Origin of the sequence: Candidatus Methanoliparum sp. LAM-1 (assembly GCF_020885915.1) — an archaeon.
Classification (GTDB): Archaea; Halobacteriota; Methanoliparia; order Methanoliparales; family Methanoliparaceae; genus Methanoliparum; species Methanoliparum thermophilum.
Window position 1 is genome coordinate 919,769 of the sequence record NZ_AP025251.1, and the last position, 115,343, is coordinate 1,035,111.

At 35.1% G+C, this 115,343-nt stretch carries 121 protein-coding genes, 9 tRNA genes and 3 pseudogenes (2 of these 133 running past the window's edge); 50 read left to right on the top strand and 83 right to left on the bottom strand.

Going from position 1 to position 115,343, the window contains the following annotated elements:
* The 3 genes in view from nadX to LPC15_RS05055 are tightly spaced (at most 28 nt apart) and all read right to left on the bottom strand, a layout consistent with a single transcriptional unit that may run on beyond the window.
* Nucleotides 1-454, bottom strand: partial view of an aspartate dehydrogenase gene (gene nadX, locus LPC15_RS05045; RefSeq protein ID WP_229234288.1) — the 5' portion only. The gene continues 302 nt to the left of window position 1, outside the view; 454 of the gene's 756 nt are visible here — the first part of the coding sequence; its start codon is at nt 452-454; the stop codon falls past the left edge of the window.
* A 28-nt stretch (nt 455-482) separates the two neighbouring features.
* Nucleotides 483-1,682 (bottom strand): NAD(P)/FAD-dependent oxidoreductase, encoded by a 1,200-nt coding sequence (locus LPC15_RS05050; RefSeq protein WP_229234289.1) that lies wholly within the window; start codon nt 1,680-1,682, stop codon nt 483-485.
* On the bottom strand, nt 1,672-1,845 hold the full coding sequence (locus LPC15_RS05055) for a 4Fe-4S binding protein (RefSeq protein ID WP_229234290.1): 174 nt from the start codon (nt 1,843-1,845) through the stop codon (nt 1,672-1,674). The genes LPC15_RS05050 and LPC15_RS05055 overlap by 11 nt, the downstream gene beginning before the upstream one ends.
* Nucleotides 1,846-1,987: 142 nt before the next feature.
* On the opposite strand from LPC15_RS05055, the gene LPC15_RS05060 reads away from it, so the two are divergent.
* Nucleotides 1,988-2,073: transfer RNA gene (locus tag LPC15_RS05060), tRNA-Ser, on the top strand.
* A gap of 56 nt (nt 2,074-2,129) precedes the next feature.
* Here LPC15_RS05060 and LPC15_RS05065 read toward each other — a convergent pair.
* From LPC15_RS05065 to LPC15_RS05075, 3 genes are read right to left on the bottom strand one after another with little or no spacing between them, the layout of a single operon-like run.
* Complete coding sequence (locus tag LPC15_RS05065; RefSeq protein ID WP_229234291.1) at nt 2,130-2,303, bottom strand: hypothetical protein; 174 nt, start codon at nt 2,301-2,303, stop codon at nt 2,130-2,132.
* 24 nt (nt 2,304-2,327) lie between these two features.
* The gene (locus tag LPC15_RS05070) at nt 2,328-3,809 is read right to left on the bottom strand and encodes a B12-binding domain-containing radical SAM protein (RefSeq protein ID WP_229234292.1); all 1,482 of its coding nucleotides are present in this window, start codon (nt 3,807-3,809) and stop codon (nt 2,328-2,330) included.
* 23 nt (nt 3,810-3,832) lie between these two features.
* Nucleotides 3,833-4,750 (bottom strand): ribbon-helix-helix protein, CopG family, encoded by a 918-nt coding sequence (locus tag LPC15_RS05075; RefSeq protein WP_229234293.1) that lies wholly within the window; start codon nt 4,748-4,750, stop codon nt 3,833-3,835.
* A 181-nt stretch (nt 4,751-4,931) separates the two neighbouring features.
* Here LPC15_RS05075 and cbpB point away from each other — a divergent pair, with 181 nt between their 5' ends.
* Genes cbpB through LPC15_RS05095 form a run of 4 tightly spaced genes read left to right on the top strand, consistent with a single transcriptional unit; the run spans nt 4,932 to nt 8,662 of the window.
* Nucleotides 4,932-6,200 carry a peptide-modifying radical SAM enzyme CbpB gene (cbpB, locus tag LPC15_RS05080; protein WP_229234294.1) on the top strand — a complete coding sequence of 423 codons (1,269 nt, stop codon included), beginning with the start codon at nt 4,932-4,934 and terminating at the stop codon, nt 6,198-6,200.
* Between the two features lie 58 nt (nt 6,201-6,258).
* Complete coding sequence (cobT, locus tag LPC15_RS05085) at nt 6,259-7,317, top strand: nicotinate-nucleotide--dimethylbenzimidazole phosphoribosyltransferase (RefSeq protein WP_229234295.1); 1,059 nt, start codon at nt 6,259-6,261, stop codon at nt 7,315-7,317.
* An 11-nt stretch (nt 7,318-7,328) separates the two neighbouring features.
* On the top strand, nt 7,329-8,063 hold the full coding sequence (locus LPC15_RS05090; RefSeq protein ID WP_229234296.1) for an aspartate/glutamate racemase family protein: 735 nt from the start codon (nt 7,329-7,331) through the stop codon (nt 8,061-8,063).
* A gap of 29 nt (nt 8,064-8,092) precedes the next feature.
* A complete protein-coding gene (locus LPC15_RS05095; RefSeq protein WP_229234297.1) occupies nt 8,093-8,662 on the top strand; it encodes a TIGR00730 family Rossman fold protein in 570 nt (189 codons plus the stop codon).
* Nucleotides 8,663-8,764: 102 nt separating this feature from the next.
* On the opposite strand, the gene LPC15_RS05100 is transcribed toward LPC15_RS05095, so the two are convergent.
* Nucleotides 8,765-10,288, bottom strand: a complete 1,524-nt coding sequence (locus LPC15_RS05100) for an acetate--CoA ligase family protein (protein WP_229234298.1) — start codon at nt 10,286-10,288, stop codon at nt 8,765-8,767.
* Between the two features lie 249 nt (nt 10,289-10,537).
* Here LPC15_RS05100 and LPC15_RS05105 point away from each other — a divergent pair, with 249 nt between their 5' ends.
* The 4 genes from LPC15_RS05105 (at nt 10,538) to LPC15_RS05120 (ending at nt 12,419) form a co-directional block, all read left to right on the top strand.
* Entirely contained in the window at nt 10,538-11,380 is an 843-nt protein-coding gene (locus tag LPC15_RS05105; RefSeq protein ID WP_229234299.1) for a hypothetical protein, read from the top strand.
* A gap of 29 nt (nt 11,381-11,409) precedes the next feature.
* A complete protein-coding gene (locus LPC15_RS05110; RefSeq protein WP_229234300.1) occupies nt 11,410-11,706 on the top strand; it encodes a hypothetical protein in 297 nt (98 codons plus the stop codon).
* Between the two features lie 172 nt (nt 11,707-11,878).
* Nucleotides 11,879-12,037, top strand: coding sequence for a hypothetical protein (locus tag LPC15_RS05115; protein ID WP_229234301.1), 159 nt, complete (start codon nt 11,879-11,881; stop codon nt 12,035-12,037).
* Nucleotides 12,038-12,119: 82 nt separating this feature from the next.
* On the top strand, nt 12,120-12,419 hold the full coding sequence (locus tag LPC15_RS05120) for a hypothetical protein (RefSeq protein ID WP_229234302.1): 300 nt from the start codon (nt 12,120-12,122) through the stop codon (nt 12,417-12,419).
* Between the two features lie 83 nt (nt 12,420-12,502).
* Here LPC15_RS05120 and LPC15_RS07060 read toward each other — a convergent pair whose 3' ends face one another.
* The 9 genes and pseudogenes from LPC15_RS07060 to LPC15_RS05160 form a co-directional block, all read right to left on the bottom strand.
* Entirely contained in the window at nt 12,503-12,694 is a 192-nt protein-coding gene (locus LPC15_RS07060) for a cation:proton antiporter (RefSeq protein ID WP_420709469.1), read from the bottom strand.
* 75 nt (nt 12,695-12,769) lie between these two features.
* Nucleotides 12,770-13,249 (bottom strand): annotated as a pseudogene (locus LPC15_RS05125) (sodium/proton-translocating pyrophosphatase); the annotation flags it as partial.
* A 27-nt stretch (nt 13,250-13,276) separates the two neighbouring features.
* The gene (locus LPC15_RS05130) at nt 13,277-14,176 is read right to left on the bottom strand and encodes a manganese-dependent inorganic pyrophosphatase (protein WP_229234303.1); all 900 of its coding nucleotides are present in this window, start codon (nt 14,174-14,176) and stop codon (nt 13,277-13,279) included.
* 166 nt (nt 14,177-14,342) lie between these two features.
* On the bottom strand, nt 14,343-15,302 hold the full coding sequence (locus tag LPC15_RS05135; protein WP_229234304.1) for an alpha/beta fold hydrolase: 960 nt from the start codon (nt 15,300-15,302) through the stop codon (nt 14,343-14,345).
* A 1-nt stretch (nt 15,303) separates the two neighbouring features.
* A complete protein-coding gene (phaC, locus tag LPC15_RS05140; protein WP_229234305.1) occupies nt 15,304-16,323 on the bottom strand; it encodes a class III poly(R)-hydroxyalkanoic acid synthase subunit PhaC in 1,020 nt (339 codons plus the stop codon).
* A 16-nt stretch (nt 16,324-16,339) separates the two neighbouring features.
* Nucleotides 16,340-17,422 (bottom strand): hypothetical protein, encoded by a 1,083-nt coding sequence (locus LPC15_RS05145; RefSeq protein ID WP_229234306.1) that lies wholly within the window; start codon nt 17,420-17,422, stop codon nt 16,340-16,342.
* A gap of 127 nt (nt 17,423-17,549) precedes the next feature.
* Complete coding sequence (locus tag LPC15_RS05150) at nt 17,550-18,668, bottom strand: hypothetical protein (RefSeq protein ID WP_229234307.1); 1,119 nt, start codon at nt 18,666-18,668, stop codon at nt 17,550-17,552.
* A gap of 115 nt (nt 18,669-18,783) precedes the next feature.
* Nucleotides 18,784-18,858 (bottom strand) — tRNA-Arg (locus tag LPC15_RS05155).
* Between the two features lie 11 nt (nt 18,859-18,869).
* A tRNA-Val gene (locus LPC15_RS05160) sits at nt 18,870-18,943 on the bottom strand.
* Nucleotides 18,944-19,385: 442 nt separating this feature from the next.
* Here LPC15_RS05160 and LPC15_RS05165 point away from each other — a divergent pair.
* The 4 genes from LPC15_RS05165 (at nt 19,386) to LPC15_RS05180 (ending at nt 22,305) form a co-directional block, all read left to right on the top strand.
* Nucleotides 19,386-19,889 (top strand): hypothetical protein, encoded by a 504-nt coding sequence (locus LPC15_RS05165; RefSeq protein ID WP_229234308.1) that lies wholly within the window; start codon nt 19,386-19,388, stop codon nt 19,887-19,889.
* Between the two features lie 173 nt (nt 19,890-20,062).
* Nucleotides 20,063-21,505 carry a DHH family phosphoesterase gene (locus tag LPC15_RS05170; RefSeq protein ID WP_229234309.1) on the top strand — a complete coding sequence of 481 codons (1,443 nt, stop codon included), beginning with the start codon at nt 20,063-20,065 and terminating at the stop codon, nt 21,503-21,505.
* Nucleotides 21,506-21,522: 17 nt separating this feature from the next.
* Entirely contained in the window at nt 21,523-22,263 is a 741-nt protein-coding gene (locus LPC15_RS05175) for a sugar phosphate isomerase/epimerase family protein (protein WP_229234310.1), read from the top strand.
* A tRNA-Thr gene (locus LPC15_RS05180) sits at nt 22,233-22,305 on the top strand. The genes LPC15_RS05175 and LPC15_RS05180 overlap by 31 nt, the downstream gene beginning before the upstream one ends.
* Here the strand turns inward: LPC15_RS05180 and LPC15_RS05185 are convergent.
* From LPC15_RS05185 to LPC15_RS05215, 7 genes are read right to left on the bottom strand one after another with little or no spacing between them, the layout of a single operon-like run.
* Nucleotides 22,271-23,545 carry a methanogenesis marker 16 metalloprotein gene (locus LPC15_RS05185; RefSeq protein ID WP_229234311.1) on the bottom strand — a complete coding sequence of 425 codons (1,275 nt, stop codon included), beginning with the start codon at nt 23,543-23,545 and terminating at the stop codon, nt 22,271-22,273. The genes LPC15_RS05180 and LPC15_RS05185 overlap by 35 nt on opposite strands.
* Nucleotides 23,546-23,568: 23 nt before the next feature.
* On the bottom strand, nt 23,569-24,414 hold the full coding sequence (locus LPC15_RS05190) for a methanogenesis marker 8 protein (protein ID WP_229234312.1): 846 nt from the start codon (nt 24,412-24,414) through the stop codon (nt 23,569-23,571).
* 30 nt (nt 24,415-24,444) lie between these two features.
* Nucleotides 24,445-25,485: a DNA primase large subunit PriL gene (locus LPC15_RS05195; protein ID WP_229234313.1), complete on the bottom strand. Its 1,041-nt coding sequence runs from the start codon at nt 25,483-25,485 to the stop codon at nt 24,445-24,447.
* Nucleotides 25,446-26,081 carry a 6-hydroxymethylpterin diphosphokinase MptE-like protein gene (locus tag LPC15_RS05200; RefSeq protein ID WP_229234314.1) on the bottom strand — a complete coding sequence of 212 codons (636 nt, stop codon included), beginning with the start codon at nt 26,079-26,081 and terminating at the stop codon, nt 25,446-25,448. Before LPC15_RS05200 ends, LPC15_RS05195 begins: the two co-directional genes overlap by 40 nt.
* Before the next feature lie 6 nt (nt 26,082-26,087).
* Entirely contained in the window at nt 26,088-29,060 is a 2,973-nt protein-coding gene (gene ileS, locus LPC15_RS05205) for an isoleucine--tRNA ligase (protein WP_229234315.1), read from the bottom strand.
* A gap of 17 nt (nt 29,061-29,077) precedes the next feature.
* Nucleotides 29,078-29,449, bottom strand: coding sequence for a translation initiation factor eIF-1A (eif1A, locus tag LPC15_RS05210; protein ID WP_324255075.1), 372 nt, complete (start codon nt 29,447-29,449; stop codon nt 29,078-29,080).
* Nucleotides 29,450-30,391: a tyrosine--tRNA ligase gene (locus LPC15_RS05215; RefSeq protein WP_420709505.1), complete on the bottom strand. Its 942-nt coding sequence runs from the start codon at nt 30,389-30,391 to the stop codon at nt 29,450-29,452.
* Between the two features lie 78 nt (nt 30,392-30,469).
* On the opposite strand from LPC15_RS05215, the gene purB reads away from it, so the two are divergent.
* From purB to LPC15_RS05230, 3 genes are read left to right on the top strand one after another with little or no spacing between them, the layout of a single operon-like run.
* Nucleotides 30,470-31,810, top strand: a complete 1,341-nt coding sequence (purB, locus tag LPC15_RS05220) for an adenylosuccinate lyase (protein ID WP_229234317.1) — start codon at nt 30,470-30,472, stop codon at nt 31,808-31,810.
* Nucleotides 31,811-31,823: 13 nt separating this feature from the next.
* Nucleotides 31,824-33,059: an MFS transporter gene (locus LPC15_RS05225; RefSeq protein ID WP_229234318.1), complete on the top strand. Its 1,236-nt coding sequence runs from the start codon at nt 31,824-31,826 to the stop codon at nt 33,057-33,059.
* A gap of 51 nt (nt 33,060-33,110) precedes the next feature.
* Complete coding sequence (locus LPC15_RS05230) at nt 33,111-34,838, top strand: phospholipase D-like domain-containing protein (RefSeq protein WP_229234319.1); 1,728 nt, start codon at nt 33,111-33,113, stop codon at nt 34,836-34,838.
* A 96-nt stretch (nt 34,839-34,934) separates the two neighbouring features.
* Here LPC15_RS05230 and LPC15_RS05235 read toward each other — a convergent pair whose 3' ends face one another.
* The gene (locus tag LPC15_RS05235; protein ID WP_420709506.1) at nt 34,935-35,435 is read right to left on the bottom strand and encodes a CDP-2,3-bis-(O-geranylgeranyl)-sn-glycerol synthase; all 501 of its coding nucleotides are present in this window, start codon (nt 35,433-35,435) and stop codon (nt 34,935-34,937) included.
* Nucleotides 35,436-35,625: 190 nt separating this feature from the next.
* Between LPC15_RS05235 and tes the strand changes: the two genes are divergently transcribed.
* The 4 genes from tes to glmM all read left to right on the top strand — a co-directional run bounded on the left by tes (nt 35,626) and on the right by glmM (nt 40,266).
* Nucleotides 35,626-37,149, top strand: a complete 1,524-nt coding sequence (tes, locus tag LPC15_RS05240; RefSeq protein ID WP_229234321.1) for a tetraether lipid synthase Tes — start codon at nt 35,626-35,628, stop codon at nt 37,147-37,149.
* On the top strand, nt 37,146-38,429 hold the full coding sequence (locus LPC15_RS05245) for a formylmethanofuran dehydrogenase subunit B (protein WP_229234322.1): 1,284 nt from the start codon (nt 37,146-37,148) through the stop codon (nt 38,427-38,429). Before tes ends, LPC15_RS05245 begins: the two co-directional genes overlap by 4 nt.
* The gene (locus tag LPC15_RS05250) at nt 38,426-38,815 is read left to right on the top strand and encodes a molybdopterin dinucleotide binding domain-containing protein (protein WP_229234323.1); all 390 of its coding nucleotides are present in this window, start codon (nt 38,426-38,428) and stop codon (nt 38,813-38,815) included. The genes LPC15_RS05245 and LPC15_RS05250 overlap by 4 nt, the downstream gene beginning before the upstream one ends.
* 95 nt (nt 38,816-38,910) lie before the next feature.
* Entirely contained in the window at nt 38,911-40,266 is a 1,356-nt protein-coding gene (glmM, locus tag LPC15_RS05255) for a phosphoglucosamine mutase (RefSeq protein WP_229234324.1), read from the top strand.
* Nucleotides 40,267-40,813: 547 nt separating this feature from the next.
* Here glmM and LPC15_RS05260 read toward each other — a convergent pair.
* The 5 genes from LPC15_RS05260 to LPC15_RS07065 form a co-directional block, all read right to left on the bottom strand.
* A tRNA-Glu gene (locus LPC15_RS05260) sits at nt 40,814-40,888 on the bottom strand.
* Between the two features lie 127 nt (nt 40,889-41,015).
* Complete coding sequence (locus LPC15_RS05265; RefSeq protein WP_229234325.1) at nt 41,016-42,401, bottom strand: CHAD domain-containing protein; 1,386 nt, start codon at nt 42,399-42,401, stop codon at nt 41,016-41,018.
* Nucleotides 42,402-42,419: 18 nt separating this feature from the next.
* Entirely contained in the window at nt 42,420-43,184 is a 765-nt protein-coding gene (locus tag LPC15_RS05270) for a dTMP kinase (protein WP_229234326.1), read from the bottom strand.
* Nucleotides 43,181-43,891, bottom strand: coding sequence for a dTMP kinase (gene tmk, locus LPC15_RS05275; RefSeq protein WP_229234327.1), 711 nt, complete (start codon nt 43,889-43,891; stop codon nt 43,181-43,183). Before tmk ends, LPC15_RS05270 begins: the two co-directional genes overlap by 4 nt.
* 2 nt (nt 43,892-43,893) lie before the next feature.
* Nucleotides 43,894-44,094: an MTH938/NDUFAF3 family protein gene (locus tag LPC15_RS07065; protein WP_420709507.1), complete on the bottom strand. Its 201-nt coding sequence runs from the start codon at nt 44,092-44,094 to the stop codon at nt 43,894-43,896.
* A gap of 283 nt (nt 44,095-44,377) precedes the next feature.
* On the opposite strand from LPC15_RS07065, the gene LPC15_RS05280 reads away from it, so the two are divergent.
* Entirely contained in the window at nt 44,378-45,022 is a 645-nt protein-coding gene (locus LPC15_RS05280) for an alpha/beta hydrolase (RefSeq protein ID WP_229234328.1), read from the top strand.
* Nucleotides 45,023-45,071: 49 nt separating this feature from the next.
* On the opposite strand, the gene LPC15_RS05285 is transcribed toward LPC15_RS05280, so the two are convergent.
* Nucleotides 45,072-45,989 carry a radical SAM protein gene (locus tag LPC15_RS05285; RefSeq protein WP_229234329.1) on the bottom strand — a complete coding sequence of 306 codons (918 nt, stop codon included), beginning with the start codon at nt 45,987-45,989 and terminating at the stop codon, nt 45,072-45,074.
* A 58-nt stretch (nt 45,990-46,047) separates the two neighbouring features.
* Nucleotides 46,048-46,581, bottom strand: coding sequence for an NUDIX hydrolase (locus tag LPC15_RS05290; RefSeq protein WP_229234330.1), 534 nt, complete (start codon nt 46,579-46,581; stop codon nt 46,048-46,050).
* Between the two features lie 85 nt (nt 46,582-46,666).
* Here LPC15_RS05290 and LPC15_RS05295 point away from each other — a divergent pair.
* Nucleotides 46,667-46,738, top strand: a tRNA-Arg gene (locus LPC15_RS05295).
* A gap of 16 nt (nt 46,739-46,754) precedes the next feature.
* Here LPC15_RS05295 and LPC15_RS05300 read toward each other — a convergent pair.
* From LPC15_RS05300 to LPC15_RS05345, 10 genes are all read right to left on the bottom strand, one after another.
* Complete coding sequence (locus LPC15_RS05300; RefSeq protein WP_229234331.1) at nt 46,755-47,327, bottom strand: DUF99 family protein; 573 nt, start codon at nt 47,325-47,327, stop codon at nt 46,755-46,757.
* A gap of 295 nt (nt 47,328-47,622) precedes the next feature.
* A complete protein-coding gene (locus tag LPC15_RS05305; protein WP_229234332.1) occupies nt 47,623-47,910 on the bottom strand; it encodes an RpoL/Rpb11 RNA polymerase subunit family protein in 288 nt (95 codons plus the stop codon).
* Nucleotides 47,910-48,482, bottom strand: a complete 573-nt coding sequence (locus LPC15_RS05310) for an exosome complex RNA-binding protein Csl4 (RefSeq protein WP_229234333.1) — start codon at nt 48,480-48,482, stop codon at nt 47,910-47,912. Before LPC15_RS05310 ends, LPC15_RS05305 begins: the two co-directional genes overlap by 1 nt.
* A gap of 51 nt (nt 48,483-48,533) precedes the next feature.
* On the bottom strand, nt 48,534-49,124 hold the full coding sequence (locus LPC15_RS05315; RefSeq protein ID WP_229234334.1) for an METTL5 family protein: 591 nt from the start codon (nt 49,122-49,124) through the stop codon (nt 48,534-48,536).
* 9 nt (nt 49,125-49,133) lie between these two features.
* The gene (gene dph2, locus LPC15_RS05320) at nt 49,134-50,132 is read right to left on the bottom strand and encodes a diphthamide biosynthesis enzyme Dph2 (protein WP_229234335.1); all 999 of its coding nucleotides are present in this window, start codon (nt 50,130-50,132) and stop codon (nt 49,134-49,136) included.
* Between the two features lie 57 nt (nt 50,133-50,189).
* Nucleotides 50,190-51,326, bottom strand: coding sequence for a tyrosine decarboxylase MfnA (mfnA, locus tag LPC15_RS05325; RefSeq protein WP_229234336.1), 1,137 nt, complete (start codon nt 51,324-51,326; stop codon nt 50,190-50,192).
* Nucleotides 51,319-53,586, bottom strand: a complete 2,268-nt coding sequence (gene ppsA / locus LPC15_RS05330; protein ID WP_229234337.1) for a phosphoenolpyruvate synthase — start codon at nt 53,584-53,586, stop codon at nt 51,319-51,321. Before ppsA ends, mfnA begins: the two co-directional genes overlap by 8 nt.
* 86 nt (nt 53,587-53,672) lie before the next feature.
* A complete protein-coding gene (locus tag LPC15_RS05335; protein ID WP_229234338.1) occupies nt 53,673-54,011 on the bottom strand; it encodes a nascent polypeptide-associated complex protein in 339 nt (112 codons plus the stop codon).
* Between the two features lies 1 nt (nt 54,012).
* Nucleotides 54,013-55,023, bottom strand: a complete 1,011-nt coding sequence (locus LPC15_RS05340; RefSeq protein WP_420709508.1) for an isocitrate/isopropylmalate dehydrogenase family protein — start codon at nt 55,021-55,023, stop codon at nt 54,013-54,015.
* Between the two features lie 57 nt (nt 55,024-55,080).
* Nucleotides 55,081-55,581: a hypothetical protein gene (locus tag LPC15_RS05345; RefSeq protein WP_229234340.1), complete on the bottom strand. Its 501-nt coding sequence runs from the start codon at nt 55,579-55,581 to the stop codon at nt 55,081-55,083.
* 163 nt (nt 55,582-55,744) lie between these two features.
* Between LPC15_RS05345 and LPC15_RS05350 the strand changes: the two genes are divergently transcribed.
* From LPC15_RS05350 to LPC15_RS05390, 9 genes are all read left to right on the top strand, one after another.
* Nucleotides 55,745-56,461: an indole-3-glycerol-phosphate synthase gene (locus LPC15_RS05350; RefSeq protein WP_420709509.1), complete on the top strand. Its 717-nt coding sequence runs from the start codon at nt 55,745-55,747 to the stop codon at nt 56,459-56,461.
* Nucleotides 56,462-56,483: 22 nt separating this feature from the next.
* Nucleotides 56,484-57,494 carry an anthranilate phosphoribosyltransferase gene (trpD, locus tag LPC15_RS05355; RefSeq protein WP_229234342.1) on the top strand — a complete coding sequence of 337 codons (1,011 nt, stop codon included), beginning with the start codon at nt 56,484-56,486 and terminating at the stop codon, nt 57,492-57,494.
* Nucleotides 57,495-57,502: 8 nt separating this feature from the next.
* Nucleotides 57,503-58,090 carry a phosphoribosylanthranilate isomerase gene (locus tag LPC15_RS05360; protein WP_229234343.1) on the top strand — a complete coding sequence of 196 codons (588 nt, stop codon included), beginning with the start codon at nt 57,503-57,505 and terminating at the stop codon, nt 58,088-58,090.
* Nucleotides 58,087-59,451: a chorismate-binding protein gene (locus LPC15_RS05365; RefSeq protein ID WP_229234344.1), complete on the top strand. Its 1,365-nt coding sequence runs from the start codon at nt 58,087-58,089 to the stop codon at nt 59,449-59,451. The genes LPC15_RS05360 and LPC15_RS05365 overlap by 4 nt, the downstream gene beginning before the upstream one ends.
* A 4-nt stretch (nt 59,452-59,455) precedes the next feature.
* Nucleotides 59,456-60,019, top strand: coding sequence for an anthranilate synthase component II (locus LPC15_RS05370; RefSeq protein WP_229234345.1), 564 nt, complete (start codon nt 59,456-59,458; stop codon nt 60,017-60,019).
* A gap of 75 nt (nt 60,020-60,094) precedes the next feature.
* On the top strand, nt 60,095-61,273 hold the full coding sequence (gene trpB / locus LPC15_RS05375) for a tryptophan synthase subunit beta (protein ID WP_229234346.1): 1,179 nt from the start codon (nt 60,095-60,097) through the stop codon (nt 61,271-61,273).
* Nucleotides 61,270-62,064, top strand: coding sequence for a tryptophan synthase subunit alpha (trpA, locus tag LPC15_RS05380; protein ID WP_229234347.1), 795 nt, complete (start codon nt 61,270-61,272; stop codon nt 62,062-62,064). Before trpB ends, trpA begins: the two co-directional genes overlap by 4 nt.
* 99 nt (nt 62,065-62,163) lie before the next feature.
* Nucleotides 62,164-62,631 (top strand): YbhB/YbcL family Raf kinase inhibitor-like protein, encoded by a 468-nt coding sequence (locus LPC15_RS05385; RefSeq protein WP_229234348.1) that lies wholly within the window; start codon nt 62,164-62,166, stop codon nt 62,629-62,631.
* Nucleotides 62,632-62,759: 128 nt separating this feature from the next.
* The gene (locus LPC15_RS05390; protein ID WP_229234349.1) at nt 62,760-63,155 is read left to right on the top strand and encodes a hypothetical protein; all 396 of its coding nucleotides are present in this window, start codon (nt 62,760-62,762) and stop codon (nt 63,153-63,155) included.
* A gap of 105 nt (nt 63,156-63,260) precedes the next feature.
* Here the strand turns inward: LPC15_RS05390 and purF are convergent, their stop codons facing one another.
* The 3 genes from purF to LPC15_RS05400 are packed head-to-tail and all read right to left on the bottom strand — an operon-like array spanning nt 63,261 to nt 65,111.
* Nucleotides 63,261-64,622 carry an amidophosphoribosyltransferase gene (gene purF / locus LPC15_RS05395; RefSeq protein WP_229234350.1) on the bottom strand — a complete coding sequence of 454 codons (1,362 nt, stop codon included), beginning with the start codon at nt 64,620-64,622 and terminating at the stop codon, nt 63,261-63,263.
* Nucleotides 64,623-64,667: 45 nt separating this feature from the next.
* Nucleotides 64,668-64,841, bottom strand: a complete 174-nt coding sequence (locus LPC15_RS07070; protein ID WP_420709471.1) for a 50S ribosomal protein L37e — start codon at nt 64,839-64,841, stop codon at nt 64,668-64,670.
* Nucleotides 64,842-64,892: 51 nt separating this feature from the next.
* Complete coding sequence (locus LPC15_RS05400) at nt 64,893-65,111, bottom strand: LSm family protein (protein WP_229234351.1); 219 nt, start codon at nt 65,109-65,111, stop codon at nt 64,893-64,895.
* Nucleotides 65,112-65,245: 134 nt separating this feature from the next.
* Here LPC15_RS05400 and LPC15_RS05405 point away from each other — a divergent pair, with 134 nt between their 5' ends.
* The 6 genes from LPC15_RS05405 (at nt 65,246) to LPC15_RS05430 (ending at nt 70,762) form a co-directional block, all read left to right on the top strand.
* A complete protein-coding gene (locus tag LPC15_RS05405; RefSeq protein ID WP_229234352.1) occupies nt 65,246-65,608 on the top strand; it encodes a cell division protein SepF in 363 nt (120 codons plus the stop codon).
* A gap of 16 nt (nt 65,609-65,624) precedes the next feature.
* The gene (locus LPC15_RS05410; protein ID WP_229234353.1) at nt 65,625-66,818 is read left to right on the top strand and encodes a methionine adenosyltransferase; all 1,194 of its coding nucleotides are present in this window, start codon (nt 65,625-65,627) and stop codon (nt 66,816-66,818) included.
* 15 nt (nt 66,819-66,833) lie between these two features.
* Nucleotides 66,834-67,817: a 4Fe-4S dicluster domain-containing protein gene (locus tag LPC15_RS05415; RefSeq protein WP_229234354.1), complete on the top strand. Its 984-nt coding sequence runs from the start codon at nt 66,834-66,836 to the stop codon at nt 67,815-67,817.
* A gap of 6 nt (nt 67,818-67,823) precedes the next feature.
* A complete protein-coding gene (locus LPC15_RS05420) occupies nt 67,824-68,645 on the top strand; it encodes an FAD/NAD(P)-binding protein (protein ID WP_229234355.1) in 822 nt (273 codons plus the stop codon).
* Nucleotides 68,646-68,711: 66 nt separating this feature from the next.
* The gene (locus tag LPC15_RS05425) at nt 68,712-69,899 is read left to right on the top strand and encodes a hypothetical protein (RefSeq protein ID WP_229234356.1); all 1,188 of its coding nucleotides are present in this window, start codon (nt 68,712-68,714) and stop codon (nt 69,897-69,899) included.
* A 5-nt stretch (nt 69,900-69,904) separates the two neighbouring features.
* Entirely contained in the window at nt 69,905-70,762 is an 858-nt protein-coding gene (locus LPC15_RS05430; protein ID WP_229234357.1) for a ribose-phosphate diphosphokinase, read from the top strand.
* Here LPC15_RS05430 and LPC15_RS05435 read toward each other — a convergent pair.
* Nucleotides 70,759-71,364: a CDP-alcohol phosphatidyltransferase family protein gene (locus LPC15_RS05435; RefSeq protein ID WP_229234358.1), complete on the bottom strand. Its 606-nt coding sequence runs from the start codon at nt 71,362-71,364 to the stop codon at nt 70,759-70,761. The genes LPC15_RS05430 and LPC15_RS05435 overlap by 4 nt on opposite strands.
* A gap of 66 nt (nt 71,365-71,430) precedes the next feature.
* Between LPC15_RS05435 and mobA the strand changes: the two genes are divergently transcribed.
* On the top strand, nt 71,431-72,090 hold the full coding sequence (gene mobA, locus LPC15_RS05440) for a molybdenum cofactor guanylyltransferase (protein WP_229234359.1): 660 nt from the start codon (nt 71,431-71,433) through the stop codon (nt 72,088-72,090).
* A 4-nt stretch (nt 72,091-72,094) separates the two neighbouring features.
* Here mobA and LPC15_RS05445 read toward each other — a convergent pair whose 3' ends face one another.
* Nucleotides 72,095-72,517, bottom strand: coding sequence for a Tfx family DNA-binding protein (locus tag LPC15_RS05445; RefSeq protein WP_229234360.1), 423 nt, complete (start codon nt 72,515-72,517; stop codon nt 72,095-72,097).
* Nucleotides 72,507-73,304, bottom strand: a complete 798-nt coding sequence (locus LPC15_RS05450; protein ID WP_229234361.1) for an HAD family hydrolase — start codon at nt 73,302-73,304, stop codon at nt 72,507-72,509. Before LPC15_RS05450 ends, LPC15_RS05445 begins: the two co-directional genes overlap by 11 nt.
* A 122-nt stretch (nt 73,305-73,426) precedes the next feature.
* On the opposite strand from LPC15_RS05450, the gene LPC15_RS05455 reads away from it, so the two are divergent.
* Both LPC15_RS05455 and LPC15_RS05460 read left to right on the top strand, forming a co-directional pair.
* On the top strand, nt 73,427-73,849 hold the full coding sequence (locus tag LPC15_RS05455) for a Mov34/MPN/PAD-1 family protein (RefSeq protein WP_229234362.1): 423 nt from the start codon (nt 73,427-73,429) through the stop codon (nt 73,847-73,849).
* Entirely contained in the window at nt 73,843-74,271 is a 429-nt protein-coding gene (locus tag LPC15_RS05460) for an FAD synthase (RefSeq protein WP_229234363.1), read from the top strand. Before LPC15_RS05455 ends, LPC15_RS05460 begins: the two co-directional genes overlap by 7 nt.
* On the opposite strand, the gene LPC15_RS05465 is transcribed toward LPC15_RS05460, so the two are convergent.
* The 3 genes from LPC15_RS05465 to LPC15_RS05475 all read right to left on the bottom strand — a co-directional run bounded on the left by LPC15_RS05465 (nt 74,266) and on the right by LPC15_RS05475 (nt 75,772).
* Nucleotides 74,266-74,754 carry a DUF2124 family protein gene (locus tag LPC15_RS05465; protein ID WP_229234364.1) on the bottom strand — a complete coding sequence of 163 codons (489 nt, stop codon included), beginning with the start codon at nt 74,752-74,754 and terminating at the stop codon, nt 74,266-74,268. The genes LPC15_RS05460 and LPC15_RS05465 overlap by 6 nt on opposite strands.
* A gap of 22 nt (nt 74,755-74,776) precedes the next feature.
* A complete protein-coding gene (locus LPC15_RS05470; protein WP_229234365.1) occupies nt 74,777-75,655 on the bottom strand; it encodes a nitroreductase family protein in 879 nt (292 codons plus the stop codon).
* 35 nt (nt 75,656-75,690) lie between these two features.
* Nucleotides 75,691-75,772, bottom strand: a tRNA-Leu gene (locus tag LPC15_RS05475).
* A gap of 174 nt (nt 75,773-75,946) precedes the next feature.
* Here LPC15_RS05475 and rqcH point away from each other — a divergent pair.
* Nucleotides 75,947-78,040 carry a ribosome rescue protein RqcH gene (rqcH, locus tag LPC15_RS05480; protein WP_229234366.1) on the top strand — a complete coding sequence of 698 codons (2,094 nt, stop codon included), beginning with the start codon at nt 75,947-75,949 and terminating at the stop codon, nt 78,038-78,040.
* Nucleotides 78,041-78,093: 53 nt separating this feature from the next.
* Nucleotides 78,094-79,359 carry a phosphopyruvate hydratase gene (eno, locus tag LPC15_RS05485; protein WP_229234367.1) on the top strand — a complete coding sequence of 422 codons (1,266 nt, stop codon included), beginning with the start codon at nt 78,094-78,096 and terminating at the stop codon, nt 79,357-79,359.
* 19 nt (nt 79,360-79,378) lie between these two features.
* Here the strand turns inward: eno and LPC15_RS05490 are convergent, their stop codons facing one another.
* The 13 genes and pseudogenes from LPC15_RS05490 to LPC15_RS05545 all read right to left on the bottom strand — a co-directional run bounded on the left by LPC15_RS05490 (nt 79,379) and on the right by LPC15_RS05545 (nt 87,763).
* Nucleotides 79,379-80,911, bottom strand: a complete 1,533-nt coding sequence (locus LPC15_RS05490) for a beta-ribofuranosylaminobenzene 5'-phosphate synthase (protein ID WP_229234368.1) — start codon at nt 80,909-80,911, stop codon at nt 79,379-79,381.
* 132 nt (nt 80,912-81,043) lie between these two features.
* A complete protein-coding gene (purM, locus tag LPC15_RS05495; RefSeq protein ID WP_229234369.1) occupies nt 81,044-82,096 on the bottom strand; it encodes a phosphoribosylformylglycinamidine cyclo-ligase in 1,053 nt (350 codons plus the stop codon).
* A 188-nt stretch (nt 82,097-82,284) separates the two neighbouring features.
* The gene (locus LPC15_RS05500; RefSeq protein WP_229234370.1) at nt 82,285-83,400 is read right to left on the bottom strand and encodes a CaiB/BaiF CoA transferase family protein; all 1,116 of its coding nucleotides are present in this window, start codon (nt 83,398-83,400) and stop codon (nt 82,285-82,287) included.
* Between the two features lie 334 nt (nt 83,401-83,734).
* Nucleotides 83,735-84,136, bottom strand: a complete 402-nt coding sequence (locus LPC15_RS05505) for a CoA-binding protein (RefSeq protein WP_229234371.1) — start codon at nt 84,134-84,136, stop codon at nt 83,735-83,737.
* Nucleotides 84,137-84,138: 2 nt separating this feature from the next.
* Complete coding sequence (gene cutA / locus LPC15_RS05510) at nt 84,139-84,459, bottom strand: divalent-cation tolerance protein CutA (protein WP_229234372.1); 321 nt, start codon at nt 84,457-84,459, stop codon at nt 84,139-84,141.
* Between the two features lie 81 nt (nt 84,460-84,540).
* Nucleotides 84,541-84,657 (bottom strand): annotated as a pseudogene (locus tag LPC15_RS05515) (IS5/IS1182 family transposase); the annotation flags it as partial.
* A gap of 360 nt (nt 84,658-85,017) precedes the next feature.
* The gene (locus LPC15_RS05520; RefSeq protein WP_229234373.1) at nt 85,018-85,182 is read right to left on the bottom strand and encodes a hypothetical protein; all 165 of its coding nucleotides are present in this window, start codon (nt 85,180-85,182) and stop codon (nt 85,018-85,020) included.
* Nucleotides 85,182-85,355: pseudogene (locus tag LPC15_RS07075) on the bottom strand (restriction endonuclease subunit S); the annotation flags it as partial. The gene LPC15_RS05520 and the pseudogene LPC15_RS07075, both read right to left, overlap by 1 nt.
* A gap of 21 nt (nt 85,356-85,376) precedes the next feature.
* Nucleotides 85,377-85,559 carry a hypothetical protein gene (locus tag LPC15_RS05525; RefSeq protein ID WP_229234374.1) on the bottom strand — a complete coding sequence of 61 codons (183 nt, stop codon included), beginning with the start codon at nt 85,557-85,559 and terminating at the stop codon, nt 85,377-85,379.
* Between the two features lie 36 nt (nt 85,560-85,595).
* On the bottom strand, nt 85,596-85,766 hold the full coding sequence (locus LPC15_RS05530; protein ID WP_229234375.1) for a hypothetical protein: 171 nt from the start codon (nt 85,764-85,766) through the stop codon (nt 85,596-85,598).
* A gap of 302 nt (nt 85,767-86,068) precedes the next feature.
* Nucleotides 86,069-86,461 carry an N-6 DNA methylase gene (locus tag LPC15_RS05535; RefSeq protein WP_267496931.1) on the bottom strand — a complete coding sequence of 131 codons (393 nt, stop codon included), beginning with the start codon at nt 86,459-86,461 and terminating at the stop codon, nt 86,069-86,071.
* Nucleotides 86,462-86,473: 12 nt separating this feature from the next.
* Nucleotides 86,474-86,626 carry a hypothetical protein gene (locus tag LPC15_RS05540; protein ID WP_229234377.1) on the bottom strand — a complete coding sequence of 51 codons (153 nt, stop codon included), beginning with the start codon at nt 86,624-86,626 and terminating at the stop codon, nt 86,474-86,476.
* Nucleotides 86,627-87,154: 528 nt separating this feature from the next.
* The gene (locus LPC15_RS05545) at nt 87,155-87,763 is read right to left on the bottom strand and encodes a DNA methyltransferase (RefSeq protein WP_229234378.1); all 609 of its coding nucleotides are present in this window, start codon (nt 87,761-87,763) and stop codon (nt 87,155-87,157) included.
* A 437-nt stretch (nt 87,764-88,200) separates the two neighbouring features.
* Between LPC15_RS05545 and LPC15_RS05550 the strand changes: the two genes are divergently transcribed.
* On the top strand, nt 88,201-88,695 hold the full coding sequence (locus LPC15_RS05550; protein WP_229234379.1) for a thermonuclease family protein: 495 nt from the start codon (nt 88,201-88,203) through the stop codon (nt 88,693-88,695).
* 190 nt (nt 88,696-88,885) lie between these two features.
* On the opposite strand, the gene LPC15_RS05555 is transcribed toward LPC15_RS05550, so the two are convergent.
* From LPC15_RS05555 to LPC15_RS05605, 11 genes are all read right to left on the bottom strand, one after another.
* Nucleotides 88,886-89,287: a pyridoxamine 5'-phosphate oxidase family protein gene (locus LPC15_RS05555; RefSeq protein WP_229234380.1), complete on the bottom strand. Its 402-nt coding sequence runs from the start codon at nt 89,285-89,287 to the stop codon at nt 88,886-88,888.
* Between the two features lie 183 nt (nt 89,288-89,470).
* Nucleotides 89,471-89,692 carry a zinc ribbon domain-containing protein gene (locus tag LPC15_RS05560; protein WP_267496932.1) on the bottom strand — a complete coding sequence of 74 codons (222 nt, stop codon included), beginning with the start codon at nt 89,690-89,692 and terminating at the stop codon, nt 89,471-89,473.
* Nucleotides 89,693-90,651: 959 nt separating this feature from the next.
* Nucleotides 90,652-91,308 (bottom strand): V-type ATP synthase subunit D, encoded by a 657-nt coding sequence (locus LPC15_RS05565; protein ID WP_229234382.1) that lies wholly within the window; start codon nt 91,306-91,308, stop codon nt 90,652-90,654.
* A 37-nt stretch (nt 91,309-91,345) separates the two neighbouring features.
* A complete protein-coding gene (locus tag LPC15_RS05570; protein WP_229234383.1) occupies nt 91,346-92,752 on the bottom strand; it encodes an ATP synthase subunit B in 1,407 nt (468 codons plus the stop codon).
* Between the two features lies 1 nt (nt 92,753).
* Nucleotides 92,754-94,502 carry an ATP synthase subunit A gene (locus LPC15_RS05575; protein ID WP_229234384.1) on the bottom strand — a complete coding sequence of 583 codons (1,749 nt, stop codon included), beginning with the start codon at nt 94,500-94,502 and terminating at the stop codon, nt 92,754-92,756.
* Nucleotides 94,503-94,505: 3 nt separating this feature from the next.
* Nucleotides 94,506-94,829 (bottom strand): V-type ATP synthase subunit F, encoded by a 324-nt coding sequence (locus tag LPC15_RS05580; protein WP_229234385.1) that lies wholly within the window; start codon nt 94,827-94,829, stop codon nt 94,506-94,508.
* Nucleotides 94,830-94,843: 14 nt separating this feature from the next.
* A complete protein-coding gene (locus LPC15_RS05585; protein ID WP_229234386.1) occupies nt 94,844-95,989 on the bottom strand; it encodes a V-type ATPase subunit in 1,146 nt (381 codons plus the stop codon).
* A 14-nt stretch (nt 95,990-96,003) separates the two neighbouring features.
* Nucleotides 96,004-96,600 (bottom strand): V-type ATP synthase subunit E family protein, encoded by a 597-nt coding sequence (locus LPC15_RS05590; protein WP_229234387.1) that lies wholly within the window; start codon nt 96,598-96,600, stop codon nt 96,004-96,006.
* 56 nt (nt 96,601-96,656) lie between these two features.
* Nucleotides 96,657-97,142, bottom strand: coding sequence for a hypothetical protein (locus tag LPC15_RS05595; protein WP_229234388.1), 486 nt, complete (start codon nt 97,140-97,142; stop codon nt 96,657-96,659).
* Nucleotides 97,143-97,145: 3 nt separating this feature from the next.
* The gene (locus tag LPC15_RS05600) at nt 97,146-99,152 is read right to left on the bottom strand and encodes a V-type ATP synthase subunit I (protein ID WP_229234389.1); all 2,007 of its coding nucleotides are present in this window, start codon (nt 99,150-99,152) and stop codon (nt 97,146-97,148) included.
* A 4-nt stretch (nt 99,153-99,156) separates the two neighbouring features.
* Nucleotides 99,157-99,486 (bottom strand): hypothetical protein, encoded by a 330-nt coding sequence (locus LPC15_RS05605; RefSeq protein ID WP_229234390.1) that lies wholly within the window; start codon nt 99,484-99,486, stop codon nt 99,157-99,159.
* A 156-nt stretch (nt 99,487-99,642) separates the two neighbouring features.
* Here LPC15_RS05605 and LPC15_RS05610 point away from each other — a divergent pair, with 156 nt between their 5' ends.
* The gene (locus LPC15_RS05610; RefSeq protein ID WP_229234391.1) at nt 99,643-100,065 is read left to right on the top strand and encodes a hypothetical protein; all 423 of its coding nucleotides are present in this window, start codon (nt 99,643-99,645) and stop codon (nt 100,063-100,065) included.
* Between the two features lie 15 nt (nt 100,066-100,080).
* Here LPC15_RS05610 and LPC15_RS05615 read toward each other — a convergent pair whose 3' ends face one another.
* The 3 genes from LPC15_RS05615 to LPC15_RS05625 form a co-directional block, all read right to left on the bottom strand.
* Nucleotides 100,081-100,743 (bottom strand): MBL fold metallo-hydrolase, encoded by a 663-nt coding sequence (locus LPC15_RS05615; protein WP_229234392.1) that lies wholly within the window; start codon nt 100,741-100,743, stop codon nt 100,081-100,083.
* Between the two features lie 159 nt (nt 100,744-100,902).
* The gene (locus LPC15_RS05620) at nt 100,903-101,562 is read right to left on the bottom strand and encodes a molybdopterin-guanine dinucleotide biosynthesis protein MobB (protein ID WP_229234393.1); all 660 of its coding nucleotides are present in this window, start codon (nt 101,560-101,562) and stop codon (nt 100,903-100,905) included.
* On the bottom strand, nt 101,553-102,749 hold the full coding sequence (locus LPC15_RS05625) for a molybdopterin molybdotransferase MoeA (protein ID WP_229234394.1): 1,197 nt from the start codon (nt 102,747-102,749) through the stop codon (nt 101,553-101,555). The genes LPC15_RS05620 and LPC15_RS05625 overlap by 10 nt, the downstream gene beginning before the upstream one ends.
* 249 nt (nt 102,750-102,998) lie before the next feature.
* On the opposite strand from LPC15_RS05625, the gene LPC15_RS05630 reads away from it, so the two are divergent.
* Nucleotides 102,999-103,110: transfer RNA gene (locus tag LPC15_RS05630), tRNA-Met, on the top strand.
* Nucleotides 103,111-103,133: 23 nt separating this feature from the next.
* On the opposite strand, the gene LPC15_RS05635 is transcribed toward LPC15_RS05630, so the two are convergent.
* Nucleotides 103,134-104,426 (bottom strand): magnesium transporter, encoded by a 1,293-nt coding sequence (locus LPC15_RS05635; RefSeq protein ID WP_229234395.1) that lies wholly within the window; start codon nt 104,424-104,426, stop codon nt 103,134-103,136.
* A gap of 264 nt (nt 104,427-104,690) precedes the next feature.
* Nucleotides 104,691-104,764, bottom strand: a tRNA-Lys gene (locus tag LPC15_RS05640).
* Between the two features lie 330 nt (nt 104,765-105,094).
* On the opposite strand from LPC15_RS05640, the gene LPC15_RS05645 reads away from it, so the two are divergent.
* Nucleotides 105,095-106,246, top strand: coding sequence for an acyl-CoA dehydrogenase family protein (locus LPC15_RS05645; protein ID WP_229234396.1), 1,152 nt, complete (start codon nt 105,095-105,097; stop codon nt 106,244-106,246).
* Between the two features lie 7 nt (nt 106,247-106,253).
* Here LPC15_RS05645 and LPC15_RS05650 read toward each other — a convergent pair whose 3' ends face one another.
* The 3 genes from LPC15_RS05650 to LPC15_RS05660 form a co-directional block, all read right to left on the bottom strand.
* On the bottom strand, nt 106,254-107,144 hold the full coding sequence (locus tag LPC15_RS05650) for a radical SAM protein (RefSeq protein WP_229234397.1): 891 nt from the start codon (nt 107,142-107,144) through the stop codon (nt 106,254-106,256).
* A 208-nt stretch (nt 107,145-107,352) separates the two neighbouring features.
* Nucleotides 107,353-108,417 (bottom strand): ACR3 family arsenite efflux transporter, encoded by a 1,065-nt coding sequence (gene arsB / locus LPC15_RS05655; protein WP_229234398.1) that lies wholly within the window; start codon nt 108,415-108,417, stop codon nt 107,353-107,355.
* Between the two features lie 48 nt (nt 108,418-108,465).
* Nucleotides 108,466-109,647 (bottom strand): CBS domain-containing protein, encoded by a 1,182-nt coding sequence (locus LPC15_RS05660; RefSeq protein WP_229234399.1) that lies wholly within the window; start codon nt 109,645-109,647, stop codon nt 108,466-108,468.
* Nucleotides 109,648-110,552: 905 nt separating this feature from the next.
* Between LPC15_RS05660 and LPC15_RS05665 the strand changes: the two genes are divergently transcribed.
* From LPC15_RS05665 to pyrF, 4 genes are read left to right on the top strand one after another with little or no spacing between them, the layout of a single operon-like run.
* The gene (locus LPC15_RS05665) at nt 110,553-110,975 is read left to right on the top strand and encodes a DUF126 domain-containing protein (protein ID WP_229234400.1); all 423 of its coding nucleotides are present in this window, start codon (nt 110,553-110,555) and stop codon (nt 110,973-110,975) included.
* Between the two features lie 48 nt (nt 110,976-111,023).
* Nucleotides 111,024-112,370 carry a site-2 protease family protein gene (locus LPC15_RS05670; protein ID WP_229234401.1) on the top strand — a complete coding sequence of 449 codons (1,347 nt, stop codon included), beginning with the start codon at nt 111,024-111,026 and terminating at the stop codon, nt 112,368-112,370.
* 45 nt (nt 112,371-112,415) lie between these two features.
* A complete protein-coding gene (locus tag LPC15_RS05675) occupies nt 112,416-113,354 on the top strand; it encodes a deoxyhypusine synthase (RefSeq protein ID WP_229234402.1) in 939 nt (312 codons plus the stop codon).
* Nucleotides 113,351-113,995 carry an orotidine-5'-phosphate decarboxylase gene (pyrF, locus tag LPC15_RS05680; protein ID WP_267496933.1) on the top strand — a complete coding sequence of 215 codons (645 nt, stop codon included), beginning with the start codon at nt 113,351-113,353 and terminating at the stop codon, nt 113,993-113,995. The genes LPC15_RS05675 and pyrF overlap by 4 nt, the downstream gene beginning before the upstream one ends.
* Before the next feature lie 170 nt (nt 113,996-114,165).
* Here the strand turns inward: pyrF and LPC15_RS05685 are convergent, their stop codons facing one another.
* On the bottom strand, nt 114,166-115,343 hold the 3' portion of the coding sequence (locus tag LPC15_RS05685; RefSeq protein WP_229234404.1) for an AMP-binding protein. The gene runs 742 nt beyond the window's last position; the window shows 1,178 of its 1,920 coding nt (coding positions 743-1,920); its start codon lies off the right edge, out of view; its stop codon occupies nt 114,166-114,168.

Consider the following 115,343-nt stretch of genomic DNA (forward strand, 5'->3'; position numbering starts at 1 on the left):
AATCTTTTAATCCTAGACTTTTAGGATTTTTTATCGTTGTTAATTCGATATTCCCTTCGACAAACTGGAATATCTTAAGGTTGTCAAGTCCTAATATCGCTCCCGATGGTATATATATACAAGAGTTGTTCTCCTGTGCCGATTTTATTAACTTATCTCTCAAATCTTCATCCATCAATGCACCAACACTCATAATCACAAGATTTTTGTGCATTTTTAATATTTTGACTCCATACTCTCTTATCGCATCTTGTGAGGCAGCTTCCACTATCAGATCGGTGTCTTGATCTAAAAACTCATCAAAAGTCTTACAAATTTTAAAATTCGATATTTTAAAATTCGATAATTTAGAATAGTCTTTGTCGTAAACTGCAACGACATCGATATCTAACATACCTGAGTTATCTATTATAGTCTTACCTATCGACCCGTATCCAATGATCCCTATTTTCATATCTGATTTTTTTTAAAATTGTATCGTATTACCATAAATACTTTGACAAAATCTCAGATAAATTTTCGAGCGTTTTTGGGTTTTTTTCGATCAGCATGGCAACTAAACCTGTAACGGACATCTCTTTAATCTTTATCTCGTTGATTGATCGAGCAAGATCGTTAAGCTTCTCATCGCTCAAATTTATGAAAAACTCTTTAATCAAATAGTTTCTCTCATTCTTCATACCTATCGTGGGTCTCCATTTATCCTCATACTTTTTTAACTCATTTTCAGAGAAATCTTCTGCTTCTATTGCACCAATAGCAGTCTCTCCTGCCATAATACCAGACTCCATTGCTTTTAATATTCCTCCTCCAGTTATAGGATCGGTAAACCTTGCTGCATCTCCAACCAGCATTATTCCATTACTTATAGTCTTAATCGGCCTCGATACTGGAATACCACCAAACACAACAGAGACAATTTTACCATCTTTATAATGTTCTTTTACAAACTTGTTTAAATAATCTATCGGTCTTTTTACATTTTTTTTAATCAAATATTTGCCAAGGACAGCTAAACCTATATTTGCCATACTATCACCTTTAGGAAACATCCAAGCATAACCGCCCGGCGCAATATCGTTGCCCAGATAAAAATTGCAGAGATCGTTTACCTCTACATCGGTCATTAGATATTCTACTCCACTCTCTATATCTATCGGTTTAAGAGTAGTATCGATACCCCCCATTCTGCCGATCTTTGATTCCGTCCCATCTGCACCGATGACAAGATTGCATTCTACCTCGAAAGATCTGCCCAGATGTTTACCTTTGACACCTTTTACAACCCCATCTTTTAAGACAAGATCCGTAACATTGGTCTTGGCATAAACGTCCGCACCCGCATCTCCCGAGAGTGTTGCTAAATCTCTATCAAAGATCTTTCTATCTAATACATAACCAACCTCTGAACCAGCCATCTCTTCAGCCATCTCTACCATTGTACCATCTGGAGAATATATCCTTGCTCCTTCCACTTCACAAGATATCCATTCTTTTTTTATCTGGGGTAAGAATTTTTTTAATCCTTTTTTGCTTACACCCTCCGCACACCGAATTGGACTACCTATCTCTTGCCTTTTCTCCACAAGTAAGACGTCTAATCCGCCCATTGCTGCAACTTTGGCAGCCATAGATCCTCCCGGTCCTGCACCAACAACTACGATATCGTATCTATTCTTCATCTACCAACGCTCCTATCGGACAAATTTTAACACAGATATTGCATGCTTTACACATATTATCATTTATATCGATAAACGTCTCCAAAAGATCGATTGCTGCCTCTGGACAGACTGCCACGCATGTTCCACAGTAACCACATTTGTATCTATCTACATAAATCATACAAAATCATCCCTTTTGTATTCTTTTAAAATATCTTTTATTAATATAGCTTAACCTGTATATCTATAAACAGAACAAAATCTTATAAGAGAAAACAAAAGTGTAATATAGAGAAAAAGATCTCATAATGTATATAACGAATGCCGGGGTGGCTGAGCGGACTAAGGCGCCGGCCTTGAGAGCCGGTATCCCATGCGGGATGCAAGGGTTCAAATCCCTTCCCCGGCGCATTTTTCATAACTGCATAATTATAGTTTTAAAATCAAAGAGTTGCTGCTCTCAATTCATTCAGGCTTTTTTGATATGCTATTTTTATAATTCTCTACTATATCTTTTGCAATCTCACCATCTTCTATTACAAAAACACCCGGATAACCGCATTCTCTACATTCATATATCTCTCCAAGCCATGGCTTGTAATTCAGGTTTTTAGATCCACAATTGGGACAAAATTTCATTCCATATCTTCCTTACGTTTTTATTTAGATAAGCCCCTCTTTTGATGCTTTACGTTCGATAGCATTTATAAAAAATTTTATAAATACGGACATAATCTTATTAGATAAATTTTTCTGGTCAAAATAGTTATCTAAAAACTCTCTAGACCATTTTATCCCATGCTTTAGACATATTATAAGGAGTTCTTTCTGAATATCTGTTATCATCTCTGATTCAAACCAGCTCTCTTTAGTAAGCTGGCCTAAAGGTACGAAAAATAAAGGTACAATAATACAGTTGTAATCTCTTAAATCTTCAACCATCTCTATCGTCTTTATGACATCATCATCCGTCTCCTCTGGCAACCCGACGATTAAAGTACAGGCGGGTATGAGCTTGTTATCGTTTGCTATACCCATGCCATCTTTTACGATCTCAGGCCAATCGTCTATATTAAAAGGATGTGCCTTCCCTGCCATTGTTTTTTTCATTATTCTAGGACTACCACTCTCCAATCCTATCTCGGCACCCCACCATTTTTGATTATCGTCTATTATGATATCAGAACATTCTTCCATTAGTTTAGGATCTGCAGCTATAGCAGCGATCGATGCATGGCTCCATGTTACCGAGTCCGTATATCTTTTTGCCAATCTCATCAAATCGGTTACTTTCTCTCGATTAGGTATAGTATTCTTCGATCCGTATAGTAAAACATCTTCTGCATGCAGTATGATACTCTCTGCTCTATCATTTTTTGTTGTGTTGGCCTTTATCTCTCTCTCGATCTTATCTAACGGATACCACCGCAAAGGTCTTTTTGTTACTTCACAAAATTTACATCGCCTGACACAACCGCGTCCTACCTCTATCAGCCCGTTAATAGAGGGATTTTTTATTTCAGGTATCTCATCTACGGATGGTACTTCTTCCGGTTGGACATCGTAGAATTGTGGGATTTTACCACCATTAATAGCCATTTTTATTATTTTAGAAACAACTATATCTCCTTCACCCACCACTACACAATCGATGCCGTGATCACTCAAAAACTCTGGTTTATGTTTCAACTGCCATGCCCCTGGCCCTCCTACAATTATCTTTAACCCTCTCTTTTTTGCCTTTCTTACCTCTTTACTCTCCAAAAGCTTTTGAAAATAGAGTGCAACGAATGGTTTTCCTGTCTTTAATACTTTCGAAAACGTGCTGGAGGAGGGACCCCATCCGAAAGGATCCATTTCACTAATACATAGCACATCTGCATCGTGGATGTAATTTTTTAAACGAAAAGGTGCCACAGTCAATACATTAAAACCATCGTCCAAGAGTTTTGCCTCAATCTTTCTCAAACCGTATGATGCCTGTATAGGTATCCCTTTTTTCGTTGGAATTCTATTAAAAAATATTAATTTGAAGATCGGATCTGGAATCACATTATGCGGGACAGACGTTCCAAAACCAAGAAACTCTTTTCCGTGATGATTGCTCATCAAAGTCTCATCCGACGTCAGTAAGATCAAAGACATATTTATCATAATTATTTTTATGGTTATATAATCTTACCGATATATCTTATCTTTATCCCATGTTTATTAGATAGGCTGGTAAATTCGGTCTCATATCTTTTATCTATAGTTATTAAAAGGGTCGTAGACGGACCGGCAGATTTATCTATATCAATATCCAAATTATCCGTTATTTCAATTTTATGACCTAAAAAACCGGTAAATTCCGATATATGTTCTTTGATACCTTCGTTTCCCACAGGTATCATATCATGCACATAAAAAAGTTCTCTCATTAGTTTTATTTTTTTTATATCCACTAGATCTGACTGGATTACTTCATATCCGACCTTCGGTTCACCTATCATGAAAACAAAATCTCCATGCTTACTCAATTTAAACTTTAATTCCTTTTTTTTAGCTATTCCTATTCCTATTATCGAGAAAGATGTCTGATCCGTCTTAAAATTCTCCTCTGTATGTCCTTTTATTATCTCTGTTACACCAACTTTTTCTCCTTCCTGCAATATTCCGTCAAATATCTTAATACCGGTTGGATTATACTCTACCGAAAAATTTGAGATCAAAACAACAGGTTTTACACCTAACGATATTATTTTTGTTAGGATGCATCGCGTCATTATCTTTCCAAGCATAGTCTCGTCTACCTTTACGATATCTCGTTCTTTCTGGCCTATTGCACCTGATGAGGTGGATGTAATCAGAATATAAAAATCTTTAAGATTCAATATCGATGTATCTCTTATTCTGTCTATTTTTATCTCTTTTTCAAAAAATTTAAGGTTTCTCAGGTTTACAAAATCATCCAAACTCTCCAAAAAATTCAAATAAAAAACTAAAGATGATCGTATGATCTCAGATCTAGATAAACCATTTTTAGAGGATATCTCATCTATTCGATCCAACATCTTTTTAGGTACTCTAACGTTTAACTGTTGCATCACAGATGTAATACAATTAGAAATATTTAAGTATTGTCATTATTACTTTAATTTTGGTGAAAAAATAATGGAAGGAACGATTAGTTATAGGTTTAAATGCGACAATAAGGGGGCAGGATTGACTCATTTTGTTATACAGAGTGAGGATTCTCCCTTTTAATTTTTTTTAGGTGTACTTAATATGTTAGAGTCTTTTAAAGTGGATGATATCGAGTTTAATCTCGATCCAGATACATGCTTTTGGGGTATAGGTGAATATCCTGCGTTAGAAGAGCTATATAACAAAGTTAGAGAAGATATTACTCGAGAGATGCAGAACCTTCGGTTTAACACTGATATTATTCTGTTATATCTGAATCCTACCGATAGGTGTAATGCAAGTTGTCCATATTGTTACCATTTTAACGATATAAAGGCGAGAGGAATAGATATGAGTTATAATCATATCGAATCGATCATAAACAAGTTTATTGAATATTATGATGATAAAAACATCGAAGGTTCGGTCATATTCCATGGTGTAGAGCCTTTACTCTTGAAAGATGATATATTCAAGATCATCGAGAATTATAAGAACGATGTATTTTTTGGCATTCAGACCAACGGCTTTTTACTGAACGAAGAAGATACAACATTTATAAAAGAGAATGATGTCAAGATTGGTATCTCACTAGACTCGCCTTATGAAAAGACGGACGATTTTCTAAGAGGGAAAGGACATTTTAAAAAGATAAATAATGTTTTGGATTGGTTTAACGGATACAAACAGTTGAATATAAACACGACGGTTACCAAGCACAATGTACATCAGCTCTCCAGTATGGTTAATTTTCTCATAGAAAAAGAGATTCACCTCTGCTTGATGAATCCGGTGAGAGGAACACAAAAATCTGCGCTATCTTTCCGTCCTGATCCGATTATTCTGGCAAAGGAGTATATAGATGCTGTAAACCTTACTCTAAAATCGACAAAAGGAGGGTATAGGTTTGTAATAGGAGATTTTGCAAATATCTTGCTTGGAATCGTTGCTCCATCTTCTAGAGTTATGTTGTGTGATATATCTCCCTGTGGTGCTGCTAGAAGGTTTTTTGCTATTGCAGCGGACGGAAGTGCGTACCCTTGTAGCGAATTTATAGGTAAAGAGGATTTTGTTGGCGGTAATATCTATCAAAACTCTATAAACGATATATGTAGATCGCAGAATTTTGAAAAAGTACGAGAAAGAGTTGTGGAGAAGATTGATGATTGTGCTACATGCCTGATCAGAAATATATGCGGTGCATCTTGTCCTTCTGAGATACATTCTACAGATGGTAGTATGTACAAGAAAAGTTTTTACTGCGATTTTTATAAAGAGTTAATAAAACATGCGTTTAGGGTAATTTATCAGGATGAGGTACGGTACGTATTAAAACAGGATGTTTTAAAGGAGATGTACTATCTTAGATAGGTTTAAAATAATTTAAGATTTGATTTTTAATTAAAGATATAAAATAAAAAAGATTAAAATGAAAAAACTAGAATCTATATTAAAAAAGATAGAGAGTATCGAATTAGATAAAAAATCGATGAAACTTGCAAAAAAAAGACAAAACGAGCTTACAAAACCGAAAAAAAGTCTTGGTATACTGGAAGATATCTCTATACAAGTTGCCGGCATAACTGGAGATCCTCAACCATACATAAGGGATAAATCCATCATAGTGATGGCGGGGGATCACGGTGTAGTTGAAGAAGGAGTAACTGCATATCCTCAGGAGGTTACTGCCCAGATGGTAAATAGTTTTCTGAACGGATATGCTGCAATAAATGTCTTTTCACGCCATACATCTACGGATGTAGTAGTTGTAGATATGGGAATCGCATCAAATATGGATTATTCTGTCTTAATAGATAAGAAGATAGGATACGGAACGAAGAATATATCAAAAGGACCTGCTATGACCAGAAAAGATGCTATTAAGGCAATAGAATCAGGGATAGAAGTGTTTGAAGAGGTGTATGCAGGAAAAAAGATAGATATAGTAGGAACAGGCGATATGGGGATAGGAAACACTACTCCAAGCAGTGCGATCATCTCGGCTATATCAAATTGTGATCCAAGATTAACGACTGGTAGAGGCTCGGGTATAGACGATCTTTCACTAAAAAAGAAGATTGATGTTATAGATAAAGCAATAAATATAAACAAACCTTTTAAAGATCCGATAGATATATTGGCTAAATTAGGCGGGTTTGAGATTGGAGGTATTGTAGGTGTGATATTGGCATCTGTATCTCATCGGGTGCCGGTAGTCATCGATGGTTTTATATCAGGAGCTGCTGCGGCGATCGCGATTGAATTAGATCGAAAGATCAAAGATTTTATGATTGCATCTCATAAATCGTTAGAAATTGGTCATGGAGTAATGTTAGACTATTACGGATTAAAACCAATTCTAAATCTTGATATGAGGTTAGGAGAAGGTACAGGAGCTGTTCTTGCAATGAGTTTAATAGAGTTATCATGCAGAGTACTTAACGAGATGAAGACGTTCGATGAGGCAGGAGTCTCGGATAGAATTTAACATTTTGCAGTATGTTGTATAAAGCCAAAAAAGGACAAGCAAGTTATGGTGAGGCTATAGGAATACTCTTACTGGATATATCTTTTGTACCCTTTATTCCTGGTGATGTTGCCAATGCCACTACTTATCATTTTCCCGTAAGATTTAAAAAAGTAGATGGACTTACTGTCGAGAAGATATTTAATAAGGATATGAGCCTTTTAAACCGAGTAATTAAAGCTGGTAAAGAATTAGTAGAAGAAGGGGTAAGAGCTATTACCGGTGATTGTGGATTTATGATTTTATTTCAAGAAGAGATGGCAAGATTATTAAACGTCCCTGTATTCTTATCCAGTCTTCTTCAACTACCTTTTCTGATTAAAATAATCGGTGGAGGAAGTAAAGTTGGAATAATTACAGCTAATTCAAAGATACTTGATAACAATCTATTAAGAGAGGTTGGTATTTATAATACCGATTCTATCTATATCAAAGGATTAGAAGATAAAGAAAATTTTAGGAATGGAATTCTTAGAGAATGTGGATGGTTAGATTCAAAAAAGATTGAAGACGAAGTAGTTGGAATAGCCAAAGAGATGGTTGAGGATGAACCTAAGATAAAAATAATTCTATTGGAGTGCAGTAGCCTACCTCCCTATGGACAATCCGTTCAAGAAGCAGTAAATCTTCCTGTCTTTGATTTTATTACTATGATAAACTATGTCTATTCAAGCCTTGTTAAGAAGAGATACGAAGGTATTATGTAGATCTTGATCTAGTTAACAAGCGATGATATATGAATATATGTATTTTTGCATCGTCGAGTGATGCTGTAAGTTCTGATTTTTTAAAAGCGGCTGGAGAACTTGGTGAACTGATAGGAAAAAAAGGTTATACTCTGGTTTATGGTGGTACAAACGTTGGTTTGATGGGGGAGATTGCCGTATCTGTCCAGAAAAATGGGGGAAAGGTTATAGGAGTCATACCATGGTTTATAAGAGACGAAGGTATATCAAACAGTAGTGCGGATCAACTGATAGTAACAGAGGATATGTATGAGAGAAAGAGAATAATGGAAGATATGTCAGACGCTTTTTTTGCTCTTCCAGGAGGTTTCGGCACACTCGAAGAGATATTTGAGGTTCTAACTCTGAAACAGCTTAAACGCCACAACAAACCTATCATCTTCTTCAATACGAAAGGGTTCTATAACAGGTTGTTTGATTTTTTTGAACAGATCTATAAGGAAAAATTTGCTAAATCAGCGTACAAAAATACGTATTATATTACTTCCGACCCACAAGATGCATTATCTTATTTAGAGAACTATTCTCCCACAGAAATACCTGATAAATGGTTTAAATGATTAGAAAAAAGGTAAGAGAGATTTAATCGTTCCTATATCGTATAGCTTCTTTTAACTTTTTCCTTTTTTATTATTGGATTATATCAATAGATCGATACATGGTTATTTAGTTATTCTTTCCTTTATATCGACGACCTGTCTTTTTTTATTGATAAACTCATTATAATATAACAATTTGGATAATACACGAGCTGCATCAGATGTTGTTAAATATACTGGGACTCCGCTATCCTCTAATATTTTATCATCTTTGGAATATCTGCCTGAAATGTTCACACAGATCATCGGCTTATTATACCTCTCTTTAAGTTCTATAATCTCTTTTGTCCCTGATTTTCCATTGAGAAGCCCTGCATCTAATGCCATCCTTATAACGTTCCTTATATCCTCGTTTGGTATCTCTCTAAACATCATATTCGTGTAATCATTGGGATTAAATTCCATGAATATTACAGAATCTACCTCTTCAGCAGCTAATAAAATCTCTATCGATTCTATATTAATTCTAGAATCGAAATTCATACCACCCGATGCAGTAATATCGACAGGATTTCCATGGCTCCAAAAAGGAGGTAATATCTTATTAAGCTTTTTTATCGTCTCATTTGATAATTTAGCCACATTTAACCCATTTTTTTCACAAGTATCGGATGCTAAAACTCCAAACCCACCACCAGCTGTATATATCGCTACATTTTTTCCACGAGGCAAGATCGATCTCGAAAAACCTTTTGTTAAATTTACCATATCTTGCTCATCATCTGCTCGTATTACTCCTTTCTGTCTAAAAAATGCATCGTAAATTTTATCAGAGCCTGCCATACTGCCTGTATGGGAATGAGCTGCTCTGCTTCCCGCGGTTGTGGTACCTCCTTTTAACACGATAAATGGTTTCTTATCCGTTGCTTTCTCTGCAACATCTATAAACCTTTTACCACTTCGTGTTCCTTCTATAAATGCGACTATTACTCGTGTATCTTCATCCTCTATAAGATACTCTATATAATCTTCCATCTTGAGATCTGCCTCATTACCACTACTTACGAATTTATTAAGCCCAACACCGTGCGAAGATGCATTCATCATGCTTATAGTGCCCAAAGTTCCGCTCTGTGAGACCATCGAGACATCTCCTTTTCGAGGAATACTAAGATTCATTAAGGCGTATAGATTTATAGAAGTATTTACGATACCCATACAATTGGGACCGACAAAATGTATTCCACCTTTTCTAGCTATTCTGATGACCTCTTCTTCTAAACGTCTTCCCTCTTCTCCGACCTCTGAAAAGTTAGAAGAGTATATAATGGCTGAACTAACCCCATTATCCACGCAGTCTTCCATGACAGAAGGCACATTCTTTGCAGGCACGGAGATTATTGCCAGGTCTACCTGTTTTGGTAGATCTTTCAATCTAGGGTATGCTTTTATTCCCAAAATACTCTCATCTCTCGGATGTATAGGATATATTTTACCCTTGTAATCTCCTGCAAGAATAGTTAATAATGAGATGGTACCTATCTTTATCTTGTTAGATGCACCAAAAAGTGCTATGCTTTTAGGATAAAATAATTTATCGAGTTCATCAAAAATCTTAGAAGACACGGTCATCATACTCTTTTTCAACGTTTTTATTCTATTTATAAATTTCTCTTTTTAGTAAGATGTAAAGTTAGCGACACCCATTTTGGGTGCAAAAACTAAATCGGGCACCGACACATTTAAGAATCCATAATTACAGAATTGAAACTATCTTTATGAAAATCGAAGACAGGGTTCTTGACTTTAGAGGATTAAATGCCCTTTGGTCTGCTCCAATCCTATTGAATGTAATAGTAATTCAACATAATATGAAATCGTAGGTGAGATAATAACATGGCAAAATTAAAAATAAAAAACGAAACGGCTCTTATTAAAATCTTCAAAACAATTTCTTGGCTAGATTATAAAAGATGGAATGTAGTAGATAATTATAACTATGTAAATTTCTCCAAAAGCGATCTGACGAATTGCGAAAAAATCCTTACCCATTGGATTTGCTATATCACAGATAGACAAATGCCATTTGAAATTGTCTGGGATAAAGGAGGATATGTCTTCTCCGAATTAATATATGAATATCAAAGAAATGGATTGCCACCCAATCAAATACTTGATAATCATTATGAAGAATACGATGATAAGGGAAAAAAACGATTCAGATTTAAATCCAATAACGGTATTACCTTCGCATCTCGATATGTAACCGATGATTATCAAAACATCTTACAAACATTAGAGGTTCTAAATCATCGAAAATATAAAAGAAACATTATAGTTTACATTGTTGACATTATGCGAAGATTCCAAAGTAAAGATGACCTTCTGATAAGAGTTGCATGTGGATTACATTTGTTAACCTATCAACTTGATGGAAAAAAAGCAAATCCTGAAGAAATTATAAAAATTATAAATGATAGCAAAGAATTTGAGAAAAAACTCAAGAAATTCAAAGGGACTTCCACAAAAGGAAAGAAAAGATTATGGTGTTGTATTAGAGATTACAAAAAAGGGGTTTATCATCAAATATTTTGTAATGCAATAAAGGAAGTTGATTCAAAAAATGCTACGGATTTGATTAAAAAATGGGATGATCTACCTATGGATCAAATAGAGTTGCCTGGAGACGTTTGGAATAATAGTCCATTATTTAGAAATAATATTTTTCAAATGTCATAGATCTAGATAGTATCCCAAAAACATGGAAAATGCCAGACATTGTGAGAAACCTTTATGAACAATTAAAAGTGAATAAAGACGTTAATAGCTTTTATCCAGAACAATTTGATGTTACCTTTGATTTTGTACCAAGAATGTGTAACAAAAAATTATGTAATGTCTGTCCTTTTGGTAAGGATGGTATTGAGTATACCTGCATTCCGGCAAAAGACAAATATTGCCCGATAGCATTATTTAGCTGTGGTTATATTGCCAAATGTAATGAGGAAAACTGTATATTGAAAGAAGGTATTAGTAAAGGGATATGTAAAGGTGGATTGAAATAAGCATAACACATCTCGCCCACGACCCTACGGAAACTTTCGGCTTCCTTGCTTTCACTTTGTTCGGGTCATATAACAAACGGGTATGCGGTTTGCACTGCGGTGCTCACCCAAATTCAGCCTTAGCGAGAGGAGATGAAAAATTAGATTCAGAGCCATTAGAAGATAAAGAAAAATGGGATTCAGCAAGATTGTCAGTTATGGCAACGGATGTGACTTGAACGAGTTGGATTTTCTGGAATATCTTGCTGAAGATCCTAAATTTGAAAAGCAGGTAGACGAAGAGAATAAACTTTTTAGATGCTTTTATCTCTGTTTTCCCTTCGATAGATAGGGCAGCCAAAGCCATTATGAATGTAGTAACCTACTGACATCATGTAACCATAAAGGTAATTTGAATTTAAAGAACTATAGTTATGAGTAATTTAACAGTAGCCGTCATTGGGGATATTGGTTATAGCAAAAACCTAGGTAAGATCGGAACAACTTCTGATATAACGTTCTATAATTTAAAACAGGGCGATAGTATCGTAACAATGATAGAACCGACAAGGTATCCTGAGAAGTTTCCATCGCTTTTTTATTCGGTATCCTTATGTGATTTTGTTATTTTTATAGTTAAAGATATAGATCACCTATTCGGCGAGATGGTAGTGACATTGGATACGCTCAAGAAAAATATGAAAATACTACTAATACGAAAGGGACTGTTTTGATAGACCATTTTTTTAATGTTAAAGGAATCGGAACCGTGGTACTAGGTTTTATCGTTTCTGGCATGGTGAGAAGACACGATAAGCTACGTCCAAATTTGCAAGAATAATTTGATAAAGCTCCCAAGGAAGATAAACGCTTCTCCTAAAGTATCGCATTTTCCCGTAGCATGTAACCTCGTATAAAAATCAGGAAATCTGATAAATCCTATTGCTCCCATCAACATGAAAAAGATACCCAATGCTATCGATATAGTTATAATCAAGTTTAAGAGCATAGTTCCCGTCCTTCAAGGTATTTTGCCATTATTAAGATCCCAATAAAATTTATTATCGCATATAGATATCATGTTTTAAATCGGTGGCAAAATCCCCCATGCTAAGAACAAGGTTGAAAACAATATTGCAATCATGTTCATAGTCTTTATCAGCGGATTAATAGCCGGTCCTGCTGTATCTTTAAAAAGATTTCCTACCGTATTCCCTACAACGGCTGCTTTATGCGCATCGTTCCCTTTTCCTCCAAGATATCCGTTTTCTATCATCTTTTTGGCATTATCCCAAGCTGCACCACCGTTTGCCATCATCAAGGCAAGCATCACTCCCGATATGATCACTCCGATCAAGAGACCACCGAGTGCAACAGAACCTAATACTAAACCTACAACTAGCGATACTACCACTGCGATAAGTCCGGGTATTATCATCTCTTTCAATGAAGCAGAGGTAACTTATTTACACATGCCATACTCCGGTTTACCCGTACCTTCCATAATTCCTGGAATCTCTCTAAACTGCCGTCTAACTTCTTCCACTATTTTAAACGCACCTTTGTCCCATAAAATCGGTTCTCATCCATTTTACTTAAAAACACGCTCTATAAACGGAACTACATCCTTTTTTCTTGACATTGTTCCATCAAGATAGATAGAATGATTTTTCACCGGTTTCTTGAATGCTTCCTCTGCCTTTGATTTATCTCCGACCACAAATAATTTAGATGCCCTTTCTACGATGTTTGTCACCATAAGAAGCAGGAGAGAATAGTTATTCTTATCCTTGAGTCTCTCCAACTCCTGTATCAATTCTTCCCTTCTATCTTCACTCTCTTTGAAGTCTACTACCTCTATCTGCCCGATTCCTACCTTACCCTTACCGAAATTAAAATCCTTGAAATCGGATAATATGATCTGTGAAGCGGTTAAATCCTTTAAACTGGATTTTTTTCTTTTCATATCCATACCAAATGTATTAATGTCTTCTATTCCTGATAAAGAAGCCAATTTCTTCACTATTTCTTTATCTTTCTCCGTGGTAGTTGAAGAGGTAAGGATAACCGTATCTGATAAGATAGATGAGAGAAGTATCCCTGCAATCTTTTTCTCCATCCTATTGATATATCTATCTGCGATTATTGTTGCAGTAGATCCGACAGGTTCGGTGTGAAAGAAGATAGGAGAAAAAAAAGAGAAATTTATCTTATGATGATCTATCACCTCTAAGATCTCTGCCTTATCAATATTATCTACCGATTGCAAGAACTCGTTATGATCGACCAAGATAAATTTCTTTCCTTTACCGTCGGATATAAAGATAGGAGGATCGACATCAAAATATTCCAGGACATAGCGGGTTTCAGCATTTATCTCTCCGCATCTGGCTGCTATAAAGTTTTCATCTTTAAAATATGCGTAAGCGATTGCAGAACATATAGCATCCGTATCGGGTTTTTTATGTCCTATAATATAAATATTTTCCATAATTGTTTACAAAAAATCATCCTTTATTAATTTTTCTTTTTCTGTAGAATGAAGATATTTCGTAATAACTTCTATTCAAGAAATAATTAAACATCGAATGTGTATAGCCATTAAAAATTACGTAGAAAAGTGGAATTTGGATATAGATCTGACTCTTAAAAAATCTTTATTCTTTCTTTTGATCAGCCAACCAATCACAGACTCTTGGCCAAAGTTTGTTATGGGCTTTTTTGCTTACAGATAGTCCAATATGAGATGAAGGAAATACTATCTCCTTATATTTACCAGAATAAACTTTTTCTAAGAAATTACTTGATTGGTATGGTATAAGATGGTCGTATCGTGCGATAATATTCAACAACGGGATATTTATCTTGCTTAGATCGATATACTCCCCATTAATCTCCACCAATCCTTTTATAAAGTTATTTTTTTGATAAAAATCGATTATCACCGTTCTATAGACGGATTTTGGTATTGATTGGGCGTCTGTAATCCATGTAATTCTTCTAAAGATATCTCGTTGGTATTCATACTCTAAGAATTCCTCTATAAAATCGCCATGCATCATAAAGAGCGGAAGGTATAAAGAAAGAAGATATACACCATAAGCATTCGGCAGACTGCCTGGGATCGATCCAGAGTAGAGGTTGATATAATCTGAGTCTATAATCGTGCAGAAAAATATCCTTGGATCAAACCAGATAGAAAAGTCAATAGGGGTTGCCAACAAAATTAGTTTATTCACTTTTTCCGGGTGTAAAAACGCGTAAATGAGGGATAGTATCCCACCAAGACAGTATCCCATGATCGATACCTTTCTGTTAGGTATCTTATCCATAGACGTATCTATGTAGTTTATATAATCGGATAGAGATACGTCTTCATTATGGAAATATTCCCATTCTATCTTATAAACTCCAAATCGACGTCTGCAAAACTGTTGTATAACACTAACATCCTTGTTTAGATCGAGTATATATGACCTGTTTATGATAGATGGAAGAACGAGGATATCATCTTTACCAGCGTTGTATCTAACCAGACGAAACCCTGTCCTTTCTTCAATATCCAGACAATTAGATGGAGAGAAAAAATATAGTAATTTGGAAATAGCGTATCCCATATTATGCTTTTCTAGATCGCTCTTCCAACCATTTTATTACTTTTGGCCAGTACTCTTTATGGCTTGATCTGCTCGTCGTTATACCAATATGCCCTTTATTGTACTCATAAACATCTTTATCTTTGCTCGATATTACATTTAAGATTGCTTTCTGCGATTCCAAAGGTGCAATGTGATCATAAGTGGCTGCTATTACCAACAAAGGAACCTCTATCTTAGAAAGGTCTATCTTCGTACCGTTACACACAAACTCGTTCTTAATCAACAGATTTTGCTGATACCACTCTTTTATATATTGCCGGTATGTCTCGCCTGGTATGGCTGGTGCATCGAATATCCATTTTTCCATCCTTAAAAAGTTCTTTAAAAACCGTTCTTCTTCCAACATCTCTAGCATACCATGGTACTTACCTACAAGCAGGTTTATTGGATCGACAAGAAGGAATCCTACGTTTAAAAAATCACCTGGTGCAAGACGAAACGTATCTACAATTTTATCAACATCCAAGTTTCTTGCCCATATAGCCAACGTATTATCAGTATCGAAATCGATCGGTGATGCCTGTAACATTAAATTTCTTATTTTATTTTGATGTAACACAGTATAAATCACAGATAAGTCTCCACCAAGACAGTATCCATGTAAACTTACTCTGTTAACATTATCAACCCATCTTATATAATCTACGCATTTATCGATATAGTTTACATAGTCATCTATCCTAAGATACTGATCTACCCGGGTAGGATAACCCCAATCTATCATATAGAGATCAAAGCCGGCATCCAGGTATTTTTTAACTACGGATATATCCGGACTCAAATCTAAGACATAAGGCCTGTTTATAAAGGCGTATAATATCAATAAAGGTGTTCTATATCTTCGCTTTGTTGTCGGGTGATAATGCAACAGTCTGAATATGCCGTTCTTATCTACTACATCGAAAGGAGATTGCCATACATCTATTTTTATATCAGAAAAGCGGCTCAACACATCAAAATAAGTAAAATCATCGATCATCTTTTATCCTCCTAATTTATGTCTTTTCTTTCAACATCTTTTTTTCTAACTCATTAATTCTCTTTTTAAGCATATCTATCTCGTCAATTGTAGAAAAAAAACCAATCTGTTCTTCTATCTCTGCAATTCTTCTTTCTACCGAATCAAGAACTTTTTTATTATCATAGACTCTTTTTTCTATCTCATCAACCTCTCTTCTTGGAGCAAACGGAAGTACCGGAAACATCTCTAATAATGCATATATCGCCTCTTCTGAGTATCTTATTGTATCGATTAAGGTATCTCTTAATCGATTTTGAACCTCTATAAACTCTTTAGACCTTAATAAATCATCATACTCTTCTGAATAAATGCTTCTGAATGTATTGAAGAATTTTTCAAAATCAACATCCTTATTCTCGACGATCCCTTCCGAGAATTTTTTAAGAGCTCTATTCCACACATGATCAAACATCAGTTCGTATCTTCTCCATAATCCGAATATCTTCGAATAAGTAGAAAAAACGTTGTTGATGTTCGTAATAAAAGTCTTAGGGATCAAAAACTGGGATTCACCAAGATAACCAAAAAAGTTGCTCAACACATCGAAAAAGTTCTCAAATCCCTCGTCTATCATATTTCTGAGTATATTAAACGGTAGAAACTCTTTTATTCGTGTAGAAAAAGCTTCATCTTCAGTCTCGTATTTTAAGACTACATTACTGTATCCTTTCAGGATATCTGAAAAACCTTTCATTATATCAATCTGCGATCTTCCAACAGCATTGAACATACCAGAGTAAGAGTTCAACAATGTTTCAGGAGTTAGAGTACCAAGCTGTTCTTTAACAAAAAAGGTTAATGGATAGGTCGCTACCTCAAATGGTCTAAAGAACATCGCAAAGATGTTTTTATATATATCTCTAAAATTTTTATCGAGCATGTCGTATATCTCTTCTGTAGCAATATCTGGATTTTCGACTATGCTTTCATAAACTTCTCTTAGTGTGTTATGAATAGAGACGTTTCTTATAATCATCTCATACGTCTCAGCTTGAAGATGAAGATAAGCATCGAATAACATTTTATACCTATCTTGTATCTCTTCATCATCTACCATTAAAACTCCTCCTTTTTAAATTTTATACCTATCTTGTATCTCTTCATCATCTACCATTAAAACTCCTCCTTTTTAAAAAAATTAAAAGATATTATTACAATATTTTAAATGAAATACGGTTATTCTTCTACTTTTTTGTTTCCGTCTTTTTAGTAGGCTTAGTCTCTTCTTCTGCCTTTGTTACATCTTTTTTAGTTACGTACGGTGGCATATACTTAGTAAAAAACTTGTTAGTCGTTTTAATATAATCAATCATACTATCTATGAATTTTGGGATAGTGTTAGAGACATTTGCCTTCTGTACAAAATTTTTAGCAAAGTCCTGATAAAATTTTGCCCATTTTTCCTGTAGTTTTTCAGGAGATGTTATCTCTTCCTTATCTACCTCTGTAATATATTTTATTAGCTCTTTATAATTCTTGTTTATACTGTCGAACATCTTCAACGGTATCTCCAACCATGCAGAGATCATGTTAAAGTATTTTTGATTCCAATCGATAATATCTTTTGCTAAATTCTCATCAAGATCCAACAATGGTTTTAAAGATTCTAAAAAATTGACGTACGTCTCGTTGTACATTCCAATCAGCTTCTGATAGATCTCTGTAGAAAATTCTCCTTTTTCTATACTCTCAACCATAGATTTGGTAAATATTCTTACAGTCTCATTCCAATCTTTGATCGTCTTCTGGATATATGTGAGATATTTCTCCTGGAATTCCCTCATTCTTTCTTGTTCCTCTGAAAAAGCACCTGTAAACTTATCAAACGAGTCTTTTATGATGTTCACATCGATAAATGGAACAGCTTCTATCATTTTAATGAACGATTCGTATACTTCTTTGTAATAGTCTTCCATGTCCGATATAATCTTTTTTACGTCCGTCTCTTTACCTGTAGCAATACCGCTCATAACTCTGTATCCTTCAACGAATATTTTATCCATACCCTTTATCCATGTATCGTAGACTTTTATATACGAATCAACCCCTTTTACCAACGTATCCGTATACGTATCGATTCCCATATGGAACGGGTAAACATTCTTTATCGTCTCTATAAATCTCTCATACATCTTGTTCCAACTGTTAAAATAGTCCATAACAGGCGTTAGAAAACTCTCACTGCCAATCTTTGAAATATCCATCAGATTAGTGTAATCTGCCCAGTATTTTGCCATATCAGTCCAGAACTTAAAGATATTCAAATATTCGTCCATAAAACTCTTTTTCTTTTCTTCTGTCATACTACAAACCTCCTCCTTATATTAGATATATTTGTATTTATATATAAACCTATTTGATATATAATATCTATAATATTCATAATAAACGGATAATATCTATAATATTCATAATAAACGGACCCGGGGGGATTCGAACCCCCGATTTCCGGCTTAGAAGGCCGGCGCCCTATCCAGACTAAGCCACGGGCCCATATAATAAGATGGGCTCGACCGGATTCGAACCGGTGGCCTTCGCCGTGTAAAGGCGATGTCATAACCAGCTAGACCACGAGCCCTTATAAACTCTATACTCGATATACTCTTATATTAAACTTATCGTTTTATTGCAGTGCAGGATGATAGGTCAAATTTAAAATCTATAGACGGAAAATCTATCTTTGCTTTTGTCTTCTGTTTTGTGTTTTCATTTAACGTTTTTTCTGCTAATTTATCAACAGATTTTGAACCTTGTAAGACAAAAAAACAAAAATTATATATACCATCTTATATTAAGTTATTAATGATAGGGGGATGGGAGTTTACGAAACATTCGTTCGGTGATCTTCTGATGACTTCCCGTTTTGGATGGAGGTGATCTTTCAAGTAACAGATAAACAAAATTTAAATACTATAAAGTAGAACGATTGATAGTAAGTAATTTTTGTAAGTTTAGAGAATTATGCCTTTAAGAAAGATTTATAAAGGTATAGATAATAACAAAAATCTGGAGGTTAAAAAATGTTTGGAATTAAAAAGATGTTGAAAGATGATGACGCTACTGGAATCGTCGGTGCTATAAGTGCATGTCTGCCATTTTCGGTGCTTGGTGGTGGGGCTGCATTGATTACTACTGTGATTGGTGGAATAATAAGTTTAATCGTAGCAGCGGCAACTGCTTGTTTTGGTTGTGTTAGTTGCGCTAGCATGTTCTGGTGTCTGCCAGCTGACTTATGTTATGCAGCGATATGTTCTATATGTCCTATGTTCACTCTGTTGATAGATGCTATTATCGGTATTGGGGTGGGTACGGTTACCACTTGTGCTGCGGCTATTGGGACGATGTTCGATCACATTATAGCATGTTCACCACTAATTGCGACTTGTTGCACTCCTTTAATTGGCGTATGTGCTGCTGCCGCGTCTGCAGTTGTCGGAGCGTTTGGATGCTCTCTCGGAACTGGTATTACCGGGACTTTAGGCATAGTCGGCTCTCTTGGTGAGATCATCAGTGATATGTTCTAAGCAGGCACAAGGTTATTAAAAATTACAAAAGTTTAATTTTATTTTTTTATCAATTTTATCTTTTTTCTTTAAACTCTTCTGAAGGATCTTTATAACGATAGTCATATTTTTATATAGAGATATAAGACAAGATAATAGAAAGGTATATATCCAGATCAAAAAAATTTTAAAAGGTGTTAAAGATCACAGATGAAGAAGACGTTGGCATGAATGAGATGGAATATCTAGTTATAGGTTACGGTAGCTTTGGCAATGCAATCTGCAAAGAGCTAAAAAATAACGATGCAAAGTTCTTTGTGATAGATAAGAACGAGTCCAAGATAGAGACGCTGAAAGACGAAAATTTCGATGCGATAGCCGGAGATATCCTAAACGATGAGTTTTTAAAGAGTATAAGAGTTCCTGACGTTGTTATCGTTGTAACTTCCGATATATCTGCCAACATTGCAATAACTGAGAAACTAAGAAAATTTTATCCCAATATCGTTATATTCGCCCGAGCATCAAACGATGCGACAAAAGAGGAGTTGGAGAAGAAAGGGGCGAATAATGTTATAATTCCACAGAAAATATCTGCTAAGTTCGTTTATGACGAATTAAAACGATTAGAAAAGGCATCACATGCTAAAAAACTACTTGAGACGATAAAAAGGACCAAAAATAGGATGGCAATAATCGTGCATGACAATCCGGACCCTGACGCACTTTCAAGCGCGATCACGCTCAAATTCATAGCAAAGAGTGTATCCGTCGATAGCGATATCTTTTATAAGGGTAACATAGGACATCAGGAGAACAGGTCTTTTGTAAATCTCTTGGATATAGACCTCAAGAAGATGGACGAATCAATCATCGATATCTACGATACAGTCGCATTCGTCGATACTGTGCCTGGCAGTAACAGTCCTACCATAAAATCCAATATAATAATAGACCATCATCAAAAAGAGGATATTTTAAAGACTGATTTTGTATTAATAGAACAATACGGATCGACAGCATCAATAATGACTCATTTAGTACAAGATTTAGACTTAAAATTACCTACAGAGATAGCTACAGCCCTATTATATGGTATTCGATCGGACACGTTAGATTTTACAAGGAATACAACTCCTGAAGATCTTACTGCAGCCGCATATCTTTATCCTCTCGCAAATTCAGACCTTTTAAAACAGATATCGAGTTCTGTCCTATCTACAACTACGCTCAATATCATAGGTGAGGCTATAAGAAACAGAGTGCAAAAGGGCAGTTATCTGGTATCGAACGTCGGTTTTATACGAGATCGGGACTCATTAGCCCAGGCAGCCGATTTTCTATTGAAGTTGGAAGGTGTCACGACTACTCTGATATATGGCATAATTGATGGAGAGTCTATCTATATATCTGCACGGACGAAAGACGTCAGAATAAACATTGGAGACGTATTAAAAGATGCTTTTAAGGATTTTGGTTCAGCCGGTGGGCGTAACGGTATGGCTGCTGCACAAATTCCATTAGGCGTATTCAGCAACGTAAATGATAAAGATTCGTTGATCAAGCTATCTGAAGAGGCAATAACAAAGAATTTCTTCAAGATTGTTGGTGTGGAAGATTTGGATGTGGAAAGATAAAATAAGGTAATTTAAAAATGTTAGGGGTATCTTCACTCTGTTTAATTGGTCATAAGTTGAAAGATGCATTGGAATATCTTTCTAAAGAGACGGATTACGTAGAGATTGTATCGGAAGGGTTTCACGACGTTAAAAAATATGGTAACGTATTGGACTCGTTCGATTTTAAATACAGTATCCACCTCCCTTTTATCGGCTTGGATATAGCAAATATTCGGGATGAGATCAGGATGGCATCTTTAAAGATTATGGAAGATAGTATAGACGCATCGATCGGACAAGACCCTTTGATATACGTAGCTCATCCAGGTATGATCGCAGCAGAACATTTAAAAGGGGAGAATATAGAAGCATTTAAAAAATCTGTCCAATATCTAAGCAGGTTATCTTCAGAATACTCGGTAAACATAGCATTAGAGAATATGCCTCTAAAGTTTCTTTTATTAACACAACCTGATGAACTACGTCTGATCGATGGATTAAAATTCTGTTTAGATGTAGGGCATGCTAACATTACAAAAAACTTGGATGAATTTTTATGCGAAGATATAGACCATCTCCATATTCATGATAACAAAGGAGTATACGACGACCATCTCAGGCTGGGATCTGGTAATATAGATTTCAAACTTGTATTAGAAAGATTAAAATCAAAGATTCGTATGCCTAATATCGTCCTTGAACTGAATAAAAAAGAAGATGTTGATCCGAGCATCAAACTATTAAAGCCTCGGTGGCTCAGTTGGCAGAGCGGCTGACTTGTAATCAGCAGGTCGGGGGTTCAAATCCCCCTCGAGGCTTATTGAACTGTGTTAAATAAAATTCACCATCCTCAATCTTTTTCTTTAGAAGTATGGATGAATTTCTTGCACCAAACCTATCCGATGCCCTATATGTTATAGGAATATCACGAATTTCCGATTTTATCGAGGTTTTTAGACTACCAAGATTACACTCGAAAGATTCGCATAAGATCGAGCAGAATCCACAATTGATACAATCTCTCTCGTCCAAGAATCTATTTTTAAAAGATCTGGTAGGACAATACTCTTCAACGAGACAATTACTACACTCATTACATAATTTTTTGTTATAATTTACCTTTAAATCTGTCCATACGTCTTTATAGGTAGATACTCCAATCTCCTGTCTATTATTTATATCTACTATAGGTAGTCTTATATTCTCATCTAAAACCTTTGCATTTTCCAGGATATCGTTGTTCAGTATCGGGATAGGCACCGCGATTGTATTGATTACTTCAGGTCCCCCGGACGTCAATATTCCGCCTATCTTATCAGGATTCATAGAGTACATATCTGCTATGATCATCAAAGAAGGCCTTTCTATCGTGGATTTTGTTCCTAAACCGATAATAAAACCTTCAGAATCGTTTACCAATATCTTTGACCCAATTCCCATCGCATTAAGATAAGGATCGTTTTCTATGGGGTTTAATTCACCACAACCTGCAACCGAGCACTCCTTGTAAGGTCCTTCCAATCCTTTTGGATGAAATATGGTCTTAAAAACTCCTTTCGATCCATTGGTGAACGCTTGATAATTTTTATAACTATTTCTAACTCCGATAATCTTTGCAGTATTTGTGTCTCTTATCGTTATATTATTCTTTAATACGCGTCTATCCTGGGTCTCAACTTCTACGTTTATCTCTTTACCCTCTATCAAATCTCTAAATAAGTGTCCTCCGCCATAAAAAGGATCGTATATGCTTTGTTGGGTACCATAAATGATAGTGTCTATAAATCCAGCATTTTCATTAGGTGCAGGTCCTGGAAGGGCAGGTATTCCATTAAACCTTACAATCCTACCTTTTTTGAACAATCCAGGATCAGAAAAACGAAAACTTAAAATTGCTGCCGTTCCAGACATACAACCTCTTGTTGCAGTAGTTACAACATCCACATCATCAACGGTTACTTTTTCACCATTACGAACCATATCGGATAGATCATCTGCGCTTATTACCGATACATCACCTCTTCTAATCTTATAGTTTATATCTGCTATACTTCTCATTGGATGCCTCTTAATCCTTATCCTTAGATGAGCGGATATGGAGGATTGTCTGGTATTTCTAAAAGTTTATCTTTGACTTTGGATATCTTATCTTTCTGTATATCCATTATCCGTTTTCCAAACGGAGATAAAGCATAGACGGGTATCTTTCTGCCATATATCTTGGTATCATCCTTTCTTCCGATAGTTTCACGGATCGTTCTTGATGCACAAGCGGTGACGATGTCTGCCATCTGTATGTAAGGGATTAAATCTCTGGAGACACCTGTCGAATGGACGATTATCTTGAGAGTCTCTCTACCGTAACCTTCCTCTGTTCTTCTTATATCAATGATAGACCTGGCAGAATCTCCCGATATCGTAACTCCTACTTTATCATAACCCAACTCAAAAGCCTTTTTTACTCCTGCCACCTGATCTATAACGGCATCTTTTGATACTATAACTCCCTTATCTTCCAATCTTTTTATCACTGCTGGAATAGGAGACGTCTTTATCAGTCCACTCATCATCATTCCTACCCCTTGCACGATCTCTGGTCTGTCTGTTACTATAGTACCTGCACCATCACATACTATGACACTACAATCTATAAGTCTTTCATCTAACACGGTTGCTAAAGTCTCGGATGCACCATATCCCAGAGCTATGCCCTCACTCTCGATGATACGATTGGGAGTGCACAAACCGTATGCCTTTATTTTTAACTCCATTGCCTGCTTTATGCTCTCTCTACTCATTTCTTTTCCAATAATGGCGTAATGTATAGGACACGATTTAATTAACGGATCGGATACGGATACAACCTCCCCGTTACTTACTACCATTCGTGCCTTTCCTACCTCCCATATATGTTCATCGCTCTTCATAATTTATATTAAATTAATTATTATATTATACTATACCTTTATATCTTTATATTTTCTATCGAGATTTATTTTATATCCTTTTATCGGATTAGACACATTGTTGCAATCTTTGTTCCTCTCCGTTGTACATATCCCATAGGTCTTCATCGTCGAACATGATGGGCATCTATAAGTTATGCCGCTACCCTCTCCGATTATATTATCCACCTGATATCTTGTCATTTCAAAATCGAAATCCGGCATATTTCTAAATAGTTGTATTATCTCGTCCTTTTTTACACCGATCTTATGAAGAAATGTAGTTAAACTAAACCTCTCATGATGTGATAAGTTGATCCCTTTCTCTGTTTTAGAAATAATCCCTTTGATACACGGTGGAAAACAATCTGAATCTATCTTGCTTATCTTTTCTCTGTTATCTTTTTCTTTTAAGCATTTTATTATATCTCCAACACGGTTTATAATCTTTGAACAATCTTCTTTATCTATTCTCAAAGGTAACGTATCCTCTATAATTTCTCTATATTTTTCGGCAATAAGACGAACAAAATCCTCTTTTTCTAAAGGAATCCAGCCATTAGAGATTTTTCTATTAACAAGCTTCCATTTTTGATCGTTGATCCTTCTGCTATTGTTTAAATAATCTGTAAAATATGTTTCATATTTTTCTCCATCTTTTTTCAGTCTTAAACCGAATTGTGCCGCAATTTTTATAATAAAATTATCTTCTTCTTTCTTAAGCTCTTCGTAAACTCTTTTGGACTCAAAATAGGCATACCTTTTAATTAGACCGATATCATTTATACAGGATAGAATAATGTTAGTTACAGGATAAGAGAGTATCTCAAGATATGGATTGTCATACTCGTGAATCTTTCCATTTAATGCGTCCTCTACTCTTTTCCTTCCACAATCAACTATCGTCGAGATAGAGCCTTCCAGTAGATCGTTGAAAGAGATGCCACTATCTCGTATATACTCTCTCGCATCGTTTAAAAACGGATATTTGTAGATCGTATAAATATCTGTATCTATACTACTCCTAAGATGATCAATAGTCTCTTTGCCCATTCTAACTTTTTTCTCTTTCTATCTGTAACTGTTTGATCTTCGAAATCAAAACCTGCCAATATTATTTCTCTCGCTCCAAAATGTTTTGCTAGAAATACGCAACGATCTCCATCTGTAAATCCTCCAAAATTGTAAATATTGTCGAAAGGGCTCGATTGGGTAGTTCCTATCACATTTTTGAATTTTGGAACATACTTTTTTATCTTATCGATGTTATCTCCATGAGCATGTATCACTATCAAAGATCCTCTCTCTTCTGCCATCAATATGTCATCTATATTGCCATCCAGGTCTGTAACGATGATATCTGGTAAAAGATCGATATTCAATAACAAAGATGTTGCACCATCTGCCGCTATAATCGTTTTATCTTTTAAAACGATATTTTTTAGATCTTTAACTAAAATAGCAGCTTTTCCACATACAATAACACTTTTTGCCGCTATTTTTTGCTCTATTTGTCTATAAATCATACCACTTTCTTTTTTATCTAACATTGTAGATAGAATGCGGGCGCTCTCTTCATCTGTATCTCTTGAAAAGCCAAAATCTTTGATGATCTCTGTATATATCGGCTCCCATTCTGTAAAATTCATATTTCCTCACTTATCGATACGTTTTATACCAATATCAACCTTATTATCTTGTATCCTCCAATTTTTGACAAAATCTGCCCCTTCCGTTGTTTCATATAATATTTTATCTGCTCTAACTTCTTCTGCTATTTTATCTGCACTCTCTTTTATTAACTCTGCTATTTTTCCAGCATTTATAAAAACAGTTATAAAATCATCTACATTTAAATTAAGATCTTTTCTCATCTGTTGTATTCGTCTTATAATCTCTCTTGCATATCCTTCCGATACAATCTCATCTGTCATCTCAAGATCGAGATACAATCTTCCTCTGCTAAAATCAACAGATACAATCTCATTTCCGGCTATTGCCTCCTCATTTTTAAGTATCTCTACATCCATAGAATTGGTCTGGCGGAGGAGGATATCCTTCAATCGATCTACTGCATTAAAAAGTTCTTCGTTATTTGATGATATTATCAATCTCTTTACAGGCCATCTCAGATTTCTTTTTGATTTATTCCGAGCAGTTGCTGCAGATTCTACTATATCTCGTATGATATCCATATCTCTTTCTAACGTATCGTCTATAAATTCTGTCTTAACTTCAGGATACGAAGAGAGATGAACAGATTCCTCCTTTGAACAGAGATTTTGATACATAAATTCGGCTAAATATGGAATTATAGGTGCTAATACTTTAGTCAGATCTACCAAAACGTTGAATATAGTATAATACGCTGCTAACTTATCCATATTCTCTTCTTCTATCCAAGTTCTTGGCCGAATTATCTGTATATACCATCTAGAAAGATCATCTACAACGAATCTTCTTATCTGCCTGACTGTGGTATGTATATTGTAAGATTCTAACGACTCTTTGATAGATTTTATCAAATTGTATAATCTTGAAAGAATCCACCGATCTTCCTCTTTTAGATGATCTTTTACAGTATCGTAACTCGTATCTGGTTCAAAATTATCCAGGATCATATATGGCAGTGGGAACTTATATACGTTCCATATTATGTTTAAAGTTCGATATGCAGAATCTACACCATCCCAACTAAACTTAAGATCCTCCCATGGTGTGTTTGACAAAAAATAAAATCTCAAGGCATCTGTACCATACTTTGCTATAATCTCTTCTGGATATACCACGTTTCTAAGGCTCTTTGACATCTTATTTCCTTCCACATCAAGGACGAAACCATGCATCAAGACATTCTTATATGGCGATCTACCAAATACAATACTGCTTGCACCCAATTGAGAATAAAACCAACCTCTGGTCTGATCATGCCCTTCTGTTATGAACTCGGCCGGCCAAATTTTTTCAAATAGGTCTTTCTCAGCAGGAAAGTTTAACGTTGCCCAAGAAGCAATAGCAGAGTCGAACCATACATCAAAGACATCTTTTACCCGGCTCATCTCCTCTCCACATACCTTACACCTCATCTTTAACCTGTCTATATTTGGTCTATGTAAAAATCTGATCAGATCATCGTAATTATTATAATAATTTGTTACACCCGTCTTATCGTTAATCAAACCTTTTAACTCGTTTATACCACCTATTACCTCAATATGCCCACATTTACATCTCCATATTGGGATGGGAATACCCCAGTATCTCTGCCTTGATATACACCATTCTTTAGCGTTTAACACCCAGTTATAAAATCTTTCAGATCCTGCCCAATCAGGATACCATTTAACTTTTTTAATCTCTTCGAGCATTATCTCTTTTACAGCAGGTATATCAAGATACCACTGGCTGGTTGCTAAATATATAACCGGTGTTTTACATCTCCAACAATGACCATATCTATGGTTTATCATCTCTTTTGCAAAAAGGAGTCCTTTAGATCTTAAATCTTCTATTATTTCATTGTTCGCTTTTTTAACATAAATCCCTTTATATTTTCCCGCATCTTCTGTATAAATCCCTTCTTCATTCACAGGACAAAAAATAGGTAAATCATACTTTTTTCCAACAGAATAATCCTCCTCTCCATGACCGGGCGCTATATGAACACATCCGGTGTTTTCATCCGTTACAAAATCTGCTAAAATTACTTTATGATCAAAATCGTTTTGTTTTTGAACCAAATCTGTTAGCGGATGAATATACCTTATTCCTTCCAGACATCTGCCAGAAAATGACCGTAGTATATCATAGTTACCTGATCCAAGGAGAGAAATACAATTTTCTGCAAGAATTATCCTTCTCCCTTTATCTTTATCAAATACCTCCACGTATCTTAAATCAGGATTCACTGCAATAGCAATATTTGCAGGTATCGTCCATGGTGTGGTAGTCCAGATAAGTATAAAAGTATTATCGCCTGATGTATAATCTTCTTTTTTTATAGGAAATAGAACGTAAATACTTGGATCCGATACATCCTTGTATTCTACCTCTGATTCGGCGATTGCCGTCTCGCATCTAGGACACCAATTTATTACACCCACATCCTCTTTAAGGATTCCTCTGTGATACGATTCCTTAAGGGTCCACCAGGCGGTCTCAATATAATGCGGGTCTATCGAGATATAAGGATTCTCCCAATCCATCCAGACGCCCAATCTTTTGAATTGATCAGTCATGAGATCTTTCTGCTTTATTGCAAAATTTATACAGCACTCGACAAATCTGTCTATTCCATACTCTTCTATATTTTTTTTAGATTTAAAGTTCAAGATCTCCTCTACTTTAACCTCTATTGGGAGACCATGCATATCCCAGCCAGGTCTATCCATTACTGAGTAGCCGCACATAGTCTTGTAGCGTAGTATATAATCTTTGATTATCTTGTTCCACGCGGTACCCATATGAATCTTTCCCGTGGTGTACGGGGGTCCATCCACAAAGAAGAATAATCGAGTAGTCTTTTTTTTCCTTACTTTATTGTAAATATTATTCTCTTGCCAAAATTGTTCGATATCCGATTCTATATTATGCGGATTATAGCCTCCTTTAATCTCTTTAAGCATCATTCCACCAGATCTTATTTTTAGATTATATTTTTAAGATACCCGTTTCTTATTAGCCAATCTCGTTGTGGTTTTGTATAGATCCAGGTTATATCTCCTTTCGAATCCTGGACTTCCCATGGAGTAACGACCACCAAAGAATCTTCTTTCAGCCATCGTCCTCCTTTCAATCTTCCAGGAATCCTGCATATTCGTGTTACCCCATCAGAACACCTTATTCTCAAATGATTTGACCCTAGACGCTGTTCTACCAATCCGAACAATTCTCTTTTCTCTTTTTTGGGTATATATACCCTTATTACTTCTTCTGTATTATTACTCTTTTTTTTATGTTTTACAAATTTTTTATTATTCAGTATAACAACCTCCCTACTGGTAAGTTTTGATCTTATTTATATCTTTTCTCTTATTGGAGATAGTATTTTATTCAAATAATTAATGGCGTTTTTTTTCAGATCTACTGGATGTAAATTGCCTTCTAAATAATCGTTCTTAAAGTTTGTAAAATTTGAATATACCACATCCCCACCGTATCTTATATCCCTCTCTATAATGACTTTATCGTATCTTTGGAATATAAAATATTTAAATATAGCAATAATAGGGTTATTCTCGATAGAACCAGGAGGGCAGAACGAAGAATTTATCTTTTTTTCGATATCTTCCTCTGAATCGTCCACCGCTATAAAATTTGTCTTAGAACTAGACATTTTTTCACCATCCAACCCCTCAATTATCGGAAGATGGGCACAGATCGGTTTTCTAAACCCCATTTCGGGAATTTCCTCTCGAGCAAGCATATGGATCTTTCTTTGATCTATCCCACCCAAAGCAACGTCTACATCTAATCTTGCGATATCCATAACTTGCATTAAAGGATAGATAATTTGAGAGACTTTTGCTGTCTTCATGTTTCTTCCGACCTCATCCATGCTTCGTCTTGCCCTGTTTAAAGTAACCTTTCTTGATAATATTAAAACGTTCTTCATATATTCCGGATCGAGTTGAAAACTGCTTCCGATCACATAATCTGCATCAAGACCTGTAGCCTCAAAAACCTTTTTATTCATTTTAGCGACCTCTTCTATCTCTTCTAAAGATCCTTTATTATTAAGGTAGGCATGTAAGTCTGATAACAGAACTATTACTTTAAAACCAATCCGTTTAAAATCTAATAACTTAAATATAGTCAATAGATGTCCTAAATGTATTTTACCGCTCGGTTCATAACCTGCATAAATTTTGGGCTGGATTCCTTTAGATATCAATTCTTCCAGCTCTTCTTCTTGTATAATCTCTACAAGGTTTCGTTTTACGATATCGATCTTATCCATCATTTGTTAAACCTCTTGTTAAAAAATACTAATATTTATTAACCCACTTAATATTAACTTTTTAGAGGTTTTAATCGAATGCCTATACATCCGATAGAATATAGATACGGAACTAAAGAGATGAAAGAAATATGGACGGAAGAAAATTATTTGAGAAAACTTTTAGACGTAGAGGTGGCATTATCAGTTGTAGAAGCAGAATTGGGCATCATTCCTAAAAATGCTGCAGAAACTATCACAGCAAAGGCTAAAACAGTCTCGCTCGATATGGTAAAAAATATTGAAGATGAGATAGGACACGATATAATGGCAGTTGTGCTTGCCATATCGAAAAAATGCGGTGATTTTGGAGAATGGGTTCATTTTGGAGCTACATCTAACGATATAATAGATACGGCACGTGCTTTGCAATTTAAAGAATCTATAATCGTATTAGAAAAGCACCTTAAAGAATTATTAAGAGTATTGATCGATCTTTCGTATGATAACAGAAAAAAAGTCTGTTCTGGGAGGACGCATGGACAGATAGCAATCCCTACTACGTATGGAATGAGATTTGGGATATGGGCATCAGAGATAGATAGACACTTGGATAGAATGAAAGAGCTGAGTAAGAGATTATTAGTCGGAAAACTCTCTGGCGCCGTTGGTACTATGGCAAGTCTCGGGGCTGATGGGATAGAAGTACAAAAAAGACTTATGGATAGATTACATCTTGAACCTGCGGAGATAACAAATCAGGTGATCCAGCGAGATACATATGCCGAGTATCTTTTCTGGCTTGCAAACATTGCGACTACGTTAGATAAGATCTGTATCGAACTGAGAACATTACAGCGTACAGAGATTGGAGAATTAAGAGAGAGGTTTGGAAATAAACAAGTTGGATCTTCTACAATGCCCCATAAGAGAAATCCGATAAAATCAGAACAAGTGTGTGGGATAGCTAGAGTTGTACGTTCTTATGTCGAGCCTGCTCTTCTGAACAATACACTATGGGATGAGAGGGATCTAACCAACTCATCTTGTGAGCGAATAATATTACCAGAAGCGTCTATTTTGGCCGATCATATAATAAGATTAACATCAAAGATTTTAAGTAACCTAGAATTCGATGAGAGAAATATAAAAAATAATCTGGAGATATTGGGTGGATTAAACCTTTCTGAGAGAATAATGATAGAATTGGCAAAAAGAGGGGTAGGAAGACAAGAGGCACACAAAATAATGAGAAACATCGCTATGGAAGTATATAGTAGTGGCAAAGAACCGATAAATGTCATAAAAAATAACGAGACAATTAAGAGGTATTTTAAAGATGAGGAGATAGACAGGATAATGACGCAGGAAGACTATATCGGTATGTCCGTTACGATCGTCGAAAACTTGGTAAAAAGATTGGAAGAAAAATGGTTTTAATGTAAGATGATCGATGAATAATGATATAAAAATAGATAACAAGCAGAGGCAATATAAAGAAGATAAGATAAATAAGGAGAGAAAGCTATATAAGGATAGAAACCTTCTTATCGTTTTTTGTATCACTTTAACGGCTGTATTAAGCGTTACAAGTATATCTCCTGCTTTTCCAATGATTGCTGATGTATTTAATATATCGGATACACAAATCGGTCTATTAATAACAGTATTTACGCTTCCAGGTATTATACTAGCACCGATAATTGGGATATTGGCGGATAGGTTGGGTAGAAAAAAAGTACTCGTCCCATCCCTGATACTTTTCGGTATAGCAGGTACTTCTTGTATATTTGCTCGTAGTTTTAAGATGCTTTTATCACTTAGGCTCATTCAAGGTATCGGCGGAGCTGCTATAAATTCTCTCAATAATACAATAATAGGGGATCTTTATAGAGATAAAGAATGTACTATAGCAATGGGGTATAATGCAACCGTCTTGAATATTGGAACTACAGCATTTCCATTGATAGGCGGAGCATTGTGTGCATTAGGATGGTATTATCCATTCTTTTTACCATTAGTAGCAATTCCGATCGCTATACTTGTGGTATTTGCGTTAGATAGTTATGATCCTGATAATAACCAAGATTTTAAAAAATATCTGAAGAATAGCATGCAAGTTTTAAAGAATAAGAATATTATAATTCTTATTATAATCAGTTGTCTACTGTTTACGATATTTTATGGTGTTTATATGGCATATTTTCCTATATATATCGATAAATCTTTTAATCCAACCCCTTTACAGATTGGAATAATATTAGCGGGTATGTCCTTTACAACAGCGGCAGTGGCATCACAGTTAGGCCGTCTTTCTTCTAAATTCTCAGTTAAAACATTGTTAATAATGGGGTTTGCATTTTTTGGGATAGCATTATTGATTATTCCAATAATTCCAACCATCTGGCTATTATTCCTCCCTATAATAATATACGGTATCGGGCAAGGTATCAGTAACCCGATGATACAATCTTCTCTAGCCAGGTTATCCGATCAAGAGTATAGAGGGATAATAATGTCCCTAAGTGGTATGTCTATCAGACTAGGACAGACTCTTGGTCCGGTGCTGTTTGGATTGATAGTAGCAATTTCTGGAATAGACTATGTCTTTTATGCGGGTGTGATGTCATCTCTTATCGTTGTTTTGGTCATATTTAAGATATATTCAAATAACTACACAACCGATTAAAAATTATCGCAAAATTTAATATAAGATTTGAGATAAAAAAGTGATCTATCTATGAACAGATCGTTTTTCGTATTTATTATCTTATTCATCATTCTTGCTCTTGCTGGATTGTCTTGTATATCGATAGCAAGCCAGTCTAAACCTGACCTATTGATCTACGAAGTATATCCAAATACTTATTCTAAAAACGAGTTGGACGAGTTTGTGTCTATAATAAATAATTCTAATCACAACATAAACTTAAAAGATTATTCTATTACAGATCTTGAAGGGGTTATTACTCTTCCAGATTTTCTACTTCATCCGGGCGATAAATATTATTGGGCATACTCGAGTGATAAGTTTAAAGAGACTATGGGGTTTTATCCCGATTTTTCTCATGAGGATGACGGGCAGATAAGACTAGCAAATAATGGAGACGAGGTAATACTCAAAAAAGGGAATATAATCGTAGATGTACTGGTCTATGGTAACTCGACTTACTTAGAAGGATGGTCTGGAGAGCCTGTAAGTAAGCCAAAAGAGGGTGAAATTCTCCGTAGAAATTCTTTAATTGACCATGATTCGAGAGAAGATTGGGAAAAAAGCAACGATAAAAAGGTCTTGTTAGGTTTAACCAATTTTAAACCTGAGAAGTTTGAGTTCGATGGAGAGGTAACCGCTTTTGTATCTCCAGACTCGAGTTTTGTTACACTTACCGATATTATGAGTAAAGCAGAGGATAGAATCTATATATACGTATATACGGTTGACAACCTCTCTTTACTTCCTTTTTTAAAAAATGCGTCTGAAAATGGTGTGGATATTAAATTAATGGTGGAAAAAAGTCCTGCTGGTGGGATGAGTGATAACGAGTTGGAATTTTTATATCATATAGAAAATATGGGCGGAGAGGTAAGGCTCGCTGAAAAACCTTACGTCTTTAATCACCAAAAGTTAATAATAATAGACGATTGCGTGATAATCTCTTCTGAAAATTTAGGATATTCTGGTATTCCTGTAGATAATACATACGGAAACAGAGGTTTCTGGATCGCGATACATAACAAAGAAGTTACAGATTATTATATGAACCTCTTTAATAAAGATTGGAATATTACGAATCAAGGGTTTGTAAACCAAAAAACCTCAATATCATCTCTAAATTATACGCCATCTGGTGATTATAGACCAAAATACGATCCTAAAACAATAAATGGGCATTTTGTTGTCTATCCTGTGATAGGTCCTGATTTTTCCTTTGAACATAATCCTGTATTGGATTCGATAAAAAATGCAGAGGATAAGATTTTAGTCGAGATTTTCTATATAGATCTTTTATGGAAGGATAACGTAATACTGGAAGAGCTTATCAATGCAAGCAGAAGAGGGATAGAAGTATATATCCTCCTAGATTCTTCCGATTACAATACAGAGTATAATAAGATAGATAACGATGATTTTGTAAATTTTATAAAAGATTTGGAAAAAGAAGGATATCCTATTCATGCCAAATTGATCGATAAGAATAGAATCTTTAAACTTCATAATAAATCGATGATAATAGACGATGCGGTATTTATATCAAGTTTTAATTGGAATAAAAACAGTTTTTTAAACAATAGAGAGGTCGGTGTATTGATCGAGAACAAAGATTTATCTAAATACTACGAGGAGATATTCTGGGATGATTGGGGTAGAATAAATTATGGAAGCTTTGTTCTGATTATATCTGTTTTTATTGTCCTAGTGTTATATATCGGATACAAATTAATATACAAAAAGAATAAACAACATTAAATGGATGGATTATAGATAGATATTATAAATCGAAGATTAATAAGTTAGAAACGGCTAATCGATCAGTATAAAAATATTTGCATCTTACAGTCATGCTTACCATGGCTCTTTCTTCACTCCTAATTTATAACCAATATAATTTACGGATAAGTGTAGCAATGGTGTAACGATCAAGATCACTATTATTACATTACCATACTCGTATAAGAAACTATTTAAAAACCATTCTCGTACGAAGATAAAAGAGAGTAGCCAAGAACCAAATACAAAGTCTAACTGATCTAAAAGAGGGAGAGGAGCACCACGTTCTAAACCTAATCTACGTTTAAAAAAACTCTTGGTTAAATCTCCAAATAGGGAACCAAAAGATAAACAGAACAGGGCTAATATCGGGAAACGTGGAAGTCCTATATAAGGCGATAATATATTCTGGATCAAACCGATTAAAATGCCACATAGCGTCCCGATTATAAGACCTCTATATGTTTTTCCGTCTCCAAAGACTCTATAACCATCTTTTAGTCTTTTTCCGAAATCTATCGGTATTCCTCCACCGAACAATGCTGCAGAAGGGTTTGAGATATATGCTGGTAACATAAGCCATATACTCAAGAGTATTAGATATGATATATTCATCGGCATGATATCTTTATATAATTGTTGGCTTTATATAATTGTTGGATATAAATAAGTTGAGATAGAAAACATTATAAATAGAAAAATTTAAAAATACAAAAAATGTGTAAAAAGATATATATACAAATAAAATAGCTAAGAAGGATTTTAGATGGAGATTTACCAAAGTTCTCTCAAAAAAGGGCTTCCTAAAGAGACAAAATCAATATGCCCAATATGCCATCAGGTGATAGATGCAAGGATATACGAAGATAATGGAAGAGTGATGATATCAAAAAATTGTCCCGAACATGGCAGTTTTAAAGACGTATACTGGTCTGATGTTGAAATGTATCTAAAGGCAGAAGAGTATTCTTATGATGGACGAGTGGAAAAAATAAATTATGAAACAAAAAAAGGGTGCCCGTACGATTGTGGTCTATGTAAAGAGCATCTTAGCACCACTATTCTGGCTAATATAGACCTAACAAACCGATGCAATCTAAGTTGTAGTTTTTGTTTTGCAAACGCCAACGTAAAAGGATACGTCTATGAGCCCTCTCTTGATGATGTGGTCGAGATGTTAAAGGCTCTTAGATCCGAAAACCCTCCGTGTCCTGCTGTACAATTTGCGGGAGGAGAGCCTACACTTAGAAAAGATTTGTTTGATATAATAAAGATTGCAAAAGAGATGAAGTTTGCTCAGATCCAGTTAGCAACGAATGGAATAAAACTCAGAGATATTAACTATGTTAAAAAGCTTAAAGAGGCAAGGTTAAGTACTATCTATCTACATTTTGATGGTTTTACAACGGATATAGAGCCTTATTTAGATATTAAAAAAGAGGTTATAGAGAACTGTAGGAGATGTGATCTCGGAATAGTACTAGTCCCAACAGTTTTCAAGGGTTTTAACGACCATCAAATAGGCGATTTTATAAATTTTGCCGTCGATAATATAGATGTAATAAGAGGCATCAACTATCAACCGCTCTCGTTCAGTGGAAGGGCAACAGAGGACGAAAGAGATAAAAAGAGGTTTACGATACCTGATCTTTTAGATGAGATAGAGAAACAGACTCATGGACGTATATTGAAAAAAGATTTTTATCCTGTGCCTTGTGTGATACCTATTAGCAAATTGGTGGAGGTTTATAAAGGTAAATTACAGGTAGAGTTCAGTGCACACCCTCACTGTGGTATGGCAACCTATCTGTTCGTGGATAAACAAAATATGGATAAATTGATACCTATAAATAGGTTTGTAGATGTTGATAAATTTTTTTATGGTATTGAACAGATAGTTAATAATCTGTCTAGCAAAGGAATAATAAACAAGGTAAGGGCTATTAGGAACGGTTTAAAAATAATTTTTAACTATATAGATAATTCTAAAAAGCCTGATTCTTTGGATTTTACAAGTATGATCGAATCGATCTTGATAAATCAGAATTATAAGAGTTTAGGAGATTTTCATAAAAATGCACTATTTGTCGGATCTATGCATTTTCAAGATCTGTATAATATGGATATAGAGAGGTTAAAACGTTGCGTTATACATTATGCAACACCATCTCCTGAACGAAGGATAATACCATTCTGTGCATACAATACATTATACAGAGAAGAGATAGAGAAAAAATATTCGATTCCTTTATCTGAATGGAGAAAAAAATATGGAGATGAAAGAGAATGATATTTAAAAACATAGTTTGTTCGATCTGTGGAATGGCATGCGAGGATCTCATTGTTGATATAGACAATGGTAATATAACAGTAGAAAATGGTTGTTTGATGGGAAATGCTAAATTACAAGAGTTAATAAGCGAAAATAGAATAAAAGAGCCTTATATCTATGGCAGACCTGCCAGATGGGATGATGCGATAAAAAAATCTGCTGAAATTTTGAAGAATGCAACCCGTCCTCTCATCTTTATAGGCAGTGAGACCTCTACAGAGGCAATGCATGTTGCAATAGAGATAGCGATACATCTTGGTGGAATAATCGATGATTGCGCCACAATATGCCATGGTCCTACCGTTATGGGATCACAGGATGCAGGTAAACCATCATGTACGCTTGGAGAGATCAAAAACAGGGCAGATTTGGTGATATGCTGGGGATCAAATCCGACAGAGTCTCATCCGCGAAATCTATCTACGTTTACACTCTTTCCTAAAGGGTACTTCACAAAAAAAGGAAAAAATGATAGAAAGTTGGTAGTTGTAGATCCAAGAAAGACAAAAACTGCTGATATAGCAGATCTGTATATTAAGATCAAGCCAGGGTATGATTATGTTGTATTTAATGCCTTGAAGGCTGTTTTATTAGGAGAAGACATAGATAAAAGCATAGAAGAGATGACAAACGTATCGAAAGATGAGATATTAACCCTCGCAGAGATGATGAAATCGGCTAATTTTGGCGTCATACTTGCAGGATTGGGAGTTGCAAGTTCTCCAAAGAAGAATAACAATGTAAGAGCGGTAGAACAACTTGTAAAAGAGCTTAATAGATTTACAAAGTTTTCTATTCTTGCAAACAGAGGTCATGCCAACGTGGCAGGGTTCAATCAGATCTGTACATGGATGACAGGTTTTCCTTATGGTGTTGATTTTTCTAGAGGCTATTCCTATTATAATCCAGGAGAGACCACCACAGTAGATCTTCTCAGGAGAGAAGAGGTGGATGCAATTATGGTTATAGGTTCCGCATTAGCATCACATCTGCCAAGAAAGGCTGTAGAATATATGGCAAGACAACCGATAATAACTATAGATATATCAAACTGTCCAATGACGATGATCAGTGATGTAGTCATCCCAGGCGTGATGGATGGAGCTGAGTGTGAAGGAACTTTTTATAGAATGGATGATATACCTTTGAGAGCAAGAAAGTTTATAGATCCCCCATTTAACTATACAGTATCGAACGAGGATACATTAAAACAAATATTAGAGGAGATTAAAAAATGAAAAGACTCGAGGTTGTTCTTCTTACAGGCTCAACGATACGGCAAGGTATGGTCATTAAAGGTGGAAGAAAATTGACTGAAGAGTATAAGATTGAGGCTGCATACTGCTTATTGAATCCTAAGGATTATGAAAAGCTTGGAAGACCAGAAAAAGTAAAAGTCAAGACGGATTATGGTGAGGTTACCGTTTTTGCCAGGGCTGATGAATGTATGTTTGAGAAAGAAGTATTCATACCACGAGGACCTTGGGCAAATGTAGTTATAAGTCCAGAGACTATGGGAACAGGGTCTCCAATGTATAAAGGAATGAAAGCCACTGTGGAATCGAGTGAGGATGATGTTTTGGAGAGTCGACAACTATTCGAGGGGTTTGTGAAGAGATATTAAAAACCTACAAATCCTTTTGCAGAACCAAGGTTTCTGCATCACAAATCAAAGATTTGTGAGCTACGAAGCAAGGCTTCGTAACACTTGTTTTCAAAATGAGACAATTATTTGGAACTAATGGAATAAGAGGCATCGTAAACAATACGATTGATTCTTCGTTCTTTTTATATATAGGAATGGCATACGGATCGTTTAAAAAAGGAAAGATAGCTGTTGGAAGAGATTCACGAATATCCAGTCGGATGTTGGAAGATTCTTTTATTGCAGGACTACTCTCTACCGGTTGTGAGGTTATAGACACAGGTATCGTGCCAATCCCTGCCATTCAATACTATATTAAGAATAATTCTTCCGTTAAAGGAGGAGCAATGATCACAGCAAGCCATAATCCACCAGAATACAACGGTGTTAAAATTATTGCTGAAGATGGGACAGAAGCACCAGAAGATGATGAAAAAAAGATTGAAGATATATACTTTGAAAAAAAGTTTAATAAAGCATTTTGGAAGGATACTGGGTCTTATTCAAAGAGAGATATAATAGATTACTATATACAGGGAGTTAGTAAGATGGTAGATCTGGGATCTATAGATGGTAAAGATTTAAAAATCGTTTTAGATGCTGCTAATGGTCCTGGATCAATTTCTTCTTCTAAATTTCTTAAAACCATGAATATAAGATACGTTGGAATAAACACAAACATAGACGGCACTTTTCCAGGGCGTAACCCGGAACCTACAGAAGAAAATTTGGATGTAATACAAAAGGTTATGAAAAACGGTAAATTTAATTTTGGTGTTGCTCATGATGGTGATGCGGATAGAAGTGTATTCTTCGATGAAGATGGTAGGTTTATAGATGGTGATATTATTCTCTCCATAGTTGCAAAGTATCTGCTTGAACAGAAGAAGGGAGGAACGATCGTAACGACTGTTGCTACATCGTCATCATTAAAAGATACTGTAGAAGAATGCGGAGGACGTTTGATAGAGACTCCGGTTGGGAGCATCTATGTTGCAAGAAAGATGATGGAGGTTGGAGCAATATTTGGTGGAGAAGGAAACGGTGGATTGATTTTTGCAGAGCATCAATATTGTAGAGACGGTCTTGCAGCGTTGGGAAAGATCTTAGAGATCATTATTAAAAAAGGTAAGAGTCTGAGCGATCTTGCGAATGAAATTCCACGATACCATCTTTTAAAAGATAAGATAAGTGTAAAGAATACCTATGTCAGAGCAGATATTATCAAAAGGATCAAAAAAAAGTATTTTGGAGATGAAAGAGTTCATATGGAGAGAGATGGTATAAAAATATATTGTGATGAAAAAGATTGGATTTTGATAAGAAAGAGCGGAACAGAACCTATTTTAAGGATTTATGCCGAATCTAAAGATGAAAAAAAAGCAAAAAACCTTTTAGATTCTGGGAGAAAATTGATTAAAAATGTATAGAAAGATTTGATGCGCTGGTTTCATAACCTGTTGCTTCAGTAACATCTACATTTCAGAGGCGTTCTTAACAGTATATTCTTGGTACCTGTATTTTAAAAATAGAGTCTTTTGAGTACTCTCACATTTTTCCCTCCAATAAACAAACTTTAAATATAAAGAGTGAATAACATAAAAAGGAGGGGTTTTGTTGCCAACGATGCCTGCTACGCTAAACCAGATATCTAATACAATAAAGCATTTATTTAAACTATGTCGATTTTAAATTTTAACGTTGGATGCTCCGGACGGGATTTGAACCCGGAGTTATTCCACAATTTTTTATACTCATTATAAAATAAATAGAAGAGATCCTTATCTAAAGTCTTACCCAATGGTAAAAAGTCCTCAATAGTAATCTTCCAATCCAATAAACAAACTTTAAATATAAAGAGTGAATAACAGAAAAAGGAGGGATTTTGTTGCCAACGATACCTGCTACACTAAACCAGATATCTAATATAATAAAGCATTTATTTAAACTATGTCGATTTTAAATTTTAACGTTGGATGCTCCGGACGGGATTTGAACCCGTGTCGTAGGATTGAGAGCCCTACATGATTGGCCGAGCTACACTACCGGAGCTTAATCATGATCTATCCAGGGATATACTATTAGTATCCATTGATTAAATCCGTTACCATATTTAAAACTTTTTGTATGTTTTGCTTTGTATCTTTGTATATACTCTGTTTAAAAAGTGCGTAAAAATTTATGTACAAAATAATTCTATATTTGGAAACACCAAACCTTCTTTTATATCTTTGGAAGAGTTATCCCACAATTTTTTATACTCATTATAAAAGAAATAGAAGAGATCCTTATCTAAAGTCTTACCCAATGGTAAAAAGTCCTCAATAGTAATCTTCCAATATTTTCTCCTATTTCCGTTACTTTTCGAGTCTATATATCTCGTCGAGTCAAGCCGATCTGAAAGTTTTAATATTATTGCATCCTTCCCGATCATCTTTATTTTTTCTATATAGCTCTCCCTATCATCCGTCGTCTCTCGTGTAACGCTCCATACAAGATCTGCAACTTGTTTACCAAATTTATCCATTATCTCGTCCATAGCGGCAATAGTTCCTTTCTGTTCAAGTGTATCATGTAACAATGCTGCAATTATGAGATCCTCATTTTTTATGGCTAATTCATTAGATATTATTAGAGAAGTTCTCAACGGATGCGCTATATGTACACACTCGGCATACCGTAATGATTCTACTATTTTATTTTTATTATCTAGATTATCAACCAGTTTGTAAAACTTCTCGTGAAAAATCTCTTTTTCAAATAACTTTACACTGAAAAGCTTACCAAATTCTATTATATCGCCAACACTCTCAAAAAATATGTTAAAAAGCTCATCCTTTTTTGAGAGAAGCTTATCTATACACTTCTCTCTATACTTATCTAATTCTGATGGTATGTTTATCTGCTCCATAAAATTATTCAAAACGTTAATATCATGGATATCTCCCATCAATTGCTGTAATTGATGCATTTTACCGAGTATATCTTTGTTGATAAATGGAAACAAAGGATCTATAATCTCTGCAGTATATCTGAGCCTTTTTAAGGCTATTCTCATCTTATGTAAAAAGAAATCATCACCGTTGATCGCATCATCTTTATACGAGTAAAAATCTTCAAATAGTTCTGCTAAGATATTTAAGACCATATCTTTATTATCTTTTGGAACAGTTACATCTTTTAACTTTTTTTTGATCTTTGATATAGGAAAGTCTCTAATCTCTTGAAAGACTATCATCTCTTGTCTTCCTATCTTTCTATTAATAATCTCTTCACAGATTTTTATGAAATCATAACTCTCGTCGTCTCTAATTCTATTTAGCAGTTGAAGCTGGACATGAAAATCTCTAAGATCGCTTGTCGACCTCATCAGTATTTTGAGATCTTTAATCTTTATTTTTTTGTTGGATAGCGAACTTACAAGAGTTAATACCGCATTCAATCTTCTTGTAATTACTCTTAAATTATGAAGTGAGTCGGCTGTTATTTCTTTTTTTGTCTCCTCTAATCTCTTAAAAAAGAGATCTACTCTATCTTTAAACATCTGTTTGATAATATAACTCATAATTACAACTACTCTCCATTATTTCTGAATAAAATCTATTTTTTTGAAAATATTTTTAAAACTAAACGATTTTTTGTTTGTATTGTTATTTTTATCATTTATTTGCAAAAAATGCACTATTTTGTTTCTTAAATCCTTTTGTACATCTTCTACGGATCTATTTCCATTAACCTTTATGAAACCATACTTTTCTGCCATAAAATGGAATTCGTTGCGTATTTTTTCCTGATATACCATAAAACTGTCGAATATATTATCCGATAACCCTATATCCAACCCAGATTCCCAATAATCCAACCTTCCTTTTTCCTCAAAATTTCGTTCTACCAATAGCTGCGGATCAACATCCAGATAGAAAATAAGGTCTGGTATCAAGGCTATACTATATACCTCCTCCAACCATTCTCGCTCTAATCCCCTCACAACCCCTCTTGCAATTAACGTAAATATATATCGATCTGCAAGCACGATGGCACCAGCTTTTAGATTTGGAATTATTACATTCTCAAGCTGATCTGCAAAATCTGTAGCGTAAAATAACTCGTATGTTAATCTCCCAAGGGTATTCCCCTCTTTAGCTTTTGAAAGCTCATTGCTTACCAGATTAGATCGTCTTAATCCTACATTTGCCGTTGCATATCCGTTTATCCCTAACCAATAAATCAGAAAACCTATCTGGGTAGATCTGCCTGAGCCATCTGCCCCTTCTATCACGATTAATTTGCCATCATTATATATCTTATCATCTTTTAGATAAGGGATACCGTTGCCATAAAATCTCATAATATGCCTCTTCTATCAAATTTTACAATATTCAAATTTTTATATTTAAAATCATAAAGGTCTATCTTTTTAGATACTATCTCTCTTATCTTGTCTTGTTGTTCTTTTATAGGACGGGTAGCATCTATCACTTCAAAATTAAACTCTTTGATAATTCTTTCATACTCTTTCGATATCTTATCTTGAAATATCTTGAAACTCTCTTTGGAATCTACGGAAAATCCCATATCCATTCCAGCCTCATAAAATTTAATCATGCTTCTACCGATCAAAACTCTTCCAAGCGCAACTTCTAGAGGTAATCTAAAGAAGAATGAGATATGAGGTTCTATTGCAAAATTATATATTTTTCTTACCCATTCTCTATCACAACCTCGCACAACGTCTCGTGCAAATGCTGTATATACATATCTATCAGCAAGAACGATATATCCTGCTTTTAATTGAGGAAGTATCATTTGTTCGTACCTATCCGCAAAATCGGTACAATGTAACAAACTAAACGTGGTAGGTGTAAAAATCTCTTTTTTCTTACCTCTTCGTATCGCCTTCTTGACCAATTCAGAACTGTTCCAAACGGTAAAAGATACCTTTACATCCTGTGATTCCAACCACTTTCTTAATAAAGAGACTTGAGTGGATTTACCAGATCCATCAAGCCCTTCTACCACTATCAACCTGCCATTAATCTCAGTATTATCTCTCATGATCAACACGTCAAATGTAGTATAGTGTTTATCTCTTTAAGATCTTCTTTATTAATTTCATTCAAAAAATCAACCGCTTCTGGAGTTTTTAAAACCTTTAATTCTACACCACGTTTCTCCGCCTCTTGCTTAAAATCATCTGATACTGGGAGAGAACCATAATAACCAGTACCTATTACAAGAATTTTACAATCCCATGGTATATTTTCTTTTTTAGTTAAAGGGGTATGCCCATCAAATTCGTCTTTATACTTCTTCGATCTTTTTTATCTCTTTTTAAAATCTTACCTCGATCTAATATAATGTCTTTTTTTATATTCTACTCCGTCTATAATTATAGAACCAAAATGGGCGGCTTTGATTTTCATCTAATATATAGAAAATAAGTATTATATAAAAATTTTTTGTTTTATTTTTTATAATGCTTAGATAAATATTTATAGGGATAATTAGATAAATGATCTCTTATACCAAGTTGTGTTATCTATGAGACGAATCGAATTTTTCAGTCAGAAGAGACGATTGGTTGGTGTATTCCACCAGGTAAAAAATAAAGAGAAGGCACCGTTGGTTATTACATGCCATGGACTCGAAAGTTATAAAGATAGTGATAAATATCTCCAAATAGCAGAGAGATTTACTAACGATTTTTCTGTCTTTAGGTTTGATTTTAGTGGATGCGGCGAGAGCGAAGGAGATCCGATCAAAAACCTGCCAAATAGGATATATGATCTTATGGCTGCGATCGATCTTATGAAGAAAAACCCTTATGTTGATAAAATAGGGTTATTAGGGAGTAGTATGGGTGGTTATTTATCGATCATAGCGACTGATAAAGAGAATATTAGCGCGGTAGTAACGTGGTCTGCTCCGTATATCATAGACGATGAGACTTTACCTATTAATATAGATGCAAGAGATATAATAAAGAGGATTAAATCACCTATCTTGATAATCCACGGCGATAAGGATGAAATCGTTCCTTTAGAGCATGCTATACAACTTTACAATCATGCAAATCAACCTAAAGAGCTAAAAATCATCAAAGGTGCTGACCACAGATTTTTAAACCCAGTGAACCGGGAAGAGGCGATCAATCTAAGTTTCGAGTGGTTTAAACGGTACTTGTAATGATTTGTATCGAGATACTATGTTATAAAGTTGGAATTCTTATCTTTTATTAACTGTAGTTAATTGGATAAACACGTTTTAAACCGTATTTTTTAGCTAAATCTAACACCTCATAGAATTCTTTCTTAGTAATCCGCCTTTTCAATTCGTTATATTCGAAAATATCTCCATATGGTCTATATTGATCCATTATATTGATGAATGTATTATCCGATAAGGATTTAACAAATTTTAAAACTTTATCACTGCCTGCTATATCATTTGGAAGGACTAAATGTCTGACCAAGAGTCCTTTATATGCAATCCCATTCTCAATCTTTAAATCCCCAACTTGGCGGTGCATCTCTCGTACCGCATCCGTACACTTTTCAAAATAATCTGGTGCATTGGAATATTTTTTTGCTACATCGTTAGAACCATACTTTATATCGGGCATATATATGTCGAATACTCCATCAAGCAACTTTATAGTCTCTACTTTCTCGTATCCACTCGAATTATAAATAAGTGGAATATTTAGTCCCTTTTTTATAGCATGTCTAACAGATTTTACTATTTGAGGAAGAAAATGGGTAGGAGTGACAAAATTTATGTTATGGCATCCCATATTTTGTAGTTTTATCATAATTTCTGCCATATCTTCTATCTTTACTTTTTTGCCAATTCCGAGATGACTTATCTCATAATTCTGACAATAAACACAACGTAAATTACAATTCGTCAAAAAAATAGTTCCGGAACCACTAAATCCTACCAAAGGTCTCTCTTCTCCAAAATGAGGTCCATAACTTGAGATTATAAGATCTTTACCGGATCTACAAAATCCTTTTTTATCTTCTAATCTATTAATTTTACACTCTCTGGGGCATAACCTACAACTCTCTAATAATCTATAAAGCCTTTCTATTATCCGATCTATCCTACCATCCTCATATAATTCAAGGTACCTATATCTATAAGCAACCATCTTTTTCACTAACGAATTTTATCATAATATTTATAAACAAAAGATCAGACTACAAAGATTAAAACTCTTCTATCTCGATTTTATACTCCTCTAAAATAGATAAAAAGTTTTTTAGTATGAATGCAGTGCCACCCCATATAGTATCCCCCTTATAATTCCATACAACAGTATCTGAATTATCTATGAAGAAGGATAGAGGCACACTGATAATTCGTTGCACCTCTTTTTTATTGATCAAGAAATTGTATGGATACGGAATAATTCCGACAAAGGAAGTGACTATAAACGAAGATGATATCGTCTTTATATCATCCAATACACCCAATACATCGACATCTTTCGGTTTTAGCCCGATCTCTTCGTAACTTTCCCTTAAAGCAGTATCTTTCAAATCTTCGTTATTTTCTCTCGCTCCACCTGGAAAAGATACTTCTCCTTTATGATAAGTTAGATTTTCGGCTCTCTTAATAAAAAGTATATTATAATCATGATCCTTTTTAAAAAGAGGCACTAAAACAGCGGATTGTTTTAAATTATTATCCAATATTAAATCTCTCTCTCTATGTGCAAGAATCTCTCTTAATCTGTACATCTTTCTTTAAATAGTAGTATTTATTAATATTTATGGTTTATGTATATAGATATAAAAATAATACAACCGATCAATCCTATCAATTGGGCTTGTGTGGTAACGGATATCCTATTGGGCTTCGGACCCAATGATCCGGGTTCGATTCCCGGCAAGCCCGTTGCATTATCTATATGTTAGTCTCTTCTATTTCGCCCTTTTGTTATTCCTGATGCCACCAAATGGGCTATCCGTATAGGCTCAGGAATAATCGAATTAACGGAAAATTTTTTTATAAGAAACTCACAATCCTCTTTTTTATCGAATCCTGACATTTGATATAGTATCTTATTACCTTTATACAAAAAAGAGTTTATATCACCACAGTTTTTTATTATTGCCATTCTTTTATCTTTATCTGCTAAATTTTCCAATGCACTGTATATCTTATCAAAATCGGGTTGTCTTTTTATTACTGCTATTACTGGAATATTCGTCTCATCGTACAATAACTTTATATCTACAAGGTTGAATCCACCGACGGTTATTCCATCCAGCATAATCACTTTTATCTGTTTTAGATGAGTCGAGCCGATTATCATCTCTCTTATTTTCTCATTAGCATCGAGTCCATCGATATGTATCTTTGATGATAAAACTCCCTCTAAAACATATCTGCCTCTCATTATGATGCCTATCAATATAGAGTATCTATCATCAAGAAATGCATCATCTATGCCAATAACCCGTATGTTCTCTTTAAATCTCATTGTATGCAGAACCTACGGTTCCTGCACCTCCTGGTGATTTCTGTTTCTGGATACACAGTCCAGCCTTGTGCTGTACAAGAGTGAAGAACATTTGTTTTCATGCAGAACCTACGGTTCCTGCACCTCCTGGTGATTTCTGTTTCTGGATACACAGTCCAGCCTTGTGCCGAACAAGAGTGAAGAACATTTGTTTTCATGCAGAACCTACGGTTCCTGCACCTCCCTTTGAAAACAGATTTTACGAAACGTAATGATAAAACATAGTCCAGCTTTATGATGTTGCAAATCGAGGTTTTCAATCATCATTGCTAGAGAAAGATCTGTTAAAAGAGGATTTAAATTCGGATAACTCATCTAACAGATTGTTACATGTATCTAACAAAACCTTTACCGGATCAGTTCCATCTGTCCTTAAATAAAGGATGGGATTGCTTGAATATGGGAATCTTATATTATATACCGTCCCTAAAACACGTTTATCTTTCAATAATGCATCTTGTAAAAGGTTCAGCAAAGTATCATCTTCTCCCCTAATTTCTACCTTTAATTCCTTTTCTGTTCGATCAAATACTTTTAATTCCACTAAAACATCCCCCATCCATAATCTTCGGATATTTTTCGTTGATATCTTGTATTACATCTGGAACATTTTAACCCTTTTTCCTTCTTCTCCAAAGTCTCTCCACAAACAGGACAGAATGCCTTTATAACACCCAGATTCTTGTCTTGAGTTGTTAATCGTATTGGATTGTTGCTTATTACCTTTGCTTTCACAATATCACCGACATTAAACGCTTTGTCTATCGTCTTTATGTATGTATGTTGTATATTCGATATATGTATAGTTCCTTCCACGTTTGCAGATCTATTCTCGTATCCTTTAACTCTCTCTATGTTTAAGACTGCAAACGAATTTTTTAGAAGAATAATCTTACCAAGAACAATAGAGTCTTGTTTTATTTCAGGTGGAACCATAACCAGTGGTAGTACATCTATCTTGTGTAGTTTATCATCTAATTTTACAATACCAATAATGGAAGAACAGATACTTCCCTCATTGTTATAAGTATTGCTTCCAGGTACATATTCTTCAGTGGTACATATAAAATCGCCTGGAAGTACGATTTTTTCCTCAATTTCTATCTTCTTCTCCATATAATCACCTCGTAAAAATTATAATCCGGTATTAAAGTTTAAAACTGAGTTTCAACGCTGAAACCTGTATATATTAACATCTATCTCTTTAACATTTTTCCTATGAAACTCAAACGTTCTTTTTATTGGAAATCTTATCTTTCGCATCTCAAAACCATTACATATATCTACTACATAATTGTTTATAAATTCTTCTGTAACTCCGTTATGCATCGAATATACAACATCGGCCAATTCTAATGACTTATTTAAGAATTTTATATCTTTATGGGATTTAAATGGCGGGTTCATCAACACGGTATCTACTTGTAGATCGTTCTTATCAATATCAGCTATATCCATACGGATAAAATCTATCCCACAATCATACTTGTCTGCATTTCTCCGTGCGATCTCCAATGCATTCTCATCGACATCGATGGCATATACCTTCTCTGCACCTAAAATTTTGGCACCGATGGCAAAGATACCTGTTCCACATCCGAGATCACATACAGACCCGCTTAAATCCCCTTTTAATTTGGCATAAACCAAAAGTTCTGCAGCTATATTAGCAGGAGTGCTATATTGCTCTAAATATGCTTTAGGATGAGAAAACTTTTCTAATCCTTCTAAAAAAATCTCCAATCTTTTCTTTTTCATTTTAAAAATTTAAAATGTTGGATAAATATCCTCTTCCCTTATCTCATCCATTTGATATTCTATAATTTTATCTTGTAGTATCATGTTAAACTCTATTGGAGTCAAGATTGGTTTACCAAACGAAATATAATCATCTATTGCAATTCTAGGACATGCTGTATTTACAAGAATATCTACTTTTAATCCAATTGATTCAGGGCGTATTAAATTCATGCATATAAGATACGCTTTGTATCCTCTATTTATCGTCTCTTTATACAATCTTTGTGCCAAATTAAATCTATTTTGACCTATTTTATTACTTACAAGTATTCCTGCTGATTTAAATCCTATCGATTTAGATATGAGGGCATATCTCTGTTTTAACAACTTTTCCACTCTTATCTCTTCTATATCTTGCATCAAAGGGTCTATCCTAATCACTCTCTTCTGAGTTGCAATCTTTATACCGATCGGATGAAAACTTCCGTCTCCTAAAAAGATTACTTCTTTTCCAGCCCCTTTTGCGGCTGAAAAATTGCATCCCAAGACTATACCTCTATCTTTAACCCGATTATCTCCTTCATTAATCGAGCATGTTATGCCGTTTTCTTCATAAAAATCTCTAATATTAAGTAGATAGTTTTTATATTGAGGAGTGGTTACCAGAGATATCTTATTTGAGATTATGTAAGAAAGCGATTTTTTCAATAGATCTTCCAAAATATCCTCTCTCAATTTAATCTTAACAGGTATATACTCCACCTTATCAATCTTGAACATACTCGTATGACCGAAATGAAATAGAAGATCTACAATATTTAAAAGATTAAAGTCTATATCACAACTACCAAAAGAGGAATTACCAGATAATAAGACTAAAATATCCCTTTTATCCTCCAATTTTTCCTTAATATCTTGAAAAAAACGTACCAAACCGTCTGGGAACTGTAATCCTACTATCTTTGCTTTTTTTCTATCGATCAAGGCAAAAAGCTCTTCCAGATCTACTACGTATGTATCATCCATCTTTAAACATCACAAATTTTAATTTGTGAGCCGCAAATCTTCGATTTGCAACATCAATTATCTTATTAAATTATCTCTTAATGCTCTCTTAAAATCTTTTAAAAAATCATCGATTATATCTTCGGTGATGTGAGGCATGATCACCAACCGTAATGCCTTTGGCTTTCTGGTTTTAGATACACACCATCCTTTTTTCCACAACGTATTAAAAACTTTACATAGTTTTGGTACGTTTAAAGCCAGAACATTCATCTTTGGGTCTATTACAGGGTTGATATCTAAATCTCTCATGCCTTCGACGATAATATTAGTCATACGAAGACAGCTCTTGACAATACTCTTGAACCCATCCCAGCCAAGATACATCAATACCGCATAAGTAGCCGCGATGGATGCACCACTTCTGGTTCCTGTAAGAGTAAATTGAGATTTAGATGATAAATAAGGAGTAGATATTTCCAAACGTTTTAAATATTTTTTATCTCTTGTCAATAAGGCACCAGATGGAATAACACTCATTCCCATCTTGTGCGGATCGACTGATATAGACGATACCCCATCAAGTTCAAAGTCGAACATATACTTTTCATCCAAAAACGGTATAACAAAACCACCAAAGGCCCCATCTATATGTAAGAAGATATCGTTTTCTAAAGCAATCTTTGATAATTCTTCTATAGGATCTATCTGTCCAAACTCGGTTGTTCCTGCAATGCCCACTATTGCTATGGTGTCATCATCTATAAGTCTCTCTACAGAATCAGGATCTATCGTCAAATCGTCTCTTACCTCTGCTTTTTTTAGTTTGATTCCAAGAATATCGGCGGTCTTTTCAAAAGAAAAGTGTCCCATCTCAGAGACTATAAAGTTTGGTTTTTTTCTTTGTTTAAGATTTCGTGCCATTCTTATCGCTTGTATATTTGATTCTGTACCGCCAGTACTAATATATCCACACGCATCTCTTTTATGCAACAAATCTCCGATCATAGAGATAACCTTCTTTTCCAGCTTATTAGTACCTTTGAATATACCTGGATCCCCTGCATTAGAGCTCAAGAATAAGTTATGTGCTTTTACAGCTATAGGATGAGGATAGGTACACATTGAACTAAAGACTCTTTCATATGGTATATCTTCCGATTTCGCCTCTCTAACAAGATTTAATATATCCTCTTCTTTAGTTATATTATCCATCTTTTTTTATAGATTTTAATGCCGATTCCAGTATTATTTGTCTCTCTTTTCGTGCAACTGCCTCTCGTACATCTGCAACTCCATCTATGTTTGAAGAGACGCTTTTTATACCGTACTCGACGAGTTTTTCTACTATCTTCGGGTTAGACCCTGCCTGGCCACATACGGAAGTCTTTACTCCTGCCTCGTTACACTTATCTATAACATATTTGATCAGTTTTAACACAGCAGGATGCTCCTCGTCATACATGTATGATACGTTCTCGTTGTTTCTATCGATGGCTAGCGTATACTGTATAAGATCGTTTGTACCAAAGGATATGTAGTCTATTCCTTCTTTGATGATATCCTCTATTAGTATCGCAGCTGCTGGTGTCTCGACCATTATGCCCCACTCTACCTTGTTAAGATCTATCCCTTCATCGATCATCATCTGCTTTGCCTCTCTGATCTCATAAGGATGTTGAATCAACGGCAACATTATCCCCACGTTATCATATCCCATATTAAAGAGTTTCTTGAATGCCCTCATCTCCAACCTGAAATGCTCTTTTATAGTCAGATCTCTTCTGATACCTCTCCAGCCGAGCATCGGGTTTGCCTCTATAGGCTCTCCTTCCCCACCAGGCATCGCTCTAAACTCATCCGTTGGCGCATCTATGGTTCTAACCCATACCGGTTTCGGATAAAATGCATCTGCAACCGTTTTTATGCCTTTAACAAGCTCATCTACATACTCTTCCGATCTTCCTTCATCTATATACTTCTGTGGATGCATTGGAAGCGTAAGAACCATATGTTCTATCCTTAGGAGACCTACACCATCTGCACCAGTTTTAGCAGCCCTCTCAGCCGCTGAAGGTATAGATATATTTACTTTTACCTCTGTAGCAGTAATTATCGGTTTATTTTTTATAACGACCTCTTCCTTAGTCTCCGTCTTTGTATCGATCCTTCCTTTATATATCGTACCTTTTGCTCCATCTATAGTTATGGTATCTCCATTCTTCAAAACTTTAGTGGCTTTTTTTGAACCAACTATACACGGAGTACCAAGTTCTCGCGATACTATCGCAGCGTGGCATGTCATACCCCCCTCATCCGTTACTATGCCTGAGGCTCTTTCCATTGCTGGAACCATATCAGGCGAAGTCATCTTTGCAACCATAATGTCCCCTTTTTCCACTTTGTTCAGATCTTTAATGCTGTTTATTATCACTACTCTACCAGAGACTATACCTGGAGATGCACCCGTTCCTATAAGGATAGGTTCTTTACTGATTCCTTCTTTTACTATGTTATTATTATTTATCGTGGTTATAGCCCTTGATTGGAGGATAAATATCTTCCCATTCTCGATAGCCCATTCTACATCTTGTGGGAATCTATATATCCTTTCTATTTTATTTCCTAGGTTTACCAGTTCTTTGATCTCATCATCTGTCAAAGATTCGGCGTTTCTCTTATCTTGTGGGACATCTATATAGATGGTATCTCCTGTTTTAGGATCTTTGATACACATCTTTGTTTTTTCGCTTATCTTTTTATCTATTATTCTATATGTCTCTTTATCAATTACAAAATTGTCGGGAGATACCATTCCAGATACTACCGCCTCACCCAGACCCCATATAGACTCTATTATAGCAACATTTTCTCCGCTAGACGGATGGGATGTAAACATTACACCTGCTTTCTCTGCATTAACCATCTTCTGTACTACTACTGCAATGTTTACCTTTTCATGATCAAAATTCTTCTTTACACGGTAAAATATTGCCCTTGCACCGTATAACGATGCCCAACATTTTTTTACCGCATCTATCAGTTGCTCTTCTCCTTTGATATTCAAAAAGGTATCTTGTTGTCCAGCAAAACTTGCATCGGGTAAATCTTCTGCTGTGGCACTTGATCTTACTGCAACAAAGACTTCTCCTCCCTCTTCATTACATAGAGTCCTATACTTATCTAAGATCTCTTTTTTAATATTTTCAGGTATTTTCGTATTGAAAATTAGCTGTTTCGCCTTTTTTTCGGCATCTTTTAATTGAGCATCGTCATCTATGTCTATCATCAATATATCAAACAGTTTTTTCTCTATACCGCTCTCCTTTAAAAAATTTCTAAACGCTTTTGCCGTGATAATAAATCCTGGCGGGACAGGTAACCCCTTATTTATCATCTCACCAAGATTAGCGCCTTTCCCACCAGCAATCCCTATATCTTTTTTTCCTACATCTTTTATCCAGACGGTGTCCAAATTATCATCCCTTCTTTTATTCCAACACTAAAATCTATAACTTATATTTTAAGTTTGGCATTTTGTATAGATCAGTATCAATATAATTAATTATCCATTAATTTCATTATAGCCGCGGCTATATCTCCATCCGTCTCTTCCAATGCTTTCTTAGCATCTTCCTCTGTTACACCTGCTTTCTCCATAACAAGATCTATATCCTCCCTTTTAATACTGCTTATCTCTTTTTCTTCGGGTATTCCAGTAATCTGGTATGTTTTTGAGCCTTTTACATCCATAATAGTTACTTCAGCGTCTTTAAATATCAGCTCTTTATCTTTTGTAACTATTTTAACCTCTTTTACGTCATTTATAACCTCTACGTTTATTCCCATTTGTTTCATCATTTGTTTAAGTTTTTTTGGATTCATCCCTTTTGGAAACATTTTATACCTCCATATACTTTTTTAGATTTCTTATTATCTCATCAGTCATCTCGCTCATCTTTGAACTTCCACCAAGATCGTAAGTTACATGTTTCTTCTCTCTTATCGTATCCTTTGTAGCCAATCTTATTTTTTCTGCATTATCTTTATCGCCCAAGTATTCTAACATCCATGCACCGGCAAGAATAGTGGCTGTTGGATTTACTTTATTTAATCCTTTATATTTAGGTGAAGATCCATGTGCGGGCTCAAACATTGCATAATTATCTCCTATGTTAGCAGAAGGAATCAGTCCGATACTTCCAGCCAGACCAGAACATTCTTCGCTTATTATATCCATAAAAAGGTTGGTAGATAGTAGAATACTCTTATCGAATCGTTGAATATTTTTAATTATCTGTTGTGCCATGTCGTCTATATGGTAATCCGATAGATCTATATCTGGATAATTCTTTTTTACATTTTGTACCTCTTCTAAAAATGTACCGCATGTTTTTTTAAGAATGTTGCTTTTATGTATTGCTACTACATTTTTATAATTCCTACGGCGTGCCTCTTCAAATGCGTATCTTGCGATCTTTCTGCATGATTCTCTCGTTATTTTTCTAATTGAGATAAAGACATTATCAGTAATCTCCATCTCACCACCAAAATAAAACCCTTCTGTAGCCTCTCTAACACAACATAGCTCTATACCTGTAATAGTCTCTATAGGCCTGACATTTGCATATAGGTTGTATTTCTGTCTGATTGATACGGCAACGCTTTTAGGGGTTCCTTCACCGCCTGGCGTTGTTGTTGGACCCTTAAAACATGCATCAGAACTATCTAAAATATCCCAGGTCTCTTCAGGAATTAAAGAGTCCGCTTTGTTCTTTTTCCACCATTCGGCACCGGCATTACATTCAATGAACTCTATATCCGGTTTTATAACATCTAAAACTTTTAATAAAGAAGAAACGAGCTCTGGCCCTACTCCATCACCTTTTATCAATGCTACTCTTTTCATAATCTAAAAATCAAGTTAGATTACTTTTTAATTTAAACATTTTGTTTAACCTCAGCCTATTTATGTAGATACTACAATCTTTTTTACACCTTTTACGGTGAGAAACTCGTCTACCAAAGCACCAGGAATTTTTTCATTGGTTACCAATGTTAGCTTAGATATCACACTAATATCAGGATCTTCTGCCAGTATGTATCTTATAGAGATGTTGTTGCGTGCTATAATACCGGTAATATTAGCGACAATCCCTGCCTCCATGCTGTCTGCAAAGACCTCCAGTACAGGATAACCAAATATTTTAGAAACCTCGCTGATCTCTGCCACGGGCTTTATTGATCCATATACGGTTTTAAGTTCCTCATCCTTCTCTATATTCTCAATGGCTAAGACTACTACGTTTCTATCCACATCCAATGCACGCGCAATCTTAGTCGGGACGAGCTCTATATTACCACAGAAAGCTTTCCCACCTTTGACGGATATTCCCAACTTTAAAAACGTTTTTGCAACCTTTAACTGAGATGGAAAACGATCAAATTTTCTCTTTATTTTTTCCCACACGTTGTATAAATAGTATTCGCATATTTAAATTTTTAATCTCAAGACGATCTTTTATTCTAATTTATAAAGTATAACCATTAAAAAAAGATATTTAAGTTTTTTAAAAAAGTTTATATACTAATATTGTATATATCCATATATTATGGGAACAAGCACTAAAAATATGTTTGAATGTATCAAAGAAGCATCAAGGTTTAAAAATCCAATAATAGCTGAAATAAAAGTTAAGTCTCCTACCAAGGGAGATTTATTACGTAAGAGAGATCCTATCGATATTCTCTTAGAATATGAAAGAGCGGGCGTAGTAGGAATCTCTTATATAACCGAGAAAAATATTTTTGGAGGGAATATTGAGATATTAAGAAAGATTTGTAAGTATTCTAATCTGCCTGTTTTACGGAAAGATTTCATTACAGATAAAAAAGAGATCGAATTAACTGCAAATCTTGGTGCATCTGCCATTCTCCTTATAACTGGAATCTTAAAAGAAAAAATAGGAGAATTCATAGATTATTCGTTAGATAATGGGTTAGAACCACTTGTTGAGATCCATAACATCGATGATGTACATTATTTAAGAGATACAAATCTAAAAATGATAGGAATAAACAATAGAGATATTTTAAAGATGGAGACTGATGATGGAGATGTATCTGTAAGTGAAAATATTGTAGATTATTTAAAAAAAGATTTTATCTTTAAAAACAAAGACTACCTTATAGTAAGCGAGAGCGGAATAAAAAACGTTGAAGATTTAAAAAGAGCACTTAAAATTGCTGACTCGGTCCTTATAGGAACATCATTCATGGAATCAGAGAATACGGAGCAATTTGTCAAATCTTTTGTATTTTATGGGAGAAATAAGGCTTTTATATCTTAATAATCATTTTAGTGGTATTATTATGCTTAAAAAATTAATTATGAAGACTGATCTTAGTTTTGATGAATCTTATGAACTGATTAATATGATAGAAAGAGATAATGATGTTAGAGTCTCTGCCTATCTAACAGCATTACAAACAAAGGGTTTCACATCGACAGAGCTTGCCGGGTTTATCTCCGCTATAAGAGATAAATCGGTTAGGGTGGATGTACATAAAGAAAAGATGGATACATGTGGAACAGGCGGCGATGGCGTAGGAACAGTAAATGCCAGTACTGCATCTGCAATTATTTCTTCCCTATTTATCCCTGTAGCAAAGCATGGAAACCGTTCTATTACATCAATTTGTGGTAGTGCAGATGTTATAGAGGAATTAGGGATATCTTTTTCGTCAGATCCATTAAAAGCTAAAGAGATGCTTGAAAAAGTTAATTTTGCTTTTTTATTAGCACCAGCATTTAATCCAATTATGGCAAGGGTAATGCCAATCCGAAGAAGTCTTAGCATAGAGACGGTGTTTAATATTTTAGGTCCGCTTATAAATCCAGCAATACCTGAGTATCAAATAATCGGAGTATATAACCCAAGATTATGCAAAACTATCGCAGAAGCGTTATCCATGGTCGGTATAAAGAGAGCATTGGTTGTACATGGTAGTGGTATTGATGAGGTCGCATTACATGGACCAACGCTTGTATATGAGGTCAATGATAAAAAGATAGAATCTTATAGCGTGGAGCCGGAAGAGATAGGGTTTAAAAGGTGTGATCTGAAAGAATTACTTATATGTGATAAAAAAACCAGTTCAAAGAAAATATTAGACGTATTTTATGGTAAAAAAGGTTCTATACGAGATTTTATAGTTCTGAACTCTTCTTTTGCATTATATTCTTCTAAAAAGGCAAAAAATTTTGTAGATGCAAAGGAGATGGTAGAAAATAGTATTGATGATGGAAAGATCAGTGAAAGATTGGAGGAGATAAGATCGTATTCATCAAAATTTGTGGAATTAAAACAGAGTCAGAATTGAAGATAGTTTTGAAATTCAGTGATTATATTACCGCTTTTGGTATGATAGTCGGAAATACTATATCAAAACGAAGAATAACCTTTGAAAAAGCGAAAGAATTGATAAAGAATGCTGATATACCTGCTATAGCTGTAACATCGGATAAATCTTACGAAGATTTAAAAAAAGTGATCGATCTTAGACCAGACGGAATACAGTTGCATAGCGATATCTTGTATGATACGGTTGATAAAATTAAAAAAGAATATTCTGGGTTTATTTTTAAAGTATTTGAGATAGAAAAGACGATAAAAAATCCTTTTGATGAATATAATAAGATATTAAACTTAATGCGTCTGTACGATGTGGATGGATTTTTGCTTGATACAAAAGGGGGAGGTACTGGTATGATGCATGATTTAAGAGTCAGTAAACTTGTTTTAAATGATGCAGTAAAGCCGGTAGTTATTGCAGGTGGGATAAACTATAGCAATGTAGGTGAATTTATTAAATTGTGTCCTTTTGGGATAGATGTGTCTTCTGGGGTCGAAACAGATGGATTTAAGGATGAAAAAAAGATAAAATATCTTTTAAATAAGATAGGAGACTTTTTATGAAGGTTAAAATCAAAGAGATAGAGTATATAGACCCGTTACAGTTACTTTTAGGTATAAAAGAGAATAAATACCACTTTATATTAGAATCTTTAGGTAAGACGGATAGAAGGGCAAGATTTACTTTTTTGGGGTGCAATCCAGCAGCTATAATAAACGTGGGTAATAATGGTACGAAAATTGATGTATTCAAAGATATTAAGGGGATAGACTTATATTCTGGAGAGATAAAAGAGAAAAACCCGTTTAACGCTTTGGACTTATTATACAAAGATATTATATCAGATATCAAAAATCCATTCGGAGAGAAGGCTTTTTTAGGTGGTTTATTAGGAGTCTTCAAGTACGATTCTGTATTTCCGTCTCTGTTAAATCGAGAAGTGGATGGGATATATGCAACGTTTGGATTTTATGATAACGTCTTTGTGTATGATAACAGAAACAAAAAACTGTTTTTATCGTCTATAAATGATGAAGAATCTTATTTTACTATTAAACAGTTTGATAAAGAACCTGATGGAAAAAATAGCGATATTTTAAAGATAGAGATGGATGCAGATAAAGATGATTATTTAAAAATGGTAGAAAGATCAAAAGAATATATAAAAGATGGCGACGTGTTTCAGGTTGTAATTTCAAGAGAAGAGGATATAACCGGTTATTTTGATCCATATAACCTATATTTAAATCTTAGACAGATAAATCCTAGCCCGTATATGTTTTATTTTGATTATGGTGATATCTTATTCGGTTCAAGTCCAGAAACAATGGCTTCGATCTTTAATAGAAGGTTAACTATAAATCCGATAGCTGGAACTACCAATAGAGGCAAAAATGATAAAGAAGACCAGATTTTAGAAAAAAATATGATAAAAGATGAAAAAGAGTTATCAGAACATAATATGCTTGTAGATTTAGCTAGAAACGATGTTAGAAGAGTCTCTAAAAGTGGAAGTATCAAGATAGAAGAATATTTGAACGTTCTGCGATACTCTCACCTTCAACATATAGAAAGTGTCATCTCTGGAGAGTTAAGAGATGATATTTCCGAGTTTAAGGCTATAGAATCAACTTTTCCGGCAGGTACGCTATCAGGTGCACCAAAAATTAGAGCTATTGAGATAATAGATGAGTTAGAAAAATCCAGACGGGATTCTTATGGCGGTGGTATCGGTTATTTCTCGATAGACGGGAGCGCAGATTTTGCAATCGTGATAAGGTCTGCCATAGTTAAAAAATTAAATGACTATTTTAAGATAGGAATAAGGGCAGGAGCAGGTATAGTTGCTGACTCTGTTCCAGAAAATGAGTTTTTAGAGACTGAGAGAAAACTTAAAGCGGTTAAATCAGTCTTAGGAGTATGATATAATGATTATATTTATAGATAACAAAGATTCTTTCGTTTGGAATATCGTAGATTATATATCGATGATCGACAGAGACGTTAAAGTCGTTTCAAACGATATATCTATTACAGATTTAAGAAAAGAAGATCCAGATGCGATAATTATCTCTCCTGGTCCAGGAACACCGTATGATAAAAAGTACATAGGAAATTCTATCGAGATCATAAAAGAGTTTGATTATCTGCCAATTCTTGGTATCTGTCTTGGACAAGAGATAATATCCGTCGCGTTTGGAGGCAGAGTAGAGCGAGTATTACCTGTTCATGGCAAGAGTAGCCTGATTTATCATGATGGAAAAAAAGTTTTTGCCGGGATAGAAAACCCTTTTAAAGGTGGAAGATACCATTCACTTGCTGTTACCGACGTTCCAGAATCTTTTGAGGTATCAGCAAGATGTAACGATGTTATTATGGGTATAAGGTCAAAAAAGAAGGATATAGAAGGGTTTCAATTCCATCCTGAGAGTATCCTTACGGATTTAGGGTTTGATATACTCCAAAATTGGTACAACTGTTATATAAAATAATTATCAAGCAAAACTACGTTTCTGCACTTCCTTGAGAGTGAAGAACATTTGTTTTCATCAAGAGAAGGAGTTAATATGAGAAAATTTGGGGAATTTGGAGGAATTTACGTTCCAGAAACTCTTATGGAACCTTTGATAGAACTAGAAAGGTTTTATAATGAGATCAAAGAGGATAAAGTCTTTAATAAAGAGCTCGAATATTATTACAGATACTTTGCAGGAAGACCAACACCTCTTTATCTCGCTAAAAATTTGACAGAGAAGATTGGCGGAGCGAAGATATATCTAAAAAGAGAGGATTTAGTTCACGGTGGGGCTCATAAACTAAATAACACAATAGCACAGGCACTTTTAGCAAAAAAAATGGGAAAAAAACGGATAATAGCAGAGACCGGTGCTGGGCAACATGGTACTGCTACGGTTATGGCTGGATCACTCTTTAAATTAAAGACAGAGATATATATGGGGGAGGAGGATATTCAGAGACAGAAGATGAACGTATTCCGTATGGAGTTGATGGGAGGGATAATCCACCCTGTAAACTCCGGCTCAAAAACTCTAAAAGATGCTGTGAACGAGGCATTAAGAGATTGGGCTGCAAATGTACGGGATACACATTATCTGATAGGCTCGGTTATAGGTCCTCATCCGTATCCCACGATGATCAGAGATTTTCAATCGATAATTGGTAGAGAGACAAGGGAGGCTATCCTCAAAGATGAAGGGTGCTTACCTGATAAGATAGTTGCTTGTGTTGGAGGAGGGAGCAACGCTATAGGAATATTTCATCCATTTTTAAACGACAAAGTCGAGTTGATTGGGGTTGAAGCTGGTGGAAATGGGATAGATACAGGAAAACATTCTGCAAGTCTTTGTGCTGGTAAAAAAGGAGTGCTTCATGGATCTTTAACATATTTACTACAAGATGAAGATGGGCAGGTAACTCAAACTTCGAGTATAGCTCCTGGTCTCGATTATCCTGGAGTAGGTCCTGAGCATTCATTTTTAAAAGATGAGGGAAGGGTAAAATATACGGCAGTAGATGATAAAAAGGCTTTAGAAGCTTTTTTAATTCTTTCGAAAGAAGAAGGGATTATTCCTGCCTTAGAATCTGCACATGCTGTTGCTTTTGCTATAGAACTTGCAAAAAATATGGATAAAGATGAGAAGATAGTCGTATGTCTATCTGGTAGAGGAGACAAGGATGTAGATATAGTAAAAAATAGCATTGATAGAGGTGTTATAACAATATGAGGATATCTGAGAAGATTTCTGAATCAAAGGAAAGAAATGAGGGTGTTTTAGTATCATTCATAATAGCAGGAGATCCCGATAAAGAAGATACAATAGAATATTTGTATGCATTAGATGAGAGTTCAGATATTATAGAACTAGGAATACCTTTTTCCGATCCTGTGGCAGATGGAAGGACGATACAAGAAGGATACGTAAGAGCATTGAAGAACGGTTTTAAAGTATCTGACGTGTTCGATATAGTTAAAAAATTTAGAGAGAGATCAGATACGCCTATCGTCTTGATGACTTACTATAATATAGTTTATATTAGAGGTTTAGAAAAGTTTTTAAAAGAGGCAAAATCTGTCGGAGTAGATGGATTGATCGTTGTAGATCTCCCTGTGGAGGAGGGAAAAGAGTATATAAAGTGCTGTAAAAACCTTGATCTGGATACAATCTTCTTGATTGCCCCCAATACTTCTAGGGATAGAATAGTAGATATAGACAACTCAACTACAGGATTTATATATCTTATATCGCTCTATGGCACGACTGGTGTGAGGAATACCGTATCTAACGAGGCGCTAGAACTTTTAAAGAGGACAAAAGACATATGTAGAAATCCCTTGTTTGTAGGGTTCGGTATATCTAACCAGGAACAGGTGGCGTCTTTGGTAAAAGCAGGCACGGATGGTGTGGTCGTTGGAAGTACCTTCGTAGATTTGATAGGAAGCGGTAAAAATAAAGAAGATGTTATATTGAAGCTGAAAGAAAAGGCTAAAGAATTGAAAAGCGCGCTTTATCTATAGTCTATATCTCATTATTGAAAGAAGATAACATAAATATTATTATACTGGATTTTATTGAATTGTTTATCGAGGATAAAAAAAAATGGTTGGAGGAGTATTATGAAGGAGGAATTAATCCTTTTAAGTAAAGCATTTAAAAATGGAGAGAGAATTCCCGAGAGATACACGTGTGATGGTTTGGATATATCCCCGCCTTTGAAAATTAAAGGACCAGATGAAGGTACAAAGAGTTTTGCTCTGATACTGGACGATCCGGATGCACCTATGGGTGTTTTTGATCATTGGTTGATATGGAACATAGATCCCAAAATACGAGAGATAGAAGAGAACGTTCCTAAACAAGAAAATGTTTTAAGAGGCGCTGTCCAGGGAAGAAACAGTGCAAGAAGGATAGGCTACATGGGACCATGTCCACCGTATGGAACGCATACTTATCGATTTAAGCTTTATACATTGGATATTAAACTTGATTTAAATGCAGGCGCTACCAAAAAAGATCTGGAAAAAAAGATGGAAGGGCATATAATACAGCATACATTATTAAGAGGCACTTATTCTCGACGTTAGGCTCTTTTGTCTCAAGCCTTCAGTAAGTTATTTATGCTATCTTAATATATGTTACATAATGTAAAGAAGTATTAATGTAAACAAGTATATTTATAAATTTTATAAAAAATGTTAAATGGATTTATAAAATGATAGAAGAATATGATGAACTGGCTATTAGATCGTTGATAGTTTATGCGGTTAATGGATTCATGCAAAACTCAAATTACCAATTTTTAATGTCCTTTCTGGGAATGAGAGGAGTTGCTATAGATGATATAATATATTTCTTTTACAATTATATTGAGAAAGATTCAAAGATTAGTGTGGATCTCCCTGTCGAATCTTTGATCTCTATCCTAGAAGAGTTGATTATAGAGAATATTATCATTAAAACGGATCAAAATACAGTTATAAGTGCATTACCGCCATTAGAAGTACCAGAAAACAAATTGTTTACGGAGACTGCTAAAGATCATTTCTTAGAGATCAAAAATCGCCAACCAAGAATACGCAAAAAATCATCACGAATCGAAGATTCGTGAGCTGCAAATCTTTGATTTGCAACATCTTGACAAAAATTAACGAGGCAAATAAAAGCGAATAAAGGTTAAATAATCTACTTTGCATTTCTATATTTATATTTAATCTTATATATGGTATATCCCGGTTAGACAGGATATACAGAGATCGTCTCTTTCTATATTTATTGCCTTTACTATATCATCAATACTGGCATAAGTGATAGAATCCGCTCCAATAATTTTTGATATTTCTGCTATATTCTTCTGAGACGCAACTAATTCATCGTTTGTTGTAAAATCTACGCCAAAGTAGCATGGAGATATCAAGGGAGGACAGCCAATACAGAGATGAACTTCTTTAGCACCTGCCTTTCTTAATATATTTACAACCCTCTTTGATGTTGTACCTCTTACGATACTATCATCTACCAAGACTATCCTCTTTCCATCTATGTTATTACGAATAGGATTCAGTTTTATCTTGACCATTAGTTCTCTCTCTTCTTGATTAGGTATTATAAATGTTCGTCCAACATACCTGTTTTTAATTAAACTCTCTATATAAGGGAGTCCTGAAGAGATCGCATAACCTATAGCAAATGTAACACCAGAATCAGGCATTGGAGAGACAAAATCAGCATTTATTTTAGCCTTTTGAGCAAGAAGTTTTCCGATGGCCATTCTGACCTCATATACAGATCTTCCATCTATGACAGAATCTGGTCGGGCAAAATATACATATTCAAACATACAATGGGAATTATGTTCGAGTTTTACAAGATGTTTTTCCTCTATTATATTACCAAACTCAAGTATTACAACCTCTCCTGGCTTAATGTCTCGAATCAATCGTCCATTCAATGTATCGATAGCTACGCTCTCTGATGCAATGATAAGACCTTTTGGATATAATTCACCTATACAAAGAGGTCTTATTCCTAAAGGATCCCTAAAAGCAACGATCTTATTTTTATATAACATTACAACAGAGTATGCTCCTTTTAATTCTTCCATAAGTCGAGCAACTGCGCCTGTTATATCATGCGTCTCTTTTAATCTTTCAATAAAAAGGTGTCCTATAATTTCCGAATCGGATGAAGAATTGATTATATGCCCTTTACTCTCAAGTTCTTTTTTGATTATTTTATAATTTACTATATTTCCATTGTGTGCAAGAATGAATAACTCATCTTCTTTCTCTATAAGAGATGGTTGGCAGTTTTCTAAATTTGACTCCCCTGAAGTGGAGTATCTAACATGGCCAATCCCCACATCTCCCTTTATACTTTCTCTCTTTTTATTAAAAACCTCCGAGACGAGACCCATCCCCTTTTGTATAAATATACCTTCCTTGTTGTTTATAGCAATTCCGGCAGATTCTTGGCCTCTATGTTGTAGCGTATAGAGAGCATAATACAAATAATCAAAAATTAATGGCGAATCTTCCTGTAGGCTAATACCTACAACACCACAATCTTCTTTTATCATCAAGATCTTTATCTCAAATCAGCAAAATTATTAAATTAAAATCATCTATCCTTTTTTACTTTTTTTACGCCAATTATAGCTTGTTCTTTTGCTTCCTCTTTTAAAACCACAAGCGGCACAAACTCTTTTACTTTTATGAAATGCAACTTTGCCGCATCTTCTACATCTTATATGAACTGTTTTATTCCTTTTTCCCATCGAAGGCGTTCCTTTTGTCATCTTGTTTATCCTCTTTAGCTATTTTTAATCTTGATTAAAACATTTTAACCGTTACGGCGATATATAAATTACGTTATCTCCTCTTATAATAACAGTACCATATTTCTCGACACTCTTGCCATCTTTTATCTCCTCTGTGTCATCTAACACCAAGTTAAGATGCATATCGTAACCTTGCAAATTACCTCTAAATTCTCTGTCATCTTTCAGTTTTACGATAATCGGACTGTTGAGCACACTGTTCAAAATATCTAACGGTCTATTACTCATTTTTATCTTTTCTCCTTAATAAAAAAATTACTCGACAAGAAAATGTAAACTCCCTCTATATTTAAATCTTTGTAAAACCAATATATTAAAATACAAGTGTATTAATAAAGATTGGAAGAGGATTAAAAATGAAAATGCCAAAGTGGTTTAGTAAAAGTTCCGAGGAGACCGCTTCAAAATTAGATGAATATAAGGAGATCGATCTCTCCGAATACGAAATGGAGACTGAAGTAAAAACTTATGTAAAATTTGGTAAGATTTCAGAGATGAATGAGCTTCCTATAGTCAAACGGGAAATTTTTGATGGGAATATAGTCATTCTTGATATCTCATTTTTAAAGAGTGATGAAATAGTTATGAAAAGATTTTTAAGAGAGATAAAAATGGTTGTTGAGGATATAAACGGTGATATTGCTGGTATAGGAGAAAATTACATTGTTATAACATCAAAATCTATAAGAATAGACAGAAATAAACTGTTTGGAGGAAAAATATAATCTTTCGGTGATTATTTTGAAGAATATTGTCATAGATGAGATCGGCGGAACTTTAATAGAAGATCAGAAAGTGGAGATTGCGGAGAGGAAAGGCTTGGGACATCCGGATTTTATGATAGATAGTATTATGGAAGAGTTTTCTTTGGCGTTATGTCGAGAATATTTAAAGCGGTTTGGAAGGATATTGCATCATAATGTGGATAAAGGGGATATAATAGGTGGCGAAACTGAGCCTATGTTTGGCGGTGGTAAGGTTGTAATACCGAGTAAAATACTCTTTTCAGGCAGAGCGACTAGAACAATAGACGGGGAAGAGATACCTATTAAAGATATTGCCATCACTTCTGCCAAAGACTGGATTAAAAAAAAATTCAGATTTTTAGATCCTGAAAAGGATATAGTGTATCAGGTAGAGACAAAAGGTGGATCAGGAAACCTTGGAGATATCTTTAAAAGAGACGGTAAGATTCCAGAGGCGAATGATACATCTTTAGGAATAGGATACGCACCGTTTTCATCTACTGAAAAAGCCGTTTTTGAGTTAGAACAATATTTAAACTCAAAAGATTTTAAACGGCGATATCCTGTGAGTGGAGAGGATGTTAAAGTAATGGGTTGCAGAATCGATGATAAACTGACAATAACCGTTGCCAACTCTTTTATCGATAGATTTGTTGAGGATGAAAAAGATTATTTTAGACAGAAAGAAGAGATTTTGGAAGATATCAAATCTTATATATCAAATATAAGCGATAAAAAGACTGATATTATATTAAACGCGTTAGATAGGAGAGACAGGGGTTTGAACGGGATATATTTGACAGTTACTGGAACATCGGCTGAAATGGGAGATGACGGTCAAGTAGGAAGAGGAAACAGGTTTAATGGTGTATCATCATACAATAGACCGGTCAGTTTAGAGGCAGCTGCTGGGAAAAATCCGATAAGCCATGTAGGTAAGATTTATAATATGTTATCACACAATATGGCAGAAGAGATATGGAACCTAACCGATGTAGACGAGGTGTATGTCAGCATATTATCTCAAATAGGCCGTACAATCGACGATCCGATGGTGACAAAAATATCGTTATATCCTATTAATAAAGTGGATACACATGAAATAATCGAATTAGCCGAAGATAGGCTGGATAAGATAATGGATGTTATGAATCAATATGTTTACAAAGGAGAATCTTTAATAATCTGATAAGGAGGTAAAAAGATGAGAGTACTATATAAAAAAGAGCTCTTTTCTTTCATAGAAAGGCTAAAGGAGTCATATAGAGTTGTTGCACCCGTTAAAAAGGATGCAGAATATGTTTTTGATGATATCGAAGATGCAGAAGATGTAATTTTAGAATATCCCACTACGATCTTATCTGCGAAAGAGTTCTTCTTTCCACAGAAAGAGGTAATTTTGGAGTACGATTTAGGCGAGACTATACAGCTGAAAAGCACTCCTGAGGTAGAGGAAATATGTCTTATTGGGCTTCATCCATGTGATATACACGCGCTTCTAAGATTTGATGAAGCTTATTTAACGTTTAAACCAGACCCATTTTATGAGGCAAGGCGAAAGAATTCTTTGATTATTGGCGTATACTGCACCAAACCAAACGAGTTTTGTTTTTGCGGATCTATGGGTACGGATACCATCAAAGAAGGCTACGATCTTATGTTGATAGATGATGGAGAAAAATATGGGGTAGAGATAGGTAGTAAAGAGGGTGAAGAATTGGTAAATTCTATAAACCTTTTCAAAGATGAGGAAGAGATAAAAAAACCAAGACTAAAAGGATTTGTAAGAGAAGTCGATACCGATAAACTTCCAGAGATAATGATGAAGGAATATGATAATAAGATCTGGAATTATTTTGGAGAGAGATGCCTCGGTTGTGGGAAATGCGTCTTTATCTGCCCGACATGCTACTGCTATAATGTGGTAGAAGATACAGATATAGAATTTAATAGTGGAAAGAGAGAGAGATTTTGGGATGGATGTGTATTGACAGATTTTGCAGCTGTCGCAGGTGGTGGCAACTTTCGAGCTGATAGAACCTCTCGGCTTAAACAAAGGATACTGCATAAGTTCTCCTATTATCCAGAAAGATACGGAAATTTTGGTTGTACCGGATGCGGAAGATGTATAAATGTCTGTCCTTCAGATATAGATTGTACAAGGATAATTAATATGATACGAGGTTAAAATAATATGGATAAAGAGTTATACCTTCCAAGGATTGCTATTTTAAAAAATAAAATGGATGAAACACCAGACACTTCTACTTTTACATTCATCTTGCCAGAAGGAGGAAATCTAAATCATATTCCAGGGCAATGTCTGCAATTAACCGTTTTTGGATACGGAGAGGCGCCCATATCGATCACTTCGTCGCCTACACAGAAAGATTACTTTCAACTATGTGTTAGAAACGTAGGAAATGTTACCAGTGCCCTTCATAGATTGGATATCGGTGATAAAGTCGGGATAAGAGGTCCATGGGGGAATGGTTTTCCTATAGATAGATTAAAGGGTAAAAATGCCGTATTTGTTGCAGGAGGTCTTGGCCTTGCCCCTTTAAGATCGTTGATCAATTATATAGTCGATAAAAGGGATGATTACGGGAAGGTATGGATATTATCAGGGGCAAGAACACCAAAAGATCATCTTTTCAGATCGGAATGGAATAGGTGGAATAGTATAGACGGATTTGAAGTCTTGACTACTGTTGATAGGGCTGACGATACATGGAATGGCAATGTTGGTGTTGTAGGAAGCTTATTATATAAGACAGATATACAGGTTGAGAATACGATGGCTTTTATATGCGGGCCCCCGATCATGTTCCGCTTTGTAACGATAGACCTTAAAAAACTTGGGTTTGCAGATGATGTTATAATTTCCACGCTTGAGAGGCATATGAAATGCGGTGTTGGTAAGTGTGGCCACTGCAACGTGGGATCAAAATATGTATGTGTAGATGGGCCTGTATTCACATACGAAGAGATGAAAAAACAGCCGGAGGCTCTATAATGAAAAACAAATGTTCTTCACTCTTGTGTAGGATAAATCTACACTGCTTAAGGAGGTGCAGGAACCTTGGTTCTGCATGATGTAGATAAGAAAAAAATTGCAATTATACGATTGACAACCTGTGGTACGTGTCAATTTGAATTGTATAAAAAAAGCAAGGAGTTTGAGGAGATTCTAAAGCATTTAGATCTTTCTTATCCTAAAAAGAATGAGTTAGAAGAGAGATACGATGTCATCTTGATTGAGGGAGGAATAGCTAATAAAGGGGAGGAAGATTTGGTAAAAGATCTTGGTAAGAGATCGGATACCATTATAGCGGTTGGGTCGTGTGCATGTTTTGGAGGTATTCCTTCTTATGAGGATTTTTTTGGTATAGATATCCCATTTAATCCACCTTGGAGATTAAAACCGGTTAATAGCGTGGTAAATGTAAAATATTATATAAAAGGCTGTCCTATTAATATAGATGAACTGACCTACTATATTCGTTCTGTAATTATAAAAAGAAAGCCGTTTAGAAAGCATTTTCCTGTCTGTGCAGAATGCCGGATGAGCGGGACGCCGTGTCTTCTTGAGAGAGGAGAACTCTGTCTTGGCCCGATTACAGAGGCGGGGTGCAATGCTATCTGTACAAGTAGCGGAAAACCATGCGAAGGTTGTAGAGGACCTTTGGATGATAGAAATATGGATTATTTTCTCTCTGTTCTTGATAAATACGGGATAGATATGAGAGACTTAGAGACTAAATACGATAGAATAGGAAGAACATGCACATTCAGCAGAAGTTGGAAACAGATAATCAACTCTCATTGTTATGATGAATCGGTCGATAATATCGAGTTAGAAGAGATTTATACTACTATCTCGCCTGAAACAGCTACTGGGTTAGATTTAGCCAGCTGTAATAATCTGAAAACGGTTGTTTATAATATCTTGGAAGAGAATAAGGATACGCTTGGAGTAACCGTCTTGTTACCAGCTACTATGGGATGGATAACATCTTTCGATACAGAAAAAACTGTTTTAGATGTGATCAGCTTGTTATATAAAAACATAGGTAAGAATGCAAGTTTGTATTACGATCGGATGTTTGGCATGAACATTCCGGTTATCGTGAGAGAAAAGAGAATGGCTGAGGATCTAAACTCTTTTATTGCCGTATTAAGCAAAAATAACAGAATATCGATCGTAGAGGCACCAGCAAGCGGAAAATATCTAAGAGCGATGATTAAAAGAGCGATTACAGATTGTTGATGATTATGAAGATTATTGGAGGGATCAGTTCTCAATCTTTATCCAAGCGTATATCCGATAAACTCGATATTCCTATTGTCGCTATCGAATACAAGACGTTTCCTGACGGAGAAAAATATTGCAGAATTTTAGAGGATATAGAGGGGGAAGACGTTCTGGTTGTACAGAGTATCTCATCCGATTCCGATCTTATATATCTTTTAGAGATCATAGATGCCTGTAAAAATCTGGAAGTAGGTAAAAAAATCGTTTTGATACCATATTTTGGGTATGCCAGGCAGGATAAGATATTTGAGATAGGAGAGCCTATAAGTGCGAGAGTAATTGCAGGTTTGATAAAAGCGGATAAGATTTATACGGTAAATATACATAGTAGATCAGTTCTTAATTTTTTTGGATCTCCTGTAGATGACCTAAATGCTATGCCTCTATTAGTAGATCATATTAAAGATACGAGCCTGACCGACCCCGTTGTTGTAGCACCGGATGAGGGATCTGCCGACACCGTCTTTAATGCAGCATCGAATTATTATGATTTCGATTATATGGAAAAGACTAGAATATCTTCAGATAAAGTAGTTATTAAACCAAAGAAATTGGATGTTAGAGGAAGAGACATTGTCATAATGGATGATATGATCTCTACAGGAGGTACTGTCTTAGAGACCGCAAAAATGATGAAAGAAAACGGTGCAAACGATATCTACGCTCTCTGTGTGCATCCTGTCCTGGTCAGAGATACTCTGTTACGGTTGTATGCCGCTGGTATCAAAGAGGTAATATCCACCGATACGATCGAGAAAATAACGAGCAGAGTATCCATCGCTCCGATGATTACAGAAAAATTAAAGACGATGTTCTAGCCGTAAGTTTTGTATAGATAGATAATTCTGTCTATGGCGGATAAATTGGTCATTATTGCGATCACATAAATCCCGTATAAGAGGGCGTTTGAAAAGAATATCTCTATGACTGAAGCGATTAATATAACTATTATCGTCTCGGGTCTTCCGAAAAATCCAATCCCCTCTAAAGGATCTATAATTTTTCCGTCCACTCTTTTTTCAAATCCTATCTCTATGTAGGTTACTGGTTTTATAAACGTATTTATCATAGAACCGAAGACTGCAAACAAGGCAATCTTTGCCGATACGAATCCTCCCAGGGTTATACTTATTATTATAAGACAATCGATATATTTGTCGACGATCCAATCTATAGTGGCACCAAATTTACTCTCCAGTCCTACTCTTCTGGCAATGTTGCCATCGACCAGGTCTAATATTGCCGAGATAAATAGAAAGATAGGTGCCAAATATAGAACTCTCTTATAATAAAGGATCATCGATACCAATGCGAAAATAAAAGATAAAAGTGTGATCTGGTTTGGTGTAAATCTATTGAACGGTCTGCTAACCTTGTCTATATGAACAGATAATTTATCTCTATATTGTGTAAGATTCATCTGTATCTCCGTCTTTGTAAGATTAAATATAATAAAAGTATAATTCAGACTATAAAAAGTATTATAATGAGAAAGATTATGGGTACAATTATGGATCGGACTGGTATCGTTCTGGCGGGAGGAAAAAGTCTTAGATTGGGCATCGACAAATCTTTTATCAAGATAAACGGCAGGATGTTGATTGAATTGGTTGTTCAGAGATTAACAGAATGCGTTAGCGATTTAATAGTAGTAGTCGATGAGATGAAAAAAAAAGAAGATGTTGAAAAAGTTTTAAAGAGTTACAACATATCTATAGTAGTAGATTCTGTTAAAGATTTTGGACCCGTAGCTGGGATATACGAAGGATTAAAACATGCTAAAACAGAATATTGCGGAGTTTTTGCCACAGATCTTCCGTTTTTGAACAAAGATCTGATAAATTTCTTCTTCCAATCGTGTAAGGGTTTTGATGCGGCTATTACTGTGTGGAACGAAAAATATAGGGAGCCTCTTCATGCTGTCTATAGAAGAGACCCAATGATGAGGGCATGCAAAGTCTCGATCGATAAAAATTCTAAAAAAATTTTTTCGTGCGTTAAGTTGTTAAAAAATGTCAATTATATCCCTATTGAACTAATTAAAAAGATAGATCCTGAATTAAAGAGCTTTTTCAATATCAACACGAAAGAAGATATAAATTTAATAAGACAGCAGCACCGATTGAGCCCTGACTTTAAAAATTAGGTTCTTAACTATTACAGTTAAAGATCAATACGTCTCCTGTATCTGTTATACCTATCGTTAAATCTATCAAGATCTTTCTATGATGTATCCTCTCACCTATACTTTCTTTTATATTCTTAATAAGCGAGATCTTATCGTAGATTATATGAATACCATTCTTATCCGCCGTCTCATATATCTTTTTTATAGCTTCATCTATAGTAGAGTTCTTTTTAATAGTAATAATAAGAGGCGATTCTAATATCTTGGCAAATAGCAACGTATTTTTAGCCTGTTCTATCTTCCGCCATACGGTTCGCTCGATAGAGGAAATATTCTGCTTGGTCGTTCTCATCATTTTTGCTATCTCTGTCTGGGATAATCCTTCTTTTCTAAGCTTTAATATCTTAATCTGCTTATCTGTTAATATTGTATTATTATTTTTCATAAAGCTCGATTATCTTTGGTATCTGGAGCATGTCTAAAACTACATGATCGGCAGATTTTATAAGAATACTGGGAACCTTTTGATCTTGTTGTCTCGTTAATATGCTTAAATCCGCAGCTCTAAATGCCAACAGATCGTTTATACCATCTCCAACCATTATTACAGTATCATACTCTTTTTTTAAATCTAAAATAATTTTTTCTTTGATAACAGGCGTAGCAAGCGAGAATATTCTACTACTGTCGATATTTAAAATATTTGCAAGTTTAATTGCAGATCTTCTGGTATCACCTGTTGCAATATATATATCAAAATCTTTTTTTAATGACTCGAACAAAAGAAAGACGTTTTTAAATATCTTGCCAGACGATCCTACCAAAAAATGTATCGTATTCTCTCTCCTTGACACATCTATTATGATACCAACGTTTATATAATATATCTTTTTATGGACTGGATATACTTTATCCACTAACTCTTTAATATCCAAAAGTTTTGCCCGTTTATCTCTTTTTAAAGCATTATATATCAAATCTTCCATTATTTTTGATGAGGAACAACTTACTTTAAAATCAAGATCTAACGAAGAGATCAATTTGTTAGAATCTTGGCTTAATATCCAATCTATATCTTCATCAATCGCGATTAACGCACAGGTATCTTTCTTGCTTACTAAGTAAGTAGATGATACGTTGTAAATAAATAGATTGTTATCCAAATCTTTTAAGATACGAAATACTTCTACAAGCGTACCAGAGCTATCAAATACGATCGCTTTTTTGCTCATTTTATTATTTTTTGTATGTTAATTAGTTGGAGATTTTATATATTAAGACTTTTATAAAAGTTATTATTTGTCTGAAAGACAAAAAACTTATAAGTCGGATAAAACAACTTGAGTCTATCTTAATGAAAAGAGTATCTAAAAGATATATCAAAGGTATTGCTAAATCTACCTTACATTTAATACTTGAGATCAGTAAATCCTCATATCCCAATGAGTTTTCAGGACTTTTGAAGGAGAAAGATGGAGTCGTAAATGAGGTTATCCTGATTCCTGGTACGTATAGCTCAACTAAAGGAGCATTAATGGATTTTTATAATATACCTATAGGTATTAGAACCGTGGGAACCGTTCATAGCCATCCATCTATAATTTATACCCCATCCAGTGTAGATTTGGCATTATTTAGGAAAAAAGGATCCGTTCATATCATAACGTGTTATCCGTATGATAACAAGTCGTGGCAGTCCTATAACTCTAACGGAGAGAAGATAACGATTCCTGTGATAGATATCGAGTTTGAATATAGAGATGATGAAGAATGGTAAGAGTTTTAGCGACAGGAACTTTTGAGATACTACATCCGGGCCATTTGTTATATTTAGAAAATGCAAAATCTTTTGGAGACGAACTATATGTGATAGTTGCCCGTGATAAGAACGTAAAACACAAACCTAAACCCGTAATATCGGAAAATCAACGATTAAAGATGGTATCATCTTTAAAAATCGTAGATAAAGCAATATTAGGCAGTGAAAACGATATGTTTGAGAGTTTAAATGATATAAATCCAGATATAATCGCTTTGGGATATGATCAACATTTTAAAGAGGATTGGCTTAAAAAAGAGCTCGAAAAGAGGGGAATAAATGCTAAAATAGTTCGAATTACAAGATCTTTAGATTGTGAGCTCTGTTCAAGTGGAAGAATACGTAAAAAGATCTATGAGGTAGAGAAAAAAATATTATAGCTCATCGTCCTTGGTTATAACCTTCACGGGATCTAACGTAGAGTCTATCACTACATCGAAACCAATATTCTTGATCCATCCTTCTCTTTCAAATATTTTCATAAATCCAACGCCTATCACCTTTGCATCGGGATTTATCCTATTTATCATATCGTTTATATCTTTGATGGTCTTTTTGGCAAAGGGCATTGCAAGCCCTCCGAGTACCACGATAATATCGCTACCTTCTGCATTACCTTTATCTTCTGTGACTTGATACCCGATATCTTCTATCAATCTCATCGTTTTTGTCTTCTCGATAATAGCATCAGGGATGAATACCATATCCAACCCTTTTTTTCTGACACCATATGCAAGCAATTCTACAAAAGGCGTACAGACTCCGACCGATCCTGCAAATGCAACCTTTTTTTTACTACTAAAACCATTGATAACCTCTGCAAAAGCGGTTATCAACCCATTTATTCCTTTATACGATCTCATTTCTATTTTAATTATTGTATTTTTAAACCCATTTAATTCTTGGCTTTTTTCTTTCGACCCATTTATTATATTTAACCTTTGGATAACCTATCGCCAAGCCACCGTATATTTTATTTGACGTCGAAATAGATACCAGTCTTTTAATTTCTGTATTATAATGAGATGCCTGAACTACAAATCCTGTATAAAAAGATCCCAAACCAAGGCTCCAGCAATAGACGTAAGCGTTATGTAGAGCAAGATTAGCGTTTACATCAGCAAAAGGAGTCTTTTTATCGGCATGAAATAAGATAAGGACGGGAGCATTGTATAATATCTTATCTTTACCTAGTTTATACGCTTTAACATATCTATCAAATTTTTGACGATATGATATGATCTCTTTAGCATTCTTTGGTAAGACTATCCTGATCAAAGAACTTACTATTTGATTATGAAGCAACTTGGACATTTTAGCTAGATATGAGTATGTCAAATTTATAATCTTTGTTAATACCTCTTTATTCTGGACTACAACATATTCAGTCGTTTGAAAATTTGTAGCACTCGGTGCAAATCTTGCTACGTCTATTATCTTTTCAATCAACTCTTTTTCCACCGGTTTATCCTTGAACTCTCGTATCGATCTAATCGATCTTAAGATCTCCTTAATCTGATCGCTAGATGGTATCAATTCCTTTTTAATAGGAGTTACTTGTCCTTCTTGGAAATTTTTATGATTTATCGCATTTTTTGGGCAGATGGCAACACAATGACCGCAAGAGATACAGAATTCATCTGCTATACTATCCATAAAGATTGGAATATCCTCTTTATTGGATGCAAAGATCTCTGCTGGACAGACCTCGACACAAGAATTACATTTATTGCATAGATCCTGGTTTATGGTTATTCTGGGCATAGTTTATTCAGGTATCAAAATACTAATTATTTTAATGCGGAGGGTGGGATTTGAACCCACGGATCCCTACGGAACTAGACCCTAAATCTAGCGCCTTTTCCACTCGGCAACCTCCGCATCTTTATCTATCTTCAAAGATATTTAAATTTAGAGATAATAAAATATTTTTAATATATATTATTAATTGTTCTCATCGGTATCAGTAGTCTGGAAATAAAGTATATCAATATGAATATTAAACCACCGTAAGATTTCATTACCATTAAAGATAAAAATAAGTACGGATTTAAGATGCAGCAAAAAAAAGAGATGTCAGGTCTCGATATTTTAGCGATTGTCAAAGAGTTTGAGGAGATAATAGGAGGTAAAATTGATAAGATATATCAGATCGATGATATAATCAGGGTCAGATTTTATTCCTATACATTTGGCAGAAAAGATATTATAATTGATATTAATGGTAAAATCTATATCTCAAATACGCCTCCACCAGCACCAAAGAACCCTACAGGTTTTGCAATGCTTCTTCGAAAATATATATCCGGCGGGGCTATATTATCTATATATCAGTATCTCTTAGATAGGATAGTAATCATAGAGATAGGACGTGGTGGAAAAAGATATAATCTTCTTGTAGAACTTTTTGCAGGCGGAAACGTCCTATTATTAGATGATAACTTCGAGATAGTTGGCTGGAAAGATAACGTAATTCAAGGTAGTATAAAGATAAAGACAGGAGATCGTTATACGTTTCCTGAGGAGATTTTTACCCCCTTATATTTGGATTTTTTAAGAGAGCATCTCCATTCTATCTTTTTAACGTCTGAAAAAAATATTGTAGAGACGATAGCATTAACTCTTGGATTTGGTGGAGTTTATGCAGAAGAGATCTGTATAAGGTGTAACGTCGATAAAAAAGCGAGTATAAAAGATTTATCTGAAGAAGAGATAGAAAGATTGACAAATGAGATATATAAACTACTATCATCGGTAAATGCAGGAGAGATCAAACCAAACATCGTCTATTCATCTAAAAAACCGATCGGTTTCTTTCCTATTGATATGCAATCTTTCTCAAAATATGAAAAAAGATATTTTGAAAGGTTCAATAATTGTATTGATGAATATTTTCAAAGCATAGAAGAGAAAAAGACGGTAGAGCTTAAGAATAAAGATAAGAAAAAAAACGGAGGTTCAAAGGTAGAAAGAATAATCTCTAGGCAAGAGGCAGCAATTAAGGAGTATAAAAACAGATCGGAGGAGAACAAGGAGATAGGAGATCTAATTTATGAGAGATACACACTGATCAACGAGATATTGAGTATCATAAATAAAGCAACAGAAAGATATTCTTTTGACGATATAAAAAAGTTGTTGAATAAGAAGAGAGATGCAGGAATAAAAGGATTGGATTATATAAAGGATATAGATGGTGCTGCAAAAAAGATAACTCTTAATATAGACGGAAGATCGATAGATCTCTTCCTCGAAAAAAATTTATCCAATAATGCTGAAGAGTACTATGAAAAAAGTAAAAAGTTCAAGAAAAAGATGGATGGAGCTATCAAATCCAGAGATATCTTCTTAAAAGAGCTAGAAAAAGCGAAAAAAAAAGAAAAACAAGATGCGAATAGAATATTGGTTATCAGAAGACGAGATAAAAGATGGTATCATAGATTTAGGTGGTTCTACTCATCGGATGGTTTTCTAATAATAGGAGGAAAAGATGCCGATAGCAACGAGGAGATTGTAAGTAAATATATGGAGAAGAACGATATCTTCTTCCATGCAGATATTCAAGGTGCACCTGCAACTGTTATTAAAACTAATAACAAAGAAGTACCTCTAACAACAATGGAGGAGGCGGCAATATTCGCCACAAGTTATTCTAATTTCTGGAAGATAGGAGCATTTTCGGGAGATTGTTACTGGGTTTATCCAGAACAGGTATCTAAAACGCCTGAATCAGGAGAATATGTACCAAAAGGTAGTTTTATTATCAGAGGCAAAAGAAACTATTTTAAGGAGGTAAAGATGGACGTTTCTATCGGATTAAGCCTTCAGGTTATAGGTAATGCAGACCAAAAAGACCAAAAAGGTTTGATCTTGGATAATATCAGTGGAGTGATTGGTGGACCAAAGAGTGCAATATCTAAAAGAGCAAAATACATTGTAGAACTAGAACCTGGTGAATTAAATCCAAACGATGTAGCCAAGAGGATATACAGATATTTCATGAAGGAGATTAGAGATATTACGAAGCGAAGCTTCGTAAACCACAAACCTTTGGTTTGTGATATTCCAAAAAAACTTTTTACACAGGAGGATATTGCCAATTTTATGCCACCAGGAAACTCAAGAATTATCACAAATTTTAATTTGTGAACTACGAATCAAAGATTCGTAATAAATCAATGCTAAAGTTTAGGAGCTAAATTATGTTCGAAATAAAAGAGATAAAAGCGAGAGAGATTTTAGATTCAAGAGGTCAACCTACTGTAGAAGTGGACGTAATCACAGATTTAGGGTTTGGAAGGGCTTCAGTACCATCAGGTGCGTCTACCGGGACGAATGAGGCTTTAGAACTGAGAGATAAAGATAGAAGATACATGGGTAAAGGAGTAAAAAAGGCGGTAGATAATATAAACAGAATAATAAGACCGAAACTAATAGGATACGATGTGAGAGATCAGCGTCTTATCGACGAGACGATGATTAGGCTAGATGGAACTAATAATAAATCAAATCTTGGTGCCAATGCAATATTAGGCATATCGTTGAGTGTAGCTAAGGCTGCAGCAGATTCATTGAATATTCCATTGTACAAGTATCTTGGTGGAGCAAACTCGAGAATACTGCCTTATCCTTTGATGAATTTTATCAACGGCGGTTTACATGCAGGAAATGATCTATCAATCCAAGAATTTATGATAATACCTATTGAGAAAAAATTTTCAGATATTCTTCAAATCGCTTCTGAAGTATATACCACGCTTAAAAACATCTTAATTAAAAAATATGGTAAAACTGCTATAAACGTTGGGGATGAGGGAGGGTTTGCACCACCAATAGGAGATACAAGAGAGGCATTGAACTTGATGGAGAGAGCGGTGGATGAGAGTGGTTATACGAAAAAAATTTTTTTTGCGTTAGATGCAGCAGCAACAGAGTTTTATTTAAAAGATAAAGGATATTACGAGATTGATGGAAAAAAATTGGACAATATGGAATTGTTAGACTATTATAAAGATCTTATAAAAGAGTACAATATCGTCTCGATAGAAGACCCATTTATGGAAGAAGATTTTTCAAGTTTTGCAAAGATGACCAATGAGACAGATATTCAAATAGTAGGTGACGATCTTTTTGTAACAAATACGGAGAGATTAAAGACAGGATTTAATATTGGAGCAGCTAATGCTTTACTTTTAAAATTAAACCAGATAGGAACGGTATCTGAAGCATTAGATGCTGCTAATATGGCTTTTAGATCAAAATATAACGTGATTGTGAGCCATAGATCAGGAGAGACAGAGGATACATATATAGCCGACTTGGCTGTTGCTCTCAATTGCGGTCAAATAAAGACAGGATCTCCTGCAAGAGGAGAAAGAGTCGCAAAATACAACCGAATTTTAATAATAGAAGAAGAACTCGGTGATGTTGCTGTAGTAGGCAGTAATCTTGAAAAGTTTCTTGGTTGATATTCGAAAGTTTTATCTCTCAAAACTTTCGTACTCTTGCTCCAAAATTTCTCGCTTTTGTCACGAATACTTCTCCCTCCTTCTCCAGAAAATTTTTTACCTTTGTCTCTATTTCTTTTGCATTTTTATCAGTAATTCCATATACTGTTGGGCCAAAAGAGCTTAAACCTGCACCTATTGCCCCATAATCCCTAATTAACTCTATTAATTCCTTTGTTATCTGGGGTTGCAAATCTAACTCTATCTTCTTAAAACCAATCTTCTGAATTCGGTTTATACTCTCTCCAAAAGAGTAAATATCCCTCTCCAGTAACGAAGGAATCATCTTTAACAGGATTATATGACTCAGTTCTCTAATTTCTGATATATCGATAGGACAATAATTTTTGAATATATCCACTTCTTCCCTGCCATACGTTCTTTTAATATTCGGCGTTGCAATCACTATATCCCATTCTTCTGGAAAATTATATCGTGCAATCACGGGAGGAGGAGCTGCAACAGAGATTGATGATGGTAAATAATCTTTTTTATCACCTAACTCTCCAAAACTATGCCCACCATCAAGTATAAAACCACCACTCTCGAATGATGCAGTACCTATACCAGATGTTCCTCCTCTTCCAACTATCTTTGAAATATCGGTTGCATTTAACTCTTTGTCAAACAATTCAGCCACGGACCTTCCTACTGCAAGAGACGTTTGAGTACCTGCACCCAGACCTATATGAAATGGATAATCCTCTCTTATTTTAAACTCCACGTTCGTCTTAATGCCCAGATAATCTAACATTCTCTTTGCAGCAGTTAAAATATGGTTTTTTTGATCGATTAAATGATCTTCAGATCTTTTAAGACCAAAAACCTGTAACTTATCTGAGATTTTTGCTTCAAGTAAAAAAGTAGGTTTGCTTAGAGTTATACCAATACCACCATCTATCCTTTTATCCATCCCATTAAGGTCTATTAAGGTCAGATGCAATCTGGATGGTGTCTCTATTACCACTTTAAACTCGTTTTGAAAACTGTTATAGGGAAACATCTCGTATATATCTATCAGTACCTCTCCATCTTTTATTATACTATAATTTCTCCATAAGAGAATCTCGTTCTCAAATATTCCAAAAACTTGGCTGATATTTTTATCGGCACGCAAAAAATTTATATCTTTTATCTCTCGTCTAGATTCTATCTTATATCTCTTTAAGATCTTGCCGATCGGAATATCTGCTTTGAATAGATCGTTACTAAATTGATCGTTTGTTCGTTTTAACGGAGCGTAAGATTTGGCATAGATCAAAGTTTTATCGTTGTTGCTATTGTAAATTCTTACAACTCGCTCGTTTATCTCATCCCCTTCGGATATATTGAGTCTTTCTGCAAGATACTCGTCTGCTTTACCTATTTTCTGATATATAGTCTCTATTTTAACTTCACTACCAGTAAGTATCTCTAAAATATCTGTTATAGAACCATCCGTGGTTAAAAGAAGCTTTTGTAGGGAGCTTAATTTTCCAACATCTTTTTCAATATTTTTTATCTTTTCTATCATCCTTAAACCTTTTATTCTTTTTGATAAGGACAGATATCATATCAAAATTTTATATAAAATCTTAGTTCAGTGTTCTTGTATCGATCTCTGTTAATCATTATACAGCGTATCAAATCCTTATAAAGAGATAATTTATAAATATATATATCTACCTTCTTCCTTAAGGTTTAATCTTATTCCAGGATGCTCGGTCACTTTTCCGATTTTTTTACAATCTATCCTATCCAAGATTTTCTTCTCATCATCAGGATGCACTATCATTATAAATCCTACTCCCATGTTAAATGTACGATACATCTCTTCTTTATCAACACATCCGACCGTCTCTAAAAATTTAAAGATAGACTGTGGTTCTATAGGATCGTATATATCAAATCCATACTTGGTTATCCTTTTTAAATTTAAAAAGCCACCACCCGTGATATGTACCAATCCGTTTACTTTAAACTCTTTTATGATATCAATTACCTCACTATAAATCCTTGTAGGTATCAACAGCTCTTCTCCTATCGTTTTATCACTATCAGGAAACATATCATTGTACGTATAATGGGATGAATCGATAATCTTTCTTACAAGTGTAAAACCGTTGCTATGTACCCCGTTACTACCAATAGCAATGATGGAATCTCCAGGGGATATATCTTGCCCATCTATTATGCTGTTCTTATTAACTACGCCAACGGCTGTTCCTGCCAGATCTATCCCTTTTACAAGATCTGGAATAATTGCAGTCTCTCCTCCAACTATAGTTATATTAGAGAGTTTAGCCCCTGCATTAAGCCCTTTACCTATTTCTCTAGCCAATTTTTCAAAAGGTTCTTTTATGATCCCTTTATCGGTATTCAAAAAGATATATTCCTCGTCTATCTTACCAATTGCTATATAATCAACGAGTGCGAGAGGTGTCGCCCCGATTGCTATTAAATCGTTAACATTCATTGCGACACAGTCTATACCGATAGTATACCATTTTTTCAATTCGTTAGCCACTATAATCTTGGTACCCACACCATCTGTTGTTATAGCGAGTGAAAAATAATCCAAATCGATTAATCCTGAATAATGACCTATTTCAGTTAACGAACTACCAAATCCTTTCCTTTTTGATCTTATTTCAGAGGTTAGAATCTTGATAAACCGTCCGGCTTTATCTATATCCACTCCAGCATCTTTGTATCTCATAAAGGATCAAAATTTTTATCTGTTAAATATTTTCTGATCGATCTAAGACGCAAGAACCGTAGGTTCTGCAAAATCTAAGATTTGTTATATCTGTTATTTGAAGATTTAAATTTTCTCTTTATAATCGATTTTAACACAGTTTAAGGAAGCATAAAGACATTATAATCGTTATCCATTTTTCATTTCCTTCAGACAACTTCTTCTCTCTTTAGTCTTTCTATATCTTCCTCGTTATATCCTATATTCATGAGTATTTCTTTTGTATTCTCTCCTTTCTCAGGTCCTTTATTTGAAATATCTTTGTCGTTAATTTTTTTGAAATCTTTTTCTCTATTGCTAAATTTAACAGGAAAGTTTAAAATATTATCTTTTTTATTAAACACCCCTCTATATTTTATTTGTGGATCCTCAAACACCTCTTCAGGGGAATACACAGGAGAAACTATGTTATCTTCTTTTTTAAATAAATTAAGCCATTCTTCTCTTGTCTTTTTTGAGAAGATCTCCTTTATATCGTTCATAATCGATTTATCATACTGTTTTTCTATAAAATCCTCTCGTCCTATTGCCAAGCAAAAATTTCGCCAGAATTTATCCTCTACTGCACCTACTGCAATGAATTTATCATCTTTTGTTTTATAAATGTTGTAAAACGGTCTATCACCCGTTAAGAGTGTTTGATTGAGAGCTCCTTCGAACATTATCGCAAAAAATTGTGTCACAACGTCTGTCATAGATACATCTATATAAAAGCCGCCTCTTCGCCGTTCTCTGATATAAAGACTCGATATAATAGATAACGCTCCAAAAGCTCCTCCAGACAGATCGGCAATCGTTATTCCTGGAATTACAGGGATATCAAACGCTTTATTTATCCCCAACAATCCAGAAATACCTATATAGTTTATATCATGTCCTGGGAAATCTCTATATGGTCCGTCCTGGCCGTAACCACTGATCGAACAAAGTATTATGTTATCGTTGTATCTTTTTAACTCGTCATATCTTAACCCGAGTTTATCCATGACGCCAGGTCGAAATCCTTCCACTACAACGTCAGACCTAGATACTAAGTCCAAAAAGATCTTCTTACCATCTTCTTTCTTCAAGTTTAATGTAATACTCTTTTTGTTATTATTTATAAGATTAAAAAGAGGTATGAACCTTGTAAAATCTTCATCATTCGGTGCTTCTATCTTGATGACATCCGCGCCCAATCTGGACAGTATCCATGTACAATACGGGCCTGGTAAAAGCCTAGTTAAGTCTAATACTTTTACTCCTTCCAATATTTCTAATACCATATTATTATTTGTAATTATATTTAATAATATATATAATTTTAGGTTATGTATGTCATTTATTGAATAAGCACCCTAATATACAACTAAAGCTAAAAATCCCATATTATGAATTTGAACTAGATGGGGTTTGTGTTGCTATCAATGGACCCTCATCAAATTAAATATTATCCAGCAAAGAAGCATAAGTTAAGTTTAATGGAGCCAACATAAGTAGAAGCATAGCCAATATAAAGCTTTGTATGGATATTCAGGTTTATTGTACAGGACGAAGACTGTTTAGAGTATCTTATCTACCGATGAGGATTTGAGGGTGGCACGGAGCGTGGTAGAATAATTACTTCTCCAATTCCATCCTCTTCACCATCACACAGAGATCATGCACTACTTTTATATTGTTTCGTCTGCAGAACTCTATTGCCTGCTCGGATTCAGAGCCAGGCTGCATCCATATCCGTTCTATACCTAACGCTTTGCATTCCGCAACGATCTTTTCGGTAACCTCTGGTGGAACAACGATATTAACAACATCGGGGATTTCAGGCAGCTCGCTCAGCGAGTGATAGCATCGGTCACCTAATATCTCATCAAGATGGGAATTCACGGGATAGACGGTATAGCCCGCTTCTTTCAGGTCTTTATAGACTTGATGCCCATATTTCTTAGGGTTGATCGAAACTCCAATAACGGCGAAAACGTTCTCTTTCCTCAAAAAATCCTTTAGCAGGTTCGTGCTCATTTTTATTTCTTAAGCTCTTTACTCAGCCATTCTAGATAATTCTTATCCCCCTTTATAACAGGTATAGCTAATATCTCTGGTATCTCGTAAGGATGGTTCTCCTTAATAGTTTTTTCAACTTCATCATAGATGCTCTGTTCACTCTTGATAACACATAACCATTCTTCTGTTCTTTCAATTCTATTCTCCCACCAGTATACGCTTTCTATTGGTCCCAATATCTGAACGCAGCCAGCAAGATTTTTCTCTACCAGAACATTAGCTATCCTTTCAGCATCTCTTTTGCTCTCTACTGTTGTAATAACCTGGATATATTTTTCCATTCCATCTCTCATAGGACCTGTGCTATATATGTTTTTCTTTTTTCACCCTTCTGCTGTGTCGAACAATTGAATAGATCTACCTCATACTTTCATAGCTACTTCCTGTATTGCTCCCTCAATACTTGTAGCTCTTATTTCTTCTCCAAAGAGCCTCTTCACAGCAGAAAAATAGCTCTCTACAGCCCACCTCTCCCCATATCTCTCCATGCATCATAGCCTATCTCTTTCTTTTCTCTACTATCGTAGAGCTGTTCTCCCTCGTCTTTATAGCAGCTATAATATTTTTGTTAACTTTAGTATAATAAAACCATAGGATAAACAGCTGGTTGAAAGTATACAAAAAGCATAACTATTGGATAGTCTAAGGATATACTTAGTATTATGGTAAAACTTTAAGAAGTGAATGGAAGGTTCTTTTTGAGCATACCAAAGGAGTATGTGAAATGAAAACACTGGAAAAAGGAGAAAAGCTCCTGATAGGTTTTAATGAGAGAGGCAATCTAGAGATCTCTGAAGTTAAGGGTAGAGAGAAGAAATAAACTTCAAAACCAGAGAATATTAAAATGTCTCTGTATTATAAGTAAAAGTGGATTTTGATAACTTAATTCGCCATACTTCAGGAGCGCTCTTTGTCTCCTCCTTAATTCCATCTTTTTCTAAAAGATAACTTCTAATTTTCTCTGCTCTATCACTCTCAACATTTCTCCAAGTTCGTCCCTGCATTAGAACTCTCCCCTAAACGTCTCATACAAAATCGATTCTCTCAACATTTCAATATCTTTTTCCGTCTCTTTCTGAAGTTTTCGAAATGTTTGAGCTTTTTTCTGTATCTTATCAATCCTTGCTACGATTCGCTTTTGTTCAGGAAGGGGAGGAAGTAGAATTTGAAGGTTCTCTAAAAATTCTTGGAGAACCCTTTATTGACCAACAAATTCTGTAAAATATTTTGTTGCTTCTTTTCTAATTCGTTTTTGTCTTAAATAATGCCAAATCCACTTCTTTAATATAGAATTTTCTGGCCTTATTACATGAAACTCTGTTGAACCAAAGCCCAATCCATTGATTAAGTTTTTTGCAATCGTACATTTACCGTTCTTCATACACGGTGTTATTTTGGCGAAAATTACATCTCCATCTTAAAAATAAGTGTACCTCTTCCTTATTTTTCCTAACTTTCTACTATCTAAATTTACAATTTTGCCTATTTCCTCATTAACTGCCATCATGGGAATGAAAGATACTCCTAACTCGTCAGAAATATGAGAAATTTCTTTTTTACTCGGATTTATTTTTGTAGTGCTCCCCAACCTCACCCATCATCATCCTTTTGGCAATTCGTAAGATCTTTGGATTTCTTTTTTTCTTGCAAATCTTTCAAAGCTTTCTTGTTCATTGTATTCCCTCTTTCAAATTCTCATCAAGCACTGGATTTGTATTAGTGTAATTTTTCTTTAGAACATCCTCAGAACAGCCAACAAAATCGTAATATCAAATTTTTTTAGTCTTACCAGTCTTATCAAAAAAAAATAGAAGATTAGTTTTGGGTCCTTGGCCTAATGCGGTCACATTAGCAAAAATACCTGTAGGTAAACCTATTATTGTATGTAAGTTATAATTTTCTAACAGCTCTTTTTTTTACCTTAGCAAAGGCATCACCTCTAAACAAAACTCCTTCTGAAACTACTATTCTACATCGTCCCTCTTTTCTCAGCTTCTTAATCACATATTGTAATGCTAAAAGTTCCGTTGCATTGCTTTTTATTGGATAATTCTGTTGAACTTGTTTACCCTCTTTTCCACCGAAAGGGAGATTTGTCAGGATAACATCATAACGATAGGTTTCTGGGATATTTCTTACGTCTTCTTCAAGCGTATTCTTTCTCACAATATTCGGTGTTAATATATCGTGCAGAATACAATTCATCATCCTTATGAGATAAGGTAAAGGTTTTTTCTCTTGTTCATAAAATATCTCTTTTTGAAGTTTGAAGAAAGATAACAAAAGTAAAAGAATCTAAGGTATAGGGGTATCTTTTTTATCTGGTCCTTTTAATCCATATTGTTCCATCAGCTCATTAACAAGATCTGTGTTGATTCGATACCAGGTTTTATGTTCTGTCTTCTTATCTTTTTTCTTAAACCCTAACTTTTTTATCCTATTACTCATCCTCTTCCCAGAGATCTTTTCATCTTCTGTTATTAGTCCCTCCCTGAAAAGAGCTATAGTGAATGCTTCAGTAATATCAGTTAATGCTGTGCCCCTTCAAATTCTCATCAGCGAGGGTTTTTATAAGGATCTTATTTCATTCATCCAAGTTTTCTTCGATAGATTCTTTTTCACTCTTTTTTGCATGCTCTACAATTCACTCATAAAGTGCCTCATCCTCAGCCAATTTAGCTATAGAGAGCAGAGGATAAAATATATCCGCATTTCTACCCTGTAAAACATCTCCATCCTTTATGTTTTTATATGCCTCTTTTACTTTCTCATGCTCTTTCAGTATGAGAACATAGAGTTTATCTCTTATTTCTTGGAAGTTTTTAGGAGTAGGATCCTTTTGTTTGGACTTCCCTTTCTGGATGGGAATAGAAATGCAACGGCTCTTTAGTTGGTTATATTGGGATGGGAAATCCCGCGTACGACTAAATCCCTTTATCCCATATCTATCAAATTGTCTCGGATAAAAATTGCCCGTTACAGGGATGATAAAGCGTTTATAAAAAGATGGCTAAAAGCAACAAGCAAGAAATCTCTTATCGTTTTATCATCTTCCTCATAAATAACTCTTAATATTTTGCCAAGTTCAGCTTTATTTTCTTCAGTAAACCAATAATTAATTCTTTCAACATGTCTTTCTGGTATGATGGGTTCAATATTCCTATGAAACAATGTTGTTTGGGCACTTTTTAAACCTCTTATTGTAGATAAAAATTGTTTTACTTTTCCATCAAGATAATCTGGCTCTATTGGTGTTGATTTTACTTTGGTTATCAGATAGGCTATCTTATTAATATCAGTTCCGCTTGCCTTATATCCTCTTGCTATCGCTGTAACGATTGTTGTTCCACAACCGTAAAACGGGTCATTTATATGGGCAGAGTCGCATAACACATACTCGTCAATTAATTTTTCAACTAATTGTGGAATAAATTTAGCTGGGTATCGATGGTAATCGTGCGTCCATTTGCCCGTATCTGAGGGTTTATACCCCACGAATGACCAATCGTTATCTATCTTTTTCTTATCGAATAAATGCATAATTTCTTCAGAAGATTTTATTTGTGATTTCATTGTTGTTCTCATATTGTCATCACTCATTATAAACTAATCGCCGTTTTTGCCTAACGAATCCATTTATCTCTTCTAAAACTCTGTGTGTCTATCATCCTGTCTTTAAGGGCTAGCAGGGTGCAAGAATATTAAAAATTTTGAAAAAAGAGTAGTGATAAAATGTAAGAATTGGTAAAATAAAATATAATCCCGTATCTATTTTAAAACTTACAACCGGCAGTAGATTTAACATGGAATCTTTAAAGGAGTTACAAAAGAAGATGCTCGGCACCTTAAAGGAGGAGGCAAAGACAAATAAATTTAGAATCACGATTAATAACGAATTCTTTGTATAACTATATATAATCAGACTTGTTATCATTTCCAAAAGATTATAAATGTTGATATTAATAAATATTTTATTGGGGGCGCATTTTATGATATGTAGAGGTTTTTTTGGGACCCGTTCGATGAAGACGCGGCGAGACTATAAATTTGAAAAAAATATAGAAGACCATAATGAAAAAATAATGGGTGATAGGATTGGCAAAAAAATTAAAAGTGAGACAAAAAACGTTCCTTGCACGGTTATCGAAGTGATCGATGGAGATACGATAGAAGTGGCTATACCATCTTATGATAAGATTAATAAAGAAGAGGATCTGCATGATACATCATACGGCTGCGTCTTGCATGCAACTGAAAGAATAAGGCTTGAAAAAGTGGACTGTCCAGAGATGAATGAAAGCGGAGGAAATGAGGCAAAAACATTCACAGAAAACTTCTTGAAGAATGGCAACGTATCAGTTAAAATCTACATCGTGGATGGGGCAAACTGGGGGCACTATGTGAAGAATGATAAGTACGGACGCATACTTGGAGACCTACTTGTAGATGGAAAGAGTTTGAGCGATGAACTTGTTAAGAATGGGCTTGCAGTATATTTGGGAAAGAATCAAGAATAGGAAAGGAATGAAAAAACATTTCAATCCCTTATAGGTAATCTAAAAACTTGCATCGTAGGAGGAGGTGCGGAAAAACAAACGGGCAAAAAACGAGCAAAAACCCCCAAAAAACCGCACCCTTATCCATGGACGTTCCTACGAAACCTACGTCATCATGAAAATTTCAATCCATAAAAGGAAAAAATGGAGATTATGCCAGCTTCTTCCCCGGTTCCGGACGAGCCACTGAATAGACTGCCTCTACCTTTATCGTTCCTACTCGCTTTATATCTTTTCCTAACGTCTCTTTCACTGCTTTATTCATTTTGTCGAATAAGGCACCAGAAGTTTGAAAGCCTACAAAAGTGCCTTTTATTTGGTAGCCTTCGAAGGGCATTTTGAAAGCAGTTGCTGCAGCCTTCTTTGTCTTCTCCAAATTTTCCTTCGTCTTCCCTCCAAATACTTCCGCAAAAGCTATTGTCTCTTCATCTATCGCTGATAAAGTTCCTATAGGGGCTACATTCAACACTCCTTTTTCATCAACTGTTGCCATAACTTTAGATGCTTCTGTATCGTTAAATATATCCATAACTTCTTTTGACATTTTTACCATTTATATTCACATCACTTCTTTTCTTTATTATATAATATAATAATATAATATTAACGGTCTATATTCGTTATAAAGACCAACATAATACAAAGTGCAAAAAGAGTTAAAGGGTTCTAGTTTAAGTAGCCATTCATATTTAAACGACTACATAAACCTGGGGTTTCATCATATCATACAGAAACCTCACGGGTTCATCGGTTTCTTCCATTCCACCCCTGTCTGGGTGAACCTACCCACAACATTGTCATCAAACCATCCAATATTGTGGGGAAGACCCTCCATTTTTAGATATATGTTTACAGCTGCATTCATCTGTCGGTCTATTACCAACCCACACTTTTTACACTCAAACTTTTCTCCTTTCAGGTCTTTATTCACACACCCACATCTGGAGCAGTTTTTCAAGCATCTTCTTGGCTTCCTTTAAAGTGTAAAGTTTTTCCATTGATTTGATGTTTATATCTACTTTAAAGTATATAAAACCATCTATTCCTTAACTGTTACATTGGCAATACTGGCGACCAACACACCCAATTAAGCATTACGGAAATTGCTTCAGTAGGTTTAACCGTCTTGTAGACATGCACTCCGTCGGGATTATACAATACCATAGCATAATCAATAGATTTATATATCAAGGATAGGTTGATGTGCAGGTGTATACACCTGACTAAAGGGGGTAGGGGTAGGTGTAAGTGTATGTGTAAATCATATCATATTTAGTCATCTAAAATCAATATGACTACTTTTCTGACTGTCTGACAAAACTTAATATGTAAGACAAAAAGAAGTAAAACAAAAACATTAACAAAAAATAAATCTCGTTAATATGATGAGCAGAGAAGATAAAAGATGAATGTAATTGTGTTTGGCTTGTAGGTGGTGCATATCAGGTTTCGAACGGAGCATTTTTTATCTGGAGATTTAACCATCTTTACCGCCACTGGAAAGGTTTGAAGGTGAAGATACGAAGATTCATACTTATTTAACAGGTTAACTTCTCTTCTAAAGGTTTCAAGATTAAAAAAGCTCGAGAGAATCCTCCTCGTTTTTTATATCGTCAGGCGTAACCCCGTTCTGCTTGCAGTACTCGTAATGATCAAGATCCGCGCTTACTCTTTCTGGCAAAATCAGAAACTATTTAAATTACACCTATATGTTGTAGTATCTTAAAAATCAGAAAACATCCACCAATCAACAATAAAATATCTGCAATTATCTGTGAAATCCATACAAACATATACATCCTAGTTCTAATATCTTCGTTCGAAAGATATCGATCGAATAAACTTTTTTTTGTATTTTTCATTTACAAATTTTTTTAATTATATAAAAAAGGAGGTAATAACAAAAAAATTGCTACTCTATCCTTCTCTTAATTCTTTCTTCTCTTCCAAGATCTTTTTTATCTTCTTCAACCGAGGTATGTTCTCTCGCTCCATCTCCTCAAGCCGCATTGATATGTATCTAACAGTAGCCGACAATTTTGGAATCATTATATATTCTAACGAATTGACCCGTCTTTTCGTCTTTTCTACCTCCTCACCAAGCGCAATAACCGTTCCTTCTATTTCGGCCAGCATTATAAGCTTCTTGATAGCCCATTCAAATTTTTTTGCTGTATCATCCAATCTTGATGAAGTATCTAATAATCCATACCCTCTCTCCATAATAGTCCTAGTAGTCTCAGGTATCTCTATATTAGGAACACTAACTCCCATGATGTTCCTTGAATAAAAATTAATTTCTACTGTCGGTGGTATGATATCTGCTATCTGTTTTACATTGAAAACACCTAACTCGGCTTGAACAATTAAGAGATCTTTATATGCCTCTTCTAATGCCTTCTCCGCTTCTCTCCTTAATGTCCGAACCTCTTTAACTATGTTTAAAAATTCTAAGATCAATGCATCCCGTTTCTCTTTCAAGAGTTTATAGCCTTTTTCAGCCAGTTTTTCTCTTCTTTTCAAGTTAAGGAGTTCCATCCTGGTTGGTTTCGTTCCTTCAATTATTTCAGACATTCAAAATCCTCCTTTTGATACAGCTGACAAACGCCTTTTATACCTGCGATTTGGGCTTATTATAGTTTGGATGGTATTTTTTGATTATTGCATCGTCTATTCTTTTCAATTCTCTCTCAGGTAACATTGAAAGAAGTTCCCAACCAAGACTGAGAGTCTCTTCGATACTCCTATTCTCATCCCTTCCTTGCGTAACGAACTCTCTTTCAAACCTATCAGCAAACTCAAGATATTTTTTATCCCTATCTGTAAGTGCCTCCTCTCCTACTACAGCAACAAGGTCCCTCATATCTCTTCCCTCAGCATATGCAGAATATAACTGATTAGAAACACCAGAATGGTCCTCCCTTGTCTTGCCTTTGCCTATTCCCTCATTCATTAGCCTGGATAGCGATGGTAAGACATCCACTGGAGGATAAATCCCTTTTCGGTGAAGTTCTCTGGATAATACAAACTGTCCTTCTGTAATATACCCAGTTAAATCCGGAATAGGATGAGTTATATCATCGTCTGGCATTGAAAGAACTGGCATTTGAGTAATAGATCCTTTTTTACCAATTATTCTACCAGCACGTTCATAATTAGTTGCAAGATCTGTATACATGTATCCAGGATAACCCCTTCGTCCAGGCACCTCATCTCTCGATGCGGATATCTCTCTTAATGCCTCACAGTAGTTTGTCATATCAGTCAAGATAACCAAGACATGCATATCCTCTTCGAAAGCAAGATATTCAGCAGTAGTCAATGCCATCTTCGGAGTGATGATACGTTCTATTGCAGGATCGTTGGCTAAATTCATAAATACCACGATGTTCTCCATTGCACCCGTCGACTCAAAATCTTTCATAAAGAAGTTCGCTTCTTCATATGTAATTCCCATTGCAGCAAATATAACCGCAAACTGTTCTTCTTTTCCCAATACCTTTGCCTGCCTTGCTATCTGTGCAGCGAGCTCATTATGAGGAAGTCCTGAACCACTGAATATAGGAAGCTTTTGTCCTCTGACAAGTGTATTCATACAGTCGATAGTAGAGATACCTGTCTGGATAAACTCGTTTGGATAATCTCTGTTGAAAGGATTTATAGGAAAACCGTTGATATCGTATTTGTTCTCTGATATGATCTCAGGACCTTTATCTATAGGTCTTCCTAATCCATCAAAAAACCTTCCCAACATCTCCAAAGATACAGATATCTTCATCGTTTCCCCAGTAAACCTTACCTTCGTTCCGGATGTATCCAACCCACTCGTTCCTTCGAATACCTGAACCACAGCAGCATCTTTTCTCGCCTCTAAAACCTGACCTATCCTTTTTTCTCCGCTAGGAGCCTCAATTTCTACCACTTCGTTATAAGCAGCCCCTTTTATACCCTGAACTATGATTAAAGGACCTTTAACCTCGCTTACCGAAGTGTATTCTCTAATCTTAATAGATTCCATCTTATTCTATCTCCTTGGATACTAAATCAATCTCATTCACAATCTCATCTGCTCTTTTATCAAATTCTTCCAATGGAATATACTTCATCCTTGCAATCTCATCCAAAATAGGCATTTCTGTAATTTTTCTTATTTTTATTCCTCTATTCACCGCATCCAATGCATATTTATGAAACTTTAATATTATCTTTAACATGCGATACTGCTTTTTTATATCACAATAGGTATCGATATCATGATACGCATTCTGTTGTAGAAAATCCTCTCGGATTATCCTTGCAGTCTCTAACACAACCCGTTCTCTCTCAGGAAGAGCATCTGGACCGACAAGTTGAACTATCTCTTGTAATTCTGACTCTTGTTGCAACAGTTTCATAGCATTTTTTCTATTATCCGTAAAATCTTCTGCAATATTATTATTGAACCATTTAGAAAGATTTTCAGAATAAAGCGAATAACTTCTAAGCCAGTTAATTGCAGGGAAGTGCCTCCTATCAGCCAACGAGGAGTCTAACGCCCAGAAAACCTTGGTAATCCTCAAAGTGTTCTGTGTTACAGGTTCGGAAAAATCCCCACCTGGTGGGGAGACTGCCCCTATCACAGATATTGTACCCTCTTTTCCACAAAGAGTGGTAACTCTTCCAGCTCTCTCATAGAAACCCGCTATCCTACTTGCTAAATATGCAGGATATCCCTCTTCTCCAGGCATCTCTTCCATCCTACCTGAAATTTCTCGTAATGCCTCTGCCCACCTACTGGTAGAGTCTGCCATAAGAGCTACATTGTATCCCATATCTCGATAGTATTCGGCTATAGTAATCCCTGTATATACCGATGCTTCCCTTGCCGCCACAGGCATATTAGAAGTGTTTGCTATAAGAACCGTCCTCTGCATTAGAGGTTCTCCACTTTTAGGATCGATAAGTTTAGGAAAATCTCTTAATACCTCAGTCATTTCGTTACCCCTCTCACCACAACCGATATAGACAATTATATCTGCATCACTCCAACGGGCAAGTTGATGTTGTGTGACCGTCTTACCTGTGCCAAATCCACCCGGAATCGCTGCTGTACCTCCTTTTGTAACAGGAAAGAATGTATCTAATACCCTTTGACCGGTAAACATCGGCTCGTTCGGCTCAATTTTAGTAATATATGGTCTTGCCATCCTCACAGGCCAACTATGTGCAAGATAAATCTCTACATCTTTTTTGTCTTGTTCTACAATACCTATAGGCTCATTTATAGTAAATTTACCCCCATTAATCTCTTTTAATAAACCATTAACGTTTGGAGGTATTAAAATTCTATGTTTTACAACTTTTGTCTCATCTACTGTACCGATTATATCTCCTGCTTTAACCTTCTCTCCTTTTTTTACAGATGGAACAAAATCCCATTTTTTATTCTTATCTAAAGCCGGAACATCAAGCCCTCTCTTTATAAACTCACCTGCAATATTGAAAATCTCTGGAAGTGGTCTCTGTACACCATCATATATATTCGTTAGCAAACCAGGACCTAACAAGACGCTTAAAGGCGATCCCGTCCCAAAAACGTTTTCACCCGGTTTTATACCAGAAGTATCCTCATATACTTGGATTGATGCTTGATCTCCATTTAAACCAATATTTTCTCCTAAAAGCTTATCTTCGCCAACCCTCACAACCTCGTACATTGCAGAACCTTTCATCCCTTCTGCAACAACAAGCGGGCCTGCAACTTTTATAATTTTTCCTTTTAATACCATGTTTTATCCCTCATTTTTAATAATATCAACACCAATAGCTCTTTTAATAAGCATAGATATCCTATCTTCCCTTTCTATCGGTCCCATATAATCAGGAATCTCTATAATAAGAGGTAAGACCCCTCTCTTTGATCTTTTAAAATCTTCTACAATTGTTCTATTCCTCTCTTCTATTCTTTCAGTGATAAAAATAATTCCAAAATTATCTTTTTCTAACTCGTATAATCTCTCTTGCAGGTTTTCCTCACCGAAGGTATAACCAATCCCGCCTAATTTAAAACCAGTGTTTGTAATATCATCGCCTATTATTGCTATCTTTTCAACCATTTTTATATCATCTCTCAGCTTGTTGTAATAATTAACGATCTTATACTTTCTGGTGGCAGGCCAAAATATTTTGCAGTCAATATCTTTTTAATATTTTCTGCCTCTGCGGTCTTTACAGCTAAAAACCCAATTATCGGTCCCATACCAAAAGGATGACTAACTGAGATAGATTTACCAATACTTAAAATCAATTTTTTTAACGCATCATCAAAGACCGATAAACTTTTTGTGCTGTTGTATAGAGGTAAAACCTCTTCTAGTGGTTTATAAAACTCTGTATTATCTAATTCGTTGATTATGCCATCTATATCAAGTTCATCAAAATTTTTGCCGATATTTTCAAGTAATCCGTCTATCAAAAAAGGTTTAATCTCTTCATAACTTATTCTATCTTTTTTAGCTCTTAAGAGCAATTTAATGTTCTCTGCTTCTAACATAGTAGTAAAATATTTCTTAACCTCAAATTCGTTAGACGGAAGAGCATTCAAAATTCTTTCGTAGACAACTTTGTATAGCGCATTCTCCAAATAAGCCAGATTTTTTGTCTCTCTGTATTGTGGAAGATAATCCTTTAGATCAAAGTATGTTCCATCTAAGCTCACCAGAAACTCATCAATCGTTTGCAAGTCCACACTACTTACGATTTTATCATATAACGGGCTTTTAATTATGTTTTTTGTGAGATCTTCCAGATTCATACCCTTTTTTCTGACCTCTTTGAGATATATATCTCTTAAAACATATTTTAGGTTTCTTGCATCCCATCTTGTCATCAATATCTTCATAAGATTCAGATCTTTTTTAGGTATAAAACCTTCGATCTCATGATAAAGATTTGATAGATAGCTATCGATCGAGATCTCGAAATCTTCAGGATTGTTTGATGGAATATTCTGCAAATATTCCGCATAATCGGTATTCTCCAATATAGAAAAGACTTCAGATAGAGATGATACAGCAATCATCTCATCAAAAAGATCTTTTTGAATGAATCTAGCCTCTTTGGCTCTTATCCTTGCATTAGGGTATATATACGGTACTATATTTTTCAACTTCTTTATAGATGCATAAAGAAATAAAAGCCCTGCAATACCCAAGATTATCACAAAGATCGATAGAGCCTCACTATCGACAACACCTAAAAATCCAGATAATGCCATAATATCTACCTTTTTTATTCAAACAACATCTTAGCAATATCTGCTCTAAGTCTCTCCATAGACCTTTCCAATCTCGTCTCCAAGGTGTTATCCACCTCGACATTTTCAGATCTAACAATCACTCCACCGATACAATCTATTGGTTTGCCTATAATATAATTTATATTACCAAGAATCTTATTTAATCTATCTGCATGCTTCTCTAAGGTCTCTTTATCTCTCTTGTTTACCAAGATATCCACCTTTTTTTCATCTATAATATCTACAGAGGATTTAATAAGATCTAATAGCTTTTTTTCATACTCTTTCGATTTCACAATCTCTCTTAGTTTATCGATTGCTTTATCTATAACTTCTTGTATAATGCGCTCTTTCTCCTCTAAAAACTCTTTTTTTGCTTTTATTCGCGCATCCGCTAAAATTCTCTGTTTTTCCCGCTCTGCTAAGTTTTTACCTCGATCTAAGATCTTATTTTTCTCTTTTTCAGCATCTTCTTCTTTTTTTCTTCTAATTTCTGCGATCTTTTTTTCGGCATCCTCCATAATCTTTCCGATCTCTTCTTTTGTTCTTGTCTCTATATCCTTGATAATAAGCTCGGCACCTGTTGACAATGTAAATCATACCTCCTAAAAAAAATTTGAAGATATAAGAATGAAGTATTCTTAATCTACATCAATCCTATACCTACTAACAATAGTATTGCAACAAGCAAAGAGAATACCGCAAAAGTCTCTGACATAACTGTTAAAACCATTCCAGAACCAAAAGTTTCAGGCTTTTTAGCAGCCATTCCTGCAGCAGCACCTGCAGTTATTCCTTGTCCAATAGCAGTTATACCACCTAAACCGGAACAAAGGCCTGCACCCAATGCTACCATACCCACTTCTATAGGTACTTCCCCTATCGTGCCACCGAGCAGTCCTATACCGATCATTATCAATACACCTGTAAGAAATCCGTATATTCCTTGCGTCTGTGGCAAGGCTTGATATATCAATACCTGCCCAAATTTGTTCGGGTCTTCAGCAAGAACACCCGCTCCAGCCTCACCCGCTATACCTACACCAAGACCGGAACCGATTGCAGAGATACCCATTGCTAATCCTGCCCCAATAGCGGCAAGCCCTAAACCACTAATTCCTTCTACAACCATTTTTTATTCCTCCATTAATAAAGTTTTCTCTCTTCTTTCTTTAAAAGGTATAAATTCGCTACCTTCTCCTTTAAAAAACTTACCAAAAAATTCTACATAATGTAGTCGCATAGTATGTACAAAACCACCAAGCGTTTGTAATGCCCAATTAAGCAGATGTCCCAAGATAGCTATAATAGCTGCAATAATTATCCCGATACCCGGACCTCCTGCCAAATTGGCCAATGCGTTGAAAGTTAAAGCCATACCATATGTACAGAGACCGAGCGCCATCAATCTGACATAGGATAAAGTATCACCGAGCATACCAGTTATCTGGAAGAAGAACATACCTTTATGACCCCATACTAGTAGAATCAAAGCAACTACACATAAAGCAACGATAAAGATATAAGATGAGTTGAACAATAGTAACAAGATCGCTGGTTGGATTAAAATGAACCAGAAATCTCCCAAGAAAGCATCTTTGATCTTTCTTTCTTTAAAATTCTCTATCATGCTTATTATGATGCCGATATCAAGATGAATAACCCCGATAAGAATGGAAAGTATCAGGAATATTATGATGCCTGGTTGCCCTATGAGTTGTGGTAATATACCTCCTTCACCCATGGTCTCAAAAAGCACGATTGAATTCAATCCTGTCCAGCCAAAGTACTCTACGAATAGATCTCCAAACCATCCTCCTGTGATAGCGCCTATTATCATGGATACAATCCCAGTGCTAGTAAATATAACCCCGAAATCTCTATAGACTGTGTTATATTTTCCTCCGCCTCTTAAAAGTAAAAGACCAAGTATCAGGTTTATGAAGCCATACATAGCATCCGTGAGCATCAGAGAGAAGAATATCATGAACCCTATTGCAAGAATAGGTGTCGGATCGTAAGATCCGTATCGTGGAATAGAGAATAATCTTGTTATAAGTTCATAATTCTTAAATATCCATCTGTTATTTAATTTAACCGGTACATCCTCAGACGGATCTGGATCTGAAAGGCTAAAATACACTCGTCCATTAGTGATATTGGTTAAATAATCGAGTTGGCTAACGCTTGATTCTGGAATCCATCCCTCTAACAAAAATGTTTTATCGGTTTTTAAAAAGTTAGATTTAACATCCCGTCTATCTTTCTCCAGAGATAAAAGTTCCAGATACGCCTCTAAATCCTTTCGATATTTATCTGATGCACCAATAATTATATTCTGATATTCACGTTTTTTATTGTTCAGCCCTTCTTTCTCTTTTTCAAGATTATTTAATATATCCCGCGGTCTTCCTTCCACGCTCTCTCCATTAAACTCTGTATGTATCCTTTCAAACTTACTGCGTCTTAATGTATTCAACACCGCATCAAAATCTTCTTTTAGAGATACAACTACAATTACGGCCTCTTTGGAATCTGGAATATCTTCTCTGTAGAAAAATATTTTATCTGTTATCTGCCCGATCTCGTCGATCAACTTATCGATAAATTCTGTTTTGACAATACCTATAAGGGAAGAAGTATATCTCCGATCGGATAGTAGTCCAAGATCGATATCAAAGAAAGCAATTCTATTTATCTCTTGGGCAAACTTGTTTATATCATCTAACCTCTTATTGATCTCATTTATCTTATCTAAAGGGTCATCTATCTCAATTTTAACTTGTTTTATTATTTTATCCGTCTCAGTTAAGAGGGTAGCTCCATATAAATCGGATGTTTTCACCAATTCTGGTGGTGATGGATTGAATAATTTTTTAAAAAAGCCATCCTCTTGTTTAGGTTTAACCGATTTGAAACTTTCCAATATCTTATTTAGCAATCCAATCTTATTATTAATCTCACCGATATCAGGATCTACATCATGATGTTTTAAGATAGAACTCCATTCTTCGTCATCCAATCTTCTACTTGCATCATTTATTTGGATGGCACCTTGCCGATGCAACTCTTTAATAATCCGATCTTTGTATTCATCTGTCGATATCAGATGAATCTCTTTCATTTTAACTGTTCTTGACATTGAATCACCTAAACAAGAAATCTATAGCATAATCTACTGCATCATCGATTTTTGGTCTTGATATCTCTTTAAGTCGTGCAATATCCCTCTTGCTTTGGGATATTATCTTTTCAGCATCCTTTTCTGCACTGCTTCTTGCTTTTTCTATCTCAGCATCCGCCTCTTTTTCCGCATCAGAAACAATTTTATCATAAAAAAGATCCGCATCTTTTTCCGCATCACTTATCCGCTTTTTTGCCTCCTCTTCGGCATCTCTAACCTGTTTAATACAATCATCCTCTTTATCTTTAATCTCCCTTAGAACCTCTATAACCATTTCCTTCTCCCTACCCATATGAAAATTATTACTATTATTTAAATTTTGTCTAAGTATTATAGCCAAACTATAAAACAAAAAGATGCATCGATAAATCTCTTTTGTTTAATCGTTAGACATATATTTAAATAGATTATTATTTATCATACATATATTATAAAAAGAGGAATACAAATGAGAAAAAATCTCTTAAAATGCATAGGATGCCTTTTGATGATCCCATCAATGCTTCTCATTCTGCAATCTGTGAATGCAGTAGAGATAGACAAGATCGGAGAAAAAAGTGTATATCCAAAGATAATATACATTCAAGGTGAGGTTAGCCCAAATAAGATAGATTTTTACTCTCTTGAATATCTGAGAAAAGGAGCGGCTGTTACTATTGAATTAGATCAACCAAAAACTTATGGGGATAGCGCAAAGATAAGGATACTCGACAGGATGTCCCCACAGAGTGATATTTATCCGAGGTGGACATCTGTCTATAACGGACAGCCTTATCAATATATCGTACCTTACAGTGGAGAATATATGATACAGATAAAGGGATCTTATCCATATACAGGATATTCGGGCGTTATAACAATAGTTAATTGATCTGATAGCGGAATCTCATAGAAAAATAACGTTACCTACACCTATTTTTTTAATGTTTGATAAAATTTTTTCGATCTTTTCAATAGGTGTACAGTGCATGAATGCTAAAAAAGGAAGATTTTTTAACATGAATATATCCGTCTCGTCCAAAGAATGAACTCCGCCAATGATACCAAATATATTCCCTTTTTTAGACACAATTTTAAATATCTGAGCAATACTTGAATGGGCACAACCAGTTAAAACTAGAAATCCTTCGCCCGTTTTTATTGCCAAAGATTGTTCCTTTATCGATTTACCAAGCGGGCCTGTAGAAAATATTTTCTCGCTTATATATGTAGGCTCTTCTACTATGATTAGATTTGCCATTTTTTTAATCTTTTTAAGGATATCGGGTGAAAAAGAGCTTAATCCATAAACATCTATGTCAGAATTAAGTTCAAGTATATCGAAGAGACCACCTATATGTTCTTCATGATCATGAGATATTACAATCTTTTTAATGCTTTTTATATCTACTCCTAACGCTTCCATATTATCTAACAAGATTCTTCCATCTCTTCCCGCATCAAATAGTAAATTCTCTCCATTTATAAAATAAGACAATCCCCTATCGGCTTTAATGTTTCCTCCATAGTAGTTTGTACGGTCGTCATAAACAATTGTTAACATCGTCATTGTTAAATCACTCTATCTTTTGCATTAAACAAAAAATCGAAATTTTTCAAGTTTTAATAATATAATTTTTTATATTCAACATCTTTATTTCTTGATATAATACTATCGTTATCAATTTGTGATAGATTACAGGACATCTATAAGATAATAAACTCCTGATCAACTATTCTTATATACCAATTCAAGTTTTTCGATATTATTTAATGATGATAGTAGACCTATAAGTGTATTTTTAGTCAATTCTCTAACGAGTTTACCCATAGGTATCTCTTCATCATTCATTATTATTTTTATATCTTTTATATCTGAGAGATAGATACACTCGTTTAATGATGCGTCCCCTTTATAGATACATTCGGCCATCTTTTTACAGTCTAATCCACATTTCAAACAATTTAATCTGGGTAATTTTTTGTATATTCGTTCTATCTCGATCTCTTGTATAATATAATTCAAAATTTCTTCTTTATTATCCCCTTCCAATACTATATTCTTAGCGTTAATATTATCCAATGCTATCTTGAGGTTATCTTCATCATTAAACCCCTCTACAAGGATGACATTAGGAGAAGACATATGTTCTACTAGATTAACGGTATCTATAAAATTTAGAGATCGTTTAAGAATGATGATAGTCTCTTTATCTGATGAACCGACAATAACACTAACGCCTGCATTATCCATCGTTTTGACTTCAGCCCCTGCAATATGTTTTATAGTAGCCACCTTGAAACCTTTTTCCATTAATCTATGTGCAATAGATACAATCATACTGGTCTTTTCTGAGTTTGATCTTCCAATAAAACCGATTATTGCCATAGATATACAAATACCTCCGATCCTTTCTCAACTATTTTTAAATCGCCTGGTATATAGATAAATCCATCCGAATTAGATATGCTTGTTATCATGCTCGATCCTTTGAATATTGGTATAGCATCCCCATTATGCAACTTTACAGGATAGATCATCGTCCGTTCATCTTTTAATATAACCTTTTCAGACATTTTTGCTCTCACCTTTATAAATTTTTTTTCAGGCAATCGTGCCATAATCCTAAGTGCTGGTAATAAGAGAATATATGCATTGATAAAACAAGATGTTGGATTGCCTGCCAACCCAAATATGGGTTTATTATCAACGATACCGAAAAATACTGGTTTTCCTGGTTTCATCGAGACACCATGAAATTTTATCTCACCCAAATCTTCTATAACCTCGGTTAAAATATCTCTACTTCCTACAGAAGATCCTGCAGATAAGATTATCATATCTTCTTTTAGAGCCTTTTTTATAAGATTTTTTACATCATCAAACCTATCTTTAGCAATTCCATACGATCGGGCTATCCCACCATTACATGATATGAGAGAACTTAACGTATATGTATTGACGTCATATCTATCTCCTTTGTTCAATATGGACCCTATCGGTTTTATCTCGTTGCCTGTGGATATTATCCCGATTCGTGGTTTATCAAAGACATTTATCTCTTTCAGACCTAATGCAGCAATAACACCTATCTTGTTAGGACTTAATACCTCTTTACTCTTTAAAACAATCTCGCCTCTCTTAAAATCGGATCCTTTTTTTGAGACATTAAGAAAGGGTTTAACAGGCTCAAAAATCTCTATCTCATCACCTATTCTTCTAGTATCTTCAAATTTTACTACAGCATCGGTTCCATATGAAATCCTCGCACCTGTTGCCACTTTTACACAACAACCAGGTTCTATAACTATATTCATAGTATCTTCTGCAAAGATAGTTCCCACAATCTTAAACCTTCTTTTATCCGTTGTTTCTTCCGATTTTAATGCATATCCGTCCATTTCAGATCTGTTATATCGAGGATGGTCAAAATTTGCTACTATATCTGTAGCCAACACCCTACCAGTAACCTTTTCGATAGTTACTCTATTATTCCTATCGATCGGATTAATATTATCCTTTATTATTTCTATTGCTCTTTCTATAGATATCAGATTATTTAATCCTCTTTTCATAAGTAAATCTCTCCATTCTCAATCTATTCTGTTATATTTTATCATCTAATTTATTATTAAAATATATTATCAAGATATACTTAAGAATAATGTCGAAGTACGGAGTGTGTAAACTAATGGCTTTAAATGGCGAGGTTTTTATATCAAAACTTCCCATAGCAATAAACAAAAAGATTATATATAAACAGAAGATCTTTGTTATTTACCTTGTTACAAAGATAAAGTATTAATAATAGACGATGTTTTAATGCCGGGGTGGCCTAGCTGGTTAGGGCGTCAGACTCATAGGGTGAATCTGATAAATGATTAAAAAGACGCCTGGGCAATCTGAAGGTCGCGGGCTCGAATCCCGCCCCCGGCATCTTAATAGTAAAGTACCTATTTTTATCCTATTAAATATATTATGTTCGATGATATAATCAGACAGGTCGTTCCAATAACATCCATTATACTTGCAATGAGCGGGATGACTATGTTATCGGGATCTAATCCAAATTGCCAAGATAAATAGATTAGCAGATACGAGATCAAGAGCGAGATTAAACTTATGATCATTCCCGTTATAACACAGATATAAAAGAGATTAGAGAATCCTGGACTGGATATACCAAAAATAAAAGAGATGATATGCAATATTATAGACAATACAAGAGATATACATATAGATAAAAAGATATACGGAAAAAATCCTTTAACTGCATCAAAACTTGGTAAAAATCTAAATTTTATAGTCATTCCTGTATAAAGTGATGATATCATCCTTGATGCAAAAACTCCTCCTAAATTGCCACCCCATGTAGAAAAAGATGGTACTGCTATCAGTATAACAAGATAAACTACTGTTATCATATTAATATTGTATTCCAAGACGATACCACTCACTATTGTGATAATGATACAGATCATCAATACAGGGAGCGACTGAATAATAGTATCTGCCAAATTTTTCTTGGTTAATCCATATATTAACGATAAGACACTGGCTGATATAAAAACAAGTAGTAAGATTACGTATGCTGTATTGTATCCTTTTATGAAAGAGCAGAAGATTGATGCAAAAAAAAGTATCGGTATCGTAACGAGATCACCGAATGCCGCGATTAAAGGAGTACTGATGTTATCAGGATCCCATCCTCTTTCAAAACTCTTAGATGCTATGAATACTGTGTAATGCCTTAATATAATATTTGCTAGGATTCCTGTAGTCATAGATATCATTATCAAATCCTGAAAAGGCATCATTTTAAATTTGAAGACTTTACCGATGATATATCCAATCAATGCTATTAAAAAAGATATATTTAATGTCTGTATGATTGAAACGATCCTATTTTTTTTAATTATCGGGTCTTTATATATATTCTTGAATTCTACCAGATTTATCTCACCGGTATGCATCCTTGTAGAGATTCTAGATCCAATAGAGGAGAATATGTTTCCACATGAGGCTCTTGTAGCAGGAATTATAACCATCAGTCCAGGAAGAGTAAAAAAAAGATCTTTGATACCGCCGAGAAAAACACCTGCAAAAAGTTCTATTAAAATAGCAATAATCAGAGCAAAAAAGCCTTCTTTTATTATTTTAGATGATTTTCTTATGTTCTCTTTTATAGCCGTGGCTACTTTTACATCGTATAATATTGCAATAGATACAGATATCTTTTTTAGATACATCATTCATACCCACGGTATCTGGAGGTTTCTTTCTCATCTTTGTGTCTATTCGCTCCTTTTTAAGAACAAAACTATTTTTAAATTTTATATTTAAAGTTTATCATCTATATATTCTTGGATATATAAAAAGGTTTTATAGTTATAATATATATTATAATAATTAATTTTAGTTTTATTAATTTATTGTTGAATAATTTAAATATTGTAGGTATATCCTTCATTCAGGGTTCAAAAAATATATTCAACATTGTACAGGTAAAAAAGATACGGGCCGAGAGGGATTCGAACCCTCGACCTACAGATTAAGAGTCTGTCGCTCTACCTAGCTAAGCTACCGGCCCATCTTATAAAAATAATCGTATCTTCTAAACACAACATAAAGAAGAATCGATATTTAAAACTTCTGTCGGTATTTGTTTGATATTTATAATAGAATCTTATATTAAACTTTACTTTTCTCTATAAAAACATAACACAATGTATAAATTATATAATTAATCGATGTTTAACTTAAATCAATATCTATAAAACGGGTTTATAAAGATGCTTAAAAATAGATTTTTATAATTTGCCTAATATTTATTAATGAATAAAAAAAGTGAATTAAGAAGTTTCATAAACTTTAAATAAACTAAATACATCGATTAACTAATAGTAAAGGTGTCATAAAAATGGAGTTTAAATTAACAGAAGAACAACAAGATATAGTTAATGCAGTACGGGAGTTTGCAGAAAAAGAATTCGATATCGATTATGCAAGAGAATGTGATCAACAACATAAAAAACCGGTAGAATTATTTAAAAAGGCAGCAGATAACGGATTTATATGCGTACACTTTCCAGAGGAATATGGCGGGCAAGGTTTAGGCTGGTTTGAAAATGCTTTAATCGTGGAGACGCTTTGCAGGGTAGATTCTACATTAGGCACTGCAACATTCTTACCTAAATTTGCTAGCGAGCTTATTCTGTTATATGGTAATGAAGAACAAAAAAATAAGTATCTACCAAAAGTAACCAGTGGAGAATGGATATCTTCAGGGATGTTCACCGAACCAAATCATGGTAGTGATATTGCAACATCAGACACTACCGCTGTTTTAAAAAATGGAAATTTGGTTATTAATGGGACTAAAACGTTTATTACTAACGGAGAACTTGCATATTTTGGCACAACTCTGGCTCAAACACAAGAGGGAGCAAAACACAGAGGCCAAAGCATGATTATAATAGACGATCTCCAAAATAGGAATGGTGTATCTATTACAGACGTAGGATTGAAATTTGGTATTCGTTCTTCCAGTACCTGCGAAATAGCGTTCAGCGATGTAGAAGTACCAGAAGAGAATCTTCTTGGAGAAAAAAACAAAGGTTTCTATCAGGCAATGAACTTTTTCAACGAGAGTAGGATTGAAATAGCTGCTCAAGCACTTGGAATTGCTGAATGTGCTTTTGATAAGACTTTATCATACATAAGAGAGAGAAAACAGTTTGGAGTTCCGATAGGATCGTTCCAGGCATTACAATTCAGAGTAGCCGATATGGCAGCAAAGATAGATGCCGCTAAATTGCTTGTGTATCGGGCAGCATGGAAAGCCGATTATGATAAACCAGATCCGGTGTTTACCGCTATGGCAAAACGTTTTGCATCCCGTGTAGCGGTAGAAGTAGCTGATGAAGCGATGCAGATGCATGGTGGTTACGGATATATGGCGGAGTACGATGTAGAACGGGTTTATAGAGATGCAAAGATCACGGAGATTTACGAAGGTACCAGCGAAGTTCAAAGAATGGTTATCGCCAACAATATCATCGGAAAATTATAGATGAATATTACTCATAAACCTGTTCCTGCACATCACACCCCAATTTACCGATTGCATCCGCTCTACATTGTCTGCAATGCTTCATTTGTTTGATAATACCATCTAATTCGGCTTGTTTTTTCCTTATTTCTTTAACTGTTGGGGATCTTAAATTTGCAAACTTATACTGTGGAATCAGAGGGATTATGTTCTGAAGATACACACCCAGCTCTCTTGCTTTCTTTGCTATATCTATGATATGGTCGTCGTTTATTCCAGGTATATATACGGTATTTACTTTAATGATCATCTTAAGTTCGATTGCTTTTTTAATCCCTTCCAATTGATTATCAAGCAGTATTTTAGCCCCCTCTTCTCCTGTAAAAATCTCATCATGATAATTTATAAAAGAGTATATCTTAGCTCCGATCTTTGGATCGACGGCATTGATAGTAACTGTAATGTTTCCAACATCTAACTCATTTAATAAATCTACTTTTTCAGGAAGCAACAATCCATTGCTACTTAAACATTTAAGCAAATGTGGAAAATTCTCTTTTATTAATTTAAGAGTCTCAAAAGTTTCATTATTGTACAATGGCTCGCCTGGTCCTGCAATTCCGATAACCTTTATATATGGAAACTTTTTTATAGCGTCTCTAACGTATTCTACCGCCATTTTTGGTGTTATCAATTTACTACAAACACCAGGGCGGCTCTCGTTTACACAATCAAAATCTCTTATGCAGTAGTTACATTGCATGTTACACTTTGGAGCGACTGGAAGATGCATTCTCCCATACAGATGGCATGCTTTCTCATCATAGCAGGGATGCTCTTTTATTCTCCGCATCTGTGTTATTAAAAGTTCTGGATCTATAGATGATGATGTTTCAGTCTTGTTATCTTTATCGGTCATGGTATCACTTTTTCATGTATTTATGAATAAGTTATTAAAAAACGTTTGCCTATTTTATCAATAATTTCGTTCGATCGATAGATTTTTAGAAAGTGTCAAATGGATTTGAAACTATATATACTAACGCGGTAGACGAAGTTGTTGATGCTGATTTTTACAAATAGCACACTCTTTAGCGGTTAATTCTTTAGACGCATCCAGAAAGAACCTATCTGAAAAAGCTCTTTGTTTTTTTGCATAGCCACACAAGAAATAGCATTATGGGTACTTCAGTTAACACTCCAACTACAGTAGATAGAGACGCCCCAGAATTAAGACCAAAGAGCGTTGTTGCTGTTGCTATTGCAACTTCAAAGTGGTTACTGCCCGCTATTATGGCGGTTGGAGCTGCATCTTCATAGCCAAGCCCTATAGCTTTTGATAGAATGTAAGCTATAGAGAATATGACTACAATGTTTATGAATATTGGAACAGCGAGCATTCCTATGATGGCTGGCAGCTCTATTATAGCATTGCCTTGGTAAGCAAAGAGTACGACAAGAGTTATCAGCAGAGCTATTATTGAGGTTCTGCTCAGTGAAGGTACCAGACGCTCTTCAAACCATACCCTTCCTTTTGCTTTCAGAGCGTACCACCTTGTAAACCAGCCTGCAGCCAGCGGAGCACATATGTAAACAATAACTGTCAGAGCAATAGTCTCCCATGGTATGATTATGCCAGATATTCCAAGAAGCAGGGTTGCAAGTGGGGCATACAATATAACCATCATTATGGTATTTATCGCTGTCATGACAAAGGTGTGGCCCATGTTTCCTTTAGCCAGATAGCTCCAGACCAGCACCATTGCCGTACATGGTGCCACCCCTAATAATATAAGACCTGCATTATACTGTTGCGTTAGCGGTATTACCCCCTGCAGGGTCTCGGTGCTTGTTGCAGACATAAATCTCAAGAATATCACGTTTATGAACAGCCATGAAAAAAATGCCATTGTGAATGGTTTTACAGCCCAGTTCATCACAAGGGTTGCTGCTATGGGTCTCGGAGACCTCAGAGCATTTTTTACCTCTCCAAAACTTATCTGAACCATTATCGGGTAGATCATGAAAAACAGGCATATCGCTATTGGTATTGAGACATGTGCTATTTCTATTGCAGCCAGAATATCGGATATCTGTGGAAACATTCTACCTAAAGTAGTTCCTACAGCTATGCATAGAAGAACCCATAGACTAAGATACTTCTGCCATAATCCAAGTTTCATCTTAGTCATTTTCTATTTCTTCTTTTCTCAATATTAAAAAGGTTTACGACTAATTTGTTAATATATCCGTTCTTTTTGCATTTGTTTCTCCTGATCTCTCTCCATTTGTTTTTGAACGGATAATAAAGAACTCTTAAGTGAATCTATAAGATCCCACCTCTTTTTGTACATCTTTATCTTTGAATCTTCGCTCTCTTTTACGACTCTTTTAACTACTCCAGGCTCACCCTGCCCAACGTACAACTTATCTGGTGTTTTTACATAAGTACTGATCTTATAGTAGGGTATGCCACCCTTATCCCTCTCTTTATTAACCACTATCTTGATCCAATGTAATCTTCTCGCAAATCTAGCAATCTTCCTAACTTCCGTCTCAATGATCCTCTCTGCAAGAAATCGGTATTCTTCATCAATCTCACCTTGTATCTCTACTTCAATCATTGCTTCTTCTTTAAGCGCTCGTAGATACTTCATTATGTCCTTAACAGTGATAATACCTCTCAACATATCGTCTTTTACGATTGTCACACCCCTTATATTGTATTTTTGCATTAAATCTGCCACATCTGCAAGATTTGAGTCTATCTTTGCTGTAATTACAGGAGTACTCATAATTGTAGAGACTGGATGTGCCATTCGTGGTATCCTTTCTCCTTTTACCTCACCGATAGTAGCTTTCTTTTTTGGCTTGTAGATTCTGGTTAAGATATCACCATCTGTAACAATACCAGTTAAACAACCTTTTTTATCAAATACGGGTAATCTATCTATATTGTTCTCTCTCATAATACTTCTTGCTTTACCAATACTATCCGTCTCCTTAATATATATCGGATCTCTTGTCATTACTTTAGTAACTTCAATATCTCTAAGTATAGGAGAATCGGAGCCTTTCTTCATTATATCATAATCGGTAACTATCCCTACAAGTTTTTCGTTCTCATCCACGACGGGTAATGCTCTTTGTCCGCTATCGATCATGGCACATATTGCATCGATGATTGTGGAATTTTTATGGATACAGTATGGCTTGAACATATACTCATCTACAGGCACCTCAGGATTCGATGCGAATAGCAGATCTCGCAGGTAGATGAGGTAAATATTATCATTTGCAAGTATAACTAAATTATGAAAATTGTTCTTTTCCATAATACTGATAGCCTTTGTTATTGGTGTATCAGGGGTTAACGTAACCACATCCTTTGTACAAATGTTTATTACTGGCTCTTCAAACATAATTCTCTCCTCATTTTATAATTGTTATATCTATCATTAAATATTTATGGTTAATCTACATTAGATCATCTGATCAATGAGGATCAAATTAATAAAATTTGTTTAATCTACTCTATATCAAAGATAAATGAAAAAGTTTTTAAGCAATCATTTCAGAAAGTTATAGATGATTTAAAATGGCAAATTTACCACCAATTTTGAGAGTTTTAAAAGAAAAAGATCCTGAATTTTTAGAGATGTAATAGTATGTAATGCCAAAGAAGGTATGGGAATAATAGAGGCATAAGCTTACGAGACAGGAATCAGTGCAAAAGGTCTTATGGGACCGATCTGTTCTACAATCGTGGCTCTTTAACAAGAGAAGTCGTATTCTGTCTAGCTGACAGGGGAAGCAGACAACCTCTTAAGCTAAACGATGATGAGATGATAGTAGGAATACCTTTTGAGAGGTTAGAGAGCGTTTTAAGAGGATTGGATGGAATTAGCAAAAGAAGAATAGAATAGATAATTTGCTGAAGTTTTGCGTTCTACTAAGTTATTCATCGTAGAGTTGTACGGATAGATTGTTTAAAACGCAAAAATCCATCAACTTATTTTTTTTATTTAAAGATGATAAAAATTATAGAACTTTATCAGCATAGACAGCTCAGCAAATCCCGATACTTTTAAAATCAGACAAAGAATATAAAGCATATTTAAAAAAGTTCTTTGAAAGATGGATTCTTAATTTTATTAAAAAAGATAAAACTAATGATAAAGACAAAAAGGTTTGAGGAGAGTAAGAGTTATATCAAATATCCTTTGCCATGGCATATTATCTAAAACAGCTAAAGGAACATCTATAAATGTTAGCCTAAACGTAGATTTCATATAATAAAAAAGCATATATACTGAAAGAATTTAGCATGGATAAAAAATGTCAAAAATGTAAAAGATCTGGACGGGTCATATCCCATGGTAGCTGTGAGGGTGAGGCGTTGGTTTCACAGAAAGATATCTCCTTTCTCGGAGGTGTGGATCCAAAGACCGGGATTGTGATCGATGAATTTTCTGATATAAGAGGATGTTGTATAAAGGATAAAATCTTGGTTTTTCCTAAAGGCAAAGGTAGCACGGTTGGATCGTACATAATATTGCAACTGAAAAAGAATGGTGTTGCGCCTCTTGGAATCATCAATAAAAATGCAGAGGTAATAGTAGCCATAGGAGCGATAATTTCGGAGATCCCTATGATAGAGATCGATAATATAAATCTCATTAAGACGGGTGATCTTGTGAAGATTGACGCTACTGGTAAAATAGGATATGTAGAGATTACGAATCTCTGACCTCATATTCGGCTTGAAATAATACAGCAAAAAAGGTTTGAATAACTAATGAGTACCACTTCAAAGATAATTCTGATTGTATTGTTTATATTTATAATCCGATGGATCGTTATCTATTTATTAGACCGCAAAGGGTTTTTAGAAAGGCATAATATTGTTGCTATCGGACCAATATTGATGTTTAAGACGTACAAAGGCCAAAACTTTTTAAGAAAAATTGCTCAACCGAAGCGATTCTGGCGAGGTTTTGCATCTATAGGAATCCCGATAGTATTTATAGCAATGATATTTATGTTTATCCTCTTCATGAGAGTCATTCTGATAACATTCACCCAACCTCCGCCACCGCCGAATTCTCTCACATCACCAAGAAACATCCTTTTAATCCCAGGATTAAATACGTATATCCCATTAGTAGAGGGGATTATAGGATTGATCATCACTCTAGTGGTCCATGAATTTGCCCATGCAATACTTGCGAAGGTAGAGGATATAAAAGTAAAATCCCTCGCGTTGCTTACCGTTATCATTCCAATCGGTGCTGCTACAGAGATAGACGAAGATGAATTGTTCGGTAAATCTGATAAAGAAATAAACGAGGAAAAAGAAGTAAAACCAAAAAAGGTTGCTAAAAGTGGGGAACGAATCCGAATTTTGTCGGCAGGCGTGATAAGCAATTTTTTTATAGCATTAATCGCATTTTTATTATTTTTTGGTCCTGTGTTAGGATCAATCGCTCCAATAAATGAAGGAGTTGCAGTATCTTATACTATGGAGGGTTTTCCTGCTGCTAATGCTGGTATTGATAATGGAGAGATAATAAAAAGTATAAATGGGCAGGAGATAAAGACTATAAACGATTTTTTTGTTTATATGGATAGTACCGCACCAGGAGATACGATTACAATCGTGACAGATAAGGGAGAGTACAATATAGTGCTTGCAGAAGGTTATCCCGGCCTTTTGGTATACGATATCGGTGGGAGTTTGAATTCTATAAAAAACCTGCCTAAGACGCTCGGGACATTGGATGGCTGGTTGGCTTTATATGGGTTGCCTCTTCTATATATGGGATTCTTGAATAATCTTGCCACGTTCTATGTACCTGTTGGACTTGCCTCTATATTTGGTAGCGGATTCTTCTGGATTGCAAAGATACTCTTATGGATAGGCTGGATAAACCTCGTTGCAGGATTGTTCAACTCTTTACCGGCTACACCTCTAGATGGTGGGTACATTTTACGAGAAGCTCTATTTAAAACCTTTAGCAAGATAACAAAAAATAAAGAATGGGCAGGAAGGATGTCACATACGGTAGTTAACTTTTTAGGAATTTTGGTATTCATATCTATATTATCCGCAATATTATGGCAGTCTTGGGGATATATCTATTAATACAGATAACATAGAAATTTAAAAGAAGATAAGATAGGGTATAAAATGAAAGAGATTGATCAGATAAGATTAAAGAAAAATATGAACCTGGGAGAATTTTTAAGTTATTTTAAAAATACTGCATTCAATTCTAGAAGATTGGCAAGTGCCGTAGATATATATGCAGAGATGATCGAAAAGGATGCAAAAAAATTTTTTGGTTTGGCAGGCGCGATGGTTCCTGCTGGAATGAGACAGATTATAGTTGATATGATGGATAGAGGATGGATAGATGTTCTTGTAACCACTGGAGCAAATTTGACGCACGATCTTATAGAAGCATTCGGTTATCATCATTATATGAATAACTCCAATAATAAAGAGTATAAACATTTATCAGATTCCGATCTGTTAGAGGAGGGGATAAGTAGAATCTATGACGTGTTTATCACTAATGATGCGTTTATAAATTTTGAAGAGGATTTATGGAAGATTTTAGACGATATCGGAGAAAAAGAGAATATTTCAATAAGCAATCTTATCAAAGAGATTGGTGCTCGACTTAAAGATAAAAATTCGATTATAGGTAAGGCTTACGAGAAGGATGTTCCCATATTCTGCCCAGCATTGGCCGATTCGATCTTTGGATTACAAGTATGGATGTATGGACAGACGCACAAATTTAAAGTGGGAGCATTCGATGATTTGAATGATTTAACCAATATATGCTTCGAATCTGATAAAAACGGAGTCTTGATCGTTGGTGGTGGCGTGCCTAAAAATTTTATACTTCAGATGATGCTATTAAAACCGGATAGCGGGTTCGATTATGCTATACAGATAACGATGGATAGACCTGAAACAGGCGGGTTGTCAGGAGCAACCCTTGAAGAGGCAGTCTCATGGGGAAAGATAAAATATAGTGGAAAATCAGCAGTAGTTTATTCAGATGCAACTATAGCGCTCCCATTGATATACGGCGCATTGATCGATAGATTTCAATGAGCGGTTTAATATTTGCAATGGATCTTACAGATAAGTATAGATCATTAAATCTGTTAAAAGATATAAGCGAGTTTATAGATTATGTAAAAGTAGGCTATCCCCTGATCTTATCTGCAGGTATCGGTATAATAGGCGATCTTTCAAGATACTCTCCAGTGATCGCAGACTTAAAAGTTGCCGATATTCCTTATACTAACGAGATGATATGTAGAATAGCTTTTGAGAATGGTGCCAAAGCCGTTATATCACATGGGTTTACAGGATCTTACTCTTTAAAAGCTTGTATAGAGACTGCAAAAGAATACGATGGAGAGATATACGTTGTAGTAGATATGAGCAATCCGGGCGCAGACGAGTTTATCCGACCGAATACTAAAAATCTTTGTAAAATGGCAGTAAAATATAAAGTAACAGGTGTGGTTGCTCCTGCAAACGATCCTGAAAGATTAAAAATAATCAGAAGATATGTAAAAAATCTGAGGATGATCTGTCCGGGTGTTGGTGCTCAAGGAGGATCGATACGTGAGGCACTCTCTGCCGGGGCTGATTATTTAATAGTGGGCAGGAGTATTTATACAGCAAAAAACCCAATAGAGGCTGCGAAACGTATAAGAAATGAGATATTACAAGATAGCCGATGATGAATTAAAAACCTGATTTAAAAAAATGATGAACCCTATGAGTTCTGAGGCATCTTATGAATGCTTAATAAAATAATAAATAAAAAATAATAAATAAAAAGTTAAAAAATATAAAAATCAAAAATATCACGAATGTTAATTCGTGAACCACAAATCTTCGATTTGTAATATTACTTCAACAAACCCTGCTTCTTCATCTTTTTTATCTCTTCATCTCTCAGTTTTCTCTTGAATATCTTCTCCGTTATAGTCCTTGGCAATTCCTCATCTCTGAACTCTACAGATTTTGGGACGGCGTAAGGTGGTACTCTCTCTTTCAGATACTGTACTATATCATCTTCCTTGATTTTACCTCTGTATTCGGGTTTCAGAACGATAAAAGCTTTTACGCGTTCACTGCCAGGTCTTTCCGGATCGGGTATTCCTACCACTGCAACCTCATCTACTCCAGGGTACTCGTATAGTAAATCATCCATCTCTCTCGTGTATACCTTGTATCCAGATACGTTCACCATATCCTTCGTTCTATCCACGACATAGAAATGACCCCACTCGTCTATCTTCACCACGTCCCCGCTATGCACATATCCCTCTCCATCCATACCAGACCCCACATCAGGCCAGTATCCTAACATCTTCCAAGGCGCATCAAGACACATCTCTCCTCTCAATCCTTCTTTTACTACCCGAGATATCGGTATCACCTCTCCTGTATCTTCATCTATTATCTTTACCTTCAAATCAACACAAGGTATCCCTATCGATCCTACTAACTCTTTCTTTCTACCCTCCTCCGTTGTAACTATATTCTTCGTTCCAAAAGATATTAAGATGTTTGCAAGTCTTCCAAAATTATCTGATCCGATCAAAGATTTCACTGTCTTTAATATGCTATCCATTCCGGGAAGATCTAGTAATCTGTTACCTATATGCAATACCTTTCCTACGTTCTCTCTACTGCCGAGTATCGGTACCAACATCGATACGACGGATGGAACATGTGTTACAGGGGCAAACTCTGATAAACCGTATCCTTCACCCATTATACTTCCTGTTTTCTCTTCTACAGATTTATGTATCTCTGGAGCGAGTGCTGCCGAACCAGAGATATAGATCATTCCAAAGTCCTTTGCCTCCTCCTCTTTTAAGAGTTTCCAGAATTGAGTCGGTGCTCCAATACATAATACAGGATGGTACTTCTTTACCAGCCTGACAAACTCTTTTGTATCTCTCGGATCGGTTACTTGTAGGGCTGTAAGCCCAATGCTCAGACATAGAAGGGTCTCACCATGTCCGTATACATGAAACAACGGAAGGGGTATGATTGCTCTACCTAACCCCTCCATCA

Excerpts from the sequence above, each read along its gene's own strand:
- LPC15_RS05585 (WP_229234386.1), bottom strand. The coding sequence starts at position 95,989 with ATGGCATTATCTGGATTTTTAGGTGTTGTCGATAGTGAGGCTCTATCG.
- tes (WP_229234321.1), top strand. The coding sequence starts at position 35,626 with ATGGAGATTTACCAAAGTTCTCTCAAAAAAGGGCTTCCTAAAGAGACA.
- LPC15_RS05580 (WP_229234385.1), bottom strand. The coding sequence starts at position 94,829 with ATGGTTGAAAAGATAGCAATAATAGGCGATGATATTACAAACACTGGT.
- LPC15_RS05095 (WP_229234297.1), top strand. The coding sequence starts at position 8,093 with ATGAATATATGTATTTTTGCATCGTCGAGTGATGCTGTAAGTTCTGAT.
- LPC15_RS05075 (WP_229234293.1), bottom strand. The coding sequence starts at position 4,750 with ATGCAACAGTTAAACGTTAGAGTACCTAAAAAGATGTTGGATCGAATA.
- LPC15_RS05190 (WP_229234312.1), bottom strand. The coding sequence starts at position 24,414 with ATGAAGAGCGATGAACATATATGGGAGGTAGGAAAGGCACGAATGGTA.
- LPC15_RS05550 (WP_229234379.1), top strand. The coding sequence starts at position 88,201 with ATGAAGACGCGGCGAGACTATAAATTTGAAAAAAATATAGAAGACCAT.
- LPC15_RS05565 (WP_229234382.1), bottom strand. The coding sequence starts at position 91,308 with ATGTCTGAAATAATTGAAGGAACGAAACCAACCAGGATGGAACTCCTT.
- LPC15_RS05265 (WP_229234325.1), bottom strand. The coding sequence starts at position 42,401 with ATGAGTTATATTATCAAACAGATGTTTAAAGATAGAGTAGATCTCTTT.
- mobA (WP_229234359.1), top strand. The coding sequence starts at position 71,431 with ATGAGAAAGATTATGGGTACAATTATGGATCGGACTGGTATCGTTCTG.
- LPC15_RS05505 (WP_229234371.1), bottom strand. The coding sequence starts at position 84,136 with ATGAGCACGAACCTGCTAAAGGATTTTTTGAGGAAAGAGAACGTTTTC.
- LPC15_RS05290 (WP_229234330.1), bottom strand. The coding sequence starts at position 46,581 with ATGTACAGATTAAGAGAGATTCTTGCACATAGAGAGAGAGATTTAATA.
- LPC15_RS05620 (WP_229234393.1), bottom strand. The coding sequence starts at position 101,562 with ATGGCAATAATCGGTTTTATTGGAAGATCAAACTCAGAAAAGACCAGT.
- pyrF (WP_267496933.1), top strand. The coding sequence starts at position 113,351 with ATGAGCGGTTTAATATTTGCAATGGATCTTACAGATAAGTATAGATCA.
- phaC (WP_229234305.1), bottom strand. The coding sequence starts at position 16,323 with ATGATCGATGATTTTACTTATTTTGATGTGTTGAGCCGCTTTTCTGAT.
- LPC15_RS05665 (WP_229234400.1), top strand. The coding sequence starts at position 110,553 with ATGGATAAAAAATGTCAAAAATGTAAAAGATCTGGACGGGTCATATCC.
- LPC15_RS05055 (WP_229234290.1), bottom strand. The coding sequence starts at position 1,845 with ATGATTTATGTAGATAGATACAAATGTGGTTACTGTGGAACATGCGTG.
- LPC15_RS05115 (WP_229234301.1), top strand. The coding sequence starts at position 11,879 with ATGGGATTCAGCAAGATTGTCAGTTATGGCAACGGATGTGACTTGAAC.
- LPC15_RS07070 (WP_420709471.1), bottom strand. The coding sequence starts at position 64,841 with ATGACAAAAGGAACGCCTTCGATGGGAAAAAGGAATAAAACAGTTCAT.
- LPC15_RS05300 (WP_229234331.1), bottom strand. The coding sequence starts at position 47,327 with ATGAGATTTAAAGAGAACATACGGGTTATTGGCATAGATGATGCATTT.
- rqcH (WP_229234366.1), top strand. The coding sequence starts at position 75,947 with ATGCAGCAAAAAAAAGAGATGTCAGGTCTCGATATTTTAGCGATTGTC.
- LPC15_RS05175 (WP_229234310.1), top strand. The coding sequence starts at position 21,523 with ATGTTAGGGGTATCTTCACTCTGTTTAATTGGTCATAAGTTGAAAGAT.
- LPC15_RS05215 (WP_420709505.1), bottom strand. The coding sequence starts at position 30,391 with ATGGATAAGATCGATATCGTAAAACGAAACCTTGTAGAGATTATACAA.
- LPC15_RS05595 (WP_229234388.1), bottom strand. The coding sequence starts at position 97,142 with ATGGTTGTAGAAGGAATTAGTGGTTTAGGGCTTGCCGCTATTGGGGCA.
- LPC15_RS05455 (WP_229234362.1), top strand. The coding sequence starts at position 73,427 with ATGAAAAGAGTATCTAAAAGATATATCAAAGGTATTGCTAAATCTACC.
- LPC15_RS05415 (WP_229234354.1), top strand. The coding sequence starts at position 66,834 with ATGAGAGTACTATATAAAAAAGAGCTCTTTTCTTTCATAGAAAGGCTA.
- LPC15_RS05460 (WP_229234363.1), top strand. The coding sequence starts at position 73,843 with ATGGTAAGAGTTTTAGCGACAGGAACTTTTGAGATACTACATCCGGGC.
- LPC15_RS05575 (WP_229234384.1), bottom strand. The coding sequence starts at position 94,502 with ATGGTATTAAAAGGAAAAATTATAAAAGTTGCAGGCCCGCTTGTTGTT.
- LPC15_RS05500 (WP_229234370.1), bottom strand. The coding sequence starts at position 83,400 with ATGGTATTAGAAATATTGGAAGGAGTAAAAGTATTAGACTTAACTAGG.
- LPC15_RS05450 (WP_229234361.1), bottom strand. The coding sequence starts at position 73,304 with ATGAGCAAAAAAGCGATCGTATTTGATAGCTCTGGTACGCTTGTAGAA.
- dph2 (WP_229234335.1), bottom strand. The coding sequence starts at position 50,132 with ATGGATGATACATACGTAGTAGATCTGGAAGAGCTTTTTGCCTTGATC.
- LPC15_RS05635 (WP_229234395.1), bottom strand. The coding sequence starts at position 104,426 with ATGATGTATCTAAAAAAGATATCTGTATCTATTGCAATATTATACGAT.
- LPC15_RS05195 (WP_229234313.1), bottom strand. The coding sequence starts at position 25,485 with ATGGGCAAAGAGACTATTGATCATCTTAGGAGTAGTATAGATACAGAT.
- LPC15_RS05365 (WP_229234344.1), top strand. The coding sequence starts at position 58,087 with ATGAAGGTTAAAATCAAAGAGATAGAGTATATAGACCCGTTACAGTTA.
- LPC15_RS05390 (WP_229234349.1), top strand. The coding sequence starts at position 62,760 with ATGATAGAAGAATATGATGAACTGGCTATTAGATCGTTGATAGTTTAT.
- LPC15_RS05370 (WP_229234345.1), top strand. The coding sequence starts at position 59,456 with ATGATTATATTTATAGATAACAAAGATTCTTTCGTTTGGAATATCGTA.
- cobT (WP_229234295.1), top strand. The coding sequence starts at position 6,259 with ATGAAAAAACTAGAATCTATATTAAAAAAGATAGAGAGTATCGAATTA.
- LPC15_RS05555 (WP_229234380.1), bottom strand. The coding sequence starts at position 89,287 with ATGGTAAAAATGTCAAAAGAAGTTATGGATATATTTAACGATACAGAA.
- purF (WP_229234350.1), bottom strand. The coding sequence starts at position 64,622 with ATGATAAAAGAAGATTGTGGTGTTGTAGGTATTAGCCTACAGGAAGAT.
- LPC15_RS05435 (WP_229234358.1), bottom strand. The coding sequence starts at position 71,364 with ATGAATCTTACACAATATAGAGATAAATTATCTGTTCATATAGACAAG.
- LPC15_RS05280 (WP_229234328.1), top strand. The coding sequence starts at position 44,378 with ATGAGACGAATCGAATTTTTCAGTCAGAAGAGACGATTGGTTGGTGTA.
- LPC15_RS05610 (WP_229234391.1), top strand. The coding sequence starts at position 99,643 with ATGAGAAAAAATCTCTTAAAATGCATAGGATGCCTTTTGATGATCCCA.
- LPC15_RS05145 (WP_229234306.1), bottom strand. The coding sequence starts at position 17,422 with ATGGTAGATGATGAAGAGATACAAGATAGGTATAAAATGTTATTCGAT.
- tmk (WP_229234327.1), bottom strand. The coding sequence starts at position 43,891 with ATGAGAGATAATACTGAGATTAATGGCAGGTTGATAGTGGTAGAAGGG.
- LPC15_RS05605 (WP_229234390.1), bottom strand. The coding sequence starts at position 99,486 with ATGGGTAGGGAGAAGGAAATGGTTATAGAGGTTCTAAGGGAGATTAAA.
- LPC15_RS05400 (WP_229234351.1), bottom strand. The coding sequence starts at position 65,111 with ATGAGTAATAGACCGTTAGATATTTTGAACAGTGTGCTCAACAGTCCG.
- LPC15_RS05645 (WP_229234396.1), top strand. The coding sequence starts at position 105,095 with ATGGAGTTTAAATTAACAGAAGAACAACAAGATATAGTTAATGCAGTA.
- LPC15_RS05545 (WP_229234378.1), bottom strand. The coding sequence starts at position 87,763 with ATGAGAACAACAATGAAATCACAAATAAAATCTTCTGAAGAAATTATG.
- purM (WP_229234369.1), bottom strand. The coding sequence starts at position 82,096 with ATGAGATACAAAGATGCTGGAGTGGATATAGATAAAGCCGGACGGTTT.
- LPC15_RS05490 (WP_229234368.1), bottom strand. The coding sequence starts at position 80,911 with ATGATAGAAAAGATAAAAAATATTGAAAAAGATGTTGGAAAATTAAGC.
- LPC15_RS05270 (WP_229234326.1), bottom strand. The coding sequence starts at position 43,184 with ATGAGATTTTATGGCAACGGTATCCCTTATCTAAAAGATGATAAGATA.
- LPC15_RS05600 (WP_229234389.1), bottom strand. The coding sequence starts at position 99,152 with ATGTCAAGAACAGTTAAAATGAAAGAGATTCATCTGATATCGACAGAT.
- LPC15_RS05135 (WP_229234304.1), bottom strand. The coding sequence starts at position 15,302 with ATGGGATACGCTATTTCCAAATTACTATATTTTTTCTCTCCATCTAAT.
- LPC15_RS05470 (WP_229234365.1), bottom strand. The coding sequence starts at position 75,655 with ATGCCCAGAATAACCATAAACCAGGATCTATGCAATAAATGTAATTCT.
- LPC15_RS05150 (WP_229234307.1), bottom strand. The coding sequence starts at position 18,668 with ATGACAGAAGAAAAGAAAAAGAGTTTTATGGACGAATATTTGAATATC.
- LPC15_RS05405 (WP_229234352.1), top strand. The coding sequence starts at position 65,246 with ATGCCAAAGTGGTTTAGTAAAAGTTCCGAGGAGACCGCTTCAAAATTA.
- LPC15_RS05445 (WP_229234360.1), bottom strand. The coding sequence starts at position 72,517 with ATGAAAAATAATAATACAATATTAACAGATAAGCAGATTAAGATATTA.
- LPC15_RS05110 (WP_229234300.1), top strand. The coding sequence starts at position 11,410 with ATGCCAGACATTGTGAGAAACCTTTATGAACAATTAAAAGTGAATAAA.
- LPC15_RS05250 (WP_229234323.1), top strand. The coding sequence starts at position 38,426 with ATGAAAAGACTCGAGGTTGTTCTTCTTACAGGCTCAACGATACGGCAA.
- LPC15_RS05420 (WP_229234355.1), top strand. The coding sequence starts at position 67,824 with ATGGATAAAGAGTTATACCTTCCAAGGATTGCTATTTTAAAAAATAAA.
- LPC15_RS05235 (WP_420709506.1), bottom strand. The coding sequence starts at position 35,435 with ATGTTACCAGCATATATCTCAAACCCTTCTGCAGCATTGTTCGGTGGA.
- LPC15_RS05525 (WP_229234374.1), bottom strand. The coding sequence starts at position 85,559 with ATGAAGAACGGTAAATGTACGATTGCAAAAAACTTAATCAATGGATTG.
- LPC15_RS05225 (WP_229234318.1), top strand. The coding sequence starts at position 31,824 with ATGAATAATGATATAAAAATAGATAACAAGCAGAGGCAATATAAAGAA.
- LPC15_RS05520 (WP_229234373.1), bottom strand. The coding sequence starts at position 85,182 with ATGCAGGGACGAACTTGGAGAAATGTTGAGAGTGATAGAGCAGAGAAA.
- LPC15_RS05065 (WP_229234291.1), bottom strand. The coding sequence starts at position 2,303 with ATGAAATTTTGTCCCAATTGTGGATCTAAAAACCTGAATTACAAGCCA.
- LPC15_RS05310 (WP_229234333.1), bottom strand. The coding sequence starts at position 48,482 with ATGGAGAAGAAGATAGAAATTGAGGAAAAAATCGTACTTCCAGGCGAT.
- cbpB (WP_229234294.1), top strand. The coding sequence starts at position 4,932 with ATGTTAGAGTCTTTTAAAGTGGATGATATCGAGTTTAATCTCGATCCA.
- eno (WP_229234367.1), top strand. The coding sequence starts at position 78,094 with ATGTTCGAAATAAAAGAGATAAAAGCGAGAGAGATTTTAGATTCAAGA.
- LPC15_RS05200 (WP_229234314.1), bottom strand. The coding sequence starts at position 26,081 with ATGAATTTTACAGAATGGGAGCCGATATATACAGAGATCATCAAAGAT.
- LPC15_RS05465 (WP_229234364.1), bottom strand. The coding sequence starts at position 74,754 with ATGAGATCGTATAAAGGAATAAATGGGTTGATAACCGCTTTTGCAGAG.
- LPC15_RS05540 (WP_229234377.1), bottom strand. The coding sequence starts at position 86,626 with ATGAGTAATAGGATAAAAAAGTTAGGGTTTAAGAAAAAAGATAAGAAG.
- LPC15_RS05120 (WP_229234302.1), top strand. The coding sequence starts at position 12,120 with ATGAGTAATTTAACAGTAGCCGTCATTGGGGATATTGGTTATAGCAAA.
- LPC15_RS05335 (WP_229234338.1), bottom strand. The coding sequence starts at position 54,011 with ATGTTTCCAAAAGGGATGAATCCAAAAAAACTTAAACAAATGATGAAA.
- LPC15_RS05285 (WP_229234329.1), bottom strand. The coding sequence starts at position 45,989 with ATGGTTGCTTATAGATATAGGTACCTTGAATTATATGAGGATGGTAGG.
- LPC15_RS05675 (WP_229234402.1), top strand. The coding sequence starts at position 112,416 with ATGAAAGAGATTGATCAGATAAGATTAAAGAAAAATATGAACCTGGGA.
- mfnA (WP_229234336.1), bottom strand. The coding sequence starts at position 51,326 with ATGGATAATATAACTAAAGAAGAGGATATATTAAATCTTGTTAGAGAG.
- LPC15_RS05090 (WP_229234296.1), top strand. The coding sequence starts at position 7,329 with ATGTTGTATAAAGCCAAAAAAGGACAAGCAAGTTATGGTGAGGCTATA.
- LPC15_RS05185 (WP_229234311.1), bottom strand. The coding sequence starts at position 23,545 with ATGAGAAGTATAGCAGATATAAACTATAAGATTAGAAGAGGTGATGTA.
- trpD (WP_229234342.1), top strand. The coding sequence starts at position 56,484 with ATGCTTAAAAAATTAATTATGAAGACTGATCTTAGTTTTGATGAATCT.
- LPC15_RS05625 (WP_229234394.1), bottom strand. The coding sequence starts at position 102,749 with ATGAAAAGAGGATTAAATAATCTGATATCTATAGAAAGAGCAATAGAA.
- LPC15_RS05050 (WP_229234289.1), bottom strand. The coding sequence starts at position 1,682 with ATGAAGAATAGATACGATATCGTAGTTGTTGGTGCAGGACCGGGAGGA.
- LPC15_RS05570 (WP_229234383.1), bottom strand. The coding sequence starts at position 92,752 with ATGGAATCTATTAAGATTAGAGAATACACTTCGGTAAGCGAGGTTAAA.
- ileS (WP_229234315.1), bottom strand. The coding sequence starts at position 29,060 with ATGATGCTTAAAGAGATTAAAGGAGGCTATAATCCGCATAATATAGAA.
- glmM (WP_229234324.1), top strand. The coding sequence starts at position 38,911 with ATGAGACAATTATTTGGAACTAATGGAATAAGAGGCATCGTAAACAAT.
- LPC15_RS05430 (WP_229234357.1), top strand. The coding sequence starts at position 69,905 with ATGAAGATTATTGGAGGGATCAGTTCTCAATCTTTATCCAAGCGTATA.
- LPC15_RS05130 (WP_229234303.1), bottom strand. The coding sequence starts at position 14,176 with ATGGAAAATATTTATATTATAGGACATAAAAAACCCGATACGGATGCT.
- LPC15_RS07060 (WP_420709469.1), bottom strand. The coding sequence starts at position 12,694 with ATGCTCTTAAACTTGATTATAACTATATCGATAGCATTGGGTATCTTT.
- LPC15_RS05105 (WP_229234299.1), top strand. The coding sequence starts at position 10,538 with ATGGCAAAATTAAAAATAAAAAACGAAACGGCTCTTATTAAAATCTTC.
- LPC15_RS05230 (WP_229234319.1), top strand. The coding sequence starts at position 33,111 with ATGAACAGATCGTTTTTCGTATTTATTATCTTATTCATCATTCTTGCT.
- LPC15_RS05350 (WP_420709509.1), top strand. The coding sequence starts at position 55,745 with ATGTTTGAATGTATCAAAGAAGCATCAAGGTTTAAAAATCCAATAATA.
- arsB (WP_229234398.1), bottom strand. The coding sequence starts at position 108,417 with ATGACTAAGATGAAACTTGGATTATGGCAGAAGTATCTTAGTCTATGG.
- LPC15_RS05650 (WP_229234397.1), bottom strand. The coding sequence starts at position 107,144 with ATGACCGATAAAGATAACAAGACTGAAACATCATCATCTATAGATCCA.
- LPC15_RS05245 (WP_229234322.1), top strand. The coding sequence starts at position 37,146 with ATGATATTTAAAAACATAGTTTGTTCGATCTGTGGAATGGCATGCGAG.
- trpA (WP_229234347.1), top strand. The coding sequence starts at position 61,270 with ATGAGGATATCTGAGAAGATTTCTGAATCAAAGGAAAGAAATGAGGGT.
- cutA (WP_229234372.1), bottom strand. The coding sequence starts at position 84,459 with ATGGAAAAATATATCCAGGTTATTACAACAGTAGAGAGCAAAAGAGAT.
- LPC15_RS05385 (WP_229234348.1), top strand. The coding sequence starts at position 62,164 with ATGAAGGAGGAATTAATCCTTTTAAGTAAAGCATTTAAAAATGGAGAG.
- LPC15_RS05165 (WP_229234308.1), top strand. The coding sequence starts at position 19,386 with ATGTTTGGAATTAAAAAGATGTTGAAAGATGATGACGCTACTGGAATC.
- LPC15_RS05070 (WP_229234292.1), bottom strand. The coding sequence starts at position 3,809 with ATGTCTTTGATCTTACTGACGTCGGATGAGACTTTGATGAGCAATCAT.
- LPC15_RS05670 (WP_229234401.1), top strand. The coding sequence starts at position 111,024 with ATGAGTACCACTTCAAAGATAATTCTGATTGTATTGTTTATATTTATA.
- LPC15_RS05660 (WP_229234399.1), bottom strand. The coding sequence starts at position 109,647 with ATGTTTGAAGAGCCAGTAATAAACATTTGTACAAAGGATGTGGTTACG.
- LPC15_RS05615 (WP_229234392.1), bottom strand. The coding sequence starts at position 100,743 with ATGACGATGTTAACAATTGTTTATGACGACCGTACAAACTACTATGGA.
- LPC15_RS05315 (WP_229234334.1), bottom strand. The coding sequence starts at position 49,124 with ATGAAAAAGAAAAGATTGGAGATTTTTTTAGAAGGATTAGAAAAGTTT.
- purB (WP_229234317.1), top strand. The coding sequence starts at position 30,470 with ATGCCTATACATCCGATAGAATATAGATACGGAACTAAAGAGATGAAA.
- trpB (WP_229234346.1), top strand. The coding sequence starts at position 60,095 with ATGAGAAAATTTGGGGAATTTGGAGGAATTTACGTTCCAGAAACTCTT.